At 65.9% G+C, this 110,200-nt stretch carries 117 protein-coding genes and 2 tRNA genes (1 of these 119 only partly in view); 76 read left to right on the top strand and 43 right to left on the bottom strand.

The window, feature by feature from the left end:
- Positions 1-114 precede the first annotated feature (114 nt).
- From A6F65_RS11285 to A6F65_RS11275, 3 genes are read left to right on the top strand one after another with little or no spacing between them, the layout of a single operon-like run.
- The gene (locus A6F65_RS11285) at positions 115-987 is read left to right on the top strand and encodes an arginyltransferase (protein WP_067788812.1); all 873 of its coding nucleotides are present in this window, start codon (positions 115-117) and stop codon (positions 985-987) included.
- Positions 950-3,163 carry an autotransporter assembly complex protein TamA gene (locus A6F65_RS11280; protein WP_083989485.1) on the top strand — a complete coding sequence of 738 codons (2,214 nt, stop codon included), beginning with the start codon at positions 950-952 and terminating at the stop codon, positions 3,161-3,163. The genes A6F65_RS11285 and A6F65_RS11280 overlap by 38 nt, the downstream gene beginning before the upstream one ends.
- Positions 3,163-7,404 carry a translocation/assembly module TamB domain-containing protein gene (locus A6F65_RS11275; RefSeq protein WP_067788809.1) on the top strand — a complete coding sequence of 1,414 codons (4,242 nt, stop codon included), beginning with the start codon at positions 3,163-3,165 and terminating at the stop codon, positions 7,402-7,404. Before A6F65_RS11280 ends, A6F65_RS11275 begins: the two co-directional genes overlap by 1 nt.
- Positions 7,405-7,458: 54 nt before the next feature.
- On the opposite strand, the gene A6F65_RS11270 is transcribed toward A6F65_RS11275, so the two are convergent.
- The 3 genes from A6F65_RS11270 to A6F65_RS11260 form a co-directional block, all read right to left on the bottom strand.
- Positions 7,459-8,007 carry a fasciclin domain-containing protein gene (locus tag A6F65_RS11270; RefSeq protein ID WP_067788806.1) on the bottom strand — a complete coding sequence of 183 codons (549 nt, stop codon included), beginning with the start codon at positions 8,005-8,007 and terminating at the stop codon, positions 7,459-7,461.
- A complete protein-coding gene (locus tag A6F65_RS11265; protein ID WP_067788804.1) occupies positions 8,004-8,978 on the bottom strand; it encodes a hypothetical protein in 975 nt (324 codons plus the stop codon). Before A6F65_RS11265 ends, A6F65_RS11270 begins: the two co-directional genes overlap by 4 nt.
- A gap of 62 nt (positions 8,979-9,040) precedes the next feature.
- Positions 9,041-9,640: a lysozyme gene (locus A6F65_RS11260; protein ID WP_067788802.1), complete on the bottom strand. Its 600-nt coding sequence runs from the start codon at positions 9,638-9,640 to the stop codon at positions 9,041-9,043.
- A 322-nt stretch (positions 9,641-9,962) separates the two neighbouring features.
- Between A6F65_RS11260 and A6F65_RS11255 the strand changes: the two genes are divergently transcribed.
- Together A6F65_RS11255 and A6F65_RS11250 are read left to right on the top strand one after the other, a co-directional pair.
- Positions 9,963-10,178: a helix-turn-helix transcriptional regulator gene (locus A6F65_RS11255; protein WP_067788799.1), complete on the top strand. Its 216-nt coding sequence runs from the start codon at positions 9,963-9,965 to the stop codon at positions 10,176-10,178.
- 13 nt (positions 10,179-10,191) lie between these two features.
- The gene (locus A6F65_RS11250) at positions 10,192-10,836 is read left to right on the top strand and encodes a hypothetical protein (protein ID WP_067788797.1); all 645 of its coding nucleotides are present in this window, start codon (positions 10,192-10,194) and stop codon (positions 10,834-10,836) included.
- A gap of 88 nt (positions 10,837-10,924) precedes the next feature.
- Here the strand turns inward: A6F65_RS11250 and glnA are convergent, their stop codons facing one another.
- From glnA to A6F65_RS11225, 5 genes are all read right to left on the bottom strand, one after another.
- Positions 10,925-12,334, bottom strand: coding sequence for a type I glutamate--ammonia ligase (glnA, locus tag A6F65_RS11245; RefSeq protein ID WP_067788794.1), 1,410 nt, complete (start codon positions 12,332-12,334; stop codon positions 10,925-10,927).
- A 61-nt stretch (positions 12,335-12,395) separates the two neighbouring features.
- Positions 12,396-12,734: a P-II family nitrogen regulator gene (locus A6F65_RS11240; RefSeq protein WP_067788791.1), complete on the bottom strand. Its 339-nt coding sequence runs from the start codon at positions 12,732-12,734 to the stop codon at positions 12,396-12,398.
- A gap of 173 nt (positions 12,735-12,907) precedes the next feature.
- Positions 12,908-13,849, bottom strand: a complete 942-nt coding sequence (argC, locus tag A6F65_RS11235; RefSeq protein ID WP_067788789.1) for an N-acetyl-gamma-glutamyl-phosphate reductase — start codon at positions 13,847-13,849, stop codon at positions 12,908-12,910.
- Positions 13,849-14,187 (bottom strand): SH3 domain-containing protein, encoded by a 339-nt coding sequence (locus tag A6F65_RS11230; RefSeq protein ID WP_237164820.1) that lies wholly within the window; start codon positions 14,185-14,187, stop codon positions 13,849-13,851. The genes argC and A6F65_RS11230 overlap by 1 nt, the downstream gene beginning before the upstream one ends.
- 124 nt (positions 14,188-14,311) lie before the next feature.
- The gene (locus A6F65_RS11225; RefSeq protein ID WP_067788784.1) at positions 14,312-15,706 is read right to left on the bottom strand and encodes a leucyl aminopeptidase family protein; all 1,395 of its coding nucleotides are present in this window, start codon (positions 15,704-15,706) and stop codon (positions 14,312-14,314) included.
- A 47-nt stretch (positions 15,707-15,753) separates the two neighbouring features.
- On the opposite strand from A6F65_RS11225, the gene A6F65_RS11220 reads away from it, so the two are divergent.
- From A6F65_RS11220 to A6F65_RS12740, 3 genes are read left to right on the top strand one after another with little or no spacing between them, the layout of a single operon-like run.
- On the top strand, positions 15,754-16,653 hold the full coding sequence (locus A6F65_RS11220; protein WP_067788782.1) for a DUF3298 and DUF4163 domain-containing protein: 900 nt from the start codon (positions 15,754-15,756) through the stop codon (positions 16,651-16,653).
- Positions 16,654-16,697: 44 nt separating this feature from the next.
- The gene (gene map, locus A6F65_RS11215) at positions 16,698-17,522 is read left to right on the top strand and encodes a type I methionyl aminopeptidase (protein WP_067788780.1); all 825 of its coding nucleotides are present in this window, start codon (positions 16,698-16,700) and stop codon (positions 17,520-17,522) included.
- 59 nt (positions 17,523-17,581) lie between these two features.
- On the top strand, positions 17,582-17,998 hold the full coding sequence (locus A6F65_RS12740) for a DUF4279 domain-containing protein (protein WP_205631876.1): 417 nt from the start codon (positions 17,582-17,584) through the stop codon (positions 17,996-17,998).
- Positions 17,999-18,029: 31 nt separating this feature from the next.
- Here A6F65_RS12740 and A6F65_RS11210 read toward each other — a convergent pair whose 3' ends face one another.
- Together A6F65_RS11210 and ccmA are read right to left on the bottom strand one after the other, a co-directional pair.
- Positions 18,030-18,689 carry a heme exporter protein CcmB gene (locus tag A6F65_RS11210; protein ID WP_067788778.1) on the bottom strand — a complete coding sequence of 220 codons (660 nt, stop codon included), beginning with the start codon at positions 18,687-18,689 and terminating at the stop codon, positions 18,030-18,032.
- Positions 18,686-19,261: a heme ABC exporter ATP-binding protein CcmA gene (ccmA, locus tag A6F65_RS11205; RefSeq protein ID WP_067788776.1), complete on the bottom strand. Its 576-nt coding sequence runs from the start codon at positions 19,259-19,261 to the stop codon at positions 18,686-18,688. The genes A6F65_RS11210 and ccmA overlap by 4 nt, the downstream gene beginning before the upstream one ends.
- A gap of 56 nt (positions 19,262-19,317) precedes the next feature.
- On the opposite strand from ccmA, the gene A6F65_RS11200 reads away from it, so the two are divergent.
- Positions 19,318-19,608, top strand: a complete 291-nt coding sequence (locus A6F65_RS11200) for a 4a-hydroxytetrahydrobiopterin dehydratase (protein ID WP_067788774.1) — start codon at positions 19,318-19,320, stop codon at positions 19,606-19,608.
- A gap of 154 nt (positions 19,609-19,762) precedes the next feature.
- On the opposite strand, the gene A6F65_RS11195 is transcribed toward A6F65_RS11200, so the two are convergent.
- From A6F65_RS11195 to A6F65_RS11180, 4 genes are all read right to left on the bottom strand, one after another.
- Entirely contained in the window at positions 19,763-20,593 is an 831-nt protein-coding gene (locus A6F65_RS11195; protein WP_067788772.1) for an SDR family oxidoreductase, read from the bottom strand.
- A gap of 13 nt (positions 20,594-20,606) precedes the next feature.
- Complete coding sequence (locus A6F65_RS11190; RefSeq protein WP_335645325.1) at positions 20,607-21,413, bottom strand: SDR family oxidoreductase; 807 nt, start codon at positions 21,411-21,413, stop codon at positions 20,607-20,609.
- A gap of 115 nt (positions 21,414-21,528) precedes the next feature.
- Complete coding sequence (locus tag A6F65_RS11185; protein ID WP_335645324.1) at positions 21,529-23,622, bottom strand: S9 family peptidase; 2,094 nt, start codon at positions 23,620-23,622, stop codon at positions 21,529-21,531.
- 101 nt (positions 23,623-23,723) lie between these two features.
- A complete protein-coding gene (locus tag A6F65_RS11180; protein WP_067788767.1) occupies positions 23,724-24,341 on the bottom strand; it encodes a DNA-3-methyladenine glycosylase family protein in 618 nt (205 codons plus the stop codon).
- 85 nt (positions 24,342-24,426) lie between these two features.
- Between A6F65_RS11180 and A6F65_RS11175 the strand changes: the two genes are divergently transcribed.
- The 29 genes from A6F65_RS11175 to A6F65_RS11035 all read left to right on the top strand — a co-directional run bounded on the left by A6F65_RS11175 (position 24,427) and on the right by A6F65_RS11035 (position 55,729).
- Entirely contained in the window at positions 24,427-24,744 is a 318-nt protein-coding gene (locus tag A6F65_RS11175) for a 2Fe-2S iron-sulfur cluster-binding protein (protein ID WP_067788764.1), read from the top strand.
- Positions 24,745-24,807: 63 nt separating this feature from the next.
- Positions 24,808-25,803 carry a cysteine synthase A gene (locus A6F65_RS11170; RefSeq protein ID WP_067788762.1) on the top strand — a complete coding sequence of 332 codons (996 nt, stop codon included), beginning with the start codon at positions 24,808-24,810 and terminating at the stop codon, positions 25,801-25,803.
- 23 nt (positions 25,804-25,826) lie between these two features.
- Positions 25,827-26,216, top strand: coding sequence for a hypothetical protein (locus A6F65_RS11165; RefSeq protein WP_067788760.1), 390 nt, complete (start codon positions 25,827-25,829; stop codon positions 26,214-26,216).
- A complete protein-coding gene (locus tag A6F65_RS11160; protein ID WP_157093128.1) occupies positions 26,206-27,015 on the top strand; it encodes a Gldg family protein in 810 nt (269 codons plus the stop codon). Before A6F65_RS11165 ends, A6F65_RS11160 begins: the two co-directional genes overlap by 11 nt.
- 319 nt (positions 27,016-27,334) lie before the next feature.
- Positions 27,335-27,829: a division/cell wall cluster transcriptional repressor MraZ gene (locus A6F65_RS11155; protein WP_067788756.1), complete on the top strand. Its 495-nt coding sequence runs from the start codon at positions 27,335-27,337 to the stop codon at positions 27,827-27,829.
- Positions 27,826-28,773 carry a 16S rRNA (cytosine(1402)-N(4))-methyltransferase RsmH gene (gene rsmH / locus A6F65_RS11150; protein ID WP_067788755.1) on the top strand — a complete coding sequence of 316 codons (948 nt, stop codon included), beginning with the start codon at positions 27,826-27,828 and terminating at the stop codon, positions 28,771-28,773. The genes A6F65_RS11155 and rsmH overlap by 4 nt, the downstream gene beginning before the upstream one ends.
- Positions 28,770-29,312 (top strand): hypothetical protein, encoded by a 543-nt coding sequence (locus A6F65_RS11145; RefSeq protein WP_067788752.1) that lies wholly within the window; start codon positions 28,770-28,772, stop codon positions 29,310-29,312. The genes rsmH and A6F65_RS11145 overlap by 4 nt, the downstream gene beginning before the upstream one ends.
- Positions 29,309-31,033, top strand: a complete 1,725-nt coding sequence (locus tag A6F65_RS11140) for a peptidoglycan D,D-transpeptidase FtsI family protein (RefSeq protein WP_067788750.1) — start codon at positions 29,309-29,311, stop codon at positions 31,031-31,033. Before A6F65_RS11145 ends, A6F65_RS11140 begins: the two co-directional genes overlap by 4 nt.
- Positions 31,030-32,493, top strand: a complete 1,464-nt coding sequence (locus tag A6F65_RS11135) for a UDP-N-acetylmuramoyl-L-alanyl-D-glutamate--2,6-diaminopimelate ligase (protein ID WP_067788746.1) — start codon at positions 31,030-31,032, stop codon at positions 32,491-32,493. Before A6F65_RS11140 ends, A6F65_RS11135 begins: the two co-directional genes overlap by 4 nt.
- 17 nt (positions 32,494-32,510) lie before the next feature.
- On the top strand, positions 32,511-33,947 hold the full coding sequence (locus tag A6F65_RS11130; RefSeq protein ID WP_237164917.1) for a UDP-N-acetylmuramoyl-tripeptide--D-alanyl-D-alanine ligase: 1,437 nt from the start codon (positions 32,511-32,513) through the stop codon (positions 33,945-33,947).
- On the top strand, positions 33,948-35,018 hold the full coding sequence (gene mraY, locus A6F65_RS11125) for a phospho-N-acetylmuramoyl-pentapeptide-transferase (protein ID WP_067788742.1): 1,071 nt from the start codon (positions 33,948-33,950) through the stop codon (positions 35,016-35,018).
- A complete protein-coding gene (gene murD, locus A6F65_RS11120; RefSeq protein ID WP_067788739.1) occupies positions 35,015-36,385 on the top strand; it encodes a UDP-N-acetylmuramoyl-L-alanine--D-glutamate ligase in 1,371 nt (456 codons plus the stop codon). The genes mraY and murD overlap by 4 nt, the downstream gene beginning before the upstream one ends.
- Entirely contained in the window at positions 36,382-37,656 is a 1,275-nt protein-coding gene (locus tag A6F65_RS11115) for an FtsW/RodA/SpoVE family cell cycle protein (protein ID WP_067788736.1), read from the top strand. The genes murD and A6F65_RS11115 overlap by 4 nt, the downstream gene beginning before the upstream one ends.
- A complete protein-coding gene (gene murG, locus A6F65_RS11110; protein ID WP_067788734.1) occupies positions 37,653-38,861 on the top strand; it encodes an undecaprenyldiphospho-muramoylpentapeptide beta-N-acetylglucosaminyltransferase in 1,209 nt (402 codons plus the stop codon). The genes A6F65_RS11115 and murG overlap by 4 nt, the downstream gene beginning before the upstream one ends.
- Positions 38,858-40,288: a UDP-N-acetylmuramate--L-alanine ligase gene (murC, locus tag A6F65_RS11105; protein ID WP_067788732.1), complete on the top strand. Its 1,431-nt coding sequence runs from the start codon at positions 38,858-38,860 to the stop codon at positions 40,286-40,288. Before murG ends, murC begins: the two co-directional genes overlap by 4 nt.
- Before the next feature lie 71 nt (positions 40,289-40,359).
- Entirely contained in the window at positions 40,360-41,244 is an 885-nt protein-coding gene (murB, locus tag A6F65_RS11100; RefSeq protein ID WP_067790584.1) for a UDP-N-acetylmuramate dehydrogenase, read from the top strand.
- Positions 41,241-42,209: a D-alanine--D-alanine ligase gene (locus tag A6F65_RS11095; RefSeq protein WP_067788730.1), complete on the top strand. Its 969-nt coding sequence runs from the start codon at positions 41,241-41,243 to the stop codon at positions 42,207-42,209. Before murB ends, A6F65_RS11095 begins: the two co-directional genes overlap by 4 nt.
- Positions 42,209-43,120 carry a cell division protein FtsQ/DivIB gene (locus A6F65_RS11090; protein ID WP_067788728.1) on the top strand — a complete coding sequence of 304 codons (912 nt, stop codon included), beginning with the start codon at positions 42,209-42,211 and terminating at the stop codon, positions 43,118-43,120. The genes A6F65_RS11095 and A6F65_RS11090 overlap by 1 nt, the downstream gene beginning before the upstream one ends.
- On the top strand, positions 43,120-44,403 hold the full coding sequence (gene ftsA, locus A6F65_RS11085) for a cell division protein FtsA (RefSeq protein WP_067788725.1): 1,284 nt from the start codon (positions 43,120-43,122) through the stop codon (positions 44,401-44,403). The genes A6F65_RS11090 and ftsA overlap by 1 nt, the downstream gene beginning before the upstream one ends.
- A 137-nt stretch (positions 44,404-44,540) precedes the next feature.
- Positions 44,541-46,400: a cell division protein FtsZ gene (gene ftsZ, locus A6F65_RS11080; protein ID WP_067788721.1), complete on the top strand. Its 1,860-nt coding sequence runs from the start codon at positions 44,541-44,543 to the stop codon at positions 46,398-46,400.
- Between the two features lie 57 nt (positions 46,401-46,457).
- The gene (locus A6F65_RS11075; protein ID WP_067788719.1) at positions 46,458-48,251 is read left to right on the top strand and encodes an SPOR domain-containing protein; all 1,794 of its coding nucleotides are present in this window, start codon (positions 46,458-46,460) and stop codon (positions 48,249-48,251) included.
- A 138-nt stretch (positions 48,252-48,389) separates the two neighbouring features.
- Complete coding sequence (locus A6F65_RS11070; RefSeq protein ID WP_067788716.1) at positions 48,390-48,896, top strand: type III secretion system chaperone family protein; 507 nt, start codon at positions 48,390-48,392, stop codon at positions 48,894-48,896.
- Positions 48,893-49,723 (top strand): pyrroline-5-carboxylate reductase, encoded by an 831-nt coding sequence (gene proC / locus A6F65_RS11065; protein WP_335645323.1) that lies wholly within the window; start codon positions 48,893-48,895, stop codon positions 49,721-49,723. Before A6F65_RS11070 ends, proC begins: the two co-directional genes overlap by 4 nt.
- A 118-nt stretch (positions 49,724-49,841) precedes the next feature.
- Positions 49,842-50,621: a Bax inhibitor-1/YccA family protein gene (locus A6F65_RS11060; RefSeq protein ID WP_067788712.1), complete on the top strand. Its 780-nt coding sequence runs from the start codon at positions 49,842-49,844 to the stop codon at positions 50,619-50,621.
- Between the two features lie 148 nt (positions 50,622-50,769).
- A complete protein-coding gene (locus A6F65_RS11055) occupies positions 50,770-51,732 on the top strand; it encodes a hypothetical protein (protein WP_157093127.1) in 963 nt (320 codons plus the stop codon).
- Positions 51,733-51,844: 112 nt separating this feature from the next.
- On the top strand, positions 51,845-52,918 hold the full coding sequence (gene cgtA, locus A6F65_RS11050) for an Obg family GTPase CgtA (protein ID WP_067788707.1): 1,074 nt from the start codon (positions 51,845-51,847) through the stop codon (positions 52,916-52,918).
- A gap of 77 nt (positions 52,919-52,995) precedes the next feature.
- Positions 52,996-54,129 (top strand): glutamate 5-kinase, encoded by a 1,134-nt coding sequence (gene proB / locus A6F65_RS11045; RefSeq protein ID WP_067788705.1) that lies wholly within the window; start codon positions 52,996-52,998, stop codon positions 54,127-54,129.
- Complete coding sequence (locus A6F65_RS11040; RefSeq protein WP_067788703.1) at positions 54,126-55,052, top strand: NAD-dependent epimerase/dehydratase family protein; 927 nt, start codon at positions 54,126-54,128, stop codon at positions 55,050-55,052. The genes proB and A6F65_RS11040 overlap by 4 nt, the downstream gene beginning before the upstream one ends.
- 26 nt (positions 55,053-55,078) lie before the next feature.
- Positions 55,079-55,729, top strand: coding sequence for a hypothetical protein (locus tag A6F65_RS11035; RefSeq protein ID WP_067788701.1), 651 nt, complete (start codon positions 55,079-55,081; stop codon positions 55,727-55,729).
- Here A6F65_RS11035 and A6F65_RS11030 read toward each other — a convergent pair.
- The 9 genes from A6F65_RS11030 to A6F65_RS10990 all read right to left on the bottom strand — a co-directional run bounded on the left by A6F65_RS11030 (position 55,726) and on the right by A6F65_RS10990 (position 63,848).
- A complete protein-coding gene (locus tag A6F65_RS11030) occupies positions 55,726-56,475 on the bottom strand; it encodes a phosphoadenylyl-sulfate reductase (RefSeq protein WP_067788699.1) in 750 nt (249 codons plus the stop codon). The two genes, A6F65_RS11035 and A6F65_RS11030, sit on opposite strands and share 4 nt — an antisense overlap.
- Entirely contained in the window at positions 56,468-56,944 is a 477-nt protein-coding gene (locus A6F65_RS11025) for a DUF934 domain-containing protein (RefSeq protein WP_067788697.1), read from the bottom strand. Before A6F65_RS11025 ends, A6F65_RS11030 begins: the two co-directional genes overlap by 8 nt.
- On the bottom strand, positions 56,937-58,577 hold the full coding sequence (locus tag A6F65_RS11020) for a nitrite/sulfite reductase (protein ID WP_067788694.1): 1,641 nt from the start codon (positions 58,575-58,577) through the stop codon (positions 56,937-56,939). Before A6F65_RS11020 ends, A6F65_RS11025 begins: the two co-directional genes overlap by 8 nt.
- Entirely contained in the window at positions 58,577-58,876 is a 300-nt protein-coding gene (locus tag A6F65_RS11015) for a DUF2849 domain-containing protein (protein WP_067788692.1), read from the bottom strand. The genes A6F65_RS11020 and A6F65_RS11015 overlap by 1 nt, the downstream gene beginning before the upstream one ends.
- Positions 58,873-59,631 carry a uroporphyrinogen-III C-methyltransferase gene (gene cobA / locus A6F65_RS11010; protein ID WP_067788689.1) on the bottom strand — a complete coding sequence of 253 codons (759 nt, stop codon included), beginning with the start codon at positions 59,629-59,631 and terminating at the stop codon, positions 58,873-58,875. Before cobA ends, A6F65_RS11015 begins: the two co-directional genes overlap by 4 nt.
- 103 nt (positions 59,632-59,734) lie before the next feature.
- Entirely contained in the window at positions 59,735-60,832 is a 1,098-nt protein-coding gene (locus A6F65_RS11005) for a mechanosensitive ion channel family protein (RefSeq protein WP_067790581.1), read from the bottom strand.
- 65 nt (positions 60,833-60,897) lie between these two features.
- Positions 60,898-62,148 (bottom strand): cystathionine beta-lyase, encoded by a 1,251-nt coding sequence (gene metC / locus A6F65_RS11000; RefSeq protein ID WP_083989482.1) that lies wholly within the window; start codon positions 62,146-62,148, stop codon positions 60,898-60,900.
- A complete protein-coding gene (locus A6F65_RS10995; RefSeq protein ID WP_067788684.1) occupies positions 62,100-62,945 on the bottom strand; it encodes a sulfurtransferase in 846 nt (281 codons plus the stop codon). Before A6F65_RS10995 ends, metC begins: the two co-directional genes overlap by 49 nt.
- A gap of 42 nt (positions 62,946-62,987) precedes the next feature.
- Positions 62,988-63,848 carry a hypothetical protein gene (locus A6F65_RS10990; protein WP_067788681.1) on the bottom strand — a complete coding sequence of 287 codons (861 nt, stop codon included), beginning with the start codon at positions 63,846-63,848 and terminating at the stop codon, positions 62,988-62,990.
- A 43-nt stretch (positions 63,849-63,891) separates the two neighbouring features.
- Here A6F65_RS10990 and A6F65_RS10985 point away from each other — a divergent pair, with 43 nt between their 5' ends.
- From A6F65_RS10985 to A6F65_RS10975, 3 genes are all read left to right on the top strand, one after another.
- A complete protein-coding gene (locus A6F65_RS10985; protein ID WP_067788678.1) occupies positions 63,892-64,212 on the top strand; it encodes a hypothetical protein in 321 nt (106 codons plus the stop codon).
- Between the two features lie 161 nt (positions 64,213-64,373).
- Positions 64,374-64,838, top strand: a complete 465-nt coding sequence (gene queF, locus A6F65_RS10980) for a preQ(1) synthase (protein ID WP_067790578.1) — start codon at positions 64,374-64,376, stop codon at positions 64,836-64,838.
- A 28-nt stretch (positions 64,839-64,866) separates the two neighbouring features.
- Entirely contained in the window at positions 64,867-66,168 is a 1,302-nt protein-coding gene (locus tag A6F65_RS10975) for a UDP-glucose dehydrogenase family protein (protein ID WP_067788677.1), read from the top strand.
- Positions 66,169-66,414: 246 nt separating this feature from the next.
- Here the strand turns inward: A6F65_RS10975 and A6F65_RS10970 are convergent.
- From A6F65_RS10970 to A6F65_RS10960, 3 genes are all read right to left on the bottom strand, one after another.
- Positions 66,415-66,490: transfer RNA gene (locus A6F65_RS10970), tRNA-Thr, on the bottom strand.
- A gap of 30 nt (positions 66,491-66,520) precedes the next feature.
- On the bottom strand, positions 66,521-67,408 hold the full coding sequence (locus A6F65_RS10965) for a hypothetical protein (protein ID WP_067788674.1): 888 nt from the start codon (positions 67,406-67,408) through the stop codon (positions 66,521-66,523).
- Positions 67,405-68,718, bottom strand: a complete 1,314-nt coding sequence (locus tag A6F65_RS10960) for a replication-associated recombination protein A (protein WP_067788672.1) — start codon at positions 68,716-68,718, stop codon at positions 67,405-67,407. Before A6F65_RS10960 ends, A6F65_RS10965 begins: the two co-directional genes overlap by 4 nt.
- A gap of 102 nt (positions 68,719-68,820) precedes the next feature.
- Between A6F65_RS10960 and A6F65_RS10955 the strand changes: the two genes are divergently transcribed.
- The gene (locus tag A6F65_RS10955) at positions 68,821-69,273 is read left to right on the top strand and encodes a hypothetical protein (RefSeq protein WP_067788670.1); all 453 of its coding nucleotides are present in this window, start codon (positions 68,821-68,823) and stop codon (positions 69,271-69,273) included.
- 10 nt (positions 69,274-69,283) lie between these two features.
- Here the strand turns inward: A6F65_RS10955 and A6F65_RS10950 are convergent, their stop codons facing one another.
- Positions 69,284-70,447, bottom strand: a complete 1,164-nt coding sequence (locus A6F65_RS10950; RefSeq protein ID WP_067788669.1) for a glycosyltransferase family 4 protein — start codon at positions 70,445-70,447, stop codon at positions 69,284-69,286.
- 72 nt (positions 70,448-70,519) lie between these two features.
- Here A6F65_RS10950 and A6F65_RS10945 point away from each other — a divergent pair, with 72 nt between their 5' ends.
- From A6F65_RS10945 to A6F65_RS10935, 3 genes are all read left to right on the top strand, one after another.
- A complete protein-coding gene (locus A6F65_RS10945) occupies positions 70,520-70,822 on the top strand; it encodes a metalloregulator ArsR/SmtB family transcription factor (protein WP_335645322.1) in 303 nt (100 codons plus the stop codon).
- Positions 70,819-71,475 (top strand): SdpI family protein, encoded by a 657-nt coding sequence (locus tag A6F65_RS10940; protein ID WP_067788665.1) that lies wholly within the window; start codon positions 70,819-70,821, stop codon positions 71,473-71,475. Before A6F65_RS10945 ends, A6F65_RS10940 begins: the two co-directional genes overlap by 4 nt.
- 186 nt (positions 71,476-71,661) lie before the next feature.
- Positions 71,662-74,397 carry a TonB-dependent receptor gene (locus A6F65_RS10935; RefSeq protein WP_067790570.1) on the top strand — a complete coding sequence of 912 codons (2,736 nt, stop codon included), beginning with the start codon at positions 71,662-71,664 and terminating at the stop codon, positions 74,395-74,397.
- Between the two features lie 227 nt (positions 74,398-74,624).
- Here the strand turns inward: A6F65_RS10935 and A6F65_RS10930 are convergent, their stop codons facing one another.
- Both A6F65_RS10930 and A6F65_RS10925 read right to left on the bottom strand, forming a co-directional pair.
- Entirely contained in the window at positions 74,625-77,150 is a 2,526-nt protein-coding gene (locus A6F65_RS10930; protein ID WP_067788661.1) for an ABC transporter permease, read from the bottom strand.
- The gene (locus A6F65_RS10925) at positions 77,147-77,887 is read right to left on the bottom strand and encodes an ABC transporter ATP-binding protein (protein WP_067788658.1); all 741 of its coding nucleotides are present in this window, start codon (positions 77,885-77,887) and stop codon (positions 77,147-77,149) included. The genes A6F65_RS10930 and A6F65_RS10925 overlap by 4 nt, the downstream gene beginning before the upstream one ends.
- Before the next feature lie 62 nt (positions 77,888-77,949).
- Here A6F65_RS10925 and A6F65_RS10920 point away from each other — a divergent pair, with 62 nt between their 5' ends.
- A complete protein-coding gene (locus tag A6F65_RS10920) occupies positions 77,950-78,651 on the top strand; it encodes an arylesterase (protein ID WP_237164818.1) in 702 nt (233 codons plus the stop codon).
- Between the two features lie 4 nt (positions 78,652-78,655).
- Here A6F65_RS10920 and recF read toward each other — a convergent pair whose 3' ends face one another.
- Complete coding sequence (gene recF, locus A6F65_RS10915; RefSeq protein WP_067788657.1) at positions 78,656-79,738, bottom strand: DNA replication/repair protein RecF; 1,083 nt, start codon at positions 79,736-79,738, stop codon at positions 78,656-78,658.
- 234 nt (positions 79,739-79,972) lie between these two features.
- Here recF and A6F65_RS13220 point away from each other — a divergent pair, with 234 nt between their 5' ends.
- From A6F65_RS13220 to grxD, 9 genes are all read left to right on the top strand, one after another.
- Entirely contained in the window at positions 79,973-80,104 is a 132-nt protein-coding gene (locus A6F65_RS13220) for a hypothetical protein (RefSeq protein ID WP_257784259.1), read from the top strand.
- The gene (locus tag A6F65_RS10910) at positions 80,101-80,313 is read left to right on the top strand and encodes a PspC domain-containing protein (RefSeq protein WP_067788654.1); all 213 of its coding nucleotides are present in this window, start codon (positions 80,101-80,103) and stop codon (positions 80,311-80,313) included. Before A6F65_RS13220 ends, A6F65_RS10910 begins: the two co-directional genes overlap by 4 nt.
- A 137-nt stretch (positions 80,314-80,450) precedes the next feature.
- Positions 80,451-80,527: transfer RNA gene (locus tag A6F65_RS10905), tRNA-Arg, on the top strand.
- A gap of 493 nt (positions 80,528-81,020) precedes the next feature.
- Positions 81,021-82,451: a 3-isopropylmalate dehydratase large subunit gene (gene leuC, locus A6F65_RS10900; RefSeq protein WP_067788652.1), complete on the top strand. Its 1,431-nt coding sequence runs from the start codon at positions 81,021-81,023 to the stop codon at positions 82,449-82,451.
- Between the two features lie 39 nt (positions 82,452-82,490).
- On the top strand, positions 82,491-82,652 hold the full coding sequence (locus tag A6F65_RS10895) for an isopropylmalate isomerase (protein WP_067788649.1): 162 nt from the start codon (positions 82,491-82,493) through the stop codon (positions 82,650-82,652).
- Positions 82,652-83,254, top strand: coding sequence for a 3-isopropylmalate dehydratase small subunit (gene leuD / locus A6F65_RS10890; RefSeq protein ID WP_083989478.1), 603 nt, complete (start codon positions 82,652-82,654; stop codon positions 83,252-83,254). The genes A6F65_RS10895 and leuD overlap by 1 nt, the downstream gene beginning before the upstream one ends.
- Positions 83,255-83,303: 49 nt before the next feature.
- Positions 83,304-83,627 carry a DUF1476 domain-containing protein gene (locus A6F65_RS10885; protein WP_067788645.1) on the top strand — a complete coding sequence of 108 codons (324 nt, stop codon included), beginning with the start codon at positions 83,304-83,306 and terminating at the stop codon, positions 83,625-83,627.
- Between the two features lie 3 nt (positions 83,628-83,630).
- Positions 83,631-83,873, top strand: coding sequence for a BolA family protein (locus A6F65_RS10880; protein WP_067788643.1), 243 nt, complete (start codon positions 83,631-83,633; stop codon positions 83,871-83,873).
- A gap of 27 nt (positions 83,874-83,900) precedes the next feature.
- On the top strand, positions 83,901-84,242 hold the full coding sequence (gene grxD / locus A6F65_RS10875; RefSeq protein ID WP_067788640.1) for a Grx4 family monothiol glutaredoxin: 342 nt from the start codon (positions 83,901-83,903) through the stop codon (positions 84,240-84,242).
- A 102-nt stretch (positions 84,243-84,344) separates the two neighbouring features.
- Here the strand turns inward: grxD and A6F65_RS10870 are convergent, their stop codons facing one another.
- Entirely contained in the window at positions 84,345-84,824 is a 480-nt protein-coding gene (locus A6F65_RS10870; RefSeq protein ID WP_067788638.1) for a hypothetical protein, read from the bottom strand.
- Between the two features lie 253 nt (positions 84,825-85,077).
- Between A6F65_RS10870 and A6F65_RS10865 the strand changes: the two genes are divergently transcribed.
- The 4 genes from A6F65_RS10865 (at position 85,078) to A6F65_RS10850 (ending at position 87,246) form a co-directional block, all read left to right on the top strand.
- Positions 85,078-85,482 carry an acyl-CoA thioesterase gene (locus A6F65_RS10865; protein ID WP_067788636.1) on the top strand — a complete coding sequence of 135 codons (405 nt, stop codon included), beginning with the start codon at positions 85,078-85,080 and terminating at the stop codon, positions 85,480-85,482.
- A 69-nt stretch (positions 85,483-85,551) separates the two neighbouring features.
- Positions 85,552-86,340 carry a fatty acid desaturase gene (locus A6F65_RS10860; RefSeq protein WP_067788634.1) on the top strand — a complete coding sequence of 263 codons (789 nt, stop codon included), beginning with the start codon at positions 85,552-85,554 and terminating at the stop codon, positions 86,338-86,340.
- Complete coding sequence (locus A6F65_RS10855) at positions 86,337-86,837, top strand: sterol desaturase family protein (RefSeq protein WP_067788632.1); 501 nt, start codon at positions 86,337-86,339, stop codon at positions 86,835-86,837. Before A6F65_RS10860 ends, A6F65_RS10855 begins: the two co-directional genes overlap by 4 nt.
- An 82-nt stretch (positions 86,838-86,919) precedes the next feature.
- Complete coding sequence (locus tag A6F65_RS10850) at positions 86,920-87,246, top strand: hypothetical protein (protein ID WP_157093125.1); 327 nt, start codon at positions 86,920-86,922, stop codon at positions 87,244-87,246.
- Positions 87,247-87,340: 94 nt separating this feature from the next.
- On the opposite strand, the gene A6F65_RS10845 is transcribed toward A6F65_RS10850, so the two are convergent.
- The 9 genes from A6F65_RS10845 to A6F65_RS12960 form a co-directional block, all read right to left on the bottom strand.
- Positions 87,341-87,499: a YqaE/Pmp3 family membrane protein gene (locus A6F65_RS10845; protein ID WP_067788628.1), complete on the bottom strand. Its 159-nt coding sequence runs from the start codon at positions 87,497-87,499 to the stop codon at positions 87,341-87,343.
- 70 nt (positions 87,500-87,569) lie between these two features.
- The gene (locus A6F65_RS10840) at positions 87,570-87,974 is read right to left on the bottom strand and encodes a SufE family protein (RefSeq protein WP_067788625.1); all 405 of its coding nucleotides are present in this window, start codon (positions 87,972-87,974) and stop codon (positions 87,570-87,572) included.
- Between the two features lie 24 nt (positions 87,975-87,998).
- Positions 87,999-88,262, bottom strand: a complete 264-nt coding sequence (locus tag A6F65_RS10835) for a hypothetical protein (protein WP_067788623.1) — start codon at positions 88,260-88,262, stop codon at positions 87,999-88,001.
- A complete protein-coding gene (locus A6F65_RS10830) occupies positions 88,249-88,533 on the bottom strand; it encodes a hypothetical protein (protein WP_067788621.1) in 285 nt (94 codons plus the stop codon). Before A6F65_RS10830 ends, A6F65_RS10835 begins: the two co-directional genes overlap by 14 nt.
- 1 nt (position 88,534) lies before the next feature.
- Positions 88,535-88,807: a hypothetical protein gene (locus tag A6F65_RS10825; RefSeq protein WP_067790564.1), complete on the bottom strand. Its 273-nt coding sequence runs from the start codon at positions 88,805-88,807 to the stop codon at positions 88,535-88,537.
- Positions 88,808-88,880: 73 nt separating this feature from the next.
- The gene (gene pspC / locus A6F65_RS10820) at positions 88,881-89,264 is read right to left on the bottom strand and encodes an envelope stress response membrane protein PspC (protein WP_067788619.1); all 384 of its coding nucleotides are present in this window, start codon (positions 89,262-89,264) and stop codon (positions 88,881-88,883) included.
- Positions 89,265-89,267: 3 nt separating this feature from the next.
- Entirely contained in the window at positions 89,268-89,558 is a 291-nt protein-coding gene (gene pspB, locus A6F65_RS10815; RefSeq protein WP_067788617.1) for an envelope stress response membrane protein PspB, read from the bottom strand.
- Positions 89,559-89,562: 4 nt separating this feature from the next.
- A complete protein-coding gene (pspA, locus tag A6F65_RS10810) occupies positions 89,563-90,423 on the bottom strand; it encodes a phage shock protein PspA (protein ID WP_083989476.1) in 861 nt (286 codons plus the stop codon).
- Positions 90,420-90,575, bottom strand: coding sequence for a hypothetical protein (locus A6F65_RS12960; protein WP_157093124.1), 156 nt, complete (start codon positions 90,573-90,575; stop codon positions 90,420-90,422). The genes pspA and A6F65_RS12960 overlap by 4 nt, the downstream gene beginning before the upstream one ends.
- Before the next feature lie 152 nt (positions 90,576-90,727).
- On the opposite strand from A6F65_RS12960, the gene pspF reads away from it, so the two are divergent.
- The 3 genes from pspF (at position 90,728) to A6F65_RS10795 (ending at position 93,530) form a co-directional block, all read left to right on the top strand.
- A complete protein-coding gene (pspF, locus tag A6F65_RS10805) occupies positions 90,728-91,747 on the top strand; it encodes a phage shock protein operon transcriptional activator (RefSeq protein WP_067788614.1) in 1,020 nt (339 codons plus the stop codon).
- Between the two features lie 133 nt (positions 91,748-91,880).
- A complete protein-coding gene (locus tag A6F65_RS10800; RefSeq protein ID WP_067788612.1) occupies positions 91,881-92,648 on the top strand; it encodes an META domain-containing protein in 768 nt (255 codons plus the stop codon).
- A 30-nt stretch (positions 92,649-92,678) separates the two neighbouring features.
- Positions 92,679-93,530, top strand: a complete 852-nt coding sequence (locus A6F65_RS10795; RefSeq protein ID WP_157093123.1) for a hypothetical protein — start codon at positions 92,679-92,681, stop codon at positions 93,528-93,530.
- Here the strand turns inward: A6F65_RS10795 and A6F65_RS10790 are convergent.
- Entirely contained in the window at positions 93,527-94,213 is a 687-nt protein-coding gene (locus A6F65_RS10790; RefSeq protein WP_067788608.1) for a hypothetical protein, read from the bottom strand. The two genes, A6F65_RS10795 and A6F65_RS10790, sit on opposite strands and share 4 nt — an antisense overlap.
- Positions 94,214-94,342: 129 nt before the next feature.
- Here A6F65_RS10790 and rimP point away from each other — a divergent pair, with 129 nt between their 5' ends.
- The 10 genes from rimP to A6F65_RS10740 all read left to right on the top strand — a co-directional run bounded on the left by rimP (position 94,343) and on the right by A6F65_RS10740 (position 103,149).
- Positions 94,343-94,906 (top strand): ribosome maturation protein RimP, encoded by a 564-nt coding sequence (gene rimP / locus A6F65_RS10785; RefSeq protein ID WP_067788607.1) that lies wholly within the window; start codon positions 94,343-94,345, stop codon positions 94,904-94,906.
- On the top strand, positions 94,906-96,573 hold the full coding sequence (gene nusA, locus A6F65_RS10780; RefSeq protein ID WP_067788605.1) for a transcription termination factor NusA: 1,668 nt from the start codon (positions 94,906-94,908) through the stop codon (positions 96,571-96,573). Before rimP ends, nusA begins: the two co-directional genes overlap by 1 nt.
- Positions 96,554-97,261 (top strand): DUF448 domain-containing protein, encoded by a 708-nt coding sequence (locus A6F65_RS10775; protein WP_067788603.1) that lies wholly within the window; start codon positions 96,554-96,556, stop codon positions 97,259-97,261. The genes nusA and A6F65_RS10775 overlap by 20 nt, the downstream gene beginning before the upstream one ends.
- Positions 97,262-97,342: 81 nt before the next feature.
- Positions 97,343-99,901, top strand: coding sequence for a translation initiation factor IF-2 (infB, locus tag A6F65_RS10770; RefSeq protein ID WP_067788600.1), 2,559 nt, complete (start codon positions 97,343-97,345; stop codon positions 99,899-99,901).
- Positions 99,902-99,913: 12 nt separating this feature from the next.
- Positions 99,914-100,339, top strand: coding sequence for a PaaI family thioesterase (locus A6F65_RS10765; RefSeq protein WP_067788598.1), 426 nt, complete (start codon positions 99,914-99,916; stop codon positions 100,337-100,339).
- Complete coding sequence (locus A6F65_RS10760) at positions 100,339-100,875, top strand: DUF1697 domain-containing protein (RefSeq protein ID WP_067788596.1); 537 nt, start codon at positions 100,339-100,341, stop codon at positions 100,873-100,875. The genes A6F65_RS10765 and A6F65_RS10760 overlap by 1 nt, the downstream gene beginning before the upstream one ends.
- A gap of 18 nt (positions 100,876-100,893) precedes the next feature.
- Positions 100,894-101,322: a 30S ribosome-binding factor RbfA gene (gene rbfA, locus A6F65_RS10755; RefSeq protein WP_067788594.1), complete on the top strand. Its 429-nt coding sequence runs from the start codon at positions 100,894-100,896 to the stop codon at positions 101,320-101,322.
- A gap of 60 nt (positions 101,323-101,382) precedes the next feature.
- Positions 101,383-101,790, top strand: coding sequence for a hypothetical protein (locus A6F65_RS10750; RefSeq protein WP_067788592.1), 408 nt, complete (start codon positions 101,383-101,385; stop codon positions 101,788-101,790).
- A 71-nt stretch (positions 101,791-101,861) separates the two neighbouring features.
- Positions 101,862-102,440: a thymidine kinase gene (locus A6F65_RS10745; protein WP_067788590.1), complete on the top strand. Its 579-nt coding sequence runs from the start codon at positions 101,862-101,864 to the stop codon at positions 102,438-102,440.
- Between the two features lie 25 nt (positions 102,441-102,465).
- A complete protein-coding gene (locus tag A6F65_RS10740; protein ID WP_067788588.1) occupies positions 102,466-103,149 on the top strand; it encodes a site-2 protease family protein in 684 nt (227 codons plus the stop codon).
- On the opposite strand, the gene glpD is transcribed toward A6F65_RS10740, so the two are convergent.
- Complete coding sequence (gene glpD, locus A6F65_RS10735; protein WP_067788585.1) at positions 103,146-104,630, bottom strand: glycerol-3-phosphate dehydrogenase; 1,485 nt, start codon at positions 104,628-104,630, stop codon at positions 103,146-103,148. The two genes, A6F65_RS10740 and glpD, sit on opposite strands and share 4 nt — an antisense overlap.
- Positions 104,631-104,677: 47 nt before the next feature.
- Between glpD and truB the strand changes: the two genes are divergently transcribed.
- The 4 genes from truB to A6F65_RS10715 all read left to right on the top strand — a co-directional run bounded on the left by truB (position 104,678) and on the right by A6F65_RS10715 (position 109,373).
- Entirely contained in the window at positions 104,678-105,682 is a 1,005-nt protein-coding gene (gene truB / locus A6F65_RS10730; protein ID WP_237164817.1) for a tRNA pseudouridine(55) synthase TruB, read from the top strand.
- A 5-nt stretch (positions 105,683-105,687) separates the two neighbouring features.
- The gene (gene rpsO, locus A6F65_RS10725) at positions 105,688-105,957 is read left to right on the top strand and encodes a 30S ribosomal protein S15 (protein WP_067788581.1); all 270 of its coding nucleotides are present in this window, start codon (positions 105,688-105,690) and stop codon (positions 105,955-105,957) included.
- A 252-nt stretch (positions 105,958-106,209) separates the two neighbouring features.
- A complete protein-coding gene (gene pnp / locus A6F65_RS10720) occupies positions 106,210-108,522 on the top strand; it encodes a polyribonucleotide nucleotidyltransferase (protein ID WP_067788580.1) in 2,313 nt (770 codons plus the stop codon).
- Between the two features lie 167 nt (positions 108,523-108,689).
- On the top strand, positions 108,690-109,373 hold the full coding sequence (locus A6F65_RS10715) for a spermidine synthase family protein (protein ID WP_067788578.1): 684 nt from the start codon (positions 108,690-108,692) through the stop codon (positions 109,371-109,373).
- Here A6F65_RS10715 and A6F65_RS10710 read toward each other — a convergent pair.
- Positions 109,370-110,200, bottom strand: partial view of an NAD(P)-dependent alcohol dehydrogenase gene (locus tag A6F65_RS10710; RefSeq protein WP_067788576.1) — the 3' portion only. Its footprint extends 270 nt past the window's final position; 831 of the gene's 1,101 nt are visible here — the last part of the coding sequence; the start codon falls outside the window, past its right edge; the stop codon is at positions 109,370-109,372. The genes A6F65_RS10715 and A6F65_RS10710 overlap by 4 nt on opposite strands.

Here is a 110,200-nt window from a genome sequence, read left to right as displayed (position 1 = left end):
ACCCTGCATCGGGCACGAAAAAGGGTTAACAAGGTTCTAACTCGCGAATCCGGTGTCATACAGGCCGGACCGCGCCTTCGGGCCACACGCCAGGATAAGAGGATCGCCAGCGCCGTGACGGCCCCAGTCAGATTTCCGCGTTTCTTCGTGACCAGCCCGGCGCCATGCCCGTACCTGCCCGGCAAGACGGAGCGGAAGGTCTTCACGGAGCTAAAGGGCCCGCATTCCGAAGAGCTGAATGATGCGCTGGGCCGCATCGGCTTCCGCCGCAGCCAGACCGTGGCTTACCGCCCGTCCTGCCTCGATTGCCGCGCCTGTGTATCGGTGCGCGTGGTGGCGCAGGAGTTTCGCCCGTCCGGCACGCAGAAGCGTATTTCGCGCCGTAACGAGGACCTCGTGGTCACCGAATGTCGGCCATGGGCGACGGCCGAGCAGTTCGAATTGCTGCAGAAATACCTCTCCGTCCGGCATCCGGGCGGCGGTATGGCCGCGATGGACGAGATCGACTATGCCGACATGGTGGAACACACCAGTGTTTCCAGCTATGTCGTTGAATATCGGGAACCGAATGCCGACGGGACACCGGGTCGCCTCGTCGGTGCCTGCCTGACTGATTGTCAGGCGGACGGTCTTTCGATGATCTACAGTTTCTATGACCCGGAACATGAGGATCGCGCCGGGCTTGGGAATTTCATCATCCTCGACCACATTCGCCGTGCGGCTGAAGGCGGGCTTCCTTATGTCTATCTCGGGTATTGGGTCGAAGGTGCTGCGCGCATGCAGTACAAGGTCCGCTATCGCCCGCTCGAAAAGCTCGGCCCCGATGGCTGGCAGCGCATGTCGGACGCGGCACAGTCCGCCCTCATCGCTGCCGCAACCGCTCCTGGCGGGCAGGGCAGCCAGCCGGAAGGCAGCGGCAAGGACGGCGTACCCGGCGGACAGGCCCAATATGATGCGGAGCGGCGGGATCGATACAGCGTCGGCTGACCGGGCCAGCGCTTCCGTTCAGGACGCCCGCCTCATCTCACGCCTCGCCATCTCGCTCGCCGCGGGCGCATCGCTGCTGTCCAGCCCCGCCTTCGCGCAGGATCCGGAAGCGCCGGAACGTCTGGAAGACCTGATCCCCGACAGCGCGCTGGAAAATCCGGAAGGCTGGGCCGAGCAGGGCGTCCCGCAGTCGGCAACCGACATGGAAGATGCACCGCCGGAGGTGGAGGCGGATAGCCCGCTCGATGCCATGCCGCTGGTCACTGTCCCTTGGCCGACCGAGATCGAACTGCCCGAAATCGACCCGCTGGACGCGGAAGAGGATATCCAGTTCGCGGAATTTCCCTTCGAAACGCCCGCGCTGGTCGATGGTTCGGAAGAACGGATTTCGGACGAGCTGGTGCTGGTCTTCCCGTCCGACCTCGCGCTCTTCCCGCTACGCGACGAATTCCTCGCCCGGTTCAAGACGCTCTCCACCATCGAAGAGTTGGACGACGATGCGAACAACGCCCGCCTCGCCGCGCAGGCACGCGAGGACGAGGAGCTGCTCCAGCGCATGCTGGCGGTTTACGGCTATTACGATGCGCAGGTGATCCGCAGCGTGCAGGGCCTGACCGAGCTGGACCCGATCGATGCGCCGCAGGCCGAACGCGGCGTGCGCTTCGACATCATCCCGGGCGCGCAGTACCTGTTTGGCAATATCGACCTTGGCAGCCTGGCGACCACCTCGCGCTTCGGCGATTACGAGGCGCTGCGCGGCGCGTTCGAAATCCTTCCCGGCGATCCTGCCCTGCAGGACAAGATCGTGGAAGAGCAGGCCGACCTCGACCGCGCGCTGGGTGAAAGCGGTTATCCCTTCGCTGCGATCCGCGCACCGGAACTGCTGGTCGACCACGCCCGGCAGGAAGCCGACCTGACGATGATCGTCACGCCGCAGGGCAAGTACCGTTTCGGCAGCGTCACCAGCAACCGGCCCGATTTCCTCAGCGGGCGGCATCTTGGCACCATCGCCCGCTTCAAGCCCGGCCAGACTTACCAGCGCAGCGAGGAACTGGACCTGCGCCGGGCGATCCTGGCCACGGGCCTGGTCGCCAGCGTAGTTATCACGCCAGTCGAGGTGCAGGCGCCCGTCGATGGCGAACCCGGCGTGGTGGACATGCAGGTGGAGCTGGTGCCTGGCGAGCTTCGCACCATCGAAGGCTCTATCGGTTACGGCACGGGCGAGGGCTTCCGCGCCGAGGCCAGCTGGCAGCATCGCAACCTCTTCCCGCCCGAAGGCGCGCTGAAGGTTCGCGGCATTGCCGGCACGCGCGAGCAGCTGCTGGGCGTCACCTTCCGCAAGAACAATTTTTACGGCCGCGACCGCATCCTGACGCTGGACGCCTATGCCAGCACGCTCGATTACGACGCCTATGACGCGCGCACGATCAGCCTGACAGGGACGTATGAGCAGGTCAGCACGCTGCTGTTCCAGAAGGAGCTGAGCTGGTCCGGCGGCTTCGAAATCCTCGCCACGCAGGAACGTGAAGCCGACGCCAATGGCAATTTCGGCCCGCGCGAGACCTATTTCATCGGCGCCCTGCCGGTCTATGCCCTGTGGGACACCAGCGACAGCCTGCTGGACCCCAGCGAAGGTTTCCGCCTCGGCGCGCGCGTCTCTCCCGAAATTTCGAAGCGCAATGGCGGCGACATGCAGACTTATGCGCGCCTGCAAGCCGACGGATCGTACTATTACGGCGTGAACGACAAGATCGTGATCGCGGGCCGGGCGCGGATCGCCAGCATTCCGGGCGCGCCGCGTGACGAGATCGCGCCCTCGCGCCGTCTCTATGCCGGCGGCGGCGGATCGGTGCGCGGATATGGCTATCGCTCCATCGGGCCGTCGAACAGCAATGGCGATCCTACGGGCGGACGCTCCCTGCTGGAATTCAGCCTGGAGGCTCGCATCCGTACGCCACTGCTCGACAATTCCATCGGGATCGTGCCCTTCGTCGATGCCGGGACCGTGGGCGTGAATTCCACTCCCAGTTTTGACGAGATCAAGATCGGGGCGGGCATTGGCGTGCGCTATTACACCAGCTTCGGGCCCATCCGCGTCGACCTCGGCGTGCCGCTGAACCCGGGCCCGAATGACGATGTTGTGGGCGTCTATATCTCGCTGGGCCAGGCGTTCTGATGGCTGGGGAGGGGACACAGGACAGCGCGGCCGAGCCGGTGGACGTGGCAGAAACGGGCACGGACGATACCGCTCCGCGCAAGCGCAAGCGGCGCTGGTTCAAGCGCGGCGCGCTGGGCATCTTCGGCTTGCTGATCGCGCTCGTGCTCGGCGCCGTCGTGTTCCTGAACACGCAGTCCGGGCGTGATTTCATCGTTGACCAGATTGCCGGCGTCGCCCCGGCATCGGGCCTGTCTGTCGAAGTCGGCCGGATCGAGGGCAGCGTCCTGTCCGAGGCCACATTCTACGACGTGCGCCTGCGCGATGCGAACGATACGCTGTTCCTGGTGCTGCCCGAAGTCCGCCTGGACTGGCGCCCGCTGAAATTTTTCTTCTCCGGCCTCGATATCCGGGACCTGGATGTGAATGGCGGCACGCTGCTGGCCATCCCCGAGCTCAATCCCGGCGATCCCGACGCGCCGGTCCTGCCCAATTTCGACATCCGGGTGGACCGGCTTTCGATCCAGAACCTGCGCGTGGCCGACGGGGTCATCGGGGAAGAGCGCATCATCGCGCTCACCGCGCAGGCCGATATCCGGCAGGGCCGGGTCCAGCTGGATGCCGATGGCGAATTCGGCGGCGAAGACCGCTTTGCCGTGCTGCTGGATGCAGAGCCCGATGCCAATATGTTTGACATCGACCTCGATTACCGCGCGCCAGCCGGCGGCTTCCTGGCCGCCATGGCCGGGGCGGAGCAGGACCTGCTGGTCCGCATCGTGGGTGATGGCACATGGCAGGACTGGGACGGTGCGCTGGTCGTACTGGGCGATAGCGAGCCCCTGCTTGCCACCAAGATCGGCGCCAAATCCGGTCGCTACCGCATCGTGGGCCAGGCCCGCCCGGGCGACTATGTCACCGGCCTGCCGCAGCGCGCGCTGGGCGAGGTTGTGGACATTGCAGCCGTGGGCACGCTGGACGACAGCATCCTTACCGGCGACCTCGCGCTGCGCGGCGCGGGTGTCTGGGCGAATGCCGAAGGCGGCATCGACCTCGGCAACAATGAGTTCGACAATCTTGATGTCGACCTGGACCTGCGTGATCCGGCGCTGTTTGGCCCGGACTTCCGGCTGGAGGGCACGGATCTGGAGCTGGTGCTGGACGGACCCTTCCGGGGCGTGGACCTGCCGCACCGCCTGACGGTGGACCGCGCCATGCTGTCCGGCACGGAAGTGATCGATATCGAGCAGTCCGGCATCGCGACCTGGGACGGCACGCGCTTCGTCCTGCCGCTGGATGCCAGCGTGCAGCGCGTCATCAGCGGCAATGAACTTGCCGACCCGCGTCTTGTGAACGGCACGCTTGGCGGAACCGTGGTTTATACGGGCGGGCAGCTGCTTTCGGACGACCTTGCGGTGCGCTTCCCCGGCCTGACGGCGGACCTCGCGCTGCGCGGCGATCTCGACCGCGGTGCCTATGCTCTGGCCGGCCCGGTGGCCATGCAGGGTCTGGCGCTGGAGAATATCGGGACAGTAGACGGCAATGCGCGCATCCGTTTCTCGCTGGGCGCAAACTCCCCTTGGAAGCTGGACGCGGATTTCGACGGGCGGATGGCGCGCGTCACCAATGACACGCTGGCAAACCTGGCCGGCAGCAACATCCGGTTCGACGGCGGCGTCACGCTGGGCGCGGACCGCCCCATCGTCTTCCGCCAGACCCAGCTGCGCGCCAGCAAGCTGTCCCTGACGCTGGATGGCCGGGTGTCCGATGGCCGCACCACGCTGGCCGGGCGCGGGCGGCATGTCGATTACGGTCCCTTCACGGTGGAAGCGGCGCTGTCGGATTCCGGCCCCACCGCGCAGCTCGTCTTTGCCGATCCGCTGCCTGCGGCTGGCCTGAAGGACGTGCGCGTTGCCCTTGCCCCCACGCGCGAAGGCTTCGCCATCGACACGAGCGGGCAGAGCTTGCTCGGGCCCTTCGATGGCGCGCTCAACCTCTACTCGCCGGCAAACGGCCCGACCCGGATCGAGATCAGCCGCATGGACATCAGCGGTACAGACGTGGCCGGATCGCTGGTGCTGGCCGATGGCGGCGTGGCGGGCGACCTGGCGCTGTCGGGCGGCGGGCTGGACGGCACGGTCACCCTGGCACCGCGCAGCGGCGGACAGGGCTTCGATGCCAATCTCCGCGCTCGCAACGCCCGCTTCCAGGGGCCGACACCGCTGGCCATCGCATCGGCTGACGTAGACCTGACCGGCGTGGTCGGCGGCGATGGCACGACGATGCGCGGCACGGTCTCTGCCCAAGGCATCAGCTATGGCCAGCTGTTCGTCGGCCGGTTGCAGGGCAATGCTCGCGTGACGGACGGCGTCGGCTCATTCGAGGCCGCCCTGACCGGTCGCCGCGGGGCGCGCTTCGCCCTGCAGGTGCAGGGGCAGGCCAACACCCAGCGCATCGCCGTGGTGGTGGATGGGACCTATGCCGGGCGCGACATCACCATGCCGCGCCGCGCCGTGCTGCTGAAGCAGGAAGACGGCGGCTGGGCGCTGCAGAAGACACAGCTCGGCTTTGCCGGCGGCTTCGTCATTGCCGAAGGACAGTTCGGTGGCACAGGCGGCACCAGCGGCACGGTGAAGCTAGCGGACATGCCGCTTTCGCTCGTGGACGTGCTGGGCATGGATCTCGGCCTTGGCGGCGATATTTCCGGTGTGATCGACTTCGATACCGGTCGCGGCGGCCTGCCCACGGGCGAGGCGCGCGTGCTGGTCGATGGCCTGACGCGTTCCGGGCTGGTGCTGACGTCCCGCCCCGTGGACCTCGCCTTTGTCGGCAAGCTGACGCCCAACAACCTGCAGATGCGCGCGACGTTCAAGGACGGCGCGGAGACGAGCGGCAGGCTGCAGGGGCGGATCGCGAACCTTCCGGCCAGCGGCGGGCTGATGGACCGGCTGAACGCGGGCGACATGTATGCGCAGCTGCGTTACAAGGGCCCGGCAGAGGCGCTGTGGCGTCTTGCCGCGCTCGACCTGATCGACATTACCGGCCAGCTGAATGTGGCGGCGAACATCACTGGATCGCTGGCCGATCCGGGTATCCGCGGCTCGCTGGCGGGCGACAATTTGCAAATGCAGAGCGCTCTGACCGGCACGAACCTATCCAATGTCCGTGCGCGCGGACGCTTCGCCGGATCGCGCCTGGAACTCAGCAGTTTCAAGGGAACCGCGCCCAATGGCGGCGCGGTCAGCGGCAGCGGCGTGGTGGACCTGTCCAACCTTGGTGCCGGGCGAGGGCCGATGATCGACCTGCGCATGGCCGCCCGCAATGCGGAGATCATGGACCTGCCGAACATGGGCGCGACCGTGACCGGGCCGATGCGCATCAAGTCCAATGGCGTGGGCGGCGTGATTGCGGGGCGGCTTGAAGTGGACGGTGCGCGGTGGAAGCTGGGGACGGCCAGCAGCGCCGCCAGCCTGCCCAACATCAAGGTCACGCAGGTCAATCGCCCCAATGATTACGGTCCCGCGCCCAGCGCGTCTGCGCCTTGGCGCTACCTGATCGATGCCCGCTCTCGCGGCGGCATCCTGGTCGATGGCATGGGCCTCGATTCCGAATGGAGCGCCGACATCCTGCTGCGCGGGACCACCAGCGATCCGCGGATCGGCGGCGAGGCGCGCGTCGTGCCGCGGCAGGGCTTCTACAACTTCGCCGGCAATCGCTTCGACATTACCCGCGGCGTCATCGACTTCGACGAGAACCAGCCGATCGATCCGCGCGTGTCTATCGTGGCCCAGACGGAGCTGCGCGACGGGCTGGACGTGACGGTGACGGTGCGCGGCAACGCTACCAATCCGGAAGTGGACTTCAGCTCCAACCCCGGCCTGCCGCAGGAGGAGATCCTGGCGCGCCTGCTGTTTGGCGGTTCGATCACCGACCTCTCGGCCACCGACGCGCTGCAGCTGGGTTCTGCGCTCGCATCCCTGCGCGGCGGCGGCGGGGGCGGGCTGGACCCCATCAACTCGCTGCGCACGGCCATCGGGCTGGACCGCCTGCGCATCGTCGCGGCCGATCCGGCGCTGGACCGGGGCACGGCCATCGCGCTAGGCAAGCGGTTCGGCAATCGCTTCTATGGCGAGATCATCACCGATGGCCGCGGATACAACGCCACGGAGCTGGAGTTCCGCATCACCAGCTGGCTCGCCATGCTGGCATCGGTCAGCTCGCTGGGCCGCGACGGCGTGGCGCTTGAATACAGCAAGGATTACTGACGGCGGCGGGGAGCGACCTCGCCGGTCCTCCGCTGCCGCCGTCGATCCTGTGGCTTATGCGCCGGGCGGGGCCTTGAGGACGCCGTCAATTGTGATGACGACGCCGTTCTCGCCCAGGCTCTCGCTGCCGAGCATCGCAGCCTGCCCGTCGGTGCTGCTCACTTCGATGCCATCGTCGAGGCGCGTGAAAGTCAGGTCATTGCCGTCCATCGCCGCGATGCTGACTTCGCCGCCGGAGCTGTCGAGCGCTGCGCCGATATCGGCCAGGGTCAGATATCCCGGCACGATGTGGCCGCGCACGATGGCGGCCTTCTGCGCGGCATCCAGCGGCACTTCGCCGCTGGCGAGAGCCTCGAATGCCTCGTCGCTGGGGGCCAGCACGGTGTAGGAGGCCGCCGCGTCGAAGGCGCTGGCGATGCCGCTTTCCTCCAATGCGGAGGCTAGCATCCCGACCTCACCCGAATGGGAGATGAGCTTTGCCAGCGTCTCGTTCGACACCGATCCTTCCGTATCAGCCGCGTCGGGACTGTCGGAGCACGCCCCCAGCGCCAGGGCCAGCGCGCCGAGCGAGGCGACACCTGCGATGCGAAGCCGCGCGATCATGATGCCACCAATTCGATGGCTGCGGCCACAAGGCGCGTTTCCGGATCTATCTGGTAGATGTAGCCATCGCTGTAGCGATACTGGCGGTCCGGTCCCTCGGCATACTCGTCGCGGTAGGCATAGGGGACGTTGTAGACATCGTATCCGGCAGGGACGGGCGACCCAACGCTGAAGTCATCGCCGGTCAGCAGCGCCGCGATTGACGTGATTGCGGCGGTTTCCGGGTCGACACGGTAGATCACATTGTCCGCATAGCGGTATGCGCCGGGTCCGCCGAGGTTGTAGAAGCTGTCGTAATAGGCAGGCACCTGCGCCGCGCGGTAGCCATCCGGCCACATCTGGCCCGGGGCCAGCGCGCCGCCAAGCAGCGGCAGGTAGGACAGCAGGCCGCCGCCATTGCCGAAGCGCAGCAGGTAGCCGTCGCGATAGGCGAAACGCTGACCGTCGTAACGGTCATATCCGAACCACGAAGGCGAGTAGTCCTGCTTCTTCGCCTGTCCGGGAGGCAGGCAGCCGTTACGCTTCTTCGCAAGGCCGGGAGGGCATCCGTCGATCAGCCCGTAATCGGCTTGGCGGTAATCCACGAGATCGCCATTGCGGGTCCGCGTATCCGGGCCGCGCCGGTCGTATCGATCCTGGCCTGCATAGCCACCGCGATTGCCGTTTGCATTGCCATTGCCATTGCCATTGCCACGGTTAGCGGCGCGGGGTTCGGGGCCGCGATTGTCGGGCTTACCGGCACCGTTGCCGCGCATGGCCTGAGGGGCCTTCTTGGCCGCGCCATTGCCGTTTGCGGCGGCGTTGCCGTTTACTTGGCCATTGCCGCGAGGCTTGTCCGGCTTCGCGCCGCGCTCCGCCTTCGCAGCGGCGCCATTGCCATTGCCGTTTCCATTACCCTTGCCATTGCCCTGCGCCGCGGCGGGCGCGGCCGTGATGGCGAGGGCTGCGATACCTGTAAGCAACCATTTCACGCAGAAGTCTCCTTTGCGCGATCAACCCATGGCGCTCGTGCAGAGTTCCAACACTGACCTCGTCACACGCCGCCCGGCGATCCGCGATACAGCTCGGCCTCCGCCTCGCGCCGCCTGACCAGGCCCTTCATCACGCGGCCGCCTGCTCGGTTCCAGCGGGCGAACTCGCGCGCGGCTGCCGCACTGTCGCCCGCCTTGTGGCGGCGCGTCAGCGTGGCCCGGGCGATGGCGCCGGTGTTGTAGTGGAAGCTGACGAGGGCATCGAACTGCGCCTGCGTGGTGGCGGCATCGCCCAGCGCGCGGTCGACATCGGCGGCATAGCGCGCAAGGTCCGCCTCCAGCCGCGCGTCGCACTGCGCCTGCGTCCACACCGTGCCCGGGCCGATCCCCGCGCCGGTTGCGCCCCAGCCGATGGTCCAGGGCGCGGCGCCCGTGCCCGGATCGGGATAAGCCGCCACCCGGCCATCTGCCAGCCGCCGGGCGCAGCCTTCGAAACGCTTGATGAGGGCAATGCCCTGCGGCCCGATCCGGCGCGGGCGGGGCAGCGGACCGCGCCCGCATCCGTCTTCGCGCAGGGCCAGCTCCAGCTCGCGCGTTTCGCCCGCGCTGAGACCACGGCCCAGGATCTGCCGCACCGTTTCCATCACCACATGCCTGTTCATTGTGCATCCTCCTGCAATCGCGAATCGCCGGTTAGGCAGCGCGCGGGGCTGTAGGACAGCGGCGATCCGTTCAGCTTTCGAGGCGCGAAGCTGAAAGGTGTTACAGGTGTTACACAGTCCTGGAGCGAAAACCCGCGAGCGCGCGAAGCGAGGGTTTTCTGCGGCATGGAGGGTGAGAGCGGGCGAGACATGGCGCGGCCATCGCGCGCTGCGGTCCGTGTAGGAAAGCTGTAAAGAGCTCTTGACTGACAAGAGGTCTTTACAGTAAAGAGCTCTTTACAGGCCCGGGAGGCGATCCCAGCGCACTGATGCGGAGAGAGACTTGGAAAACCGTTTGAAGGAACTGCGCGAGGGGCGCGGCTGGAGCCAGGGAGAACTGGCCCGCCGCATCGGCGTCTCGCGCCAGACGATCAACGCGGTCGAAACAGACAAATACGACCCCAGCCTGCCGCTGGCGCTGCGCCTGGCAAAGCTGTTCGCGGTCGGGGTGCCGGACATCTTCATCGACCGCTGGGAACCGGACATTGAACAGGATTGAGGGACAGACAATCATGAATACCGAAGCTAAGAAATCGAAGACCGGAAAGACCATCTTCGCGCTAGTGCTGGGCGGGCTCGCGGGCTTCTTTGCCGCCATGGGCATGATGCAGCTGGTGGAATCCGGCACGCTGGGCGACCTTTCCGCCAGCCGCGAAGTCGCGCTTCTGGTGGCGCTGATCTACGGCCTGACCGCCGCGGCCGTGCTTGTCGGGCTGCTCAATCCCGCCATCGGCGCGAAATTCCTGAATGTGGAGGACGCCGAGGAGCTGCGCGAACAGCGCGGCATGCTGGGCTGGAGCGGGGCGGCCATGTTGTGCTGGGCCGGCACGCTTGCGGTTCTCGCGCTTGGAGGAGAGGGGTTTCCCATTCCTTCCGTCACGGCGGCGGCAATCGTCGGCGGCCTGATGCTGGTATCGATACTGGCCACGGCGAAGCAGTGGCACCTGACCGATGAGCTGATGCGTGCCCTCTCGCGCGAAAGCACCGCGCTGGCATTCTACCTGCTGGCCGGCATCGGCGGCGGCTGGGCGGCGCTGGCCCACCTGGACCTCGTCAGCGGCCCGGCGATGCTGGACTGGCTGACCATGGCTGCGGCCTTCATCCTGATCGCCGTGTTCTGGAAGGCGGGACGCCGCGGCATGCTGGAGATGCGGTAAGCCGCCGTCGCCGGCTTTCGGCTGGCACGGAAAAGGGCCGCCCGGATCGCTCCGGACGGCCCTTTTCCTTTGCATGTGATCCGCGGGATCAGGCGCTGTAGTACAGGTCGAATTCCACCGCGCTCGGGGTGGTTTCGACGCGCATCACCTCTTCCCACTTCAGTTCGATATAAGCCTCGATCTGGTCCTTGGTGAACACGTCGCCTTGCAGCAGGAAGTCGTGATCGTCGGACAGGGCGCCCAGTGCTTCGCGCAGGGACCCGCAGACCGTGGGCACGTCGGCCAGTTCGGCCGGCGGCAGGTCGTACAGGTTCTTGTCCATCGCTTCGCCCGGGTGGATCTTGTTCTGGATGCCTTCCAGGCCCGCCATCATCAGCGCGGCGTAGGCGAGATAGGGGTTGGCCATCGCATCGGGGAAGCGGAATTCCACGCGCTTGGATTTCTCGCCCGTGCCATAGGGGATACGGCAGGACGCAGAGCGGTTGCGGGCGGAATAGGCCAGCAGCACCGGTGCCTCGAAGCCCGGGACCAACCGCTTGTAGCTGTTGGTGGTGGGGTTGGTGAAGGCATTCAGCGCCTTGGCATGCTTGATGACGCCGCCGATGAAATACAGGCAGGTTTCCGACAGGCCGGCATATTCATTACCTGCGAAGGTCGGCTTGCCGTCGCTCCAGATCGACATGTGGGTGTGCATGCCCGATCCGTTATCGTCCTTGATCGGCTTGGGCATGAAAGTCGCCGTCTTGCCATAGGCATGGGCCACCTGGTGCACGACATACTTGTAGATCTGCATGCGGTCGGCGGTTTGCGTCAGCGTGCCGAAGGTCAGGCCCAGCTCGTGCTGCGCGGCGGCAACCTCGTGGTGGTGCTTGTCGCAGGGCAGGCCCATTTCCAGCATGGTGGAAACCATCTCCCCGCGGATATCCACGGCGCTGTCGACCGGTGCGACGGGGAAGTACCCGCCCTTGGCACGCGGGCGGTGAGCCATGTTGCCGCCTTCGATGTCGGAACCGGAATTGGTCGGCAGTTCCACGTCGTCGATCTGGAAGCCGCTGCCGGCATAGCCGTCCTCGAAGCGCACATCGTCGAACATGAAGAACTCGGCTTCGGGGCCGACATAGATGGTGTCGCCGATGCCGCTGGACTTCAGGAAAGCCTCGGCACGCTTGGCGGTGGAGCGGGGATCGCGGGCATACAGCTCGCCCGTGCTCGGCTCCACGATGTCGCAGAACACGATCATCATCGGCGTGGCGCTGAAGGGATCCATATAGACCTCTTCCAGGTCCGGCTTCAGGATCATGTCGGATTCGTTGATGGTCTTCCAGCCGGCGATGGACGAACCATCGAACATCAGGCCTTCTTCCAGCATGTCTTCATCGAGGCCGGAACCGACCATGGACAGGTGCTGCCACTTGCCCTTGGGATCGGTGAAACGCAGGTCGACCCATTCGATCTCCTCGTCCTTGATCCGCTTCACGATTTCCTTTGCACTGGCCATGGGTATTCGTCCTCTTGATTGAAGGTGTCAGTTTGCGCCCCGGCACGCGCCGGGCCGGAATTCAGATTGCGGCTTCGTCCTTTTCGCCCGTGCGGATGCGCAGGGCGGTGTCGATGGTGGACACGAAGATCTTGCCGTCGCCGATGCGGCCGGTCTGGCTGGCCCCCGCGATCGCTTCCACGACGCGTTCGGCCTGCGCGTCGGGCACGACGATCTCCAGCTTCACCTTGGGCAGGAAGTCCACAACATATTCGGCGCCGCGATAGAGCTCGGTATGCCCCTTCTGGCGGCCGAAGCCCTTGGCCTCGGTCACGGTGATGCCGGATACGCCCACTTCGTGCAGCGCCTCCTTCACCTCGTCCAGCTTGAACGGCTTGATGATGGCTTCGACCTTTTTCACGTGTCCCCCGTCTCTCCAAGGGCGGGCGCGCGCCCGCATGCGTTATTACCTATCAAGAATCGTGCCAAGGCATGGTTCCAAGCCAAACCTGCGCGCATACGGGCTGGCGGCGATGAATAGTGTTACGCAGCGGTGTGCGACATGCCCATCCGGCGGGCACTGCTGCACGAAAATCAGGCAGCTGGCAGGGCCAGGCCGATAGTCGGGTCCAGCCCGGCCATCAGGTTCAAATTCTGCACCGCGGCGCCGCTCGCGCCCTTGCCGAGATTGTCCAGCCGGGCCACCAGCCGCGCCTGCCCGCCATCGGGGGAGGCGAAGACGAAGAGCTCCATCGCGTCCGTCGCTGGCGCATCACGCTCCAGCACCAGCTCGGGCACCACGTCCTCGCGCACGGTGATGATCGGGCTGTCGGCATAGGCTTCCATCAGCGTGTCCCGCATGCAGTCGGCCGTGCTGGCGGACGGCATGGCTTCCAGCGGCAGCGGCACTTCCACCACCATGCCGCGGAATGCGGGGACGACCGCGGGGGCAAAGACGGGCGGATACTTCAAGCCCGCCTTCTGCTGCATTTCGGCCAGGTGCTTGTGCCCGAAACCATAGCCATAGCCGCGCCAGGCGATGTCCTGCCCCTCTTCGCTGCCGAAGCGTTCGATCATGGCGCGCCCGCCGCCGGAAAAACCGGAGACCGCATTGATCGTCAGCGGCCAGCTTGCAGGCAGGTGCTTGGCCCGTACCAGCGGGGTGACCAGCGCCAGGAAGCCGGTGGGATAGCAGCCGGGATTGGTGACCTTCTTGGCGCCCGCAATAACCTGCGACCCGATGATTTCGGGAAAGCCATAGATCCAGCCGCTGGCCGTGCGGTGCGCGCTGGAGGCATCGATCAGGCGGGTGGCCGAGTCCGCATCCAGCATCTGCGCTGCTTCCACGGCGGCATCGTCCGGCAGGCACAATATGGCGAAATCGCTGTCGTTCAGCGCGCGCCGACGCGTGGCGCTTTCCTTGCGCTCGTTATCGTCCAGGATGACGAGTTCAAACTCGGGCCGGTCTTCCAGCCGCTCGACGATTTCCAGTCCGGTCGTCCCGGCAGCACCGTCGATGAAGACCGTATGCGGCATCAGCCCAGGGGCTCGAGCCGGTCGAGCTGGATATAGCCCACGGGCCCTTCCAGCGTCAGGCATCCCCATGCATGATTGCCGGCCACGTCCAGCACCTCGAAACTGTCGCCTTCCATCAGGCTGCACACTTCGGTGGCATCGTCCTGCGTGCCGGTCATCAGGCTGGCCCCGCCGGGCATCACGGTGCGCGGCTGGGGCACGGCGTAATGCGGCACCAGGAAACGGCCGGCCAGGCCGATATGCGCCAGGTCGCCCCGGATCGGCAGGCCGCGCGCGGTCTCGCGATCGACCGGGCCGCTGAGGGTATAAGGTCCCTGGATTTCGCTGTCGCTGCTCACGCTGCCCTGATCCCTGTCATCTCGCATGGTTTCATGCCGTGCGCGCCGCTTAGCGGGCACGCGCGGATGGGGCAAGGCAGGGGGCCGGTTGGCCGGGGAGGTGCGTCAATCCTGGCCATCCGCATCAGCTGAAACGGCCCTTCAGCATGTGATAGGTCGCGCGAAGCCCGTAAGCCGCGCCGCCCTTGGGCCGCCCGGGCTTGGGGAAGGGACGCCAGCCGAAGGTGTCGAAATGCGCCCATTCCACGCCGTCACCCACGAACTTGTCCAGGAACAGGCCTGCCACGCTGGCGCCCGCATAGGGGTTGCTCTGCGCATTGTTTGTGTCTGCGATGTCGCTGGCGAGGTATTCCACATAGGCTTCCGGCAGCGGCAGCCGCCATGGCTCATCGTCATTTGCGCGGCCCGCTGCGATCAGCGCGTCGGCGGTCTCGTCGCGCCGCGTCATCAGGGCGGGGAAGTCCGGCCCCAGTGCCACGCGCGCCGCGCCGGTCAGCGTGGCGAAATCGACGATCAGCTCCGGATCGTGCTCGCTCGCCAGCGTCAGGGCGTCTCCCAGGATCAGGCGGCCTTCGGCATCGGTATTGCCGATCTCCACCGTCAGCCCCTTGCGGGTCTGCAAGACATCGCCCGGGCGGAAGGCGTTGGAGGAAATGGCGTTCTCCACCGCGGGCACCACCAGGTGCAGGCGGACCGGCAGCTCGCTCGCCATGATCCATTCGGCCAGCGCCAGCGCATGGGCCGCGCCGCCCATGTCCTTCTTCATCAGCTTCATGCCGGCGGCGCTCTTCACGTCCAGACCGCCGGAATCGAAGCACACGCCCTTGCCGACGATGGCGACGCGCGGCGCGCTTTCCTTGCCCCATTCCACCTCGATCAGGCGGGGCGCGTGGTGGCGCGCGGCGGCCCGGCCCACGGCATGCACCATGGGGAAGCCCTGCTCCAGCGCATCGCCGCGCACGACATTCAGCTTGCCGCCGTGCGCCTTGGCAATGCGCTCCGCCTCGGCTTCCAGCCCGGCCGGGCCCATGTCCTCGGCCGGCGTGTTGATCAGGTCGCGCACGAGGCATTCGGCGCGCGCTTCGAACATCGCGGCATCGATCCGCCCGGCCTTTTCGGTCAGCAGGACGCGCGGCCCCTCCGCGTCGGGATCGGACTTGTAGCGGTCGAAGACATATTGCGCCGTCTGCCAGCCATGCAGGGCAGGGCCGGGATCGCGCCCGTCGAGCCGGTACGTGCCGGCAGGCAGGCTCTCTGCCAGTTTGGCCAGGCACCAGCTGGAAAGCTCTTCCGGATTGGCCACGCCGCCCACGGCGAACCAGCCATCATCCTTGGCATCCTTGGCCGGGACGATGCCCACCTGGTATCCCTTGCCGGTGAATTTCTGCGCCGCCAGCGCCGCGCGCTGCGGGCCGGACAGGCCCTTGGCAAAGGTATCGAAGCCATCGGCGTTGACGAGGTGTATCGATGTGGCATCCTGCCCGCGATCCGGCTGGATAAGTTCGGTGTTCATTCCCATGGATCCTCCATGCCCGATTTGCGGGCGGTTTGAAAAGGCAATCGGCGATGCGGCATTTTGTTTCGGTTTTTGCAGGCGTGGGCGCGGCTTTTTCCATGGCGGGATGCGGTGGTTCGACCGGGGCGGAAACTGACCAGGGTTCGGCCTCCGCCACGTCCACCGCCGCGAGTAGCGGCGAGGGCGGCACGGTTTCCAGCAGCACCAAGACCTCCACCAGCAGCAGCACCAGCGATGGCGATGGCCGCAGCGAGGCGAGCAGCACCAGCCGTTCGAGCGGCGCATTTGCCACCAGCCAGGAAACGGATCGCTACATCTTCGAATACAGCTGGCCCGCCGCCGCCGGATCGATCCCGGCGCTGGATGCCATGCTGACCGCGCGGATGGAGAAGGAGCGTGACCAGCTGCAGCGCTATGCCGCAGAGGCTGCGCGCGATGCGAAAGCCGACGACATCCCGTTCTTCCAGCATTCCAGCTATACCGAGTGGGAAGTGGCAGCGAATACGCCGCGCTTTCTCAGCCTGTTCACCGGCGTGTCCACCTATGCCGGCGGTGCCCATCCCAATCTGCATTACGACGCGATCCTGTGGGACAAGCAGGCCGGGAAGGCACTGGCGGCGGGCGAATTGTTCAAGAGCCGCAGCGCCTTCGAGAACCGCGTATCCGGGCCGATGTGCGATGCGCTGGATGCCCAGCGCGAGGAACGGCGCGGCATGAAGGTGGAGCGGGGATCGGGCGGCATGTTCGAGGATTGCCCGGCGCTGGAGGACGTGGTCATCACCTTTGCCTCCTCCGGCGGGACAGCCTTCGACCGGATCAACTTCCTCTTCGCCCCCTATGTCGCCGGGCCTTATGCAGAAGGGACGTTCGAAGTGACGCTGCCCATGACTGCGGCGCTGCTCGACATGGTGAAGCCGCAATATCGTGAGGCGTTTGCCGTGCGCCGGTAAGCGCGCCCTCGCAATTTCTGCGCGCTATCGCTACATGCCCCGGCATGACCGAATACCAGCACATCACCGGTGAAGAGACCGTCATCCGCGACGGCACGATCAAGCTCCACGGCCCCGCAGGCTTTGACGGCATGCGCGCCGCCGGGCGGCTGGCAGCCGAGATCCTGGACGAGATGGCAGACCGGGTGCAGCCCGGCGTCACCACTGGCGAGCTCGACCGGATCGTGCGCGAGATGACCTTCGACGGCGGCGCCGTGCCCGCGACGCTGGGCTATCGCGGCTATACCCATTCCTGCTGCATCAGCATCAACCACGTGGTCTGCCACGGCATCCCGTCGGACAAGAAGCTGAAGGATGGGGACATCGTGAACATCGATGTGACCCCGCTGCTGGACGGCTGGCACGGCGATACCAGCCGCATGTATCTGGTGGGCGACGTGCCGCTGAAGGCCCGCCGCCTGGTCGACATCACGCATGAATGCCTGATGCTGGGAATCGAACAGGTCCGCCCCGGCGCGCGGCTGGGCGATATTGGCGCGGCCATCCAGCGGCATGCGGAAAGCCAGCGCTACGGCGTGGTGCGCGAATTCTGCGGCCATGGCCTCGGCCGCCTGTTCCACGACGCGCCCGAAGTCGTCCATGCCGCCCGCGCGGGCACGGGCCCGGAGCTGAAGGCCGGCATGTTCATGACCATCGAACCCATGATCAACCTCGGCCGCCCGCATGTGAAATTGCTCAACGACGGCTGGACCGCGGTGACGCGCGACAAGAGCTTGAGCGCGCAGTTCGAGCATTCGATCGGCATCACCGAAGACGGCTGCGAGATCTTCACGCTGAGCCCGAAGGGGCTGGACAAGCCGCCTTATTGATTGGTTTCGGCCAATGCCAGTTTCTGAATGATTAGCCGATCACTGAGCTGTGGGTTGAGATGATGGGACGGTTACGGGAATCAGCAGCAACCGTCGGGTTCTATGGTGATGATTTAGACCCGCATGAGATCACGGGCTTACTCGGAATGGAGCCCACGATTGGCGTCGCAAAAGGTGGCAGATGGGCCACCTCCCCTGGTGCGGAGAAAATCGCCCATACAGGCTCATGGCGATTGAAAGCGAACCGTTGCGAACCCGAAAACCTTAGCCGGCAAATCGACGAATTGCTAGCGTCACTGACCAAAGATTTGGGTGTATGGCGCGACTTAAATGCTCGCTTCCGGGGCGTACTTTTTTGTGGTCTCTGGCTCAATTCGTACAATGATGGCTTGGAAATTGAGCCTAAGGTCCTCGGTGCAATAGCTGAGCGCGGCCTTGCCCTCGACTTGGACATCTATGAAAGTTCCATTGACTAGACATTGCTCAGGGGTTGAAAGTCGAACGAGGTTAACCCTCGCGCGCCGCCCGCACCGCAGCCCCCGCAGCAAACGGGCAGGCCGCGCACAGCAGCAAACTCATCGCCCCGGTCAGCGCAATCCCGCCCGCACCGCCGGTCGAGAGCGCGCCCGCGCCGAAGATCAGCAGCGGTACGGCCAGCGGCACCAGCAGCAGGCCCGCCAGTGCAGCGCCCCCGCGCAGGGAGACAGTCAGCGCGGCGATGGTCAGGCCGATGGCGGCGAGGCCGGGGGTTCCGGCCAGCAGGCCCAGCAGCACCGTCCGCAGTGTCTCCCCGCTCAGGCTTAGCAGGGCGGCGGCGGGCAGGGCGGCGAGCATCAGGGGCGGGCCGAAGCTGAGCCAGTGGGCGGCGAGGCGGCTGGCCATCACCATTTCCTCCGTCAGGCCGCGCAGGGCCCATTGGTCGAACATCCCCGCCTCAAGGTCCGGGGCGACGAGTCGGTCCAGCGGCAGGATCGCGGCGAGTAGGGCCGCCACCCAGATCACGCCGCCGCCGGTGCGCGCCAGCAGCGGAGCGTCGGGCCCCACGGCGAAGGGATAAAGCATCGCTACCGCCAGGAAGAACAGCACCGGCAGCAAGGTGCCGCCGCGCTTCCCACCCGGCAGCAGCAGGCCAAGATCGCGCCGGAAGATCGCGCCGAGGCCGCTCATGAGACGTAATCCTCGACCGCGAGGTAGCGCATGCCGCGCAGTGCAAAGGCCTGGTGGCTGGCTACCACTGCGATGCCGCCGCTCGCGCAATGCTCGGCCACCAGCTTTTCCGCCAGCGTCACCGCGTCGGCATCGAGGCCGTTGAGCGGCTCGTCCAGCAGCCACACCGGCGCGCCCTGTCCGATCATGCGGGCCAGCGCCGCGCGCTTGGTCTGCCCGGTGGAGAGGTAGCGCACGGGCACGTCCAGCAATCCGTCCAGCCCTAGCCTTTCCAGCGGCATCTCCCCGCCGTCCATCCGCTGCCAGAAGGCGAGCGCCTCGCCCAGCGGTCGGTCGGGGTCCAGCGCGGGCCGCTCGTCCAGCAGGGCGATATCGCAGCGGCGGATGACCTGACCGGATGTGGGCCGCATCAGGCCGGCCAGGATGCGGATCAGGCTGGACTTGCCCGTGCCATTGGCGCCCGTCACCTGCAGGGCCTCGCCCGGTTTCAGGCCGAGCGTGAGCCCGCGGAACAGCAGCCGCTCCCCGCGCAGGCAGGCAATCTCATGCGCTTGAAGTCGGCACCCTTCCATGCGGCGGAGCGTTAGGGCATTGCGCCCCCAACACACAAGAAAGAGGTTTCTGCGAGATGGCGATTGCCGAACTGACCGATGCCGAGCGCGACGAGGCGCTGGGCGAGCTGACCGACTGGACCCTGCGCGATGATGGCAAGGCCATCCACCGCAGCTTCAAGTTCAAGGATTTCAACGAGGCCTTCGGCTTCATGACCCGCGTCGCCATCACGGCGGACAAGCAGGACCACCACCCGGAATGGTCCAACGTCTACAACCGCGTCGAAATCACCCTGACCACGCATGATTGCGACGGGCTGAGCGAGCGGGACGTGAAGCTGGCACGGTTTATCGACGGGATTGTTTGAGACGTATCGCCGTGCGTCGCCCACCCCGCTGCGACTAGCTTCGCCTACGGCTCAGCAAGTCTCGCAAACCCCTCCCGCATGCGGGAGGGGAAGCAGAGCTTGGCGAATGAAGTGAGCCTAGCGTCGCGTGGTGGGCGAAGCGAAGGACTGAGCCTCAACCCGCCTCGCGCCCCTCGCTGCGGTTATGGGCATTGGCCAGCAGGCGCGCACGCTGGCGCAGCTTGCCGGGCAGCCATTTGGCGGTGAACTTCAGCCGCTCTGCCGTCTTGCCGACAATATAATGCAGGCCCTTTTCCGAATGCACCGCGTTCCAGGCATTGTCCGCCACCACTTCGACCGGCGTGAATTCCAGCCCGGCCTCGATCACCGCATCGCGGATGGGCGTGTTGCGGCTGCGGTTGGGCGGGTTCTTCAGCAGCGGCGTGTCGATGAAGCTAGGCATCATGCTGCGCACGCGCACGCCCTGCGGGCTCCATTCGGCATCGAGGCTTTCGGTCATGGATCGGACCGCCGCCTTGGTCGCGCCGTATACGCTCTGGTTGGCCATGCCGTATAGCGCCGCGGCGCTGGCGGTGTTGAGCAGGCAGGAGCCCGGTGCGCTTTCCAGCAGGTAAGGGAAAGCCGCCTTCGCGCCGTAGAACACGCCGCGGATATTTACGTCCAGCAGCGCGTCCAACTCCTCGATCGAAACCTCGTGCAGCGGGCCGCCGCTGGGGATGCCGGCATTGTTGGCCAGCGCATCGATCCGCCCGCCGGACTTCTCGGCAAAGGCCGCCAGCTCGCGCTCCCACGCCTCGAAATCGCGCACGTCGAACTTGTGGATGGAGCTCGCGCCGTCGGGTAGCAGGGCGGCGGTTTCCTCCATCCCCTGCTGGTTCAAATCGGCGAGGCCGCAAAACCAACCCTCACCGGCAAATTTTTGCGCGATGGCGCGGCCGATGCCGCTGCCGCCGCCGGTGATGAAGATTGCTTTGCGCTGAGTCATGTAGGCTGTTCCTCTATCCCATCGGGCGCGTGCCGGCTTTTTCCAGCCTGTGCGCGCGGAAGCGGATATAGCCGGGCGACCAGCGGCTGGCGAGGGCCAGAAGTTTCGCGGTCTTGCCCACGGGGCGGTGCATCGTGCTGCCGTTGACGGCGCGCCAGAATGTCTCGGCCACATCCTCCACCGGCGTGAATTCCAGGCCCGCCTCCTGCACGCGCTGGCGCATGGGGACATTGTCGCCGACATGCGAGCCACCATGCAGCAGGGGCGTGTCGATGAAGCTGGGCATGACATCGCGCACGGCAATCCCGTCCGGCGCCCATTCCGCGTCCAGGCTTTCCGTCACGGCACGCACGCCGAACTTGCTGGCGCAATAGACGCTCATGCCCGGCTGGCCGTAAAGCCCCGCGGCGCTGCAGGTGTTGACCAGGCAGGCATCGGGCGCGGCGGCCTTGAGGTAGGGATATGCGGCGCGCGCACCGTACAGCACGCCCGACAGGTTGATAGCCAGCGTGCGGTCGATCTCCGCATCGGTCAGCGCGGCCAGCTTGCCGCCCTGCGCCACGCCGGCATTGTTGGCGAGGACGTTGATCGTCCCGCCCGCCGCGCCCGCGAAATCGGCGAGCGCCTGCGTCCACTGTTCTGGCTGCGTCACATCGAGCGCGTGGCTGGAGCTGCGCCCATCGGGCAGCAGGGCGGCGGTTTCCGCCATGCCATCCGCGCTGATGTCGCCGAGCCCGATGAACCAGCCCTCGCGGGCGAAACGCTGGGCGATCGCGCGGCCGATGCCGCTGCCGCCGCCGGTGATGAAGATGCTTTTCATGGCAGCCATCGTTACTGACAGCGATGTAAATGGCAAGCTGCCGCGCACAAAAAAGGGCCGCGCGAGGATTCCCATCGCGCGGCCCGATTTTGTGCAGCGATGCTGCCTGCTGCGATCAGCCGCCGTTCGACAGGCCCATCACATATTCTTCGCCGGTCACGATTTCGGCGGTCGAGTTCTCCACCGTGTCGCCGACCGCTTCCGAACGCCCGCCAAGGCAGGTGGCGAGGAAATTCTCGGTCACCGCGTTGAAGGCGATGTTGTTGTTGGGCTTGGCGAAACCGTGCCCTTCATCGGGGAACAGGACGTAGGTGACGGGGATGCCCGCTTCCTGCATCGCGCCCACGATCTGGTCGCTTTCCGCCTGCTTCACGCGCGGGTCGTTGGCGCCCTGGCCGATCAGCAGCGGCTTCGTGATGTCGCCGGCGCGGTAAAGCGGGCTGGCATCGCGCAGCAGCTGCAGGCCTTCCGGCGTGTTGGGATCGCCCATGCGGGTGTGGAACTGCTTCACCAGCGGCTCCCAATAGGGCGGGATGGTTTCCAGCAGCGTTTCCAGGTTGGACGGGCCGACGATGTCCACGCCGCATGCGAAGGTGTCGGGCGTGTAGGCCAGGCCCACCAGCGTGGCATAGCCGCCATAGGACCCGCCCATGATGGCAACGCCGTCTTCGCGCGCAACGCCCTTGTCGACCGCCCACTGCGTGGCGTCGATCAGGTCGTCATGCATCTTCTTGGACCATTCCAGATTGCCGGCGTTGATGAAGTCCTTGCCGAAGCCGGTTGAGCCGCGGAAGTTGACGCTCATCACGGCATAGCCGCGGTTAGCCAGCCACTGATGGTAGCTGTTGTAGCCGTAGCCATCGCGTGCCCACGGACCGCCATGGACCAGCAGCACCATCGGCACGGCCTCTTCCGGGACACCGTCGCCATCCTTGTCCGAGCCGGGCGGCAGGGTCAGGTAGCTGACCAGCGTCAACCCGTCGCGGCTGGGAATTTCGAGCGCCTGCATCGGCTGCAGGGGCGCGCCTTCCAGTTCCGGACGTGCGGTGTAGAACTCGGTCAGAGTGCCTGCGTCGCGGTCATAAAGATAGGTGGTGGCAGGCGCGGTCAGCGGGTCGTTCCAGACCAGCCAGGTGCGATCGTCATCGGTCCGGCTCTGGATGCCGAATTCACCGTCCAGCCGCTGGTCCAGCCAGTCGAAGCTCGCCTTCAGGTCGGCATCGAAGAAGGTCCATTCGGACTTCTTGTAATTGATCGAATAGGCGATTGGCTCGCCGGTCTTCTTGTCGGCGATGACGCCGCCGATATCGGCCTTGTCGCTTTCGGCAATGACGCGCTTCTCGCCCGTTGCCACGTCCTGCGCGATCAGGGCGGCTGTGTTGCGACCGCGGCTGTCCAGCCAGTAGAAGGTGTCGCCGCTGATGTTGAAGCCCGCCGGGCGGGTCGTCAGCGAATCTTCCATCATCGTGCTTTCGGACGGGGTCGCCTCGACCTCGCCGTCCACGATCTTGAACAGGTCCATGCCGCCAGCTGCGTTCTGGCGCATGGCCCAGCGCAGGTTCAGCTGGTCATCCGCCACGAAGCCGACATAGCCGGTGTTTTCCATCACCAGCGTCAGTTCGCCCGTGTTGAGGTCCAGCAGGTAAGCATCATGCAGGCGCGGGTCGCGGTTGTTCAGGCCAACCAGCACCTTGTCCTTGATTGTATCGGAACCACCCAGCATCTGGACGCGGGTGTTCTCGAACGGCGTCATCGTGCGCTCTTCACCGCTGGCAAGGTCGATGCTGTAAAGCAGGAAGTTCTCGTCGCCGCCCTTGTCCTGGACATACAGGATGCTTTTGGCGTCGGGAGCCCAGAAGTAGCTGCGGATCGGGCGGTCGGTGGAATTGGTGATGCGGCGTGCAGCGGCCGGATCATTCGCTGGTGCCACCCAGACATTCATCACGCCTTCGTGCGGTGCGCGCCAGCTGACAAACTTGCCGTCCGGGCTCAGCTGCCCGCCGGCCCGCGTCGGGTTGCCGAACAGGTCGTCGCGGCTGATCAGCGGGTAATCGGCGACCATGTCCGCTGCGCTCATCGTCGTGGCTGTGGCGGCCGGTTCGTTCGCATCGGATGCGCTGGCGGTCATCGTGTCTCCAGTCATTGTGGTGCAAGCGCCCAGAGCGGCTGCAAGGCCGATGGATGCGAGAAACTTGCTACGTAATTTCATGATATAAGGCTCCCCTTCCTGATGTGTTGGGCGAACCCTACCGGAAAAGAGCGCCCGTAATATGGCAGCTCTGCGAACTGCGCCGTGCATTCTGCAAACGGCTATAGCGCCGGGTTGTTGTAGACGTGCCATGTCAGCAGGGCGACGGGCCCGCGGTGCGGACTCCATCCTTGTGCCATGAGGCGCGCATCTTTCTCCGAAGGACGCTCTGCAAGCTCCAGGATCTTTGCCAGGCCTGCCTGCACGGCAAGGTCGCCGGCCGGCCAGATATCGGCGCGGCCTTCCGCGAACAGCAGGTATATCTCCGCAGACCAGCGGCCGATGCCCTTGATGCGCACCAGCTCTGCAATCGCAGCCTCGTCATCCGCTGGCAGGTTATCCAGTTCCAGTTCGCCCGCATGGACCAGCTCGCAAAGCGACCGGGCATAGCCCTGCTTCTGGCGCGAGAGGCCGCAGGCGCGCAGCTCGTCGAAATTGCGCGCCAGCAGGTCTTCGGGCGGCATGTCCTCGCCCAGCAGCGCCTCCAGCTTGTTCCAGACGCTACTTGCCGCTGCCACGCTGACCTGCTGGCCCACGATGGTGCGCAGCAATGTGCGATAGCCTGTCTCGCGGATGCGCGGCTCCGGGTATCCGGCCACCTCCAGCGCGCGGGCGATGCCCGGTTCCTGCGCCGCGATCGCATCCAGCCCTTCGCGTATGCGCGTCGCCGTCATGCCCATGCCTATCGCTCCCGCCCTGCTTGCCAATCTTCGCGCGATTGCCTAGCAGCCCGCTTCCACTTGGCAACCGACAGGGTTCTCACGCATGCCGAAGCTGATCGTCACCACCCGCGAAGGCGAAACGACTGAAGTCGATGTTGAAAGCGGCCTTACCGTCATGGAAGCCATCCGCGACAACGGCTTTGACGAACTGCTGGCGCTGTGCGGCGGCTGCTGTTCCTGCGCCACCTGCCACGTGCATGTGGATGCGCAGTACAAGGACAAGCTGCCCGCCATGAGCGAGGACGAGGACGACCTGCTCGATTCCAGCGATCACCGCGACGACACCAGCCGCCTGTCCTGCCAGATCCCCTTCACGGACGAGCTGGACGGCCTCAAGGTCACCATCGCGCAGGAAGACTGACTTTAGCGCCGCCCAAGGCATCCTGCATTGCGGGCGCGGGCCGGTGCGCGTAACCCGCGCGGCATGACTGCACCGCCAATCCGCCGAAGCACCCTCGACCTTATCGGAAATACGCCGCTCGTGCGCCTGGAAGGGCCGAGCGAGGCGGCGGGCTGTGCCATCTTCGGTAAATGCGAATTCGCCAACCCCGGCGGCAGTGTGAAGGACCGCGCGGCGCTGGGCATCATCCGGGATGCGGAAGCCCGCGGCGAATTGCAGCTGGGCGGCACGGTGGTGGAAGGCACGGCGGGCAATACCGGCATCGGCATCGCGCTGGTGGCCAATGCGCGCGGCTACAAGACCGTGATCGTCATGCCCGACAACCAGAGCCGCGAGAAGATGGACACGCTGCGCGCGCTGGGCGCGGAGCTGGTGCTGGTTTCGCCTACCAAGTTCGCGGACCCCAACCATTTCGTCCACACCAGCCGCCGCATCGCGGAGGAAACAGAGGGCGCAATCTGGGCCAATCAGTTCGACAATACGGCCAATCGCAAGGCGCACCTTGAAACCACCGCGCCGGAAATCTTCGACCAGATGGATGGCAAGATCGACGGCTTCACCTGCGCGGCGGGCACGGGCGGCACGATTGCCGGCGTCGGCATGGGACTGAAGGGGCTGGACGAGAACGTCACCATCGCCCTGACGGACCCGCATGGCGCCGCGCTGTTTTCCTATTACGAGAACGGCGAATTGCAGGCGGAAGGCAATTCCGTGGCCGAGGGGATCGGGCAGGGGCGCATCACGGCAAACCTGGAAGGCGCGCCGATCGACACGCAGTTCCGCATCTCCGACCAGGAAGGGATGGAATGGGTTGCCCGCCTGCTGCGCGAGGAAGGGCTGTGCCTCGGCCTCTCCAGCGGGATCAACATTGCAGGCGCGGTGGCTCTGGGCCGGAAGCTTGGCCCGCAGGCGCGCGTCGCCACGATCCTGTGCGATACGGGCTTCCGCTACCTATCGACGCTCTACAACCCGGAATGGCTGCGCGAGAAGGACCTGCCGGTTTTCGACTGGCTGGGTTAATCTAGTCCGGTTAGGATGGCGGCATGAACCAGCAAGTCGATATTCCAGAACAGCAGGGGCCGCAGCTCCCGGACGATCACGAACCGACCTCCGCCCCGCTTGCCGGGACGCGCGCACAGAATATGCAGCGCCTGCAGGTGGGCCTGTCCGGCGTGGTCGGGCTGATCCTGCTGGTGGGCCTTGCCAATATCGTGATCGACCAGGCGCGCCTGTTGGACGAGGAAGCCGCCGCGATCGAGGGCGAGCCGCCCGTCGCCGAAGCGAGCCCGTCCCCCGAAGCGCCGAGCGATCCGCTGGTGGATATCGGCGTGGTGCCGGACCTCCCGCCGGTCGACGAGACACCCGATGCGGCTCCCGGACCGGTGGCGGGCGAGGGCGCCCCTGCGGCTGGTGGTGACGGCAATGCGCAATAGGATGCTGGCGGCGGCGCTGCTGCCTGCCGCAATGTTGCTGGCCCCTGCGGCATGGGCGCATGACCCGGTCGCGCAGGTGGAAGAGGCGGAAGCGCAGGAACCGCGCGTCACCGGGCTGTTCACCACCCTGCCGATCATGTGGGGTGAAACCGCCTCCATCGCAGAAACGCTGGCAGGCTCTGCCGAACAGCACTGGGCGCGCGGCGTGCTGGAGCAGGGCGGGAAGCTGCGCGCGGTGGATTTCATCGCGCCGGAATATCTTGCCGATGTGGACCTGCTGGTCATGGCACAGCCGCGCCCGCTCGCCCCGTCGGAGAATGTCGCGCTCGATGAATGGGTGCGCGGCGGGGGCCGCCTGCTGCTGGTGGCGGACCCGATGATGACCAGCCACTCGCGCTTCGGCCTTGGCGACCGGCGCCGCCCGCAGGACGTCGTGCTGCTATCGCCCATCCTCCAGCGTTGGGGGATCGAGATGCTGTATGACGAAGGCCAGCCGGAGGCCGCGCAGCTGCTGGGCGAAAATATCCCGGCAGAGGATGTGGGGACGGTGCGGGACGGGGATGCCGATCGCGGCCATCCGAAGCAGGTTGCCATCCCGGTCATGCTGCCCGGCCACTTCAGGCTGGCGGGCAATGGTGTGCGGGCTTGCCAGCAATCGCATGACAATTCCTTCCTTCGCTGCCGTCTCGGGACAGGCAGCATCACGCTGTTCGGCGATGCCGCCTTCCTGGACCTGCACGAGCCCATGCCCGGTTCCGACAGCGCACTGGCTTGGTTGCTGGGCGAATCCCGGAAATAGGGGACAGCGCGGGAAATCGCGGAATGCGAGGAATTTCGCGTATTTTCCCGTGGTCTAATCTTAGAACTGGGGAAAAAGTCGAGCTCGCTCGAACCGCGTATTTCTGCGGTTTCTGGCCGTTTGCATGGTTAAGTTCGGGTTATTTCCCGCGATTTCCCCTTCCATCCCGCACCATCCCGAGTTAGAGAGTCGTTCCATCGGAAAAGTTGCTTTCGTCGCGCCCTGTCGGGGCGGGCGGGCCGCATGACTGCGCGCCTGCACGGGGAAGCTGTGTCGCGCGCGGAACCGGGGCCGGGTGCGAATGTGAGGGAACGGGACGTTGGCGAAAAAGCCATCTTATGGGGAATTCGGCTTCGCGCTTCGCGGCGAGAAGAACCGATTCGCCCTGCCGCCCGACTTTCGCAAGGCAATCCATGACCTTAGCGGCGAACGTGTGCTGTGCCTGGCCAAGCATGAAAGTTGGCCCTGCCTGGTCGGCTTCGACCTGTCCTATACCGAAACCTTCGAGGATACGCTGGACCGCGAGGAAGAGCGGGCGATGAAATTCGGCCGCGATTTCGACCGCGGCGTGCGCGCCATGCAGCTGTATGGCTATTCCAAGGTCCCCTTCGATGCGAGCGGGCGCTTCATCCTGCCCGACTACCTTCTGGAGCTGGGGAACCTGCGGGACGCGGTCTATTTGCAGGGGCTGGGCGACTATTTCACCCTGTGGGATCCCGAAGCGCTGGAGGGCATGGGCCCGCAATTCCAGTCCGCGCAGGCCAAGTGCCGCGAGATGCACCAGCGCGCGCTGGCCAAGGCAGGCCGGAAGTGAGCGCGCCTGCACCCCACATCCCCGTCCTGCTGGACGAAGTGATCGAGGCGCTTGCCCCGCAGCCTGGCAACGTGATGATCGACGCCACGTTCGGCGCAGGCGGTTATACCCGCGCGCTGCTGGAAGCGGGCGCGGTTGTCCACGCATTCGACCGCGATCCCGACGCCATCGCAGCGGGCAGCAAGTGGGATGAAACGCGCGAAAATCCCCCGCGCCTCGTCCTGCATCACCGCGCCTTTTCCGACATGCTGGACGCCATGGCAGAGGCCGGCGTGGCGCAGGTGGACGGCATCACCATGGACATCGGCGTCTCCTCCATGCAGCTGGACCAGGCGGAGCGCGGCTTCGCCTTTTCCGCCGATGGCCCGCTGGACATGCGCATGGCGCAGGATGGCGAAAGCGCCGCCGATTTCCTGAACACCGCCGACGAGGCGAGCATTGCCGATGTGCTCTATCACTTTGGGGAGGAGCGCCAGAGCCGCCGCGTCGCCCGCGCCATCGTGGCTGCGCGCCCGCTGGAGACCACCGGCGAGCTTGCCCGCGTGGTGCGCCGCGCCCTGGGTCACAAGCCGCATGACAAGAAAGACCCTGCGACCCGCACCTTCCAGGCCGTCCGCATCCATGTGAATGGAGAGCTGGACGAGTTGGAAGCCGGCCTGAAGGCCTCCGAATCCCTGCTCAAGAGCGGCGGGCGGCTGGCCGTGGTCAGCTTCCATTCGCTGGAAGACCGGATCGTGAAGCGCTTCCTGAAAGACGCCGCCGGAAAGGCGCGCAGCACCTCGCGCCACCTGCCCGTGGCCGATAGCGGGCCGCAGCCGGTTTTCGCAGAGCTCAGTAAGGCGATCCGCCCCTCCGAGGCGGAGATTGCGCGCAACCCGCGCTCGCGCTCTTCCACCCTGCGCGCCGCGACGCGCACGGATGCACCGGCGAGGGCAGCGGCATGACCCGGCAGAGCCAGCTCCGCCGCCTTGGCTGGATCGCCGTGCTGGCGATCTGCACGGCATTGTACGGCGCGCTGCACCTGAAAGTGCACACGGTGAAGACCAATGTCGTCGCCGCGGAAAAGCGCATCATCGCGCTGGAGCGCAACAACCTGCTGCTGGAAACCGAATTCGCCGCCCGCGCCAATGTGCAGCAGCTGGTGCGCTGGAACCGGCTGGAGTTCGGCTACCGCCCGCCGGAAGCCGGGCATTACATCGAGAACGAGCGGTCGCTTGCCGCATTCGGCACGCCGCGGGCAGACGGCGCGCCCATGCCGATCCGCGTGGCCGGCGCCGCCACGGGAGAGAATGCGCCGGAATTCCCGCGCCTTGTCTCCCCGTTGACCGGCCGCGTACTGGACGACGACCTGGTCGATCCGGCAGCCGAGGCCGAGAGCCGCCGTGCTGCACGGGCGGATAATGGCATGTTCCGCATCCCGCTGGCCGATGTCGGCGGTGGCAGCACGACCGGCTCCGCTGCGTCTGTGGAAGCGCGGCCGTGACGGCTTTCGTGCATTCCGGCAGCTTCGCCTCTCCCCGCGTGCGGCTGGTCGACGATCGCCGCCGCTTCCTGCTGACCGCCCAGATGCGCGCGCTGCTGGTGGGCGGCGTGTTCGTGCTGCTGGCGCTGGCCGCGCTGCTGCGGCTGGCGTGGCTGGGCGTGGTGCAACCGGCCCCTGCCACCTATTCGCTGCAATCGCAGCTGCTGCCCCCGCGCGGCGAGATCACCGATCGCAACGGCGTGCCGCTGGCGCGCGCATTCCCCGCCTATGCGCTGTGGTTCAACCCCGACGCACTGGAGGGCGATGGCACGCCGCTGGTCAAAGATCCGGCGCAGGTCGCGGCTGAATTGCAGGCCATTTTCCCGGACATGAATTTGGAGGCGACGACCCGCCAGCTGGCATCGGGCAAGCGCGGATACCTGCGCCGCCGCGTTCTGCCGGAGGATGCCAACAAGGTGTACACCATTGGCGAGCTGGCGCTGGAACTGCCACAGGAAACCGACCGCCACTATCCGCAAGGTCCGCTGGCCGCCCACGTGCTGGGCTATGTCGGGTCGGACGGGCAGGGCCATGTCGGCATGGAATCCTATTTCCAGGACCAGCTGTCCAACCCGGCGGTCCACGGCGCAAGCATGCCGCTTTCCATCGACACCCGCGTGCAGGGCGCGCTGGAAGACGAACTTCACCGCGGCATGCTGGCCGTGGATGCCGTGGGCGCGGCGGGCATCGTGCTGGATGTCGACACCGGAGAGGTGCTGGCGCTGGCATCGCTGCCCAGCTTCGATCCCAACCGCATCGACGCCGCCGGCCAGGCCAACATGTTCAATCGCGTGACCAACCAGGTTTACGAGCTTGGCTCCACCTTCAAGCCGCTTTCGGTTGCCGCAGCCATCGATGCGGGCAAGGTCACCAATCTGGGCAAGCGTTACCAGGCCAACCGCCCGCTGAAGATCGGCGGCCACCAGATCAATGACAGCCACGTGATTGGCGCCAGCCTGAACGTGCCGGAATCGCTGATTCATTCCAGCAACATCGTCACCGCGCAGATCGCCGATGCGATGGGGCCGGACGTGCTGAAGCGTTACATGGAGGAGCTGGGCTTTGCCGAGCGGCCCTATATCGAGCTGCCCGCACGCGGTTTCCCGCTGTGGCGCGATGGCAAATGGCCGCGCATCACCGGCATGACGGTCAGCTATGGCCACGGTATCGCCGTGACCCCGCTGCACCTCGCCTCCGCTTACGCCGCGATGGTGAATGGCGGCATCTGGCGCCCTGCGACCATGGTGAAGGTGGAACCCGGCACGGCCCCGCGCGGTCGCCGCGTGTTCAAGGCCAGCACCAGCGCGCGCATGAACCAGCTGCTGCGCATGATCGTGGTCTACGGCACGGGCCGCAGCGCCGATGCCGATGGCTACCGCGTGGGCGGCAAGACCGGCTCTGCCGAGAAGCCGGGCCGCGGGGGTTATCGCAAGACCAGCCTCGTCTCCACATTCGCCGCCGCTTTTCCGATGGACCGCCCGCGCTACGTCGTCATCGCCATGCTGGACGAGCCCAAGGGCACGGCGGCCAGTTCCTACCAGCGCACCGCGTCCTGGAATGCCGCGCCAATCGTGGGCCGCGTGGTCCCGCGCATCGGCCCGCTGCTGGGCGTGATGCCCGATACCTCCCGCGATATAGACCTGTCGGATCTGAAGCCGCTGGTTCACGGGGGTGTCGAATGACGCTGCGAGAGCTTGCTGCGCGGGCCGGGCTGGACGCCGGCGAGGCGGGCGACACCAATGTCACCGGCTTCGCCATCGACAATCGCAAGGTCGCGCCCGGCAATGTGTTCGGTGCATTCCGCGGCAGCGCAGCCAATGGCGAGGACTTCATCCCCGCTGCCATCGCGGCCGGCGCGGTGGCGGTAATCGCGCGGCCCGAAGCGACGGTGGAGGGCGCACTCCATATCGCCGCCGATGAACCGCGGCAGGCCTTTGCCCGCATGGCCGCAGGCTTCTTCACACCTGTTCCGCCCGTGGTGGTCGCGGTGACGGGCACGAACGGCAAGACCTCCACCGTGGAGATGACCCGCCAGCTCTGGCGCATGTGCGGCGAGCGGGCGGCCAGCATCGGCACGCTGGGCGTCACCACGCCGGATGAGAGCGTCTCCACCGGCCTGACCACGCCCGATATCGTCACTTTCCTGTCCAACATGACGGGCCTGGCGCGCGAAGGCGTGACGCGGGTGGCTTACGAGGCGAGCAGCCATGGCCTGAGCCAGTATCGCAACGAGGGCCTGCCGGTGGCGGCGGGCGCATTCACCAATTTCAGCCGCGATCACCTGGATTATCACGCCGACATGGCGGAATATTTTGACGCCAAGATGCGCCTGTTCGACGAGGTCGTCGACGATGGCGGCACGGCTGTGATGTGGGCGGATGACGAATATTCGCCAGCGGCGATCAAACGTGCCGAGGCGCGCGGCCTGACCCTGTTTACCGTGGGCGAAAATGGCGCGGACATCCGCCTCACCGGCCGCGAAGCCGGGCAGCTGGGGCAGGATTTGACCATCGAGCATGGCGGGCAGGAACGCCGCGTGCGCCTCTCGCTGATAGGCGAATACCAGGTCGCCAATGCGCTGGTGGCGGCGGGGCTGGTGCTGGCCACGGGCGGCGACGCCGCGCAGGTGTTCGACGGGCTGGGCCGCCTGCAGCCGGTGCGCGGCAGGCTGGAACGTGCCGTCATCACGCAGGCCGGGGCGCCGGTCTATGTGGATTACGCCCACACGCCCGATGCGCTGGGCGCTGCCATCGCGGCGCTGCGCCCGCACGTGACGGGGCGCCTGATCACCGTGTTCGGTGCGGGCGGCGACCGTGACGAGGGCAAGCGCGGCCCGATGGGCAAGGTGGCGAGCGAGGCATCGGATCTGGTCATAATCACCGATGACAATCCGCGCGGGGAAGACCCGGCCGCCATCCGCTCCGCCATCATGGCCGAAGCGGCAGGCGCGCGCGAAATCGGCGGGCGGCGCGACGCTATCGCCGCTGCCATTGCCGAGGCGGGGCGCGACGACATCGTGCTGATCGCGGGCAAGGGGCACGAACAGGGACAGGTTATCGGACGGGGCGAGGATAAGCGCGTCCTGCCCTTTGACGATGTGGATGTGGCGCGGCAATGCGCCGCTGTTGGAGGACGCTCGTGAACGCAGTTCGCAAGGTAATGCCGTGGCCGGTGCAGGCGCGCGACGAGGCGCGCCTGGCGCTGTGGACCAGCGCCGAGATCGCCGCGGCGACCGGCGGTACGGCCAGCGCGGCCTTCCAGGTCTCCGGCGTGGAAATGGACAGCCGCGATGTGCGCCCGGGCGACCTTTTCGTGGCGCTGAAGGGCGAGGCGATGGATGGCCACCGCTTCATCGACAAGGCCTTTGCCGCAGGCGCCGCTGCCGCCATCGTGGACCGCCCGGTCGACTGGCCGCATGTGCTGGTAAAGGATACCGGCGCGGCGCTGGAAGCACTGGCCGCCGCCTCGCGTGAACGCATGGCGGGCACGGTAATCGGCGTCACGGGCTCGGTCGGCAAGACGGGCGTGAAGGAAGCCATTTTCGCCGCGCTCGATCGGACCAGCCGGGGCCGCACCCATCGCTCCATCCGCAGCTATAACAACCATGTCGGCGTGCCGCTCAGCCTGTCGCGCATGCCCGCGCGCAGCGATTACGGCGTGTTCGAGATGGGCATGAACCACGCGGCGGAAATCTCCGTCCTCACGGCGCAGGCGCGCCCGCATGTCGCCGTCATTACCACCATCGCCCCCGCGCATATCGAGAACCTCGGCAGCGAGGAGGCGATTGCGGACGCCAAGGCGGAGATCTTCGAAGGTCTGCAGGAAGGCGGCACGGCCATCATCCCGGCAGACAGTCCGCATTTCCAGCGCCTGGCCGATGCCGCGCGCGCCGCGAAGGCCGATATCATCAGCTTCGGGCGCAGCGAACAGGCCGACATGCGGCTGGTCGATGCCATCCCGTCTGCCAATGGCGGTTCTCTGGTGACGGCGAAGTTTGCCGGGCGGCATCTGTGCTTCACCGTGGCCGAACCCGGCGATCACTGGGTTTCCAATGCGCTGTGCGTGATGGCAGCCGTGCATGCGGCCGGCGGCGATCTTGGCGCGGCGGGTCTTGCGCTGGCAGAAATGGGCGGCCTGAAGGGTCGCGGTGCGCGCCACCGGATTGCCGCGCCAGGCGGCCAGGCCCTGCTGGTGGACGAAAGCTACAACGCCAATCCCGCCAGCATGCGTGCCACGCTGGCCGGGCTCGGCTCCACGCCCGCAGGCCGGCGCATCGCGGTGCTGGGCGCGATGAAGGAACTGGGCGATTTCGGCCCCGCCTTCCACCAGCAGCTGGCCGAGCCATTGAGCGCAGCGGACGTGGATTTCGCCGTATTGGTCGGCGAGGAGATGGCCCCGCTGGCACGCGAACTGGGGAAAGGGGCGACCCCGCCGCTTGGCAAGTCCATCGCCTTTGCGCATTGCCATGGGCCCGGTGACGCAATCGCCGCGCTGGAGGAATTCGGCCTGCTGGGCGGCGATGCGGTGCTGGTAAAGGGATCGAATTCGGTTGGATTGTCGCGGGTCGTGGCACATTTCACCGCCAAGGATGCATAGATGCTCTATACGCTGGCGCAGTGGCTTGAATTCGAGGGGCTCTTCAACCTCGTAAGGTACCAGACATTCCGCTCGGGCGCGGCGCTGATGACGGCGCTGTTCATCGGGCTGGTGATCGGGCCGCGCTTCATCTCCATGCTGCGCGTGCGGCAGGGCAAGGGGCAGCCGATCCGCGCCGATGGCCCGCAGTCGCACCAGGCCAAGGTGGGCACGCCCACCATGGGCGGCCTGATGATCCTGGTCTCGCTGGTCCTCAGCATGCTGATCTGGATGGACCTGTCCAACCCCTTCCTGTGGGCCTGCCTGGCGGTGACCGTGGGCTTCGGCATCATCGGTTTCGTGGACGATTTCGACAAGGTGACCAAGCGACACCATGCCGGCCTGTCCGGCAAGGTTCGCCTGCTGCTGGAATTCATCGTGGCAGGGATCGCCGCCTGGCTGATCGTCGGGGAGATCAACACGAACCTCTACGTTCCCTTCCTGTCCAACGCCTCCATCCCGCTCGGCCCCTTCTACTACGTCTTCGCGGCCTTCGTGATCGTGGGCGCTGGCAATGCGGTGAATTTGACGGACGGGCTGGACGGGCTTGCGACCATGCCTGTTATCATCGCGGCGGGCACCTTCCTGATCATCTGCTACCTCGTCGGGCGCGTCGATTATTCCGATTACCTCGGTATCCCGCACGTCCCGCTGGCGGGTGAGCTGGCGATCTTCTGCGCCGGGATCATGGGGGCGGGCCTCGCCTTCCTGTGGTTCAACGCACCGCCTGCCGCCGTCTTCATGGGCGATACCGGCAGCCTGGCCCTTGGCGGCGCGCTGGGCGCAATCGCCGTTGCCAGCCATCACGAGATCGTGCTGGGCATCGTTGGCGGCCTGTTCGTGCTGGAGGCGCTGTCCGTCATTATCCAGGTCTTCTGGTTCAAGCGGACGGGCAAGCGCGTGTTCCGCATGGCCCCCATCCATCATCACTTCGAGCAGCTCGGCTGGAAGGAATCGACGGTCGTGATCCGCTTCTGGATCATCTCCATCGTCCTTGCCCTGATCGGCCTTGCGACGCTGAAGCTGCGGTGATTACCGGCTCGCATTTCTCCGGCAAGACCTATGCCGTCCTGGGCCTCGCGCGGTCCGGTCTGGCAGCGGCGGAAAGCCTGCTGGCATCGGGCGCGAATGTGGTCGCGTGGGACCGGCAGGAAGAACCGCGCGAGAAGCTGGCCGGACGTGCGCAGATCGCGGACCCGCTGACCATCGACCTGACCGGCTTCGACGGCGTCGTCGTCTCCCCCGGCGTGCCGCTCAACACCCATCCCATCGCGGAGCGGGCGGCAGCCGCCGGTGTGCCGGTAATCGGGGACATAGAACTGTTCGCCCTGGCCCGGCGCGACCTGCCGCGCCACCGCGTGATCGGCATCACCGGCACCAATGGCAAATCCACCACCACCGCGCTGGTCCATCATTTGCTGCAGGAGGCCGGCGTGCCCGCCATGATGAGCGGCAATATCGGCCTGCCGGTGCTGGGGCAGGATCCGCTGCAGCCCGCGGGCGATGTCGCGGCCGTCTATGTGCTGGAGCTTTCCAGCTACCAGATCGACCTGACGCGCAGCCTTGCCTGCGAGGCAGCGGCGCTGACCAATATCACGCCGGACCACCTCGATCGGTATGATGGGTTCTCCGACTACGCCTTCTCCAAGTCTCGGCTGTTCGCGATGCAGGGCAGTGCGCAATTTGCCGTGTTCGGCTGCCAGGATGCGCCAACCCGCGCCGTGCAGCGGGCGGAGGCGGAGCGCAGGCCCGATGGCATGGCTTCCTGCGCCGATTACGAGGCGTGGCGCGCACGCCAGACGGACTGGCCCGGCTTGCAGGGGCCGCATAATCTGCAGAACGCGGTGATCGCGGCGGAACTGGTGCGCGAGATGGGCGTGCCCTTGCGGCAGGTGGAGGCCGGCCTCGCCAGCTTCCGCGGCCTGCCGCACCGCATGGAAATACTCGGCGAGGCGAACGGCGTGACCTTCGTCAATGACAGCAAGGCCACCAATCCCGCCTCCACCACGCCAGCCCTGCAGGCCTATCCCGCCATCGGCCGCCCGCGCGTGCACTGGATCGTGGGCGGCCTGCCCAAGGAAGACGATTTGTCCGATTGCGCGCCCGCCTTCGGCAATGTCGCGCGCGCTTATACGATCGGCGAGGCGGGACCTGCCTTCGCGGCCGAACTGGAAGCACGCATGCCGGTGGAGCGCTGCGAATTGCTGTGCGAGGCGGTGAAGCGCACTATCGAGCACGCGCAGCCCGGCGATGTCGTGCTGCTGAGCCCCGCCTGCGCCAGCTTCGACCAGTTCCGCGATTACGAGCAGCGCGGCGAGCATTTCCGCCAGATCGTACGCCAGCTGACCGGGCTGGACAGCACTGCGCCCGGCGATGGCGAGAGCCGGTCCGCGGCATGAACGCCAAGCGCCCATATGTCCCCTTGCCAGGTCAGTCCCCACCGCCCGCGCCGCGCCTGCGCCGCGACTGGAAGGACCATGTCCGTATCTGGTGGCGAGAAGTTGACCGGGTGCTGCTGGGCCTGATCCTGGGCCTGATGGTGCTCGGCTCGCTGGCCGTGGCCGTGGCATCGCCCGCCAGCGCCGCGCGGCTTTCCACGTCCGAGACAACGCTCCCCGGCAGCTATTTCTGGATGCGACACATCGTCTGGCAGGTGATGGGGCTGGCAACCATGATCGGCATCAGCCTGGTCCCGCGCGAGCATTTGCGGCGCGGCGGCATCGTGGCGGCGGCGGTGTTCTTCGGCTTCCTGATGCTGGTGCCGCTGATCGGCAGCGAAGTGAACGGCGCGCGGCGCTGGCTGGACCTTGGCATGCGTTTCCAACCCAGCGAATTCCTGAAACCCGGTTTTGCCATCGTGCTGGCGTGGGTGCTGTCCTGGCGCACGCGCGACCCGGACATGCCGGTAATCCAGACGAGCGGTGCGATGCTGGCCGCCGTCGTCTTCCTGATGATGCTGCAACCCAACCTTGGCGGAGCGATCCTGTTCGTCGGGGCATGGTTCGTGATGGTGCTGCTGGCGGGCCTGCCGGTGCAGCGCGTGGCGGTGATGGCGGGCCTCGGTTCCATGGCGCTGGTCGCGGCGTACCTCTTCTATGACAATGCGCGCCACCGCATCGATGCCTTCCTTGGCGGCGGAACGGCGTTCGACCAGGTGGACCTGGCAAGCCGTACGCTGATGGCCGGCGGCTGGACGGGCACCGGCCTGTGGCTGGGCGAACAGAAGATGCGCCTGCCCGAAGCGCATACGGATTACATCTTCTCGGTCATCGGGGAGGAGCTGGGCCTGCTGACCTGCGCCGTGGTGGTGATCCTGTACCTGTCCATCGTGCTGCGCGTTTTCGTCCGCATGGTGGGCGAAGAGGACATTTTCCGCCTGCTGGCCGCCAGCGGCCTGGCGGCATTCTTCGGCGGGCAGGCCTTCATCAACATGCTGGTGAACCTGCAGCTGTTCCCATCGAAAGGCATGACGCTGCCGCTGGTCAGCTATGGCGGGTCCAGCACGATTGCGACCTGCGCGGTGGTGGGTCTGCTGCTGGCATTCACCCGCCGTAACCCGTTCCTGAGCCGCGAGGGTCTGGCTTTCGCCAACCGCAGGGGGCAAAAGGTGCCTTTCGACAGGCGCGCAGGGCAATCCGCCCGCGATGCCGGGAAGGGTATTGCAGCATGACACAGGCGCCGGCAGGGCCTTCGCGCCACTTCGTCCTCGCCGCAGGCGGCACGGGCGGCCATCTGACGCCTGCCTTCGCGCTGGCGCAGGAACTGGACCGGCGCGGCCATCACGTTGCGCTGGTGACGGACGAGCGCGGCGCGGCCATCCCCGGCAAGCCCGATTTCCTGCCTGCCCATGTCCTGCCTGCTGGCCGCTTCGGCAAGAACCCGCTGAAGTGGTTCTCCGGTGCAAAGGCCGTGTGGGAAGGCCGCAGCATGGCGCTGCGCCTGTTCGAGACGTTCGAGCCGACCGCCGTAATCGGCTTTGGCGGATACCCTGCGCTTCCTGCGCTTTTGGCTGCGCGCAAGGCGGAAGTCCCTTCCGTCATCCATGAACAGAACGCCGTGCTGGGCCGCGTCAATCGCCTGCTGGCGGGTGGGGTGAAGGCGATTGCCACAGCCTATCCCGATGTCGCCCGCCTGAAGGATGCGCACCGCGAAAAGGTCCACCTTGTCGGCAATCCGGTGCGCGCGGGCGTGCTGGCACTGCGGGAGGAGGAATTCCCTCCCTTCACGCAGGACGGCCTGCTGCGCGTGCTCGTCACCGGCGGCAGCCAGGGTGCGCGCGTGCTGAGCGAAGTGGTCCCCGATGGTCTTGCCATGCTGCCGCCTGCGCTGCGCAGCCGCCTGCAGGTGACGCAGCAGTGCCGCCCGGAAGACCTCGACGCGGTGCGCGCGCGCTACGCCGGGCACGACATTCCCGCCGAACTGGGCACTTATTTCGAGAACATGGCCGAGCGCCTTGCCGATGCACACCTGTTCATCGGGCGCGCCGGGGCCAGCACCATCGCGGAACTGACCGCCGTGGGCCGCCCGGCGATCCTGGTGCCGCTACCCATCGCGACGGACGACCACCAGGCTGCCAACACGCGCGAGATCGTGAAGGCGGGCGGGGCGCGCTCCATCCGCCAGAACAATTTCTCGGCCAAGGAACTCGCCAAGCAGATCGGCGCGCTGGCCAAGCGGCCCGACACGCTCGCCACCGCCGCCCATGCCGCATGGAATTGCGGCCGCCCCGATGCGGCAAAGGACCTAGCGGACCTGATGGAAAGCTTCGGCGGGGATACGATCCAGGACGTCATCCGCGTGGGCGGCAACAACGCTCGCGGCGCGACGCAGGGGCAGTCTGTCGCGCAGGGCGCGGCGAAGGAGCCGGCACGATGAAGGGCGTTCCCACCGATATCGGCACGGTCCATTTCGTCGGCATTGGCGGCATCGGCATGTCCGGCATTGCGGAGGTGATGCATAACCTCGGCTACACCGTGCAGGGCAGCGATATTGCCGAAGGACCGGGGGTGCAGCGCCTGCGCGAACGCGGCGTTACCATCCATATCGGGCACGATGCGGCCAATGTCGCGGATGCGGCCGTGATCGTCACTTCCACGGCCGTGCGCCGGACCAATCCGGAAGTTGCCGCCGCGCTGGAAAACCGCATCCCAGTGGTGCGCCGCGCGGAAATGCTGGCCGAGCTGATGCGGCTGAAGAGCACGGTCGCGGTGGCCGGCACGCATGGCAAGACGACGACCACCAGCATGGTGGCCGCGCTGCTGGATGCCGGCAAGATCGATCCCACCGTCATCAATGGCGGCATCATCGAACAATACGGCTCCAACGCCCGCGTCGGGGAATCGGACTGGATGGTGGTGGAGGCAGACGAGAGCGACGGCAGCTTCCTGCGGCTGGACGGGACAATCGCGGTCGTCACCAATATCGATCCCGAGCACCTGGACCATTACGGCAGCTTCGACGCGGTGAAGGACGCCTTCGTCGAATTCATCGAGAACGTGCCATTTTACGGCGCGGCCATCCTTTGCGTCGACCATCCCGAAGTCCAGAACGTGATCGCCAAGGTGCGCGACCGGCGTGTGATGACCTATGGCTTCTCCGCCCAGGCGGACTTGCGCGGTGACAATGTCCGCCCGCATGAAGGCGGCAACCGCTTCGATGCCGTGCTGCGCCAGCGCGACGGCAGCGTCCGGCGGATCGACAATATCGACCTGCCCATGCCGGGCCGCCACAATGTGCAGAACGCACTCGCCGCCATCGCCGTGGCGATAGAAATGGGCTGCGACGACGAGACGATCTGCAACGGCTTTGCCAAGTTCGGCGGGGTGCGCCGCCGGTTCAGCCGTGTCGGCTCCATCGCGTTTGGCGAGGGCAATGCCGCGCAGGTAATCGACGATTACGCGCACCATCCGGTGGAAATCCGCGCCGTGCTTGGGGCAGCGCGCGAAGCTGCCGCCAATCGCGTGATCGCGGTCGCACAGCCGCACCGCTATTCCCGCCTCAACGATCTTATGGATGAGTTCCAGGGCGCCTTCAACGATGCCGATGTGGTCTATGTCGCGCCGGTCTATGCCGCGGGCGAGGATCCCATCGACGGGGCGGATGCCGCAGCGCTGGTCGCGGGCCTGAAGGATCGCGGCCACCGCGCGGCGAGCGAAGTCTCCGGACCCGCCGACCTGGCAGAAACGCTGGCCGCCGAAGTGCAGCCGGGCGACCTCATCGTGTGCCTCGGCGCAGGCGACATCACCAAATGGGCCGCGGGCCTCGCAGCAGACGTGGCCGAATGGCAGGCCAGGGCGAAATGATGCAGCCGGACGAATGGACAGTGTGGCAGGGCGGCGCGCCCGGCAGCGAGGAGGCACCGGGCACGGACGGCATGATGCCCTTCGAAGTGCGCGGCAAGCTGACGCGAAACGCACCGCTCGCCAAGCTGGTCTGGTTCAAGAGCGGCGGCGCGGCGGACTGGCTGTTCGAGCCGGAGGACACCGAAGACCTCATCGCCTTCCTTGGCCAGATGGAGCCGGGCACGCCGGTCATGGCGCTTGGGCTGGGCAGCAACCTCATCATCCGTGACGGCGGCGTCCCGGGCGTGGTCGTGCGGCTGGGCAAGCCGTTCGCGCAGGCCGAACATGTCGGCGACTGCGTCATGTCCTGCGGCGGCGGGGCGAGCGGGATCCTGGTCTCCTCCACCGCGCGCGATGCGGGCGTCGCGGGGCTGGAATTCCTGCGCGGCATCCCCGGCACCGTGGGCGGCTTCGTGCGCATGAATGGCGGCGCCTATGGCCGTGAGGTGGCGGACATTCTGGTCGATTGCGACTTGCTGATGCCCGACGGCAGCCATGTGACCGTCCCGGCGGCCGACCTGCAATATTCCTATCGCCACTCCGCCCTGCCGGAAGGCGCTATCGTGATCGCGGCCCGCTTCAAGGGCACGCCCGGCGACCCGGAGGAAATCGGCGCGGAAATGGACCGCATCGCCGATGCGCGCGAGCAATCGCAGCCGCTTCGCACCAAGACGGGCGGCTCCACCTTCAAGAACCCCGAGGGCGGGAAGGCCTGGCAGCTGGTGGACGAGGCCGGCTGCCGCGGCCTGCAGATGGGCGGCGCGCAGGTGAGCGAGAAGCACACGAACTTCCTGATCAACAAGGATGATGCGACCAGCGCCGACATCGAAGGCCTGGGCGAAGAAGTCCGCCGCCGCGTGGCGGAAAAGACCGGCGTGACACTGGAATGGGAAATCAAGCGGGTGGGACGGCCATGAGCCTCGACCGGAAACTCCACGTTGCAGTCCTGATGGGTGGCTGGGCGAACGAACGCCCCGTTTCGCTGATGAGCGGCGATGGCGTGGCCGATGCGCTGGAGGGCAAGGGCCACAAGGTCACGCGGATCGACATGGACCGGCAGGTCGCCGCGCGCATTGCAGAGGCTGCGCCGGATGTAGTGTTCAACGCGCTGCACGGCGTGCCCGGAGAAGATGGCACGGTGCAGGGCATGCTGGACCTGATGGGCGTGCCCTATACGCATTCCGGCCTCGCCACCTCCGTTATCGCGATCGACAAGGAGCTGACGAAGCAGGCCCTGGTCCCCGCAGGCATCCCGATGCCGGAAGGGACCATCGTGAAGAGCGCGGACCTTTTCGAAGGCGACCCGATCCCGCGGCCTTACGTGCTGAAACCGGTCAACGAAGGCTCCAGCGTGGGCGTCGCCATCGTCACGGATGACAGCAATTACGGCAATCCCATCGCCCGCGATGCGGAGGGGCCGTGGCAGCAATTCGAAACGCTGCTCGCCGAGCCGTACATTCGCGGCCGCGAGATGACGACGGCGGTAATGGCCGGCCCGGACGGTCCGCGCGCACTGGCGGTGACGGAGCTCGTTCCCAAGAGCGGCTTTTATGATTTCGATGCCAAGTACACGGATGGTATGACCGACCATGTCTGCCCAGCCGAGATCCCGGACGACATCGCTGCCCTGTGCCGCGAATATGCGCTGAAAGCGCATGAAGTGCTCGGCTGCCGGGGCACGAGCCGCACGGACTTCCGCTGGGATGACGAGCGCGGGGCAGATGGCCTCTTCGTGCTGGAAACCAATACGCAGCCGGGCATGACGCCGCTCAGCCTCGTGCCCGAACAGGCGAAATATTGCGGCATCGATTATCCGGACCTCGTCGAGGCGATCATCGCCGATGCGCTGGCGCATTTCGCGCCTGAAGGGCAGGGCGGCTGATGGCGCAGACGATCCGCCGCAAGTCCACGGGCGTGCGCCGGCAGGCCCGCGCGCAGGGCACCAAGCGGCAGGTTAGGAAGGCAACGAAGCAGACCAGCAGCCTGTTTGGCGCGCTGCTGCGGCTGCTACCCTTCACCGAAGAACAGCTTCATCGCATCTTCCTGGTGCTGATCATCGGCGGCTTGCTGGCAGCGGCTTACGGCGTCGCGGCCTATGCCGGGCTGACCGCCATCGCGCACAAGCAATACAGCACATGGGTGGCGGGCCTGGGTTACAAGGTTAGCCAGGTCGGGACGACGGGGACGGAGCGGCTGAACCCGCGCCGGGTCGATGATATCGTGCTGGGCCGCAAGGGCCGCTCCATGGCGGAGATAGACCTCGACGCCGTGCGGGCGGACGTGATGGAACTCAGCTGGGTGAAGGATGCCAGCGTCAGCCGCCACCTGCCGGGCACGATCCGCGTCCATGTGCAGGAGCGCGAGCCCTATGCCGCGCTGCGCAAGCCGGACCGGCTGGTGCTGATCGATGTGACCGGCCACGCGCTGGAACCGATTTCCGCCGCAGCGGCGAAGGATATGCTGGTGGTCGAAGGCCCCGGCGCGCAGGCGCAGGTGGAGGCGCTCGACCGCTTGCTTGATGCCGCGCCCGCGCTGCGCCCGCAGGTGAAGGGCGCGGAATGGATCGGCAATCGCCGCTGGGACCTGACCTTCGGCAGCGGGCAGGTGCTCAGCCTGCCGCGAGGTGAGGAAAAGGCCGCCGCTGCGCTGATCGACTTCGCGCGGCTGGACGGCACCAACCGCCTGATCGGCGGCAAGGTCACGGCCTTCGACATGCGCACGCCGGATCGCATTTACCTGCGGTGCCCCGATTGCGCGGACAAGGAACAGCTCGACGTGACGGAAGGATCGTAATGGCGCATCAGCCGAACATCGAACGCCTGTTCGGGGCCGTGAACATCGGCTCCTTCCGCGTCTCCGCCATGATCGCCGGGATCGCCGAGAATGGCGAGATGCAGGTGCTGGGCAGCGGCCACCGCATGGCGCAAGGCATCCGCCGGGGTTACGTCACGGACATGGCGGCGGCGACCTATGCCGTGCGCGATGCGCTGGAAAAGGCGGAGAAACTGTCCGGCCACAATGTCTCCAGCGTCTGGATCGGATCGTCCGGCGCGGGCCTCGCCAGCCGGGTGGACCCGGTGGAGATCGAGATCGGTGGCCGCCGGATCGAGGAAGAGGACGTGGAGCACCTGCTGCTCGCCGCGCAGGACGTGGTCCAGCCCGATGGCCGCATGGTGCTGCACGCGCACCCGGCCTGCTATTTCCTGGACGGCGCCGATGGCGTGGCCAATCCCGTGGGCCTGCATGCAGAGCGGCTGGGCGTCGATATCCATTCCCTGCTGGCCGATGGCGCCCCCATGCGCAACGTGCGCGAGGCGGTGGAAAGCGCGCACCTGGACGTCGAAGGCATTGTCGCCAGCCCGCTGGCCGCCGGCTATGCCGTATTGTCCGAAGAGGAACGCGACCTTGGCGCGGCGCTGGTGGAAATGGGCGCGGAAGTCACCAATGTGGCGGTCTATGCCGCCGGCATGCTGGTGGGGCTCGCCGCCATCCCGCATGGCAGCGCGGATATCACCGATGCCATTGCCAGCGCGTTCGGCATCAAGCGGTTCCAGGCGGAGCGGCTGAAATGCGTCAACGGGTCTGCCGTCGCCAGCCCGGCGGATCGCAAGGAAATGATCCCGGTCGCCGGGCCGAATGACGATGCCGCCGTGGCCCGCGGGACGGACGATCGCGGACGCATCCCGCGCTCCGAACTGATCGCCATCGTGACCGGGGAACTGGACGCGCTGATGACCGAAGTGGGCAGGGCGCTGGAAACGCTCGGCTATTCCGGCAGCGGCACGGCAGCGCGTCAGGTCGTGCTGACCGGCGGCGGTGCGGAAATGGCCGGGCTGGCCGATTACGCGCAGTCCGCGCTGGGCATGCCGGTGCGCATCGGGCGCGCCCCCTCGCTACGCGGATTGCCGGAGGCGCATGCCACGCCGGGCTTCGCTACGCTGGCCGGACTGGTGCTTTATGCAGCGGACGAGCCGGCCGATATCCGCTCTGTCGGGGCGGGGCGGCACAAGGTCACCGACTTCGGCTGGGTCGGCCAGGTGCGCCGCGTCGTGGCGGCGATGAAGGAGCATTTCTAGGCCACGCCGCCCGATCCCCCGCGATGAACCGGGCGAGGGCGGCTGTGGATAGTTGGAAATAGGTTTTGCACCCGTGATTCCCTTTGTGGCACAAGCGGATGCGAAAATTTGCACGGGGTCCACCCGGGAGACATGACATGAGCATCAATATCGGCCCGCCTTCCGCTGACGAACTGCGTCCGCGCATCACCGTGATCGGCGTGGGCGGCGCGGGCGGCAACGCCATCGCCAACATGATCGAAAGCGAGATCGAAGGCGTCGATTTCATCGTTGCCAACACCGATGCGCAGGCGCTGAACAACGCAGTGGCCGAACATCGCATCCAGCTTGGCCCCGAAATCACCCAGGGCCTTGGCGCTGGCAGCCGCCCCGAAGTGGGCCGCGCCGCGGCAGAGGAAACGGTCGAGGAGCTGGAACGCGCGCTGGACGGCGTGAACATGGTCTTCATCGCGGCCGGCATGGGCGGCGGCACCGGCACGGGCGCAGCGCCCGTGATCGCGGAGACCGCGCGCAAGAAGGGCGTGCTGACCGTGGGCGTGGTGACCAAGCCGTTCCTGTTCGAAGGCACGCGCCGCATGCGCAGCGCCGAAGCCGGTATCGAGGAGCTGCAGAAGCACGTCGATACGCTGATCGTCATTCCCAACCAGAACCTGTTCCTGGTGGCCAAGGCGGAAACCACCTTCAAGGAAGCGTTCCAGCTGGCAGACGAAGTGCTGCAGCAGGGCGTGCGCTCCATCACGGACCTGATGGTGATGCCGGGCCTCATCAACCTCGACTTTGCCGATGTCCGCTCCGTCATGGGCGAGATGGGCAAGGCCATGATGGGCACGGGCGAAGGCGAGGGCGACAACCGCGCGCTCGAGGCCGCCGAACGCGCCATCGCCAATCCGCTGCTGGACGGTGTGAGCATGCAGGGTGCCAAGGGCGTCATCATCTCCATCATCGGCGGCGAAGACATGAAGCTGCTGGAGATCGACGAAGCCGCGAACCACATTCGCGAGCTGGTCGACCAGGAAGCCAACATCATCTGGGGCAGCGCCTTCAATCCGGACCTGGAAGGCAAGATCCGCGTCAGCGTGGTCGCGACCGGCATCGAAGGCAGCGGCGCGGCGCAGACCATGCAGGACAACCGCCCCTCGGCTCTGTCCAGCGCGCGCGGGCCGAAGAAGCCGGTCCTTCCCCTGCCCACGGACGACGAGCTGGCCGAGGAAGAAGCGGCCTATGATGACAGCATGGGCGGCTCCGAGCCCGGTTTCGCCAGCCTCGGTTCCGGCATCCCCGACGATGATGGAATGTCCGGTGAAGGCGGCATGTCCGAAGGCGGCGGCATCAAGATGCCCGAAGCCTATGATCCCGGAGAGCCTGAAGGCGACGAGGGTTACGAAGACGAAAGCGCCGGTGACGGCCTGGCCGATCCGGCCGTGGACGACAGCATCTCCGCAGGTGACGAAGGCGGCTACGGCTCGCTGGAAACCACCCGCATCGAACGCGGCGCTGCGGAAGACGGTGACGGATCCGGTGACGCCGCAGACGACGGTGACGACTGGGGCGACATGCCATCCAGCGACGGCGACGATGCAGGCGAACTGGAACTGACGGACGAAGCCGCCAATGACGGCGCCTCTTCCGACGCAGGCGCCGATAATGCTGGCGAAACGGCGGACGAGCAGGACGAACTGCTGCTCGACGCAGACCGCCTTGCCGAAGAAGATGCACCCGTGCGCCCGATCGGCGCGAGTGGCCGGCGGAGCCGGATGTTGGGCGGCGCTTCGGACGAGGCGGCCGATGGTGACGCTGGCGGTGATGCGCCCGAGCAAGCTGCACCTGCCGCACCGGCAGCCGCCGCAGGCGGTGGCAGCACGCTGTTCGAACGCATGGCCAATCTCTCGCGCGGTGGCGGTTCGTCCTCCTCCGACGAGGAAGACGGCGATGACGAGGATGATGATGGCGGCTCGCTGAAGATCCCGCGCTTCCTCGGCCGGCAGAACAACCAATAAGACAAGTGCTCCGCGGCATTCGCCGCAGGTTCAGGACCGGGCGAGCAAGGTAAGATCATGCGTATCCTCGCCTCTTCAGGGCCACTGATCGCGCTTGGCGTGGTGGCGGCTGCAGCCTGTGTCCCGGTCTTGGCGCTGGCTCAGGTCAGCCGACCGGTCGTGCAGGCGCTGCCTTCCGAAGCGTCCCAGACACTCACCCGCGCGCTGAGAAACCTCGCGCGCAATCCGCGCAGCCTGCCCGACCTGGTCGATGCGGGCGAAGCGGCGCTGGAGCTGGAGGATGGCGAGGCGGCGCTGGGCTTCTTCCTGCGCGCCGAGGAAGTGCAGCCGGCCTATGGCAGGGCAACGGCAGGCCGCGCGGCTGCTCTGGTGCTGCTGGAACGCCCGGTGGAGGCGCTGTCCGCCTTCGCGCTGGCGCAGCAGAATGGCGCGGTGATGTCACGCTTCGACAAATGGCATGGCCTTGCGTGGGACCTGGTGGGCGATAACCAGCGGGCGCAGGGCTATTACCGCAGCGTGCTGGCGCGCGGGCCCGATGCGGTCGTCTCGCGCAGGTTGGCGCTCAGCCTCGCCATCTCGGGCCAGGCGGAGGAGATGGACGCTGTCCTGCTTCCGCTGCTGCAGGCGGGCGACATTGCGGCCTATCGCACGCGGGCCTTTGCGCTGGCCATCCTGGGCAAGACGGACGAGGCGGTCTCCATCTCTTCCACCATCCTGCCCGCGCGGATCGCCGCGCAGATCGAGCCTTACCTTCGCTACATGCCGCGCCTCACGCGCGCGCAGCAGGCCGCCGCCGCCAACCTTGGCAGTTTCCCTGCTGCGACCAGCATCGGCATCGATAGCCCTGAAATTGCAGCCTATTCCCGCGCCGCAGGCCCGGTGCAGGTGGCGCGCGCGGACAATTCCGGCGACCGGCTGACTCCGTCGGGACGGGCGCTGGGCCGTACGGACCGCGCAGAAGCTGAGCCGCCCCGGCGCGAGAGCCGCCGCGAACGCCGCGAGCGCGAGCGCCGCGAAAGGGAAAGCCGCGAAGCGGGCGGAGCGACCATCGGCGTGGTGCAGGCCCTGCCGCCCACGCCGCTCGCCACCGAACCAGAGCCGGAGCCTGTGCAGGTCGCAGAAGCCCCCGCTGCCGTTCCTCCGGCGTCCGCGTCCGCAGACGTGACCGCCGCGCCGCCGCGCACCGAGCTTCCGGCTGTCGCTGCAGCGCAGCCCGCCGTAACAACCGCCGTCGCCGGACCTCCGGTTGCCGAAGCGGAACCGGAGGCGGGCCCCGCTACCGCGCCGCAGTTCGACCCCGAACCGCAGCCCGTCGTCGTCGCGCGGATGGATCAACCCTCCACCGCCGCGAGCGCTACCACGACGGCGGGACCGTCTATCACGCTGGACCAGGTTCCGCCGCCTGCGCCCGTCGAACAGGCCAATCCGCCTGCGCCGCAGGGGCTGGCCGATGCGTTCTCCGACTTCTCGCTGCCAGCCGGCGAAAGCACCCGGCCTGCCACGGGCGCCGTGGACATCACGGCGATCGAACCGGCCCGCGAAACCCCGCCCCCTGCGCAAGCTGCGCCTGGTCCCCCGCCGAATCCCTCGCGCCACTGGGTGCAGGTCGCCACGGGGCGTGACGTGTCTGCCTTGCGGTTCGACTGGCGCCGCATTTCGCGCGGCTCCGGCGGCGCACTGGACGGCAAATCCGCCTTTACCGCGCCTTGGGGCCAGACCAACCGCCTGGTCACCGGCCCCTATGACAGCGCGGCGGACGCCAATGCTGCTGTGCGGGCACTGAAGGAAGAAGGCGTCGATGCCTTCCGCTTCACCAGCGCTGCGGGCGAGGCCGTAACCCCGCTCGACTGAGGCGGATCCACTGCTTTTCAACAGCCTGTGAACAGGGTTCGGAAGCTATCCACCGTTGACGTCATGGTGCCAATTGCGCCGCGAGTGTGTGCAGGGGCATGTCCGGCGCATGGGATCTACGAACACGGAAACGGGCGCATGGAACTGAAGCTGGACCGGAGGACGGCCGCCGAAGACACAGCGCCGCTGGACATGCTGGCACGCCTGTTCGACGCCCATGGCTGGCCCTGCGGTTTCGAGAACGACCAGGAGCTGGCCGGCGAGATCGAGGGAAGCTGGACGAAGTACCAGCTGCGATTCGTCTGGCGAGCGGAAGACCGCGTACTGCAATTGCTCTGCCTGCCGGAAATCCGCGTCCCCGATGCGAAACGCCGCGCGGCGTGCGAATTGCTGGCGATGGTCAACGAGCAGATGTGGCTGGGCCATTTCGACGTCTGGTCGCAGGGCGATATGGTCTTGTACCGCCACGGCCTGCTGCTGGGCGAGGACGGCACGCTGGACCTTGGCACGGCACAATTCGCGCTCGACCATGCGGTGTCCGAATGCGACCGCTTCTATCCCGCGTTTCAGTTCGTGCTGTGGGGCGACAAATCCCCCCGCGCGGCGCTGGATGCCGCCCTGGTGGACGCTGCCGGGGAAGCTTGAAGCTGGGAACCGAGGAATTGCCCATGCCGTACCAGAACATCCTCCTCGTCGGTTGCGGCAATATGGCCGGGGCCATGCTGGACGGCTGGATTGCCGCCGGTGTCCCCGCGCAGGCTTTCACAGTGGTCAATCGCAGCAGGCGGGACCTGCCGGACCGGGTGACGTACCTGCCTGCCATCCCCGAAAGCGGGGGTTTCGATGCCATCCAGATCGGCGTGAAGCCGCATATGCTGGACGATGTGGCGGCGCAGGTCGCGCGGCTGCAGGGCGGGGCGGTAATCCTGTCAATCCTGGCCGGAACGCAGCTGGACGTGCTTGAGGCGCGCTTTGCGGAGGCGCGCGCAGTGGTGCGGGTCATGCCCAACCTCGCGGTTTCCATCGGCAAATCCCCCATCGCGCTTGCGGCGGGGGACATTCCCGAAGCGGAGCGCGAGCGCGTGAAGGCTTTCATGGACCATCTCGGCACGCCGGAATGGGTCGATGAGAGCGAATACGATCTCGTGACCGCGCTGGCCGGATCCGGTCCGGCCTTCGTTTACCGTTTCATCGCCGCGCTGGCGGATGCCGGCGAGGAGCTGGGCCTGCCGCGCGAACAGGCGCAGCGCCTGTCCATCGCCATGGTGGAGGGCGCAGGGGCGCTCGCCGCCTCATCGCCGCACGATCCGGCGGAACTGGCCCGGCGCGTGGCGAGCCCGGGCGGGGTGACGCAGGCGGGTCTGGACGTGCTGGACAAGGATGGGCGGATACGCCGCATGCTGGTCGATACCCTGCGCGCTGCGCGCGACCGCAGCCTTGAAATGGCCGAGGAAGCCCGCGCAAGCGATTGATTTGCCGGGTTAACCATCCGCACCGGTTTTCCTTGAAAAATGGGCCCGCAAGCCCGATATTGTTTCGCAAGAACCGGCCCATTCCGTGGCTGGGCAATACGGAGTTTTGGGATCAGACATGGCTGACTGGAACGACAACCGGACCGATCGCGGCCTTGGCTCTACGCAGGGCTTCAACGGCGCATCCGTCCCCCGCACCGGCGAAGTGTTCGACGCAGGCCTGCGCTCGCACATGCTGAGCATTTACAACTACATGGCATCGGGCGTGCTGCTGACCGGCATCGTCGCGATGCTGACGGCCAACAGCGGCCTTGCGATGACGTTCGCATCCGGCCCGCTGATGTGGCTGGTCGCCCTGTCGCCGCTGGCGATCGTTTTCGCGATGAGCTTCGGTCGCAACCGCTTCTCCACCGGCACGCTGCAGCTGATGTATTGGGGCTTCGCGGTCCTGATGGGCCTGTCCCTGTCGACGATCTTCCTGGTTTACACCGGCGCAAGCATCGCGGTGACATTCTTCGCCACGGCCGGCGCCTTTGCGGGTCTCAGCCTGTGGGGTTACACCACGAAGAAGGACATCTCCGCCTGGGGCAGCTTCCTGATCATGGGCGTCATCGGCCTAATTATCGCCAGCGTCATTAACATGTTCGTGGGCTCCAGCTCGTTGATGTATGCCATCAGCTTCATCGGTGTGCTGATCTTCGCTGGCCTCACCGCCTACGACACACAGCGCCTGAAGAACGAGTATCTGGAAATGCAGGTGGCCAAGCGTCACAGCCCGGACATCGCCGCAGCCTATCCGGCTGGCAAGATGGTGATCATGGGCGCGCTGACGCTGTACCTCGATTTCATCAACATGTTCCTGTTCCTGCTGCGTTTCATGGGCGCTGCCCGCGAATAGTCGCACGCCGGAATCGGCTTATCGTGCCCGGGATGCCAAAGCGGCGTCCCGGGCATTTTCTTTGCGCGCTCGGTTCGCTAGGCTGTTCAGCGAGGATCAGGGTGCGGGCGGCTATGCCGGCATCGGACAAGAGGCGGACAGCATCGACATGACAGGTTTCAGCAGGACTTTTACGCGCCCGGCCATCGCGGCCATCGGACTGGTGGCTCTGGCAGCCTGCGCCACGCCTCCGCCGCCCCCGCCGCCGCCGCCGCCTGCTCCGACCCCCACGCCGACGCCGATCCCGCCGCGTCCCACGCCGCCCAACAGCGCGATGACGAACATGGATATCCCGCTGCGCAATGCCTACGGGCAGCGCCAGACGGTGAATGCGAACCTGACCACGGCGGAAACAGTCTGGAACCTGCGCAGCGGCATGAACGTGGCCGCACTCAACTGTCTCGATCCGGAATACGAGCCGATCCTGACCGCCTACACCAAATTCCTGGGCGATTTCAGCAAGGACCTGTCGCGCATCAACCGCGAGCTGGACGCGATGTACAAGGATCGCCACGGCAGCACGACGTACAAGCGCGAGCGCGATACGCAGCTGACGGGCGTGTACAACTATTTCGCCCTGCCGCCGGCCACGCGCTATTTCTGCGAAGCGGCACTGCAGGTTGCCAACAATTACCTCGCCCTGCCGCCGACCGAGCTGGAGCCCTATGCGCTTGAGACGCTGCCGGTGCTCGAGGGCGCGTTCGAGCGGTTTTACAGCGAATACGAGGCGTACCAAGCTGCCGTGCTCGACTGGGATGCGCGCTATGGCGAGCCGGTGTCCACCAGCGTCTATGCGCAGGATCCCGTGACCGGCGTTTCGGCCGATACCATGGGCGGCACGCCCCAGCCCGCCATCGACGCGCCGATCGTGGACAGCACGCCGCTGCCTGCGGGCACGACCTATGCTGCCCCGCCGGCGGACGAGCCGGTTGTGGTGCTGGGCGGGCAGGCAGGCGATGGCGCATCGGATATGGCGCCCGCAACGCCGCCTGCCGATCCCGCGCCGCAGGACCAGCCTGCCACCGTCTCGCGTCCCGTGGTGCAGGAATTGCCTTCCGACACCGAAGACTAGGTCAGGGGCGGCCCGGCATACGGGCCTGGGCCAGCCCGCGCGTAGCGGCGCTTCATCCACCCAAGCAAATGAGGGGATGAATTGCGCGGCGCATTCGGGCAAAGGGCCGGACATGCATTTTCTCGACCAGGCCAAGATTTTCGTCAGATCCGGCGCGGGCGGCCCAGGGGCCGTCAGCTTCCGCCGTGAGAAGTATATTGAATATGGCGGACCCGATGGCGGCAATGGCGGCAAGGGCGGCGATGTCGTGCTGGTGGCCGCGCACGGCCTCAACACGCTTATCGACTTCCGCTACGCCCAGCATTTCAAGGCAAAGCGCGGCGGCCACGGCATGGGCAAGGACCGTACCGGTGCAGGCGCAGACGACCTGGTGATCGAAGTCCCTGTGGGCACGCAGGTGCTGGACGAGGACAAGGAAACCGTCATCGCCGACTTCACGGAGGAGGGCCAGCGCGTCGTCCTGCTGGAAGGCGGCATGGGCGGACGCGGCAACGCCAGCTACAAAAGCTCCACCAACCGCGCTCCGCGCCAGCACCAGCCCGGTGAACCGCCGCAGGAGATGTGGATCTGGCTGCGGCTGAAGCTACTGGCGGACGTGGGGCTGGTTGGCCTGCCCAATGCGGGCAAGTCCACCTTCATCAACCAGGTTTCCAACGCCGGGGCCAAGGTGGGGGCCTACGCCTTCACCACGCTGATCCCGAAGCTGGGCGTGGTGCGCCACAAGGGCCGCGAATTCGTGATTGCGGATATTCCCGGCCTGATCGAAGGCGCGGCGGACGGAGCCGGCATCGGGGACCGCTTCCTGGGCCATATCGAGCGTTGCCGCGTGCTGGTGCACCTGATCGACATTGCCGGCAGCGACCCGGTGGAGGCGCTGCGCGTGGTCGAAGGCGAGCTGGCCGCTTATGGCGAGAAGGAAGCCGCCGGACTCGAGGTCAAGCCTCGCCTGGTGGCGCTGAACAAAATCGACCTTGCGGATGACGAGCTGGCCGAGGCCTTCGCCGACGAACTGAAGGCCGAAGGCGTGGAAGCCGTCTATCCCATATCCGGCGCGACCGGAGCCGGGGTGGAAGCCCTGATGGACGCCGTGCTGTCATACCTGCCAAACAGGACGCAGACGGAAAACCCCGGGCAGAATATTGCGCTGGGTGATGACGCGGAAGAGAAGCCGTGGTCCCCCATCTGATCGCGCCCGCAATCCCGCCCTGCATGATAGCACGCTGCACGGCAGCCCTGGCCAGCTGACCCGGCACGCTCGCGCGCATGGCTATCGAAACGCTCCCCGATTTCCTTTCCGCCGAGAAATGCGGGCGGCTGGTCATCAAGATCGGCAGCGCGCTGCTGATCGATGATGGCGGCGATGTGCGGTGCGAATGGCTGCGCAGCGTGATCACTGAAGTGAAGGCGGCGCGCGATCGCGGGCAGGATGTGGTCATCGTCAGCTCCGGCTCCATTGCGCTGGGCGCGGCACGGCTGGGCGTGAGCGGCGGCGGGCGGCGCACGCTGTCCGAAGCGCAGGCCTGCGCGGCCGTGGGGCAGATCGCGCTGGCGGGTGCCTGGGCGGAGCTGCTCTGGGAACAGGGCCTGGTCGCCGCGCAGATGCTCCTGACGCTGGACGATCTGGAGGAGCGCAGCCGCTATCTCAACATTTCCGCCACATTCTCGCGTCTGCTGGGCGAGGGCGTGGTCCCGGTGGTGAACGAGAACGACACCATCGCCACCGACGAAATCCGCTTCGGCGACAATGACCGGCTGGCTGCGCGCACGGCGCAAGCCTGTACCGCAGACGGCGTGATACTGCTGACCGATGTGGACGGCCTTTACGACCGCCATCCCGCGCAGCCCGGAGCCCAGCGCCTGCCGGAAGTGCGCGGCGTGACCGAGGAAATCCATCGCATGGCGGGCGGGGAAAGCGGCTCCGGCGTCGGCACGGGTGGCATGACGGCAAAGCTGCTGGCGGCAGAGCTGGCTGAGCGGGCCGGGATTGCGCTCTCCATCATGGACGGCACGCCGATGAACCCCATCGGTCGCACCATGGAGACAGGCGGGGGGACGCTGTTCCTGCCCAAGCGCGATGATTCCGGTCGCCGGGCATGGATTGGCGGGCGTTTGCGTTTCGCCGGCGCGCTGACGGTGGACGAGGGCTGTGTGCGCGCGCTGGAGGCGGGCAAGAGCCTGCTGGCGGCGGGCATTACCGGCGTCACGGGCCGGTTCGAGCGCGGCGATGTGCTGCCGATCCACGCGCCCGATGGCCGCATGGTCGCCAAGGGCATCGTCGAATACGGGCATGAGGAGGCCGCCGCGATCCTGGGCAAAAGCATCGAAGACCAGCAGGCAATCCTGGGCCATGCTCCGCGATCCTGCGTGGTTCACCGCGACCATCTGGTGCTGCTGTGAGCGCGCCTGTCCCGCTCGCCATCACCGGTGCGACCGGCTTCGTCGGGCAGGCGGTGCTGGACGAGGCGGCGGCGCGGGGGCTGCCAGTTCGCGCGCTGACCCGCCGCCCGCAGCAGCCGATGGCGAATGTCGAATGGGTGCAGGGCGGACTGGACGATGCCGCCGGCCTGCGCGCGTGCTGCGACGGCGTATCGGCCGTGCTGCATATCGCCGGCCTGACGAACACGCCCGATCCCGCTCAGTTCGAGCAGGCAAATGTCGCCGGTACGCAGGCCGTGATCGACGCGGCAAAAGGCGCGCGCGTGAAGCGTTTCGTGTTCGTCTCATCTCTCTCCGCACGCGAGCCGAAGCTGTCGGCCTATGGCGCGTCCAAGGCGCGGGCGGAGGCGCTGGTGCAGGCGAGCGGGCTGGACTGGACCACGGTGCGCCCACCCGGCGTATACGGCCCGCGCGATGTCGATTATTTCGAGATGTTTCGCAGCGCGAAGCTGGGCGTGGTCCCGCTGCCGCCGCGCGGGGCCAGCTCCATCATCCACGTCACGGACCTGGCGCGCCTGCTGCTGGACTTGGTCGATGCGCAGCCCGCCCTGGTGCGCAAGAAGCTGTTTGAGCCCGATGACGGCCGTACCGGTGGTTACGGGCATGACGAGCTCGCGCAGATGATTGGCCGCGCCGTGGGGCGGCGGCGGGTGTTCGCACCGCATCTGCCAGCGCGATTGCTAAAGGCGGGCGCACGGATCGACAGCTTGCTGCGCGGTGCAAAGGCGCGCCTGACAGCAGACCGCGCCAGCTACATGGCGCATCCCAACTGGGTATCCCGCAGCGACCGGGCGGTTCCGAAGCCCGTATGGCAGCCCGAAATCGGCGGCGAAGAGGGCATGCGCCGCACCGCCGCATGGTACCGGGAAGAGGGCTGGCTTTAGCGCGCCATCCGCCATAGGCTGCATCGATGGATTTCATGAAGATCATCAAGTCGCTGGAGCAGTTGCTCTACGAACTGATGGTCTGGCTGGTGTTCTATCCGCTCACCATGGCGCGTGCCATTTTCCATCCGCTCCGGTTGATGGATTATGCGGATGACGAGCTGGATGACGAGGATGAGGACAGGTATTCCGACACGCTGAGCCCGCCGATCTTCCTCGCCATCACGCTGGCGCTGATCCACGTTGTGGAGGTGGCCGAGGGCTGGAACCTGACCACCGAAGGCCTGCTGGCGGACGATCGCAACCTGATCGCCTTCCGGCTGGTGGCCTTCTCGCTATTCCCACTGATGCTCTCGCTGCGCATGCTGCGCGCGAAAGGCGTCGCGCTGGACCGCAAGACGCTGCGCATGCCCTTCTACGGCCAGTGCTTTATAGCCGGTCCTTTTGCGTTGGGGATCGACAGTGCGACACTGACCATCGCAGGCGGTCTGCATCTCGGCATCGCATGGCTGATCGTGATCGCGGTTACGGCCTGGTATCTCGCGGTTCAGACCCTCTGGTTACGCAGTGCACTGAGGGCCGGCTGGCTGCGATCTTTCGGCAATGCGGTGCGGGGCTTTGTTGAGGCGCTGGCGATCATCCTGATACTCAACGTACTGGTCGAGCTGCTCGGCTAGAGGAACGGTTCCTCGCCGGGCTTGTGGATGCCGCATTCGGTCTTGTCCCAGCCGCGCCAGCGCCCTGCGCGCGGGTCTTCGCCCGGCTTCACCGTACTGGTGCAGGGCGCGCAGCCGACAGACAGATATCCCTGCGCCTCCAGCGGGTGGCGCGGCAAATCGTGCTCCGCGAAATATGCGTCGAGGTCTTCCTTCACCCAGTCGCCCAGCGGATTGATCTTCAGCCTCCCGTCCTCGATTTCGAAGCGGGGCAGGTTTGCGCGCGTGCTGGACTGGAAGGCCTTGCGGCCCGAAATCCACGTGTCGAGCCCGGCCTTGGCGCGGGCGAGCGGTTCCACCTTGCGAATGTCACAGCAGCCATCGGGGTCGAAACTCCAGCGCAGGCCATTGGCATCCTTGGCCGCGATCACATCCGGATCGGGCTTGACGACGCTGGCGTTCAGCAGGCCAAAGCGGTCGAGCAGCGTGGCGCGGTATTCCAGCGTTTCGGGAAACATCTTCAGCGTGTCGACGAACACCACCGGCACCAGCGGATCAGCCTGCGCGGCGAGGTGCAGCAGCACGGCGCTTTCCGTGCCGAAGCTGGAGACGACGGCAACACGGCCCAGCTCCCCGCCCGGCAGCAGCTGGCCCAGCATGGTGGCCGCGTCCACACCCGCGAAGCGCGCATTCAGCGCGTCGGCATCGGCCTGCGTCCAGGCAGGCGCGGTGTCAATCCGGTCGATGGCGCGGGCCGGTTCAGCCATGTCGCAGCTTCCAGATCGGCACGGCGTTATCCGCTGCCGCCTGATAGGCGTGGGGAAAGCGGTCGAAGGCGGCCTTCACGTCGGCCTCGTCCAGCGGGCGTTCGGGCGCGAAGCTGTCGAAGCCGCAGCGGCGCATATAGGCGATCTGGTCCACCAGCACGTCCCCCACGGCGCGCAATTCGCCGGTGTAGCCTTCTTCGCGCAGCAGGCGGGCGGCGGAATAGCCGCGCCCGTCGCCGAAAACCGGGAAGTTTACCTCCACCAGCCGGATCCGGCCCAGATGGGGCAACAGGTCGCGCGCATCGTCGCCGGGCTCCACGCGCACGGCAGTGGCGTCGTCCTGCTCCAGGAAGGCGTCCACGGTCACCTGCGCATTGGGCGGCAGATCGTCTTCGCGGAAGCGCAGCTGCACCTCGTCGCGGCCTGTGCCGAGGCCGCCGCCAGCGGGGGAATTGGTCGGCTCAGCCATAAAGCGCCTCCTTGAACGGGGCCATGCCGAGGCGGCGATAGGTGTCGAGGAAGCGCTCCCCATCCTCCCGCTCGCGCATGTAGAGGTCGGTGACGGTTTCGATGGCATCGACCACGCCGTCCTCGTCGAAGCCGGGGCCGGTGATCTTGGCGAGGGAGACATCTTCCGCCTCGCTGCCGCCGAGCAGGAGCTGGTAATTCTCCACGCCTTTCCGGTCGACGCCAAGGATGCCGATATGGCCCGCATGGTGGTGCCCGCAGGCGTTGATGCAGCCGGAAATCTTCAGCTTCAGCTTGCCCAGTTCCTTCGCCTTGCCGCTTTCAGCAAAGCGCCGCGAGATCTTCTGCGCGACCGGGATGGAGCGGGCATTGGCCAGGCTGCAATAATCGAGGCCGGGGCAGGCGATGATGTCGTCGATCGCATCGAGGTTTGCCGTGGCAAGGCTCGCATCCTGCAGCTTTGCGAACAGCGCGGGCAGGTCCGCCTTGCGCACATGCGGCAGGACGATGTTCTGCGTGTGCATGACGCGCAATTCGTCGAAACCGTATTCCTTCGCGAGGTCAGCCATGACGTGCATCTGCTCCGCCGTCGCATCGCCGGGGATGCCGCCGACGGGTTTCAGCGAGATGACCGCGCTGACGAAGGCCGGGTTCTTGTGCTTGTGCGTGTTGGCGAGGATCCATTCGGCCAGCTCGCTGCCGGGCGATTCGGCCTGCGGGGCGTCGGCGGCGTTCGCAACCTCTTCCGGCAAGTCGAAGAACGGCTTGATACGTTCCAGTTCGGCCAGCGGCGGTTCCACGCCCTGCTCCAGCAGATGGGCGAATTCCGCCTCCACTTGCCGGGCATATTCCTCCGCTCCCATCTCATGGACGAGGATCTTGATGCGCGCCTTGTACTTGTTGTCGCGGCGGCCATGGCGGTTGTAGACGCGCAGGCACGCCTCGGAATAAGTCACCAGCTGGTCCAGCGGCACGAATTCGCGGATGCACGGCGCAATCATTGGCGTGCGGCCCATGCCCCCGCCGACATAGAATGCCGCGCCCAGATCGCCGCCGGGCCCGCGCACGATGTTGATGCCGATATCGTGCAGGCGCATGGCCGCGCGGTCCTGCTCGCTGGCGATGACCGCGATCTTGAATTTGCGCGGTAGATAGCTGAATTCCGGGTGGAAACTGGACCACTGGCGCAGCAGCTCCGCATACGGGCGCGGGTCCACCACCTCGTCCGCCGCAGCGCCCGCGAAATGGTCCGAACTGATGTTACGAATGCAGTTCCCGCTGGTCTGGATGGCGTGCATTTCCACCTTGGCGAGGTCGGCCAGGATGTCCGCTGCGTCCTCCAGCTTGATCCAGTTGTACTGGATGTTCTGCCGCGTGGTGAAGTGGCCGTAACCCCGGTCATACTTGTCCGCGATATCGGCCAGCGCGTGCATCTGGCGGCTGTCCAGCGTGCCATAGGGAATGGCCACGCGCAGCATGTAGGCATGCAGCTGCAAATAGAGCCCGTTCATCAGCCGCAGCGGCTTGAACTGGTCCTCGGACAGCTTGCCGGACAGGCGGCGCTCGCACTGGTCGCGGAATTCTGCGACGCGCGCGTCGACCATCGCCTGGTCGTAGGAATCGTATTTGTACATCAGATCACCCAGTCGAGCGCTTCGGGCTCGGACGGTTTGAGGGTCAGGTCGGGGCGGACGGTGGGGCCAAGCGCGCGCACGCGGTCCTTGATATGCGCCGGACGGATGCCGCCGCCCGCTTCGCGCTCCGCCTCAATGGCATAGGGCGCGTTGACGCGGCGGGCCGCTTCCTCGCGCGCCATGATGGCCGGGGCTTCCTCGCCTGCATCGGCGGCGTGTTCGACATGGAGAGACCAGCCCTGGCCGTCCCACCACACCACCGCTCCGCTCAGCAGGTCATTGCCGGTCAGGATCTTCATGCCGCCGCCTCCAGTGCGGTGCGGGCGAGCACCAAATCCTCGCGCGCCGTGACCTCGCCGATCACGATGAGCGCGGGGCTCTTCACGTTTTGGCGCGTCACGATGTCCTCCAGCGCAGCCAGCGGCCCGCGCAGCACGCGCATCTCCGGCCGCGTGGCATTCTCGATCACGGCAATCGGCATGTCGGGCGCCAGCCCGTCCGCCATCAGCTTCTCCGCAATTTTGGCGGAGGTCTTGACGCCCATGTAAATCACCAGCGTGCGGCCCACACCGGCAAGTCCGGACCAGTCCTGATCCGACAGCCCCTTGCACTGGCCGGCGACGAAGCTGACGATGCTGGCGGCATCGCGGTGGGTCAGGGCGATCTGCGCGGCGGCAGCGGCACCATTGGCGGCGCTGATGCCGGGTACCACTTCAACGCGCAAACCGGCGGCGCGGGCATCTTCCGCCTCCTCGCCGCCACGCCCGAATACGAAGGGATCGCCGCCTTTCAGCCGCACCACGTCCCGGCCCGCCAGCGCCTCGCGCACCAGCAGGGCGTTGATCTGGTCCTGCGGCAGGGTGTGGCGGGCGCGGCTCTTGGCCACGCTGACCAGCCGCGCAGAGGGCGGAGCGAGGTCCAGGATTTCCTGCGAAACCAGCCCGTCATGCACCAGCACGTCCGCACGTGAGACCAGCCGCGCGGCGCGCAGCGTCAGCAGGTCCGGATCGCCCGGCCCGGCGCCGACAAGGTATAATGTTCCCGTCTTTGTCATGCAGCGCAGATGCGCCGATGCCCGCTAGGCTGCCAGCGAGAATGCCTTGGCGATGCCCCTATATTCGCTTTTGAAAGCGCAACTACGCAGCGACCAAGATCGGCTAGCTTCCGGCTTTTTCGCCGCTTTCGCCGCCATCGCGCTCTTCCATGCGCTGGGAAATGGCGGCGATCAGCTGCTGCATCTGCTCGTTATCGCGCAGGTTCAGGTCGCGCTGCGGGAAGGGAATTTCGATGCCGTGCTCCTGGAACAGCCACCACAGCTTCTTCAGCACGTCTGAACGGACGTTGCCCACGCCCTCTTCCGGATCGACGATCCAGCAGTGGATCACGAAGTCGACCGAGCTGTCACCATAGCCGCTGAGCCATACCGTCGGTGCGGGCTTTTCCAGCACGCGCTTGCAGGCCTTGGCGGCCTCCAGCATCAGCTCTTCCGCCTTGGCGATATCGCAGTTGTAGCTGATGCCCACATTCACCTGCATGCGGACCTGCTTGCTGGAATAGGACCAGTTTTCGACCTGGTTGATCATCAGGTTTTCGTTGGGGATCAGGTATTCGCGCTGGTCCCGTGTGGTGACCGATACGGCGCGGATGCCAATCTTGCGGATCTGGCCAAAGGTCTCGTTACCCGCCAGGTCTGCCACCGCGATCACGTCGCCCGGCTTGATGGACCGGTCCATCAGCAGGATGATGCCGGAGATCAGGTTACCGAAGGTCTTCTGCAGGCCGAAACCGATGGCGAGGCCGAAGGCGCCGGAGAACACGGCAAGGGCTGTCAAGTCGATGCCCAGCACGTCGATGCCGATGAAGATCGCCAGCGCCCAGACGCCGATGGTGACCAGTTTTTCCGCCAGCAGGCGCTGCGTGGCGCTCAGCCGCGTGCTGCGGCGAAGAACGGTCTTGGCAACGGCTGTCAGGATGCGCGCGGCAACCAGCACCGCCATGACCACCAGAACCACCAGCAGGACGGTCCAGACGGAGAAGCGCGTGTCCGCGACGGTGAAGCCCCATGCGTCCAGCTGCTCGATGATGCCGCCGATCGTGGTGCTTTGCTCGGCCACCGCTTCCTTGATGGTGTTGGCGCCTTCCAGCCCGTCATCGATCGGCGTGGGTTCCGCGGATGGGTTGGTTCCGCCCACCAGAGCTTCTCCGGTCCCTTCCAACGCGTCCGAAGCAGCCGCAGGGTCGAGCTCTGCGGGCAGGGCGTCTGTCAGGGCGCTATTGTCCTGCGGGCTGGCGGCGGCGTCCGGCGATGGGCTTGCAGTGGTCATTCGTTATCCATGGCCGCGAAGGCCTGTTCGAGGTCCGCGATCAGGTCCGCCGCGTCTTCCAGCCCGATGGATAGGCGAATGCCCAGCCGGTTGTCACCATCCATGCCCGCGGGCGGCCAGCGCATCACCGTGCGCGCACGTGCCGCATCGAAGGGGATGGCAAGGCTTTCGAACCCGCCCCAGGAATATCCGATGCCGAACAGGCGCAGCGCATCGATCAGCCGCGCGCGGTGGGCTGGGGAGCGCCCCTCCAGCATGAAGCTGAACAGGCCGCAGCCGGACTTGAAATCACGCTGCCACAGCTCGTGTCCCGGCGCGCCCGGCAGCATGGGGCACAGCACCTCGGCCACCTCGGCGCGCCCCGCCAGCCACTGCGCGATTTCCAGCGCGGCACCTTCGCTCTGCTGCAGGCGGATTGGCAGTGTGCGCAGCCCGCGCGAGGCAAGCGCGGCATCGTCCGGCGAGACCACCTGTCCCAGCGCCAGATACGTCTCGCGCAGCTTGCCGAACCATTCCTCGCCCGCCGCGACGGAGCCCATCAGCAGGTCGGAATGGCCGCCGACATGCTTGGTCAGGCTCATGATCGAAATGTCGCACCCGCGCTCCAGCGCCGGGAAGCCCAGCGGGCTGGCCCAAGTGTTGTCGATCATGCTGGCCGCGCCCTTTTCGCGCGCGATCCGCGCCAGTTCGGGCACATCGCACACTTCCATGGTCAGGCTGCCGGGGCTTTCCAGCAAAACCGCCTTCGTGCGGTCGCAAAAGGCGGCTTCGTATGCCGGGATGTCGAGCGGGTCGAAGAAGCGTGTCTCAATGCCCAGCGGTGCCAGCAGGGTGCGGGCCATGGCGCGACTGGGTTGATAGACATTGTCGGTCATCAGCAGGACATCGCCCTGCCGCAGCACGCCCAGCAGCGCGCCCGCAATCGCCGCCACGCCGCTTGGGTACAGCAGCGTGCCATGCGCGCCGGGTTCCAGCTGCGTCAGCGCGTCGGCCAGCGCCCATTGCGTAGGTGAGCCGCGCCTTCCGTAATAGAAATGGCCGTCGCCATCGGGCCTGCCGCGCGCCAGATCCGCGCAATCGGCGTAGAGATGCGTGCTGCCGCGCCAGACCGGGGGACTGACGACCGCGCCGGTCCATTCCGCCCGCCGCCCGGAGGTGACGGCATCGGTCTTGGGCCGGTCTTCCTTTCGCCGCTCGCTCAACTGGCTGCTCCCGTGGCCTTGGGCGTATCGGGGTCCGCGCCCCATTCGCTCCAGCTGCCGTCATACAGCGCGGTATCGTCCTTGCCGAGCATGTGTGCGGCGAAGAGGACGACCGAAGCCGTAACCCCGCTGCCGCAGGTGGCGACCAGCGGGCGTTCAAGGTCGATCCCGGCATCGGCAAAGGCGGCGCGCAGTCCCGTCTCGTCCTTGAACGTATTGTCCGGATTGAACAGCAGCCCGTGCGGCAGGTTGCGCGAACCGGGGATATGGCCCTCCGCGACGCCGCCGCGAAAATCACCGCTTTCGCCGGTGAAGCGGGCCGCACCGCGAGCGTCCACCACCTGCTCCGCTCCGCTGGAGAGGTTGGCCAGCATGTCCTGCTTGCTGCGCACCGTTCCCGGACCGGGCGAGGGTGCGATGTCGCCAGTGGCGCTAGCTGCGGGGCCGGTCTCCACCGCGCGCCCCTCGGCCCGCCACTTCGCCAGTCCGCCGTCGAGCACGGCGACCTGCGTCATCCCGTGCATGCGCGCGATGAACCACGCGCGGGCGGAGGGGTGGATGTCGCTGTCGTCATAAAAGACCACGCGGCTCTGGTGCGTCACGCCCATGATCTGCATCCGCGCCGCGAAGGATGCGGCATCGGGCAGGGCGGAGGGCACATCGCTCGCTGGATCGGTGAAGCTCGCCATGTCCAGGAACCGCGCGCCGGGGATGTGCCCGGCCTCGAATTCCGGCCGCGCCTCGCGTCCTGCTGTGGGCAGGTGCATGCTGGCATCGATGACGGACAGGTCGGCTGCGCCAAGGTTGTCGGCCAGCCATTGCGTCGTGACGAGTGGTCCCATGACCCCAGCGATAACCGCTGCGGGCTGGCCCGTCGAGCCGCGTCAGAAACCGCGTGCCTGCAGGCCCCGGATGATGCGCGGACCCTGGTCGATCCGGACGGGGGCAACGCCGCCTTGCGGGCCCATGGCGCCAACTACGGCATTCAGCACCGCCACGTCCGCCCCGCAGCGCGCGGCGAAGCGTGCGAGCGGTATGAACAGCACGCTGCTGCCCTGCCGGATGGCGGCGATCTGGTTCAGCGGCAGGCGAATTTCGCCATTCACCTCCTTCGTTTCGCCCGGCGCGATGCCATCCAGCCGGTGGCGGATTTCCATCACGGTGAAGCCATCGGCCAGCTGGTCTGCCTGCGGGCGCGCGGCGTGGGCGGAGGTAAGATCTGCCTCGACCACCACATCGGTCATAGCCGTATCGCCGGTATTGGTCAGCTGCAGGCGGTAAGCCAGCGTTGCGGCCATCAGCGTCAGGCTGAGCGTGTGCGGGGCCAGGGTGACGCCGAGCGGGCCGGAAGCGCTGGTGGCAGCCGCGGCAGGCGCAGCAGGCGCAGCGGCAGCGGCTGGGGTGGTGGCAGTGGCCGCAGCAGGAAGCGGCGCGGCTTCCGGCGCGGGCGTCTCTGGCACGTCAGTCTTTGGCGTGACATTTGGCCGCACGATCTGCGGAACTGCCAGCGGGATCGCACCGACGCGTCTGCGCCGGACCAGCAGGATTGCGACCAAGGCAAGCACGCCCAGCGTCAGGGCTGCCAGCAGCCACAGCGACGCTATGCCGCCCGGGGCATCCGCGTCCAGCGATGTGTCAGGCGGGCTTGCCGGGGCGAGATCGAACGATGGCGTCGCTGCAATGCCAGCATCCGGTGACGGCTGGCCTTCCGGCCTGTCGGCTGGCGCCTCGCCGGTCGGTGGCAACGGGACTGGCCGTGCCTGCGGTGCCTGCTGTGCCGGCCGGCGGATGGTCGGCTCAGGCCGGGTCGCCGGCCGCGTGGCTGCCGGTGAAGGTGAAGGCGAACGCGTCTGGCGCGGTTCAGCGGTGGGCGAAGGTGCCGGGCTCGCTGCGCGTGTGGGCGAAGGCGAGGGCGTGGGCGATGGGCTGTTGCCTCCGGGCAGCGGAACCGTGGCGCGCGGCGCTTCGGGATCCACCGGTCCTTGCGCGGTGGGCGTTGGCGTGGGGGCGGGCGGCAGGCGGAAATCGGTGACCTGCGCAGCCGCTGGCGTGCTCGCCAGCATCAAGGCTGGCAGGGCCGCAGCAAGGGCAGTGAGGGAAATCGTGTAACGCATGATGTGTCCGGCTGGTGCGCTTGGCGCGCCGCGCTGAATAGCGACTGAATTGCTGCCTGCAAGCGGGGCGAGGCGCGCCGTGCACACTTCGCTGCGCATCGGTGCAAACCGGCAACGGGGTTGCCCATCGCCGTGGCCTGCGGCAACAGGCCTGCCATGTCAGGCAAAAGCGATAATGCCCCGCGCCAGCTGGGCCAGCAGACCCCGCTCCCAGGCTCCCCGGCGGAGGCGGAGCTGGATTACGTCCCCAATCCGCGCCCGGGCACGCAATATCTCATCCGCTTCGCCGCGCCGGAATTCACCAGCCTTTGCCCGGTGACCAGCCAGCCCGATTTCGCACATATCGTGATCGATTATGTGCCGGGCGAGACGATCGTGGAGTCCAAGAGCCTGAAGCTGTTCCTGGGCAGTTTCCGCAACCACAACGGCTTTCACGAGGACGTGACCGTGGGCATCGGGCAGCGGCTGTTCACCGAAATGCAACCCGAATGGCTCAGGATCGGTGGCTACTGGTATCCGCGCGGCGGCATCCCGATCGACATTTTCTGGCAAAGCGCTGCGCCGCCCGAAGGGCTGTGGCTGCCCGACCAGGGCGTGGCATCCTATCGCGGGCGCGGCTGACATTTAGGCATTACAGGGGAATTTTCGCATGCGTATCGTGATGATCGGCACCGGCTATGTCGGCCTGGTTTCGGGCACCTGCTTTGCCGATTTCGGCCATCACGTGACCTGCGTGGACAAGGACCAGTCCAAGATCGACGCGCTGCTGGACGGCCGCATCCCCATTTTCGAGCCGGGTTTGGACGAGCTGGTGGCCGCAAACGTCGCCTCGGGCCGGCTGGACTTCACGCTGGACCTCGCCAGCGTACTGCCGGAAGCGGACGCGGTCTTCATCGCGGTCGGCACGCCCAGCCGCCGCGGGGATGGCCATGCGGACCTGACTTATGTCCACGCCGCATCGCGCGAAATGGCGCCGCATCTGCGCGATGGCGCAGTGGTGGTCACCAAGTCCACCGTCCCCGTGGGTACGGGAGACGAAGTGGAGCGCACCATCCGCGAGACCTGCCCGGACCTGGAATTCTCCGTTGCATCCAACCCCGAATTCCTGCGCGAAGGCGCGGCGATCGACGACTTCAAGCGCCCCGACCGCGTGGTCATCGGCGTGAATGACGAACATGCCGAAGAAGTGCTGCAGGGCATCTATCGCCCGCTGACCCGCAATGAGAGCCCGATGCTGGTGATGAGCCGGCGCGGGGCGGAGCTGACGAAATACGCCGCCAACGCCTTCCTTGCGACCAAGATCGGCTTCATCAACGAGATTGCCGACCTGTGCGAGAAAGTGGGCGCAGACGTTCAGGACGTGGCCAAGGGCATCGGCCTCGACACGCGCATCGGCAGCCGCTTCCTGATGCCGGGGCCGGGCTATGGCGGCTCGTGCTTCCCCAAGGACACGCTGGCCCTTCTGAAGACCGGCGAGGATTTCGAGGCGCCGCTGCGCATCGTGGAAAGCGTCGTCGCCAGCAATGACAGCCGCAAGCGCAGCATGGGCCGCAAGGTCGTGCAGGCGCTGGGCGGGGACGGCTATGGCAAGACGGTTGCCGTGCTGGGCCTGACCTTCAAGGCCAATACCGATGACATGCGCGACAGTCCCGCCATCGCCGTGGTGCAGGCGCTGCAGGATGCCGGCGCAAAGGTGAAGGCCTACGATCCTGAAGGGATGGAACAGGCCAAGGCAGTCATCAACGACGTCACCTATTGCGAGAACGCCTATGAGGCGATGGACGGGGCCGATGCCGCCGTGATCGTGACCGAATGGGACGTATTCCGCGCACTCGACCTGAAGCGCGCGAAGGACCTGCTGAAGCAGCCGCTGCTGGTGGACCTGCGCAACCTCTACAGCCGCACCGAAGTGGAGCGCGAAGGCTTCACCTACGTGGCGGTGGGTAGGTAATTTCTGTTTCATGAGCCCGCCTCCGCGGGCTCGTCCTCCCGGCTGTTCCCTCCGCTTCGCTGCGGGGCCGGTCCGGGCGCGCGGTCGCGCTTGCGGTCGGCTGGTCGCCGACCGAGTCATTGTGAGTTGTGTGGCGATCTCGGCCCCAAGGGGCCGCAAGGGCGACTGCCCGTCCGCAGGTGCCCCGCAGCGAAGCGGAGGGATTAGCACCGGGGAGTTCGCGCGGAGGCGCGAACACAAATAGAATGGTGCCGGCTAGAGGATTCGAACCCCTGGCCCCCTGATTACAAATCAGGTGCTCTACCAACTGAGCTAAGCCGGCGATGGCCGTTCAGGCCCGCGCGCCTTTGGTTCAGATTGCGCCGAAAGTCCAGCCCTCGGTGCGGGCCACTTCGGGTGTGAGGGCGGGCGGTTGCCAGATGGCCGTGTCGTGCGCCACCGCGCGCAGCCATGCGGCTGTAAGCAGCGCGTCGGAGGAGTGATCGTCCACTGGACCTGTGCCGCCCAAGCCCTCGGAGCCGAGCTGCGCCAGCGCCGCGTCCAGCTGCTCGCGGTCCCTGATCTTGGAGGCGGACACGCCGCGCCCTGCGGCCATGGCGGCGATGGTGGTGTAGATTTCCACGATGGCGCTGCCGGTTTCGGGCAGCGGATCGATCGGCCACACGGGAAGCGTGCCAGCCAGCCGGTGCAGCACGCGCATGCCCGTGAGGCTGGACTTGCCTACCTGCGCCGCCCCGACCAGGTTGAAATTGCTGTAAGGCCGGCAGCCCATGGCGGCCTGAACCTGCTCGGCCACGCGGAACCGGCCGCGCCCGTGGAACGCGCCGTCGCAGCGGAAGCGGGCCCCCTCGCGCCCATTGTGGCGGCGATAGAAGGGCGCGATGTCGGGGTGGTCCACAAACGGTCCGCTGCCGAGGTGCGGTTCGCCTGCACATATCGCGTCGATTAGCGCCCAAAGCGATTTTGCGTCCGGCGGGCTGTCTTCCCAACCGGGAAAGAAAGCCCCGCAATCGGCAAACGGCAGCGCGATCCCAAGGTCCATGCCCACCAGCGTGTTGGCAGGCAGGTCGTCGCGCAGGATTGCCAGCACATCTTCACGAGACCAGCCGCGCTTCGGCGCATCGACCAGCACCGGTGGCCCGCCATCCGCATCGGCAATTGCGAGCGCAATCCCCTTATGCCGCGCGCCCTTCGCGCCGGACCAGTCTATCGCCAAAAAATGGTCGAAGCGGCGGCTCACTGGCGGTCGCTGCGAAGCTTGTCCCAATAGGCCAGCCGCTCGCGAACCTTGCGCTCGAAGCCGCGCTCGACCGGCTGGTAATAGGTCTGCGGCTCCATCTCGTCCGGCCAGTAATTGTCGCCGGAGAAGCCCTCGTCTGCGTCGTGGTCGTACGTGTAACCCTTGCCGTAGCCTACGTCCTTCATCAGCTTGGTCGGCGCGTTGACGATGTTCATCGGCGGCATCAGGCTGCCGGTTTCCTTCGCGCTGCGCCACGCGGCCTTCTGCGCCTTGTAGACGGCATTCGATTTGGGCGCGGTGGCGAGGTAAAGGCAGGCCTGCGCCAGGGCCAGCTCGCCTTCCGGGCTGCCGAGGAATTCATAGGCTTCGCGCGCCGCATTGCATTGCACCAGCGCGTTCGGGTCGGCGAGGCCGATATCCTCGACCGCCATGCGCACCAGCCGCCGGGCGAGGTAAAGTGGTTCTTCCCCAGCCGTAAGCATGCGCGCGAGGTAGTACAGCGCCGCCTGCGGGTCGGACCCGCGCACCGCCTTGTGGAGCGCGGAAATCAGGTTGTAATGCCCCTCGCGGTCCTTGTCGTAGACGGCGACACGGCGCTGCAGGAAGCTGCCGAGCTCTGCCGGGCCGAGCGGTTCGGGGATCCTGGCGTTATACAGCGTCTCTGCCTGGTTCAGCAGGAAGCGTCCGTCGCCATCGGCGCTGGCGACCAGCGCCTCGCGTGCTTCGGCGGTCAGGGGCAGGGGGCCCTCCAGCGCCTCCGCCCGGTTCAGCAGGCTGCCCAGCGCCTCGGCATCCAGCCGGTGCAGGATCATCACCTGCGCGCGGCTGAGCAGGGCGGCGTTGAGCTCGAAGCTGGGGTTTTCCGTCGTCGCGCCGACCAGCGTGACCGTGCCGCGTTCCACGAAGGGCAGGAAGCCGTCCTGCTGCGCGCGATTGAAGCGGTGGATTTCGTCCACGAACAGCAGCGTTCTCTGCCCGGCCTCGCGCGCTTTCTCGGCGGCGGCGAAGGCTTTCTTCAGGTCCGCCACGCCGGAAAAGACCGCGCTGATCGCGACATAGCGCATGCCCACGGCATCGGCGAGAAGGCGGGCGATGCTGGTCTTGCCGGTGCCCGGCGGGCCCCACAGCACCATGCTGGACAGCTTGCCCGCTGCAACCATGCGCCCGATCCCGCCATCCGGGCCCGTCAGGTGGTCCTGCCCGATGATGTCGCCGAGCGATTGCGGGCGCAGCCTGTCGGCCAGCGGCGCGTCTTCGCGTATCGGCTCCGGCTGGGCGGCGTGCGGATCATCCTGGAAAAGGTCGGCCATAGAGTGTCATCAGATAGGGCGCGGAGCCGGGGATTGCCAACCGGACCATATCGGGCTTAGCTTCCGGCCATCAGAGGGTCGCGGCTTCGAGGGGAGAGAAACATGGAAAACCGGACGAAAGCGCCCTGGCACCTGTGGGTGATTGGCATACTTGCGACGCTGTGGAATTCCGGCGGCGCCTACGACTACACGATGACGCAAACGCGCAATATGGACTACCTGCAGGCGGGTGCGGAGATGGCGGGCATCCCTGTCGAGACGATGGTCGATTATTACACCAATTTCCCGGTCTGGGCGGACGCGATGTGGGCTTTCGGCGTCTGGGGCGCATTGGCGGGATCGCTCTTGCTGCTCATTCGCAGCCGCTTTGCTTTCCACGCATTCGCGGTGGCGCTGATCGGCCTGATCGGTACGTCGATCCACACCTTCGGCGGCGGAATGCCTGCGGAGCTGAGCAGCGGCGCCAATTATGTGTTCACGGCGATCATCTTCATCGTGACGATTTTCCTGATCTGGTATGCCCGCCGCATGACGGCCAGGGGCGTGCTGCGATAGCGGGAGGAGGTCAGGCCGCGCGGGCCGACACCAGCTGCAGATAGGTGTCGGCCACGGCCTGATTGACCGGGTCCCAGTCCCACAAATGGCTGCGCTCCTCGCCCGCCTCGCCATGCGCGGCGCGTAGGGCCGGGTCGCGGATGTAGGCTTCCAGCGCATCGGCAAATCCGGCGGTGTCGTCCGGCTTCACCATGCGCCCCGTCACGCCGTCGATTACCAGGTGATTGCTGCCGGTTGTATCGACAGCCAGCACGGGCCGCGCGCAGGCCATGGCTTCCAGTGTGACATTGCTGAAGGCTTCCGTGATGGAGGCATTGAACAGCAGGTCCATGCTGGCGACCGCGCGTCCCAGGTCGGCGCCGGTCTGGAAACCGGCAAAGCGCGCTTCGGGCACGCGGGCGGCAAATTCGTCATGCGCGGGGCCTTCGCCCACCGCCAGCACCTTGTGCGGAACGCCGCGCTTGGCCAGCAGCTCGATCACCTCGGCAAAGCGGCCGAGGCCCTTTTCCAGCACCAGGCGGCCAAGGAAGCCGATGGCGATTTCGTCATCGGCGATGCCCAGCTCTCGCCGCCAGGCCATGTCGCGGCGTCCTGGGTTGAAGATGGTGCGGTCAACGCCGCGCTCCCAGATGCGGATATCGTCGTTGAAGCCCTGCTGCAGGTAATCCTGCCGGATGACCTCGGTAGGCGAAAGCACCGCATCGCATCTGCCGTAGAACCGGCGCAGCATGGCCCGGATCGCGGGCTCTATGAAGCCGAGCTTGTAGTAACGCGGATAGGTATCGAAGCGCGTATGGACGCTGGCGACCACTGGGATGGAGCGCTTGCGCGCCCACTTCAGCGCCGCGTGCCCTGACGGGTCCGGGCTGGACAGGTGCAGCAGATTGGGCGCGAAGGCTTCCAGGTCGCGGCGCGCTTCGTCATTCAGGCCCAGCGGCATGCGGTATTCCCCGCGGCCCATTGGCATCTTGGTGTTGGGCACATCCACCAGGTCGCCGGTGGGCGGGAAGGCCGGGTCATCCACTACAGGCGAATAGACGCGCACCGCGCAGCCTTGCCGCAGCAGGTAATCCACCAGCCGGTTCAGCGCCTGGTTCGCGCCGTCTCTCACGTAATTGTAATTGCCACTGAACAGGGCGACGCGGAGATCTTCGATGCGCTCGGGCTTGTCCATTACCGGCCCCTTAAGCGATGCGCTTTCGAAATGCGAGGGTTGATCAATGTTGCTATTTAGCCTAATGCCTAAATGGCTATGACGAGTGTTTTCGATGCCCTGTCCCACCCGATCCGGCGCGAGGTGCTGGAACTGCTGAAAGGCGGCGGCAAGACGGCTGGCGAATTGGCCGATCATTTCCCGGTCAGCAAGCCGACCATGTCCGGCCACTTTGCCAAGCTTAAGGCGGCGAACCTGATCCTTGGCGAAAGCCGCGGCGGGAATGTCATTTACACGCTGAACCTCACCACGCTGGAGGAGGCCGTCATGGGTTTCATGGGCCGGATGGGCGTTGGTGCGACCGATCCACAAGACGATGAAGGAGCCGGGCAATGAAGACCCGCAAGTTCGTGTTCGTGTCCCTGCTTCTGGCCGCGGCCATGGCGGTGTTTGCCTTCGTGACAGATGTGCGCCTACCGGATGGCACGCTGTTGCCGACGCATTGGAATGCCAGCGGGGAGGCCGATGCCTTCTCTCCGGCGCTTCACGCCCTGCTGTTCCCGGTCGGGATGGTGCTGTTCGTCACGGCGGTTTTCTGGGCGATCCCGCGGATCGAGCCCTTGCAGGAAAAGCTGGAGCAGTCCGCGCCGATCCTGCGCGCGACATGGACCGGGATGCTCGCAATCGCGTTGCTGATCCAGTTCGTGATCGGTGCACCGGCCTATGGTTTCGAGCCGCCGATCAACCTTATCGGGATCGGCGTCGGCCTGCTGCTGATCCTGCTGGGCAATGCCCTGCCGAAGAGCCGCCCGGGCTTCTTTGTCGGGATACGCACGCCCTGGGCCATACTGGACACCGATAACTGGATTGCCACGCACCGGCTGGGCGGGAAGCTGATGATACTGGCGGGGGTGGTCATCATCGCTGCGGCGCTGCTGCCGATATCGCCCGGCCTTCGCGCAGTGCTGTTCGTGGGCTCAGTCCTCACTGCGGCATTGTTGCCATTTATCTACTCTTGGTGGCTGTGGCAGCGGAAAAAATCCGCCTGACGCGGGAGTTATGCCGCACGCCGAGCGTGTGACATCCTTGCAACATAAGCGGCAGTAGCTGCGATTAACCTCACATAACGCGATTGAGTCGGCGCAAACTCGGCCCTATCAGCTTGCGTTCGTGGTTGCTGGTGTAACCGGATATCCCGAAAACAGGGGCCGGCACCGGGAGAGATGGAGAGATTCATGAAAAAGTCTAATGCCGGCTATGCCGGTTTTGCGCGTGGTATCCTGCTTAGCGGTTCTGCCGCCATGGCAATGGTCGCGCCGTCCGTAGCCTTTGCGCAGGACGCAGCCGAGCCGGCCGAGCAGGTCAATGACGACGACGTTTATCCGCAGGACGAAGATTTCGCCACGGGTAACGAAATCATCGTGACCGCTACCAAGCGTGCACAGACGCTGCAGGATACGCCTGTTGCCGTGTCCGTGACCTCTGCCGAAACGCTTGAGCGTGGCCAGATCCGCGACCTTCGCGACCTGCAGACCGTCGTTCCCTCGCTCACCGTGGGCCAGCGCCAGTCGCTGGGTGCAACCAACTTCTTCATCCGCGGCTTCGGCAACGGCGCCAACAACGCCGGTATCGAACCTTCGGTCGGCGTCTTCGTGGACGGTGTGTACCGTTCGCGTTCCGTCAGCCAGGTCACCGACCTTCCCAATGTCCAGCGCATCGAAGTGCTGCGCGGCCCGCAGTCGACCCTGTTCGGCAAGAACGCTTCGGCCGGCGTGATTTCCATCTCCACGCAGGCCCCCGCTTTCGACCTCGGCGGTTCACTGGAAGCGACCTATGGCAATTTCGACCAGATCATCGTCAAGGGTTACCTGACCGGCCCGCTCAGCGAAAACACCGCTGCCAGCATCGCCGGTGGCTATAACAAGCGTGACGGTTTCTTCCGCGACCTCGGCACTGGCGGCCGCACCAACGATCGCGATCGCTGGTTCCTGCGCGGACAGATGCTGTTCGACGCCGGGGGCGACCTCAGCCTGCGCCTGATCGGCGATGTCGACGGGCTGGACGAAGTCTGCTGCGGCGTTGTCAACGTGCAGGACGGCATTGCCAGCCCGGTCATCCGTGCCCTGGGCGGCGAGCTGGGTGACCCGAGCAATCCGTTCTCCGGCGTCGTCTACAATAACTTCGATTCCAGCAACCAGATCAACAACGTTGGCGTGTCCGGCGAGTTCAAGTGGGACATCGGCGGCAGCGGTACCGAATTCACCAGCATCACGGCCTATCGCCGCAGCACGGCGATTTCTAACCAGGATGCCGATTTCACCAGCGTCGACCTGATCAGCCCGCTGTTCCAGGACCTGACCATCGGTACCTTCACGCAGGAATTCCGCATCACGACGACACTGTTCGACCGTGTGGACCTGCTTGGCGGCCTGTTCTTCATCTCCGAGAACATCAACCAGGATGCCGGCATCACGTTCGGCACCCAGTTCCGCCCCTATGCCGATATCCTGATCTCGCAGCTTTCGGGCGGGGCGCTGGACATCCAGACGCTGGAACTGGCGCTGGGTGCTGGCGACGGTAATCCGTTCCAGTACCTGGGTGAGTTCTTTGCGCAGGGCCAGGGGCTCGACGAGGAATATGCTCTCGACAGCCGTGCCTTCAGCGCCTTTGGCCAGATCGATATCGAACTGGCTGACGGCCTGACCCTGACGCTGGGCGGCAACTACACCAACGACAAGAAGGACTTCCGCACGAACACCGTCTCCACCGACGTGTTCTCCGGGATCGACCTGAATGCACCGCAGTATGCCGGCTTCCGCGGGCAGCTGCTTGCAGGTGGCTTCCTGGCAACGGCAATCGGTCAGAACGTCCTGATGCTTGGTCGCGACGCCACGCAGGCCGAGATCATGGCCTTCGCCATGTCCAGCCCGCAGAACGCCGCGATTTTCGCAAGCCTGCAGGCACAGGCGGGCGCGTTTGCCGCAGCCAATGCCAACAACCCGGCGGCGAACCCGCTGAATCCGCTGGCCGCGCTGCAGTTCCTGCCGCCCTTCCTGAACATCCCCAACGCGGTGGAAGATGGCCGGACGCGCGATAGCGAGTTCACCTATACGATCCGTCTCAACTACGACATGGGCGACTTCAACTTCTACGCGACCTATGCGACCGGCTTCAAAGCCAGCTCGGTCAACCTGTCGCGTGACAGCCGCCCGTTCCCGTCGGATCGTAACGCGATCATCGCAAACGGCCTGAACCTGAATAACCTGACCTTCATCAGCCGCTTCGCCGAGCCGGAGAAATCCCGCGTGATCGAAGCCGGTGTGAAGGCCAATCTGGGCGATATCTCGGCCAACCTGACCGTGTTCGACCAGGAAATCGAAGGCTTCCAGTCCAACCTGTTCACCGGCACGGGCTTCGCGCTCCTCAACGCAGGTAAGCAGAGCACCTTCGGCGTCGAGTTCGACGGTGTGGCAAACTTCGGCGATTTGACGCTGACGGGTGCGGTCACGTACCTCGATCCGGTCTATGACGATTTCCGCGCTTCCGCGCTGGGTGACCTTTCCGGTCAGCGCCCGGCCGGTATTCCGGAATTCACCGTGGTTGTCTCCGCGCAGTACGAAGCGCGCCTGGGCAACGGTTCGCTGATCCCGCGTGTGTCCTACTTCTGGCAGTCGGAAGTGCAGCTGGTCGAAGGCCTGCCGAACTTCCTGGTTCGCGACAACGCTGGCAACATCATCAATGCGCAGCCTGCGCTGGATGCGGCCAAGCCCTTCACGCGCGAAGTCAACGACGTGACGGCATCGCTGTCCTACGAATTCGACAGCGGCCTCTCGCTGTCGGTCTGGGGCCGCAACCTGCTCGACACCGAAGAGCTGGGCACCATCTTCGACTCCGTGGCACAGCCGCGCGGCATCTCGGGCTATCCGAACGATCCGCGCACCTACGGCGTTACGGCGCGCTACCGCTTCTAAGCGGTATCGACAGACCGAATTGGAAAGGGGGCTTTCGGGCCCCCTTTCTTTTGCCAGCCGTGCAGCTGCCAAGGCCGGGAAAGGTTGCGGACTTCATGCGGTCTGGGACGGGAGATGCGCCTCCGCCTGCGCCCTGTCGCTGGCAGAGGGCGCGGCCCATGACCAGACGCCGCCACCGGCATCGCTCATGTAGGACCTGTCAGCAGGTCGGGCTGGAGCGCGATGCCCTATAGGGTACGAAGCGCCTGCGCCGGTTTCGCCCGCAGCAGCGGCAGCGAGGCGCCGATGGCAAAGGCAAACACCAGCACGATCCCGCCGCCAAGGATGGCGAGGACGAAGGGCCAGTCCGGCAGCCAGTCGAATTCGAACAGCTGCGTCATCACGAGCCAGGCGAGCACTCCGCCAAGGGCCAGCGCGACAACCGCCAGGATGGCAGTCAGGAAGGCAAATTCTGCCACCTGCAGCGTCAGCAGCTGTCGGCGGCTCGCGCCCAGCACGCGCAGGATCACGCTGTCATACAGGCGCGCCGCCCGCGCAGCGGCGATCGCCCCCAGCAGCACGGCGATGCCCGCCAGCACGGCGACGGAGGCTGCAGCGAGGATGGCGACGGAGACCTGCCCCAGTATGGTGCGCGCCTGCTCCAGCACGGGGCCGATCTCGATGACCGAGCTTGCGGGCAGGGCGGTTACCAGCGCACGCAGCAGCGGGCCGGTGGCGGCATCGCCATCAGCCAGCTCAATCGTTGCGGCAAGGTTATGCGGCGTGTCGCTCAGCGCATTCGGACTGAAGACGAGCACGTAATTGAAGCCCAGGCTATCCCAGTCGATACGGCGGATATTGGCGATGCGGGCCTGCCGCTCCACGCCCAGCACGCCGTAAGTGATGACATCGCCGATCTCCATCCCTGCCGCGCGGGCAAGATCTTCGTCGACGGAGACCAGTGGCTCCCCGCCATGGTCTGCATCCCACCACTCACCGGTGACCAGCGAATTGCCTTCCGGCAGCGTGTCGGAATAGGTCAGCCCGCGCTCCCCGCGCAGCGCCCAAGCGCCTTCCGGCAATTCCTCAAGCTCCGCCACGACGGTCTGCTCGCCCTCGGGCCCGTAGGCCAGGATGGCTCCGCGCAGGGTGGGGACGATCTCGGTCTGTGAACCGGCAGCCTGCGCCTCCACGATGTCGGTAAACTCGGCCTGCTTGTCGCGCGGGATGTCCAGCACGAAGAAGTCCGGCGCGCGTTCCGGCACGCTGCGCGCGATATTGTTCGAAAGGCTGGACTGGATTGCGGCTAGCAGCACGAAGGTCGCCAGGCCAAAGCCCAGCGCCGTCACCAGCGCCGGCGTGGCCGAGCCGGGGCGGTGGATATTGGCAAGAGCGGAGCGCAACACCGGATCCTTGGGCCGCGGCAGCCGCCTTGCCAGTGCGGTGATGCCGCGTCCGATCAGGGCGAGCAGGCCCAGCACCACGGCCGCACCGAGCAGGAAGCCTGCTGTCAGTATCGGCGTGGGCGAACCAAGCAGCGCCAGCGCCACGATACCGGACAGGCCGATGATGACGGGCAGGCGTGCCCCGCGCCAGCTGCGCGCGAGCCGGTCCACGCGCGCGCGCATCAAGGCCATGGCGGGGAAATTGCGCGCCCGCGCCAGCGGCGGAGCGGCAAACACCATCGCCACCAGCAGGCCGAACAGGGCGGCTCGAACGAGTGCCCACGGGTCGAAGACCAGCCCGCCCGAAACCGGCAGCAGCTCGCCCAGCGCGCTTGCGAGCAGCGGCGTGATCAGGAAACCTGCAACAAGGCCGGCCACGGAGCCGACGAGTGCCGCCAGGCCGACCTGCATGGCATAGATGCGGGCAATATCGCGGCTTGTCGCGCCAAGGATCTTCAGCGTGGCAATGCCCGTGCGGCGCTGGTCGAGATAGCTCGACACGCCCCCGCCGATGCCGATGCCCGCGATGACCAGCGCGGCCAGTCCCACCAGCGTCAGGAATTCGCCAAGCCGGCTGACGAAGCGTTCCGCCCCCGGCGACGCGCGGTCGCGCGTGCGCACGTCCAGCCCATTGTTGGGGAAGGTCTGCTCCAGCAGCTCCTCCACCGCATCAGGGTCTTGCGCGCCGGAGAACCGCACGCGCGTCTTGCTCTCGTACAATGCGCCGGGCTGCGTCAGCCCCGCGCTTTCGGGAAAGCCGAGCGGCACGATTACCGTCGCGCCCAGCTGGAACCCTTCGGACAGCTTGTCCGGCTCATCCGCGATGATGCCGCCCACGCGAAGGCTTTCGCTGCCCACGCTGAAGCTGTCGCCCACAGTGATGTCCAGCCGGTCTGCAGCGCCCTGAGATAGCCACGCCTGTCCACTTGGCGGCGCGCCTTCGCTGCGCCCGTCGGCCAGGGTGAAGGTGCCGTAAAGCGGCCAATTCTCGTCCACTGCCTTCAGCCCGATGGGCGATGCAGCATCCTCTGTGCGCGCCATGGCCTGCACCCGAAGCCCGCGCGAAATCTCGCCGTAATCCTGCAGGAAGGCGATTTCCTGTTCGTCCAGCGGACGCTGCCAGACTTCGATCTCCACATCGCCGCCCAGCAACACGCGGCCTTGCGTGTCCAGCTCGCCGCGAATGGCGGACGATAGTGATCCGATGGCCGCCAGCGCGCCCACGCCAAGGAACAGGCAGACGAGCAGCAGTTTCAGCCCGCGGAAGCGGCGGTGCAAGTCGCGCCGGGCGATGCGCCAGGCGGTTGCCCAAGGTATCGTGCCGCTCATGCCCTCGCCGGAGTCTTTCCCGCGCGATCCTCGGCGATTTTCCCGTCGGCAAGGGTCACCACGCGGTCGCAGCGTTCGGCCAGGGCCGGGTCGTGTGTGATGATGATCAGTGTCGCGCCCGTTTCCGCGCGGCGGCCGAACAGCAGGTCCACGATCTCCGTGCCCGTGCCTGCGTCCAGATTACCGGTCGGCTCGTCGGCAAAGATCAGCGGCGGGCGCGAGGCGATGGCGCGGGCGATGGCCACGCGCTGCTGCTCGCCGCCTGAAAGCTGCGCCGGGTAATGGCCAAGCCGGTGTCCAAGACCGACCGCCGTCAGCTCGTCGCCGGCCCGTTCCCACGCGTCGTCCATCCCCGCCAGTTCCATGGGCGTGGCGACATTTTCCTGCGCGCTCATGGTGGGCAGGAGGTGGAAGGCCTGCAGCACGATGCCGATGCGGCCGCGGCGGGCATGGGCCAGCGCGTCTTCGTCCAGAGCTGCGAAATCCTCGCCTGCCACCTGCAGCTCGCCGCCCGTCGCACGCTCCAGCCCGGTCATTACCGCCATCAGGCTGCTCTTGCCGCTGCCGGACGGGCCGAGCAGGGCAAGCACCTGGCCTTCGGGCACATCGAGGTCGATACCGCGCAGGATCTCGACCGGCGCATCGGCCTGCCCCAGCGTCAGGCGCAGGTTGCGGGCACGGATTGCCGGATTATGGGTTGGGCTGGAAAGGGCGGAAGCAGGCTGGGGATCGGTCACGCCTGCGCGATGGCATAGCGCTGCACGGGCAGCAAGGAGCTTGGTGAATGATACGGCGTGTGATGACGATTGCCCTGGCGGGCCTGCTGGCCGCCTGCGGAGCGAATGGCGGCGAAGGCGATGGAGCCGATACGCCTGCGGCCCGTGAGGTAAGCGCGCAGGCTGGCGCGGATGCCGGCGAGCAGGCGGTTTCCGGAGAGGAAGTGGTCATCCTGGCCTTTGGCGACAGCCTGTTTGCCGGATACGGCCTGCAGGACAGCGAAGGCTATCCCGAACAATTGCAGGCAACATTGCGCGGGCAGGGCATCAATGCACGGGTGATCGATGCCGGCGTCTCCGGCGACACCACCGGTGCCGGGGCGCAGCGCATCGCATTCGTGCTCGATAACCAGCCAGCCAAGCCAAACCTCGCACTGGTTGGGCTGGGCGGGAACGACCTGCTGCGCGGCCTGCCGGTCGACGGCGCGCGTACCAATCTGGAAAAGATCCTGCTGGAGCTGCAGGATCGCGGCATCCCAGTGCTGCTTTTCGGCATGCGCGCACCGCCCAATGCCGGGCCGGATTATGTCGAAGCCTTCGATGGCCTCTACCCGCAGCTGGCCGAGAAATATGGCGCGGCGCTGATCCCGTTCTGGTTGGAGCCGGTCTACGACCAGCCGCAGCTGATGCAGGCAGACCGCATCCATCCCACCGCGCGCGGTATCGAGGCGCTGGTCGCCTATACCGAGGATGACGTGCGCGAGGCGCTGCCCGCCGCGGATTGACGCGTCAGAGGCGTTCCACCTGGCCGCCCTCAACGCGCCAGATTGCGGCGGATCCGCGGATCTCATCGAAAGGCGCCAGTTCCGTCCCCGTCAGCCAGACCTGCGTGCCGCCTTCCAGCAGGCGCGCAAACAGCGCGGCGCGGCGGACCGGGTCGAGATGCGCTGCGACCTCGTCCAGCAGCAATATGCCGGGGCGCGTGTCCGCTGCCAGCCTCGCATGGGCCAGTGTCATGGCGATCAGCATGGCCTTCTGCTCGCCTGTCGAGCAATTGGCAGCAGCCATGCTCATGCCTGCCATGCTGACGGCCAGCTCGTCGCGGTGAGGGCCGGACAGTGTCCGCTGGGCCGCCCGGTCCCGTGCGCGGCCCTCGGCCAGTTCCGCCGCCAAGGCATCGGCGGTCAGCGGGCCATTGGGGAGGTATTCCAACACTGGCCGCGCGAAGGGCCCTTCCGGCAAGCGCTCCAGCTCCGCGCCCAGCCGCTCCACCAGCACGGCGCGGCCCGCCGCGACCGCCGCGCCAGCCTCGGCCATCTGCGCTTCCAGCCCGCCGAGCCATGAAGAATTGGGCGAGGGTCCGTCCGACATGATGCGATTGCGCTCTCGAAGGCCAGCTTCGTAGCGAGCGGACTGGCGCGCGTGATCGGGATCGATCGCCACCACCAGCCTGTCGAGATAGCGGCGCCGCGCCGCCGCGCCATCGGCAAACAGCCGGTCCATCGCTGGGGTCAGCCAGCCTACGGCCAGCCATTCGCCCAGTTCTACCGCAGTCGTCTGCGCGCCGTTCACCTGCACCACGCGCCGCCCGGGGCGCTCCGCGCGCATGCCGGTGCCCAGTTGCACCGGTTCCGCTCCGCCGGCATCGAGCCGCGCGCTGACGGCAAATCCCCCATCGCCTGCGCTGCCCGCCATTTCCGACAAGGCGGCCCGCCGCATCCCGCGCCCGGGGGCCAGCAGGGACAGGGCCTCGAGGATGTTGGTCTTCCCCGCGCCATTCTCGCCCACCAGCAGGTTGAGCTTCCCGGTCCCGTCGAGACAGGTCCCGGCATGGTTGCGGAAGGTGGAAAGGGTGATCCGGTCGAGCGCCATGGCGGAGCAAAACGACCTATGCGATCAGGCGGTCGCTGCCCAGCCAAAAGCGCGCGGACACATCGGTCCTGAATATTGGTGAAAAATACCAACCTTGCGCATAGGGCGCATTTCGTCGGCGGCTCGATTGCTCAGGAATGGCGGAAATCTGCGGTTTTCCAGAACTGGCACGCCTGTTGCAATGTTTGGGGCATGGAGCGGAAAGAACCGCCCAGTAACAAAAGGGAACCAAAAATGAGCATCGACAACATCTTCGCCCGCCGCGTCTTCGCCTCCGTTTCGGCCATGGCAATGACCGGCTTCCTCCTCCTGTCCAGCTTTGCCTATTCGCCGGAAGCTACCATCCTCGCAGGGAGCATCGCATGAACCATGTAAGTCACGACGACCGGGGCGGGACGCCGACGAAGTTCCGCCTCGATAAGCAGGACGCCAAGCTGATGGGTGTCTGCTCGGGCCTGGCCAAGTATTTCGGCATGGACCCGCTGGTGATGCGCCTGATCTTCGGCGTCGGTACGCTGGTCGGCTTCGGCAGCTTCATTATCATCTACCTCGCGATCGGCCTGCTGGCCGACTGATACGGGGCACAGCAACAGGCCGGTCGCCGGCTTCCCGGATTGGCGGGGAGCCGGCGCCGGTATTTCTGCCTATCCGCAATTTACGGCTCGCACGCGGTTTCCCCGCGCAGCCAACCGCGCTAGTCAGGCTGCGGCGCGCGCCCGTAGCTCATCTGGATAGAGCGCGAGACTTCTAATCTTGAGGCAGCAGGTTCGAGTCCTGCCGGGCGCGCCAGTCGGCCCCGCAGGGGCTGTGTGGCGGGCCCCAAAGGATCAGACCTCGTTCGGATTCGAAGCAGCCGCAGGCTGCGCAGAAGAACGCGGCGCGCAGCGACGCGGACAGTCCTGCCGGGCGCGCCAGTCGGCCCCGCAGGGGCTGTGTGACGGCAACTCCACTCATCAAATGTCGGGATTTCTTACAGATCGCGCGATCTTAGGATCGTGGTAACCATCACCTGCCGCAGGAAAGCCCCATTCTTCAAAACTGGCACGCGGCATGCTTCTGTCTGGGTGTACCCAAGTTCTTCGAACGAGGCGGGGTCCCCGGATCCTGGTCCCAAAAGTCTCCGGACCCCGCCTCCCCGAAGAAACCCTCCCCTAAATCCAGACGTCGGAAACGGCCCCGATCTCCGCAAGCGCGGGGCGTAAACTTTTGCCATTGCGGATCGGACAAATCCTTGGCGCTCGCTTGCTTGAGCGGGCCACCGGCCACGCCTAATCTGCATGGCATGAACCAGCCGCGCACCCTTTATGGCAAGATCTGGGACGCCCACGTCGTGGAGCGGCGTGAGGATGGCACGTGCCTGCTATTCATCGACCGGCACCTTGTGCACGAGGTGACGAGCCCGCAGGCCTTCGAGGGACTTCGCCTCGCTGGCCGCAAGGTGCGCCGTCCGGAGCTGACTTTGGCCGTGCCGGACCACAATGTTCCCACCACGCCGCGCCTGTCGCCTGACGGTGTGCGCCTGCCCATCGCGGACCCGCAAAGCGCGCAGCAGCTCGCCGCGCTGGAGGCGAATGTGCAGGAATTCGGCATCCGATATTTCGGTGCGACCGCGCCGGAGCAGGGCATCGTGCATGTCGTGGGGCCGGAACAGGGCTTCAGCTTGCCCGGCACCACCATCGTATGCGGGGACAGCCACACCGCGGCCCACGGCGGGATCGGCGCGCTGGCGTTCGGCATCGGTACGAGCGAGGTCGAGCACGTCCTTGCCACGCAGACGCTGCTTCTCACCCCGTCGCGCACCATGGAAATCCGTGTCGAGGGCGAACTGGGCCTGGGCGTGACAGCCAAGGACCTGATCCTGCACATTATCGGCATGATCGGCACGGCGGGCGGCACGGGGCACGTGATCGAATATCGCGGCGAGGTGTTCCGGCAGATGAGCGTCGAGGCGCGGCTGACGGTCTGCAACATGAGCATCGAGGCGGGCGCGCGTGCCGGCCTGATCGCTCCGGACGATATTGTGTTCGAGTATCTGAAGGGCCGTCCGATGGCCCCGCAGGGCGCAGAGTGGGACGAAGCTGTCGAATACTGGCGCACGCTGCACAGCGACGATGGCGCGGTTTTCGACAAGAGTGTCACCGTGGACGCCTCCGAAATCCAGCCGACGGTCACATGGGGCACGAGCCCCGAAGACACCGCGCCCATCAGTGGCAGCGTGCCTGCGCCCGAAAGCTTCGCCGACCCCGCCAAGCAGGATGCCGCACGCAAGAGCCTGGACTACATGGGGCTGGAAGCGGGCACGCAGCTGGCAGGCGTGCCGGTGCAGAATGTCTTCATAGGCAGCTGTACCAACAGCCGGATCGAGGATTTGCGCGAAGCGGCCAAGGTGCTGGCGGGGCGCAAGAAAGCGCCCGGCGTCAAATGGGCCATCGTCGTGCCCGGATCGGGGCTGGTGAAGCGCCAGGCGGAGGCCGAGGGGCTGGACCGGATCTTCACCGAAGCGGGCCTGGAATGGCGGGAGCCGGGTTGTTCTGCCTGCCTCGGCATGAATCCGGATAAGGTGCCTGCGGGCGAACGCTGCGCATCCACTTCCAACCGCAACTTCGTGGGCCGGCAGGGCCCCGGCGCGCGGACCCATCTGATGAGCCCGGCCATGGCTGCCGCTGCCGCGGTGACGGGCCACCTCACCGATGTGCGCGAACTGGTCGATTGACCGCTTGCCCAATCGCACCGCCGGGAGCATGAGACGCCTATGACCAACGAGATCAAGAAGAAGGCCGCCATCGCTGCGGCCGGTGCAATCGGCTCCGCTGCCGTGGCGGCTGCGCTGCTGTATGTGAACCGTCGCCGCAAGGGCAACGAACCGCAGCAGCCCGGCCCGATCCCCAGCGGGGAACCGCCGGAGACCGATTGATGCAGCCTTTCCGCCAGCTGGAAGGCCGGGCTTATCCATTCGGCCGCAAGAATGTCGACACGGATGTCATCATCCCGGCGCGCTGGCTCAAGACCATCAGCCGTGAAGGGCTGGGCGAAGGCGCGTTCGAGACAATCCGCGCAGAAGCCGGCAATGTGTTCGACGATCCCGCCTATGCCGGTGCGCCGATCCTTGTGGCGGGCGACAATTTCGGCTGTGGTTCCAGCCGCGAGCATGCCGCATGGGCGCTGCTGGACATGGGCGTTCGCGCCGTCATCGCCCCCAGCTTCTCCGATATATTTGCCGGCAACGCGTTCAAGAACGGCATACTGGCCGTGGAATTGCCGAAGGAACAGGTCGACCGCCTGCTGAGCGTGGCCGAGACCGATCCGATCTCCATCGACCTTGAGCGGCAGGTCGTGACAACCCCGTTCCAGGACCGTTTCGAGTTCGCGATCGATCCCTTCCGCAAGGCCTGCCTGCTGGATGGGCTGGACGAGATCGGCCTGACGCTGGCGCGCGACGCCCAGATTTCCGACTATGAGACCCGGCTGGCGGGCGAAATGCCGTGGCTGGCGCGTGGCAGCGGTGTTGCCGCCTGACGGCCGCCGCTCTATCGCTGGATGCAATTGATATCCGAGAGGACCTGACATGACCGACTTTAATGATCGCCAGCGCGGCGAAGAAGCCAAGTTCGCCTTCGACGAGGAGAACGCCTTCAAGATCGCTGCCCGCCGCAACCGCCTGCTGGGTGCCTGGGCCGCGGGCCTGATGAACCTGACGGAAGAGGAAACCGACGCTTACAAAAAGGCTGTCGTGCAGGCCGATTTCGAGGAAGCTGGCGACGAGGACGTGATCCGCAAGCTGCTGGGCGACCTGACGGCCGCGGATTGCGACGTGTCCGAGGCGGACATCCGCACGAAGCTGGAAGAATGCACCGTCGAGGCCCGCCGCCAGCTGATGAGCGAGTCCTGACGCGTGGCAATGCCCGCTGCCGAGATCGAGGCCCTTATCAAGGCCGCCCTGCCGGATGCCGAGGTCGAGATTCGCGACCTGGCCGGTGACGGCGACCATTACGCGGCCACGGTCTCCAGCCCCGCCTTTGCCGGCAAGAGCCGGGTGCAGCAGCACAAGATGGTCTATGAAGCGTTGGGCGGGCGCATGGGCGGCGAACTGCACGCCTTGCAACTGACCACGCAAGTTCCCAACTCTGCGGCCTGACCAGTTCATCAATTCCAAGGCGAAGACATGTCCGACCTGACCGCAGAAACCAAGACCCGCATCGATGGCATCGTTGGCGAAAACGACGTCGTCCTTTTCATGAAGGGCACGCCGCTTTTCCCGCAGTGCGGATTTTCCAACCGCGCGACCTCCATCCTGGATCACTGCGGCGTCGCCTATGAAAGCGTCGATGTGCTGCAGGACATGGAAATCCGCCAGGGCATCAAGGCCTATTCCGACTGGCCGACCATCCCGCAGCTCTATGTGAAGGGCGAATTCGTCGGCGGCAGCGACATCATGATGGAAATGTTCGAAGCTGGCGAACTGCAGCAGCTGATGGACGAGAAGCAGGTCACCAAGGCGGGCTGACCGAAACGGCGCCCACGCTTCGCGCCTTCTTAATTACACCTCAAATGCAAACCGGGGGCGCGGTCAGGTTAGACCACGCCCCCGGCTTCAATTGTCTGACGATCAATCGTCGTCGTCATCGTCGCGGTCGCGGCCGCGATAATAGCCGCGATTGCCGCCATAGCCGCGGCGGTCTTCATAGCGGCCGTGGCGGTTATGCTGCTCGTAGCGATAGCCGCGCGAATTGTGGCCATAACGCAGCTTGTGATCGATATCGCGGCGCAGCTCGTACACCTGGTTTTCCATGGTGCGCAGCTCCCAGTCGTTGAAGCCACCGCGAGCGGCGCGGCGGAACTGCTTGCGGACACCTGCAACGCGGTACTGCATCCAAGTCAGCGTGCGGTCCGAAACGCGGCGGTCGTAGGCCGCGCGGTCCACCTGGCGTTCGATCTGGCGCAGCTCGCGCTCGATTGCGCGCGGGCTGGCATAACCGGCCTCGTAATAATTGCCGCCGCCGTAATACTGCGCCTGAGCCGGCGTGGCGATTCCGGCAGCCATGGCCAGGGCCAGTGCCGGTGCGAAAACTGCCTTCAATGTCTTCATGATCCTAATCCTCCAAGGCTGTTCGTTCACCCTGTATGCGTTCAGCTTTATGCGTCCAAACATGAACGGATCGCGAATGTGCGGTTAGGAAAGCGGTCAGGTGGCAGGCGGCTCCCTGCGGCGCGGCGAGCTGCGGTCATAATCGTGCGGCTTGTTGCAAAATTGACGCGGAATCGGGCCCTTTCTGCAAAACTTTCGCAAACTGAACGCGCCGTTCTTCAAATAGAAATGTTTGGGCACTATATTGACACCCATGTCAGCACGCATGCTCTCTTTCCCGATCTCCATCGTCCCGGACGACATCGATTTCATGGGGCACGTCAACAACGCCCGCTATCTCGGATGGGTGCAGGACGCCGTGCTTGCCCACTGGCGCAAGCTGGCCCCGGCGGACGAGGTCGCGGCCAAGGCATGGGTCGCGCTCAAGCACGAGATTACCTATCGCAAGCCCGCTTTCCTGGATGACGATGTCATTGCCGAAACGGTGCTGGAAAAGATCGCCGGCGCGCGCAGCTTCTACAACACGGTCATCAAGCGCGGTGAAGACGTGCTGGCCGAGGTGAAGAGTATGTGGTGCTGCATCGACAGCACGACCCTGCGGCCATCGCGGATCAACAAGGACGTGGCTGAAAAGCACTTCGGCCTGTCGAAGGATTGAGGCGCCCTGCGGCGCACAATCCACGCAGCTTTTGCGATTAGGCGCGGCAGGCACTAGATAGGCCGGGTAATGGTCGACACCGCAATTCCCGATATCCATCCAGCAAAGGGAGCGCGCCCGCGGCAGGCAGCCATCGGGCTGGCGCTGGCGGCTGCGATCTTTGCCGGTTGGCTGGGCTTGCACATCTACGCGATGTTTGTGTTCGAGCTGTCCTGGACCACCCTGCCATTGGCGCTGGTGATGGCGGCCGTGCAGTGCTGGCTGTCGGTCGGCCTGTTCATCGTCAGTCACGATGCCATGCATGGCTCGCTCGCGCCCGGCTCCGCGCGGCTGAACTCGGTTATCGGGGGCGCGCTGCTGTTCCTGTACGCCGGCTTCGGCTGGAAGAAAATGCGCGACGCCCATTTCGACCATCACCGCCACACTGGCAGCGATGGCGATCCGGATTTCGACACCACCAATCCGCGCAATGCCGTGCGCTGGTACGGCACCTTCCTGTCGCGCTACTTCGGCTGGCGATCGATCCTCTACGTTTCAACCGTGGTGACAATTTACTGGCTGGTGGTGGGCATACCGATGGCGCAGATCGTGCTGCTTTATGGCCTGCCGGCCATCGCATCGAGCATCCAACTGTTCTACTTCGGGACTTACCGCCCGCATTACCATGACGATGCCGGTTTCGCGGATCGGCACAATGCCCGCACGAACGATTTTCCGGGCTGGCTCAGCCTCGCAACATGCTTCCATTTCGGCTATCACCTGGAACATCACCGTCACCCGCAAGTGCCCTGGTGGGGCCTTCCCGCGCGGCGACGGCTGGAGAAGCAGGCGGAAACCAGGCAGGCAATCGGCGCATGAGCTTACCGGCAATCATCCTCACGCTGCTGGGCGCGGTCGTGTTCATGGAGCTGTTCGCCTGGTGGGCGCACAAATACATCATGCACGGCTGGGGCTGGGCATGGCACCGCGACCATCACGAACCGCATGACAACATGCTGGAAAAGAACGACCTGTTCGCAGTGGTCTTCGGGAGCATCGTGATCGCGATGTTCACCATCGGATATTTTGTGTCGGACCTGCTTTGGTGGAGCGCGATGGGCATCACGCTGTACGGCGTGATCTACACCTTCATCCATGACGGGCTGGTCCACCAACGGTACTTCCGCTGGGTCCCCAAGCGCGGATACGCGAAGCGGCTGGTGCAGGCGCACAAGCTGCACCATGCCACCGTTGGCAAGGAAGGCGGGGTCAGCTTCGGCTTCCTGTTTGCGCGCGACCCGGCCAGCCTGAAGGCGGACCTGCGCCGCCAGCGCGAAGCGGGTACGGCCGTGGTGCGCGACAGCGCGGGCGCCTGACGCTGGTCCGGCTGGAGCGCGCGGCATCGACCTTACCGGAGACTGGGACGGGCAATTCGCCTATCCGAAAGGCTTCTTGCCGGTGACGCCGTTCCTCGCGCGCCTGCGGCAGAAAGGCTCCAGCCTGACCGGCACGATCAGCGAGCCGGACCTTTATGCCAGCGGAACTGCCGAGGCGACGATCTCGGGTATCGTGAGCGGCATGTCGGTGGACTTCACAAAGATCTATCGCCGCGCGGCCGCGGGATATGAAAACCCCGTCGATTATGTCGGGCAGGTGCTGGAGGACGGCGCGCGCATCACGGGCGTGTGGAGCCTGCTGCACATGAACGGCACGTTCGAAATGGTCCGCAGGCTGGCGAAGGAAGAGGCCGCGAAGGCCGTGGTGGCAGAGGAAGTGGACGTTTGAGCCCCCTTCGGCCAGCCCAAGCAAAAGGGCCGGCCACGCAATTGCTGCGCCGCCTGCCCCTTGTCTGTCGTTTCCAGCCTTCCGGCCAGGCGCCTTAGCGGGCGTAATTCACATAAAGCCCGTGGATCAGGCCGGGAATGAAGCCCAGCAGCGTGAGCACCAGGTTGATCAGCGTGGTGGTGCCGAGGCCGTGCTTCGCGGCAACGCCCAGCGGCGGCAGCAGGATCGTTGCGATAAGTATCAGGATAGCCATTGTATTTCCTTTAGCGGTGGTCCTCCCATCGCTTGCAAGACCAATGGCCGGCACTGCGTGTTGTTCCTGATCAGGCCGCGATGCGCGCGGCGTGTTCCTGCACCAGCGCGATCATGTTGGGCACGCCCTGCGTCCGGTTGCTGCTCAGCTGGTTCTTCAGGTCGAAGGGGGCAAGCGCAGCGGCGATGTCCATCTGGGCGACCTCGTCGGCGGGCTTGTCCTGCACGGCGGCGATGACCAGCGCAACGATGCCCTTGGTGATGGCCGCGTTGCTGTCTGCCAGGAAGTGCAGCTTCGCCGCATCTCCGGTGGGATAGACCCAGACCTGCGCCGAACAGCCGCGCACCAGCGTGGCATCGGTCTGCAGGGCGGCGGGCATGTCCTCCAGCTCGCGGCCCAGCTCGATCAACAGTCGGTAGCGTTCGTCGCCCTCGAGGAAGTCATACTCCTCGGCAATGTCATCCAGTGTGCGCATGGGCGCGGATGTAGGGATTGGGGCCTAAAGGTCCACCCCGCTGGCGATGGCTTCCAGCTTGCGGATCCGTTCTTTCAGGTCGGCAATCTCGATCCGGGCGGCGCCTTCGGGCGGCATGCGGTCGAGGTTGGCGGAGGGGCGGGCGGTCTCGGCGTGCCCGGCGATCCGTTCCAGTTCGGCGGTTTTCAGCTGCAGCCAGCCCTGCCAGCCCTTCAGCATGGCAATTGCGATCATGGCGATGCCGACCAGCAGAGTGGCGGCAGAAAGCATTTCGTTACCGGGCATCATCCTTCTCCTCCCTGCGGTCACGCAATTGCTCGATCTCGGCCGAGAGCGCCTTTGCGCCGCGATCGTCTGTGGCGATGCGTTCCAGCACCTTCACCCGCTCGCGCAATTCCATCACCTCTTCCTGCAGCGCGGCCTTCTCGCTGTCGTCCAGCTTCACGATATTGCCGTGATCGTCGCGGATCACGCCCTGCTTCAGCTCGGTGTGGCGGTGCCAGAAGGCGTAAGCCATGCCGAGAAGCACGATCACGAAGATCATCGTGTAGAGGCTCATGTCAGGCGCGCTCCTGCTTGCGTGAGTCGAGCGGAACGCCGCTGCCGCTGTTGTCCAGCAGCTCCTCGACCCGCTGTGTATCGCGCAGCGCCTCGATCTGCGTAGCGACGTCGTAGCCGCGATCAGTCACGATGCGTTCGAGCACGCGGACACGGTCCTCCAGCTCCTGGACGTGGCTGGAATATTGCGCGGCCTTCTCCGCCGTCGCCTGCGCAGTGGTGTCGATCTGCATCTCGGCGATCTTTTGTTTGTGCTTGGCCCATATGGCCACCATCGGAATGGTGCAGCCAAAGATGATCGCCACGATCGGTATCAGTTCGCCCACGTTCGATCTCCCCGTAACTGGTTCAGCGCAGCCGCTCGATTTCGGCGGTCAGGCGCGGATTGTTGCTGACGTAATGGGCCTCGACACTTGCCAGGCGGCGATCGACGTCCTTCATCCGCGAGCGGATTTCACGCGCGGTGCGCTTCGGATTCTGCCGCACGCCCTGCCAATACTTGCTCTCCTGCGCGTCCACATAGAGGTGGGCAGGCTTGCGGTTCAGCAGCAGGCCCATGATGAAGTAGAGCGGGATGATGACCGGGCTCAGGATGCCCGAAAGCAGGGCCACGATGAATGCCAGGCGGATCCAGATGGCATTGACGCCGGTGTAATCGGCGATGCCGGCGCACACGCCCATCAGCTTCGCGTTCTGCTTGTCCTTGTAGAGTTTGGTGCGTTCGCTGGTCATGGCTCAGGCTTCCTTCTTCTCTGACAGCAGGCGATCGAGTTCGCGCAGCTTCTGGTTATCGCGTTCCTGGTCGTGGATCAGGCGGGCGGGCTTGAATTCCGGATCATCCGTGGCGACCAGGCGCTCGACGGTGTCCATCCGGTCGTCCAGCCGCTTTGCCAGCGAATAGAGCTCTTCCAGCAGGACTTCGTCATCCTGCGTGATCGAAGCGGAGGTCTTCCACTTTGTCATGTAGTGCAGCACGATCCACGGGAGGCCGATAAACAGCATCATTACGATGAGAATCTCTTCCATCGGTTCAGTCCTTCTTGTCTTGGCTTGCGCTGTCACCGGCAGGCGACGGCTTGCCCAGCGCGCGTTTCATTTCTTCCAGTTCCGCGTCGACCTTGTCGCTGCCTTCCAGGGCGGCGATCTCGTCGGCGAGGTCTGGGGTGCTCTTGCCCTCGATGGCCAGCGCATCGGCGCGGCCCTCGGCATAATCGACCCGGCGTTCCAGCTGGTCGAAGCGGGTCAGGGCGTCGTCCACCCGCTCGTTGGTCATCAGGCTGCGCAGCTTCACGCGGTTTTCCGCGCTTTCTAGCCGGGCCGCGATCTGGCTCTGGCGGCTGCGGGCTTCGCGCAGGCGGCTCTGCAGCTTGGCGATGTCCTTCTCGTAAGCGCGCAGCGCGTCGTCCAGCACGGCGATTTCCTGCTTCAGCTGGTCCGACATGTCGCCGGCCTTGCGCTTTTCCACCAGGGCGGCGCGGGCCAGGTCGTCGCGGTCCTTGGACAGCGCCAGCTGGGCCTTCTCGCCCCAGTCGGCCTGCAGCTTGTCCAGCCGCACCGTGTGGCGATGCATTTCCTTCTGGTCGGCGATGGTGCGGGCGGCGCTGGCGCGAACTTCCACCAGCGTTTCCTCCATCTCCATGATGATCATGCGGATCATCTTGGCCGGGTCGTCTGCCTGGTCCAACAGCTCGTTGAAATTGGCGGCGATGATGTCTCGGGTGCGGCTGAAAATGCCCATCCAGTTTACTCCGGAATTGAAGCTGCGGGTGGCCGGGCCCGAAGCGGGGGAGGGTGTGGTGCGCAGACGCTCAATCTCGCGGTCAAGCCGCGAACGGCGCGCGCCGTCATCCTCGTCCCGCTCGGGAACCAGCCTGTTGTCCTCAATGCTCATGCCACGGAAACCAACGGCGTGGTAGCGGTCAGCATTTCCGGCGTGATGCCGGTTTCGCTGGCCAGGACCACGATATTGAACACCACCATCGCAAGGACGCTGACGCAGGCTGCGATGCCGACCTTGTCTGCCTTGGTGACTTTCTGGAACATGATTGAACTCCCTGACGATCTTGTTGTTCAGGTAATAGCAAGGGGCGTGCCAAACTGCCCAAAGCCCTGATTTCAGGCGGTTCGTCGGGTTGCATCGGCTGTTGATACGGTGTGGATTGCCAAAGGGTGGTGAAATTTCCTATAGTTTGGCCATGCAGCGGGAAACCCAGTTCGTCGGTCAGTCGGAAGCCTTCCTGGAAGCGGTGGAGCGGACCAGCCGCGCCGCGCCCATGCGCCGCCCCGTCCTGGTTATCGGCGAGCGCGGGACGGGCAAGGAACTGATTGCCGAACGCCTGCACCGCCTGTCCCCCCGCTGGGGCGAGCCGCTGGTGACCATGAATTGCGCCGCGCTGCCGGAAACGCTGATCGAGGCGGAGCTGTTCGGGCATGAGGCCGGGGCATTCACCGGCGCTACCAAGGCGCGGGCCGGACGGTTCGAGGAAGCCGACCAGGGCACGCTGTTCCTCGACGAACTGGCCACGCTGAGCATGGGCGCGCAAGAACGCCTGCTGCGCGCGGTGGAATATGGCGAGGTGACGCGTATCGGTTCCAGCCGCCCGATCCGGGTGGACGTGCGCATCGTGGCGGCCACGAATGACGATCTGCCGCGCCGGGCGGAGGAAGGTTCGTTCCGCGCCGATTTGCTGGATCGGCTGAGCTTCGAGGTCATTACCCTTCCGCCGCTGCGCGTGCGCGATGGCGATATCGGCGTGCTGGCGGATTATTTCGGACGCCGCATGGGCGCGGAGATTGGCTGGGAGAAATGGCCGGGCTTTGCAGAACATGTCGAGCGCCAGCTGGAAGACCATCCCTGGCCCGGCAATGTGCGCGAGCTGCGCAATGTGATCGAGCGCGCGGTCTATCGCTGGGATGACCAGGAAAACCCCATCGGCCATGTCCAGTTCGACCCGTTCGACAGCCCGTGGAAACCCGCCGCCACGCCGCGCCCGGCAGAGGACACGAGCGGACCGGCAAAGGACACTGCGCCGCAGCCAGCGGAAAATTACGACTCAATCGACGACCTTCGCGGCGCGGTCGACGCACATGAGCGCGCAATCGTGGAACATGCGCTGGGCGCGAACCGCTGGAACCAGCGGCAGACGGCCAAAGCGCTCGGCCTGACCTATGACCAGCTGCGCCACTGCATAAAGAAGCATGGCCTTTCGGAGTAGGATTGCCCCGCGATCCGCACTGATGTAACGAGGTTACATGGGTCGATATCTCACAAGCGCCGCCGCGCTCCTCCCTGCCGCCCTGCTGGCCTCGTGCTCGCAGGAACCTTCCCCGTCATCCACGCAGTCGTCGATGGCCAGTCCCGAGGCGGACGAGGCCGCGCCTGCCGCCGATCCGATCCGGACGCTGTTGGGCCAGTGGGAGGTCGAGCAGGTTGCTGGCGATGCTCCGCAATATACCCGCATGCTGCTCGTATTCGGGGAAGACTGGTGGCACATGCAATCGCAATGCGTGTACGATACCGGCGATTACCGGATTGCAGGCGACACGCTGGATTTCGCGCCCATCGCGCGCGCGTTTCCGGCCATCGAGGGCAAGGATGGCCCGATCATGGCCATGTGCGCCCGCGGGCTGAGCCCGGCGGAGGAGGCGCTGCCGCAAGTCCTGTCCGCCAGCCGCGAATTCACGATCCGCGAGGACGGCCGGCTGGCCATCTCCACCCCGTCAGGACCGCTGGTCGCGCGCCGGGTTGAGGAGACTGTGGCCAATCCGCAAGGATACACCCAGTGGGACCCGGCAACGACGTTCGGCGAATGGCGGATCGTCTCGCTCGATGGCGAGCCGGTTGCCGATGTGGAGCTGGTGGTGGCAGGCCTGCGCACGACTATCCGCACGGGCTGCGCCTATTACCAGTGGATCTGGTATTCGGACATGATGAGCCCGTCCAAGGCCGTGCGCCGCGAACCCTTCCGCACCGGCTGCGACGAGCCGGAATCCGCGCAGGCCGCGCAGCTCGCGAAGGCTTACGAGACGCTGGAGCGTTACAGCGCCGACGGTCCGGACAGGCGCGTGCTGAGCGGCCCGGGCGGGATAATCGTACTGGCGCGCCCTGCACAGTGACGCTAGCCTCCCTCCGCAGGGGGTAGGGACATGACATTGCGGCAATTCACCATGGCGCTCGCACTGGCGGCGATGCCCGTTTCGGCTGGTACGGTTCACGCGCAGGTGACTGCGACCGAAGTGATCACCGGGGAGGAGAGCGTGCAGATCGCTTTCTCCGAGCAGCGCGGGCGGCAGATGTACCTCTACGACCAGGCGGCATGGCATGCGACCGACGCGCTGCTGGACGAGGTGGATGCAAGCGCCATCGCCAATCCGCGCGGCTACGTCGTGCTGGAACGCGATGGCGACAACATGCTGGATGCGGTGTTCCTGCAGGACGTTGACGGCCAGATGATGGAATTTGCCCGCTACACCGTGGACGGCAGCACGGTCACGGGCGGGGGCGCGCGGCTGGGCGATCCCCAGCGGCTGTCCCCGCTGGCCGTGCGCATGGCGCAGGCCCGTGTCCCGGCCCTCGCCGCGATGGTGGAGGAAGAGTTCGGGCTGTGCAGCGACAGCTCGCCAAACACGCTGACCCTGCCTCCGGACGAGGAGGGTAACATTCCCTTCTATCTCCTGACCTCTACGCTGGAGGAAGCCAGCTATCCCATCGGCGGGCATTACCTCGCGACGATAGATGCCGGGGGTCAGGTGGTCTCCACGACCCGGTACATGAACACCTGCTTCGACCTGCCGTTCGGCGCGCCGGATGCGCCCGAAGCCAGCAGTGCGCGGCCCGGCATTTCATACGTGCGCGGCCCGGTCCCGAGCGAGATCCACGTCTTCACCAGCTTCTATTTCCCGGACGGATACTACGTGATCACGACGGCTAACAATTCGCTGTGGCTGGTGGAGCAGGGCCGGATCACGCTGGAGAAGCGCGGCTTCGGCCTGGATTAGTCCCGCCCGTCCCAGCGCACGCAGCGAAACTCGTCCGCACCGATGCGCAGCACGACATAGCGGATCGGCGTTTTCGGCTCGATCCACAGATCCGGCATGCCCTTGCGAACGGCGATCACCGGCTTGTTCGCCATGAAACCGGCTTCCACGAAGCCGATGGCGTGGTCATGTCCCAGGACGAAACCGTCGGCCAGCAGGTCCATGTTGCCGCTGCTCGCCTGCACTACCAGGTTCTTCGGCCGCGCCTTTCGCGGGCGTTCGGTGAAGACGCAGGCGTTTTCGCTTTCCGGCGCGCGGTCGGGGACGAGCTGCTGCATCCAGCTGCCGCGATCCGGGTTCGGGTCCGTTCGCTGGTCGAAGGGCGGCAGGTCGCCGTCACGTTCTGCCTCCGCGAGCATTTTCTCGTCCGCGCGGCGGCGTTCCAGCGCCATCTGGTTCTCGATCTCGGTGCACTCTTCCGGCGTGGGCGCATCAGGCGGCGGGGTCGCGCCCTTCGGATAGGGCGGGCACCAGCGATTGGGCGGGGGCGGGGCTGCCGGCGGCGCGTTTTCAGCGACCGAGTCCGGCGGAGGGGGCGGAACTTCGATTGTCGGGATCGGATCGGGCGGCGGCGGTGGTGGCGGCGCGTCGCAGCCAGCCGCCAGCGCAGCGCATGCGGCTATCGTCGATAGTCGAAACAGCATATTGCTTTCCTTAGTAAGCCCGCCTACATGCCCACTCATCCCGACATTGTTACCAAGGTTTGGATGCTGGCGCCGCAAGGGGCCGGCCCGAAACGCCTTTGTGACAAGGGACTGCTGAACGGAGACCGAATGGCCGATATTGCGCGCCTTACAGAAGTGATCGAACCCGAAGCTGAAAAGCTCGGCTTCGACCTCGTGCGCGTGAAGATGACTGGCAGCGGCGAGGAACGCGCGCTGCAGATCATGGCCGAAGACCCGGCAACCGGACAATTGGTGGTGGATCAGTGCATGGCATTGTCGCGCGCCGTGTCCGACCGGATCGACGCGGTCGAGGACGGCGGCGAGGTGCTGGTCGAAGGCGCGTACAACCTCGAAGTCTCCAGCCCCGGCATTGACCGCCCGCTGACTCGGCGTGCGGATTTCGCCAACTGGGCCGGGCACGATGTGAACATCTCGCTGTCCGAAAAGGTCGGCGATCTTCGCAAGCTGCGCGGGGAGCTGAAGGGCATCGACGGCGAAACCGTGACAGTTGAAGACCGCAAGCATGGCACGAAGTCCGTGCCGCTTGCCCAAATTCACTCGGCAAAGCTGGTCCTGACGGACAAGCTGATTGCCGCGTCCAAACCGCAGGATATGAGCGGCGCGGACGAAATCATCGAACAACCCGAAGAAACAGAAGAGGCAGACGACTGATGGCCAGTCCGATTTCCGCCAACAAGGCAGAATTGCTCGCGATCGCAAACGCGGTTTCCAGCGAGAAGATGATCGACAAGGCGATCGTCATCGAAGCGATCGAGGAAGCGATCCAGAAGGCGGCGCGTGCCCGCTATGGTGCGGAGAACGATATCCGTGCCAAGCTGGACCCGCTGACGGGCGACCTGCGCCTGTGGCGCGTCGTGGAAGTGGTCGAGGAAGTCGAAGACTACTTCAAGCAGGTGGACCTGAAAGCCGCCCAGAAGCTGGAAGACGGCGCGAGCGTTGGCGATTTCATCGTCGACCCGCTGCCCCCGGTGGACCTGGGCCGCATCGACGCGCAGAGTGCCAAGCAGGTGATCTTCCAGAAGGTCCGCGATGCGGAGCGCGAGCGCCAGTTCGAGGAATTCCAGGACCGCGCCGGCGAGGTCATCACCGGTGTCATCAAGTCGGTCGAATTCGGCCATGTCATCGTGAACCTGGGCCGGGCCGAAGGCGTCATCCGCCGCGACCAGCAGATCCCGCGCGAAGCTGCCCGTGTGGGCGAGCGCGTCCGCGCGCTGATCACCAAGGTGGAACGCAACAACCGCGGCCCGCAGATTTTCCTCAGCCGCGCGCACCCCGATTTCATGCGCAAGCTGTTCGCGCAGGAAGTGCCCGAAATCTACGACGGCATCATCGAGATCAAGGCCGCCGCCCGCGACCCGGGCAGCCGCGCCAAGATCGGCGTGATCAGCCACGACAGCAGCATCGATCCGGTCGGCGCCTGCGTCGGTATGAAGGGCAGCCGCGTGCAGGCCGTGGTGCAGGAACTGCAGGGCGAAAAGATCGACATCATCCCCTGGAGCGATGACACCGCAACCTTCGTCGTCAACGCATTGCAGCCCGCCACCGTGGCGCGCGTGGTGCTGGACGAGGAAGAAAGCCGCATCGAAGTCGTCGTGCCGGACGATCAGCTTTCGCTGGCCATCGGTCGCCGCGGCCAGAACGTGCGCCTTGCCAGCCAGCTTACCGGTCACCAGATCGACATCATGACGGAGGAAGAAGCCTCCGAGAAGCGCAGCAAGGAATTCGCCGAGCGCTCCAAGATGTTCGAGGAAGAGCTGGACGTCGACGAAACGCTTTCTCAGCTGCTGGTCGCCGAAGGCTTCGTGGAACTGGAAGAAGTCGCTTACGTGGAGCTGGAAGAGCTCGCCGGCATCGAAGGCTTCGACGAGGAGCTGGCCGAGGAACTTCAGTCCCGCGCGCAGGAAGCCATACAGCGGCAGGAAGAGACCTTCCGCGCCGAACGCCGCGAACTGGGCGTGGAAGATGCGCTGGCCGAAATCCCGCACCTGACCGAGCAGATGCTCGTCGTGCTGGGCAAGGCCGGCATCAAGGAGCTGGACGACCTGGCAGACCTCGCCACGGACGAACTGATCGCCAAGAAGCGCGAAGCCCCGCGTCGCCGCCAGAGCCCGGCCGAAAAGCTGGCCGATGGCCCGCCTGTGCGTCGTCCGCAGCGCGAGCAGGACAGGGGCGGCGTGCTGGGCGCGTTCGGCCTGTCCGAAGAGCAGGGCAACGAGATCATCATGGCCGCCCGTGCACACTGGTTCGAAGACGAAGAACCGGCTGCCGCACCCGCGCCCGCAACAGAGGAGGCCGCCGATGCGGAATCCTCGCAATGAGACCCTAGGTTCCCCGACATCCGTGGATAGCGGCGGGCGCGATGCGAAAGGCACCGCGCCCGAACGCCGCTGCATACTGACCGGGCGGATTGCTCCGCGCGAAGAGCTCGTCCGGCTGGCTGTCAGCCCGGACGGCGCCGTGCTGCCCGATGCGCTGGCCCGTGCGCCGGGCCGCGGCGCGTGGATCGGAGTCGCGCGGCCCGAGCTGGAAGCAGCGATTGCCGATGGCCGGCTTAAGAGCGCGCTGGCGCGTGCGTTCAAGAGCGGCAAGCTGGACGTGCCAGGCGACCTTCCGGAGCTGGTCGAAAATGCGCTCGTGCGCAGCTTTCTTGACCGACTGGGCCTCGAAAAACGCAGCGGACGCCTTATCTTGGGGTCTGACAGGATCGACCGTGCCGCGCGCACCGGGCAGGTCTCGGCCCTGTATCACGCATCCGACGCGCGCGATGATGGCAGCCGCAAGCTCGACCAGGCGTGGCGTGTCGGCAGCGATGCGGAAGGCACCGAGCTGAAAGGCGCAGTCCTGCCACTGGACCGGGCAACCCTGTCTGTGGCATTGGGCCGCGAGAACGTCGTCCACCTCGCGCTGGGCGACAGGCCATCGGCGGCCCGTGTGGAAGGGCCGCTGCGGCGTCTGCAGACCTATCTGGGGGCCGGTCCCCCAAGCGAAGCGGTTCCGCCCGGATAGCGGGCCGGAATTGCTGCGCCAGCCTGCCCCGGCGCAATTGGGGCGGTGACGAATGAGATTTGAAGGATTATTGGTAGTTTTATGAGCGATAGCGACAACAAGCCGACCCGCACCCGCAAGCCGTTGAGCCTGAAGGGTAGCCAGCCGGGCGAGGTCAAGCAGACCTTCAGCCATGGCCGCACCAACAAGGTCGCGGTCGAGGTGAAGCGTCGCCGCAAGCTCGTGAAGCCGGGCGAGGAACCGGCGGCAACGCCCGCACCCGAGGCGGAAGTCGCACCTGCGCCCGCTCCGGCGCCTGAGCCTGCGCCAACGCCCGCGCCTGCCGCGAAGAAGAAGCCGGCCGCCTCCGACGAGACGCCGCAGGAACGCGTCGCCCGCCTTCAGCGCGAAGCCGAGGAAGAGCGCCTGCGCCTGGCGGAAGAAGCCCGCAAGCGCGACGACCAGAAGGCCGTGAAGGCCGCCAAGGACGAGAAGCAGCGCGCCGAGGATAACAAGAAGGCCGCCGAGGAAGCCGAGAAGCAGGCTGCCGAAGACGCCAAGAAGCAGGCCAAGGCCGAAACGCAGGCGCAGGACGCCGCCGCCGATGCCTCTGCCGATGCCTCCGCCGCTGGCGAGGCCGATGGCGATGCCAGTGCAGCCGGCCGTCCCGCAGCCCGCAAGTTCTCTCCCGTGGCGCGCCCCGAAATCAAGCGCCCGGCGAAGAAGAAGGAAGAAAAGCCCGCCCGTGGCGGCGCGACGACCGGCGCGGACAAGCGCCGCAGCGGCAAGCTGACCGTCAACAAGGCGCTGAACGAGGACGAGGGCCGCCGTGCCCGCAGCCTCGCCGCGCTGAAGCGTGCGCGCGAGAAGGAACGTCGCCTGCAGGGTGGTGGCAGCAATAAGCCGCGCGAGAAGCAGGTCCGCGACGTGGTCGTGCCCGAAGCCATCACGGTTGGCGAACTGGCCAAGCGCATGGGCGAGAAGGGCGCAGACCTGGTGAAGGAGCTGTTCAACCTCGACATGATGGTGACGGTCAACCAGACCATCGACCAGGACACTGCAGAGCTGCTGGTGGAGCAGTTCGGCCACAACATTACCCGCGTTTCCGAGGCCGATGTCGACATCGCCGTGGAAGAGGATGTGGATCCGGCAGAAACGCTGAAGCCGCGTCCGCCGGTGGTGACGATCATGGGCCATGTCGATCACGGCAAGACCAGCCTGCTGGACGCCCTTCGCGGCACCAAGGTGACCAAGGGCGAAGCCGGCGGCATCACGCAGCACATCGGCAGTTATCAGGTGAAGACCAAGGGCGGCGATACCGTCACCTTCCTCGACACGCCGGGCCACGCCGCCTTCACCGAAATGCGCCAGCGCGGCGCCAATGTGACGGATATCGTGGTGCTGGTGGTGGCAGCGGATGACGGCATCATGCCGCAGACGATCGAGGCCATCAATCACACCAAGGCAGCCGGCGTCCCGATGATCGTGGCGATAAACAAGATCGACAAGCCGGAAGCCAATCCCGACAATGTCCGCAACCGCCTGCTGGAACACGAAGTGATCGTGGAAAAGATGAGCGGCGACGTGCAGGACGTGGAAGTCTCTGCGACTGAAGGCACCGGGCTGGACGAGCTGCTGGAGAAGATCGCGCTGCAGGCCGAATTGCTCGAGCTGAAGGCTCGCCCGGACCGCGACGCCGAAGCCACCGTGATCGAAGCGCAGCTGGACAAGGGCCGCGGCCCCGTTGCCACCGTGCTGGTGACGCGCGGCACGCTGAAGCGCGGCGATACCTTCGTCGTCGGTACGGAAAGCGGCCGCGTGCGCGCCGTGGTCAACGATGCCGGCAAGCAGATCAAGGAAGCCGGCCCCTCCATGCCGGTGGAAGTGCTGGGCCTGGGCGGCGTGCCGTCCGCTGGCGACGTGCTGACCGTGGTGGAGAACGAAGCGCGTGCCCGCGAAGTGGCGCAGTACCGCCAGGAAAAGGCCACGGAAAAGCGCACTGCGCTGGCCCCGACCAGCTTCGACACCATGTTCAACCAGGCGAACGTCATCGAATGGCCGTGCGTTGTGAAGGCGGACGTGCAGGGCAGCGTGGAAGCGATCGTGAACGCGCTGCACAACCTTTCGAACGACGATATCAAGGTGCGCGTGCTGCATGCAGGCGTTGGCGCCATCACCGAAAGCGACGTGACGCTGGCAGCAGCATCCGGCGCGCCGATCATCGGCTTCGGCGTGCGTCCCAACCCCAAGGCGCGTGACCTGGTGAAGCGCGATGGCGTGCGGATGATGTATTACGATGTCATCTATCACCTGACCGACGACGTCACGAAGGAAATGATCGGCGAACTCGGCCCGCTCAAGGTCGAGAACGTGGTCGGCCGTGCACAGGTCAAGGAAGTCTTCAAGTCAGGCAAGAAGGACAAGGCGGCCGGTCTGCTGGTGGAAGAAGGCGTCATCCGCAAGGGCCTCCACGCCCGTCTCACGCGCGACGATGTCATTGTCTCCGCCACCACCATCGCCAGCCTCCGCCGCTTCAAGGACGATGTGGACGAAGTCCGCGCGGGCCTGGAATGCGGCGTGGTCCTGGCCGACACCAACGACATCAAGGCTGGCGACCAGCTGGAAGTGTTCGAGGTGAACGAGGAAGAGCGCACGCTCTAAGGAAATCAGCTGATGGAAAAGGCGCTGGACGCTTTCAACTGGCCCTCTGCCAAGACATTGGGCGCGCAGCCGGTCGGCTTCGATGCCGAGACGAAGACCATCGAGATGGCATTCGTGCCGCCCGAAGGCTTCGCCAACATGCGTGGCTGCGTGCAGGGCGGGCTGCTGGCCGGCTTCATGGACGAGGCGATGGGCGCGGCCGTCTACATGGGCACGGGCGGCAAGCTGCAATTGTCGCTCGACATCAATCTCTCGCTGCTTCGCCCCGTGGCGATGGAGCGGCTGACGGTGAAGGCGCACACGGTGAAGCCGGGACGGCGCATCACCTTCGTGGAGGCCGAGCTGTTCGACCATGAGGGCAAACTGTGCGCCCGCGCGACTGCCACTACCATGGCGACCGAGTGGCCTGACGGCACGAAGCCGGACCAGCAGGCCTGATGGTCCAGTTCGCGGCCTTGCTGGGCGCGATCAATGTCGGCGGCAATCGTCTGTCCATGGCGGATTTGCGGCATGCGCTGGAACGCGAAGGCTTCGATGCCGTCGAAACGGTCATCGCCAGCGGCAATGTCCTGTTCCAGCACGAGGACCGCCCCGCAGCAGGCATCGCCGAGAAGATCGCCCATGTGGTGGCCGAACGCTTCGATATCGACAGCTTTGCCGTGGTCCTGACGCGCGAGGAACTAGCTGCCGCCATCGCGGCTAACCCTTTCCGCGAGGATGGCGATGCAAGCCAAGTCCACGCCATCTTCCTGGAAGGCGAGCTGGACAGCGCGGCCTTCGATGCGCTGGTCGAGCACTACGCCGATCGCGGGCCAGAACGCATCGCGGCAGGAGAGCGCGCCCTGCATGTCGATTACCGCGCAGGCGTGGGCCGCAGCAAGCTGACCGCGCCCTATATTGAGCGGCAATTGGGCCAGCGCGGCACGGCGCGCAACATGCGCAGCCTGCGGCGCATACTGGACAAGATGGGCTGAACTTCCCATCTGCCCGCCATGGCCCGCACCGCTTCCACTCCCGAACAGCAATCCGTCCGCGTCCTGAAGGTGGGGGAGCGCGTGCGCCACATCCTGTCGGAGCTGCTCGCCCGGCAGGAAGTGCATGACCCGGTTGTCAGCGCGGCGAATATCTCGGTGACGGAGGTGCGCATGACGCCGGACCTGCGCAACGCCGCAGCTTACGTGAAACCGCTGTTGGGCTCGGAAGAGGATGCCGTGATCAAGGCGCTGCGCCAGAACACCGCCTTCCTGCAGCGCGAGGTCGCCAAGCGGCTGGGCCTGAAATTCGCGCCGAAGCTGCAGTTCAAACCGGACGAAAGCTTCGACGAGGCCGATCGGATCGAGCGGCTGCTGGACGATCCGCGCGTCGCCCGCGACCTGGACGAGGACGAGCCGGCCTCCGAGGATCCGGACGCAACCCCCTAAATTCAGGCACTGTTCAAGCGCCGGGGCGTTTCCTGTTCACATCCGTGAAAGGAACGCGCCATGACCAACCGCCCCGCAGCAATCGCCGCCGCCATTCTCCCCGCCATTACGCTGGCCGCATGTGCCACCGCGCATGAGCCGGTCCAGTTGGCCGCGATCCCGGGTGTCGACGACCGCGAGACGGTGATCACTTCGGGTATCGTGGAGGAATATCATCGCGGCGCGGGAGACAGCCTGTATGTCCGCGACCGGGAGAACAAGTGGTACCGCGTGGGCCTGAACGAAGGCTGCCTGAAGGGCGGTTTCGTGGGCAATCGCATCGTGTTCGAGCGTGATCCCGGTGTCGGCCGGATCGACACGTTCAGCCGCGTCATCCTCACCGAAAGCGGGCGCAGCTGCAATGTCACCTCCATCCGCCGCTCGGTCGCACCGCCGCAGGTGGACAGCTCCAGCCCGCTTCCCGTCTGACGGCAAGACTGCCGGATAAGTCGCCGCGCAAACTTGGCGCGGCGCGCTGCGGGCATTAGCGTCCATGCCCGATGGCCAAGCTCTATTTCTATTATGCCGCGATGAATGCGGGCAAGAGCTCCACGCTGCTGCAGGCGGCGTTCAATTATAACGAGCGCGACATGCGCACCAGCCTGTGGACCGCCGCGCTGGACGACCGGCCCGGTTTTGGCGCGATCAGCAGCCGCATTGGCCTTGCCAGCGATGCCCACCGTTTCGAGGAAGCGACCGACATCGCTGCACGCGTGCTGGAAGAGCATGACGAGAAGCCGGTCCATTGCGTGCTGGTGGACGAGGCGCAGTTCCTGACGCGCGATCAGGTGTGGCAGCTGGCGCGGCTGGCGGACGAGGAGGGGATACCCGTCGTCTGTTACGGCCTGCGCACGGATTTCCAGGGCAACCTGTTTCCGGGCGCGGCGGCGCTGCTGGGCATTGCGGATAACCTCGTGGAGCTGAAGGCCATGTGCCATTGCGGGCGCAAGGCGACGATGAACCTTCGCGTGGATGCGCACGGCAAGGCTGTTGGCGAGGGCGAGCAGACCGAGATCGGCGGCAACGACCGCTATGTCGCGCTGTGCCGCAAGCATTTCGTCCGCGCGCTGGAAGGGTAAGGGCAGGCACCCTATCTAGGGCCCAATGACCGAGACCCTCCTCCTCGCCGCGATCATAGTGCCCTGCCTGATCGTGGCCATCGTGTTTCACGAGGTGAGCCACGGCTGGGCCGCGCTGGCACTGGGCGATCCCACGGCCAAGGAGCAGCGGCGGCTGAGCTTCAACCCCATCCGCCATGTCGACCCCTTCGGCACCGTCATCCTGCCCGGCATGCTATATATCATCGGCGCGCCACCCTTCGGCTGGGCCAAGCCCGTGCCGGTCAACCAGCGCCGCCTAACCAACCCGCGTTACGGCATGATGGCCGTGGCGGCGGCGGGTCCGGCGATGAACGTGCTACTGGCGACGGTCGGAGCGGTGGCGCTGGGCCTGTTGGCCGCGACGGGCGATACGGGCATGGTGACGGAGACTGCGGCGACAGGCCTGCAGGTGTTCATCCTGATCAATATCGTGCTGGCGCTGTTCAACATGCTGCCAATCCCGCCGCTCGACGGCAGCCATGTGGTCGAAGGGCTGCTGCCGCGAAAATGGGCGCGGCATTACGGTGCGGTGCGTAAATACGGCTTCGTGTTTCTGATCATCCTGCTTTTGGCGGACTGGTATTTCCTCGACCGTTGGCTGCTGAACGGCGTGGTCGGCCCGCCGGTCGGCTGGCTGATGGATCAGTTCATTGCGATTGCGGCGTGGACCGCAAATCTGACGCGCTAGGACTGCGCCTCGAACCAATCCGCCACGCGCGCCCGCTGCGCATCGCTCATGTGCAGGCCCAGCTTGCTGCGGCGCCACAGGACGTCATCGGCGCTGCGAGCGAATTCGTTCTGCACGAGATGGCGTATCTCCGCCTCGTAGAGCCCCTGTCCGAAATGTTCGCCCAGCTGCGATGCATCGGTCGCGGTGCCGATGACGTCGCGGACGCGCGAGCCGTAGGCTCGGCATAGCCGCCAGACCACCTGCTGCGGCAGGAAGGGCGTGGTGCGGATCATCTGGCCGGCAAATGCCTCGAAACTGACCGGAAGATCGCCGCCCGGCAAAGCCTCGTCAGCGGTCCACGCCTTCCCCGGCGCGCCGAGCCGCTCCAGCGCGTGCTCGGCGAGCTTGCGATACGTCGTGATCTTTCCGCCGAAAATGGAGAGGATGGGAGGCCCGGCGTCTTGCGCACCCCGGTCCAGCTCGAACACATAATCCCGCGTGACGGTGGAATCGCTGCCCGACTTGTCGTCGTACAGCGGCCGCACGCCGGAATAGGACCAGATCGCGTCCTCTGGCGTCACGTCTGTGGCGAGATATTCGTTGATCGCGGCGCAAATATAGTCCGCCTCGCCATCGGTGATGGCGACCTCGCCCGGATCGCCCTCGTACCTTCGGTCCGTCGTGCCGACGAGGGTGAACTCCCGCTCGTAGGGTATGGCAAAGACGATGCGCCCGTCGCCGTTCTGGAAGATGTAGCAGTGGTCGCCCGCGAACAGGCGCGGGAAGATCAGGTGGCTGCCTTGCACGAGGCGGAGGTTACGATGGTCCTCTCCGGGAATGGCCTTGCCCAGTACCGCATCGACCCATGGCCCGGCGGCATTGACCACCTGCCTGGCCGATACCTGCTCTTCCGCGCCGTCCGGACCGCGCAGCGTTGCGAGCCAGTCCTCGTCACGCCGCTCCAGTCCCGTCACCTCGGTCCGCACGCGGATATCCGCGCCGTGCTCCGCTGCGTCCACGGTGTTCAGCACCACCAGCCGCGCATCTTCCACCCAGCAGTCCGAATAGGCGAAGCCGCTCGTCAGGCGCGGCTCCAGCACCTGCGAATGGGGTGGGCGGGTAAGGTCCACCGTCTCTGTCCCCGGCAAGGCCTTGCGCCCGCCGATATGGTCGTAAAGGAACAGGCCCGCGCGCAGCATCCATTTCGGGCGCAGGCCCTTGTCGTAAGGCAGCACGAAGCGCAGCGGCCAGATGATGTGCGGCGCCATGGCCAGCAGCCGTTCGCGCTCCTGCAGGCTCTCGCGCACCAGGCGGAATTCGTAATTCTCCAGGTATCGCAGCCCGCCATGTACCAGCTTGGTGCTGGCGCTGGAGGTATGGGCGGCCAGGTCGTCCTTTTCCGCCAGCAGCACGCGCATGCCGCGCCCGGCCGCATCGCGCGCAATCCCGGCGCCGTTCACGCCGCCGCCGATCACCAGCAAATCGTAGCCTTCGCTCATGCAGCATAGCTTGGCGTTTGCGTGCGCCAATGGCTAGGGGGTTTCCGGTGAACACCGACAAACCCCAACTTCACGGCTGGCTGCTTCTCGACAAGCCGCGCGGCCTCGGCTCCACGCAGGCCGTGGGTGCCGTCAAGCGCATCATGCGGCAGGCAGGGCACCCGAAGACCAAGGTCGGCCACGGCGGCACGCTGGACCCGCTGGCCCAAGGCGTGCTGCCTATCGCGCTGGGGGAGGCGACGAAGCTGGCCGGGCGCATGCTAGACGCCAGCAAGATCTACGATTTCACCCTGCAATTCGGCGAGGAGACGGACACGCTGGACGTGGAGGGCGAAGTCGTCCGCCGCTCCGACCGGCGCCCGCCCATGGCCGCCATCGCCGCAGTGCTGGAGCATTTCACCGGCGCCATCGAGCAGGTCCCGCCGGTCTTCTCCGCTATCAAGGTGGACGGCAATCGCGCCTATGACCGGGCGAGGGCGGGGGAGGACGTGGCGATGGAGGCGAAAACGCGCGCCGTTACGATCCATTCCCTGTCGCTGGCCGGTGGGCGGAGTGACGAGGATGTGGCGTCCGTTTTCCAGACCACCAGCGGCCGCCCCGATCCCTACGACCCGCAGATGCCCCTGGAGATGGCGGACAGCGTCACGCTGACCGCGCATGTCAGCAAGGGGACGTACATCCGCAGCCTTGCACGGGATATCGCACACGCCCTTGGAACGGTGGGACACGTCACTTACCTCAGGCGAACGAAGGCCGGGCCCTTTGCCGAGCGGGACGCGATTTCGCTGGACAAGTTGGACGATTTGTCTATGGGCGCGGGACTTCAAGACCTCCTCCTGCCGCTGGAGGCGGGGCTGGACGACATCCCGGCCCTGCATCTCGATCCGGAAAGCGCGCAGGCGGCCCGTCAGGGCCGGGTCGTTTCCGGATTGCCCCATCCCGACGGGCTTCATTTTGCGAAACTGGGCAATGTCCCGGTGGCGCTGGTGGAACTGGATGGCGGGACGATGAAAGTCGTCAGGGGTTTCAACCTTTCCGATGTCGCGGAGTAACATGAATGTCGGTAGCACCCGAGCAGAAGCAGAAGATCATCAAGGACAACGCCACCTCCAAGGGCGATACCGGTTCTCCGGAAGTCCAGGTCGCCATCCTGACCGAGCGTATCCGCAACCTGACCGAACACTTCAAGAGCAACCACAAGGATAACCATTCCCGCCGTGGTCTGCTGATGATGGTCAACAAGCGTCGCAACCTGCTTGCTTACCTGAAGCGCAAGGATCTGGGCCGTTACAACGACCTGATCAAGAAGCTGGGTCTTCGCAAATAACGAGTTTCTCGAAGGGCGGCCGATGGTCGCCTTTTGTCCATGTGAGCCCCAGCGCAGGCTGGGGCCTCCTGCCTCCGGCGCGACGCCAGTGGCCTGAGACCCCGGCCTGCGCCGGGGATCACAAATTGAAGAATGGGCCGCAATCCGGTGGCCCGCAATGTCGAGGCAAGAGCCCTCGGACCGGACCGGGACGGTATCCCCGGCAGTAGGCCCCGCATCGCAATGTGGCGTGCGGGTTCAAAAGGATAATACATGTTCGACAAGAAAACCGTATCGATCGAGTGGGGCGGAAAGACCCTCACCCTCGAAACAGGCCAGATCGCCCGTCAGGCTGACGGCGCCGTGCTGGCCACTTATGGCGAAACCGTGGTGCTTTGCGCCGTGACCGCCGCCAAGAGTGTTCGTGAAGGGCAGGACTTCTTCCCGCTGACCGTCCACTACCAGGAAAAATTCTCGTCCGCGGGCCGTATCCCGGGCGGCTTCTTCAAGCGCGAAGGCCGCGCCACGGAGAAGGAAACGCTGACCTCCCGCCTGATCGACCGCCCGGTGCGGCCGCTGTTCCCGGAAGGTTTCTACAACGAAATCAACGTGATCTGCCAGGTCCTGTCCTATGATGGCGAGACCGAGCCCGATATCGTCGCCATGGTCGCCGCCTCTGCGGCCCTGACCATTTCCGGCCTGCCCTTCATGGGCCCGATCGGTGCAGCACGCGTCGGTTACGACGGCAGCGATTACATCCTCAACCCCAGCCTGGGCGATGCGCTTGGCGAAGACGGTCACCTCGACCTCGTCGTTGCCGCCACGCAGGACGCGGTGATGATGGTGGAATCCGAAGCCAAGGAACTGGACGAGGAAACCATGCTGGGCGCCGTCATGTTCGCGCATGAGGAAAGCCGCAAGGTCATCGGTGCGATCATCGAGCTGGCCGAGCAGGCCGCCAAGGATCCGTGGGAAGTCGACACCTCCGATGACACCAGCGCCATCAAGGAAAAGCTGCGCGGCATCGTGGGCGACGACATTGCCGCCGCTTACAAGCTGACCGACAAGTCGGCCCGCAGCGACGCGCTGAATTCCGCACGTGCCAAGGCGAAGGAAGCCTTCGCCGACGAAGAAGGCCAGACGCAGATGGTCGCCAACAAGGCGGTCAAGAAGCTGGAAGCCGAAATCGTTCGCGGTGCCATCCTTAAGGACGGCCAGCGTATCGACGGCCGCAAGCTGGACCAGGTTCGCCCGATCGAGGCGATGGTCGGCCTGCTGCCCCGTACGCACGGTTCCGCCCTGTTCACGCGCGGTGAGACGCAGGCCATCTGCACCACCACGCTGGGCACCAAGGATGCCGAGCAGATGATCGACGGGCTGGAAGGCCTCTCGTACAACCACTTCATGCTGCACTATAACTTCCCGCCCTATTCGGTCGGCGAAGTTGGTCGCTTCGGCTTCACCAGCCGCCGCGAAACGGGCCACGGCAAGCTGGCATGGCGCGCGCTGCACCCGGTGCTGCCCGCCCATGAAGACTTCCCGTACACCATCCGCATCCTGTCCGACATCACCGAGTCCAACGGCTCGTCCTCGATGGCGACGGTCTGCGGTGGCTGCCTGTCCATGATGGACGCCGGCGTTCCGATCGAGCGCCCGGTTTCCGGCATCGCCATGGGCCTGATCCTGGAAGGCGAAGATTTCGCCGTCCTGTCCGACATCCTGGGTGACGAAGATCACCTGGGCGACATGGACTTCAAGGTCGCAGGTTCCGAAAAGGGCATCACGTCCCTGCAGATGGACATCAAGGTCGCCGGCATCACGCAGGAGATCATGAAGACCGCACTGGCACAGGCCAGCGAAGGTCGCGCGCACATCCTGGGCGAAATGCAGAAGGCCCTGGGTTCGGCTCGCGGTGAAGTGTCCAAGCACGCTCCGCGCATCGAGACCATGCAGATCGATAAGTCGAAGATCCGCGACGTCATCGGTACGGGCGGCAAGGTGATCCGCGAGATCGTTGCCGAAACCGGTGCCAAGGTGGACATCGACGACGAGGGCGTGATCAAGATCAGCTCCTCCAATGGTGACGAGATCGCAGCCGCGAAGGCGTGGATCGAAGGCATCGTGGAAGAAGCCGAAGTCGGCAAGATCTACACCGGCAAGGTCGTCAACATCGTGGACTTCGGTGCATTCGTGAACTTCATGGGCGGCAAGGACGGTCTCGTCCACGTGTCCGAAATGAAGAACGAGCGTGTCGAGAAGCCGACCGACGTCGTGTCCGAAGGCCAGGAAGTTAAGGTCAAGGTCCTCGAGATCGACCAGCGCGGCAAGGTTCGCCTGTCGATGCGCGTCGTCGACCAGGAAACCGGTGAAGAGCTGGAAGACACCCGTCCGCCGCGCGAAAGCAAGCCGCGCGGCGATCGCGGTGGTGACCGTGGCGGCCGTGGCGGTGATCGCCGTGGCGGCGGCGGGCGCGGCCCGCGTGGCGGCGGTGGCCGTGACCGTGGCGGCGACCGTGACGGTAGCAACAAGGGTGGTGACGACAACGGGGGCGGTGAAGCCCACGTGCCGGACTTCCTGAAGGACTAATCCGCACAGCGTGAGTCCCGGCGAAAGCCGGGACCTCGTTCCGCCAGCACTCCAATGGCGGCACGAGACCCCTGCCTTCGCAGGGGTTCGCGACAAGTTTCACAGTTGGAGAGGGAAGGTCGCAAGGGTGGATGCCCTTGCGGCCTTTTTCCGTATAAGGGGCCCCTATGCTGCCACGCGAAACCATTGCCACTGCCGATGTGCCGGGGGGTGAAACGCTCACCCTGGTCAGCCATGGGCGCGACTTCATCATCATGCTGGGGCGTGACGAGCTGATGGGCACGCGCATGCAGTTCTCCGAAGAACAGCTCGCCGTGCTGACGCTGGCTGAGCTTTCTGCGCCAAAGCCGCGCGTGCTGATCGGCGGTTACGGCATGGGCTTTACCTATCGCGCCGCGCTGGAGGCGCTGCCCGACGGCGGCGAGGTTGTGGTGGCGGAGATCGTGCCGGAAATCCTGGAGTGGGCGCGCGGCCCGCTGGCCGGCCTGACGGGCGACACACTGTCCGACGCGCGCGGCACGGTGGAAATCGCCGATGTGGCTGCGCTGGTGGACGATGCGGTGGACGGGACCACGCCCCGATATGACGCGATTCTGCTGGATGTCGACAATGGCCCCGAAGGCATTGTACGCGATGCCAATTTCCGGCTTTACAGCCGCACCGGGCTCGCGCGTTGCCGCGATGCCCTGAATACGGGCGGCATCCTGTCCGTGTGGTCCGCCGCGCCGGACCACAAGTTCACGCGCCGCCTGATGGATGCAGGCTTCGAGGTGGAGGTCCGCACCGTCCGCGCGCGGCCCAACAACAAGGGCCCGCACCACACGATCTGGTTCGCGAAAAAGCCCGCCTAGTCGAGCATCAGCACCGGTTTCAGGACCTTGCCGTCGTGCAAGTCCTTCGCCGCGTCGTTGATCTTGTCGAAAGGGTATTTCTCGATCAGCCGGTCGAAGGGGAAGCGGCCTTGCTGGTACAGGTCGATCAACATGGGGATGAACTGCTTCACCTTGGCATCGCCCTCAACGCAGCCCACGATCTTGCGCCCGGTCATGATCTGGTCGTTCGCGTCATAGCTGTATTCGGTGCCGCTGGGCGGTGCGCCCACAATCACCTGCGTGCCGCGCTTTGCCAGGCTGTTCCACGCCGCGCGGGCCGCATCCGGATTGCCGGAGCATTCGATGGCATAGTCGACGCCCGCTGCCACCATCTCGCGCACCTGCTCCGCCGTGTCGCCATCCTTGGTCGCCTTCACGCTGTGCGTCGCGCCCAGTTCCTTTGCCAGCTCCAGCCGGTCTTCATTCATGTCGACGGCGATGATGGTGCTGCAGCCTGCGACCTTCGCAGCCATGACGGCAGACATGCCCACGCTGCCGACGCCTGACACAAGGATCGTCGAACCCGCAGGCGGCTGCGCGGTGCGCAAGACCGCGCCCGCGCCCGTCTGGATGCCGCAGCCAAGCGGGCCGAGCAAAGTGATGTCCGCATCGCTGTCCACCTTCACCACATTGCGTTCATGCGCGATGGAATGGCTGGCGAAGCTGGATTGCTGGAAGAAGGCGGCGTTCGGTCCGTCTTCGAACACCGCATCATCGCTGCCAAGGCGCTTGTTCATGAAGTTCAGTGCTTCGAAATCGGCGCAATAGGCCGGGTCGCCTTCCTGGCAGGGGCGGCAGCGTCCGCA

The organism is Paraurantiacibacter namhicola (genome assembly GCF_001687545.1).
GTDB lineage: Bacteria > Pseudomonadota > Alphaproteobacteria > Sphingomonadales > Sphingomonadaceae > Paraurantiacibacter > Paraurantiacibacter namhicola.
The sequence above is the reverse complement of the archived record's forward strand: the minus strand, read 5'-3'. Positions and strand labels throughout refer to the sequence as shown.

What these genes read in the sequence shown, in the direction of transcription:
- A6F65_RS11160 (WP_157093128.1), top strand. Translation starts at nt 26,206, where the DNA reads ATGCGCAATAGGATGCTGGCGGCGGCGCTGCTGCCTGCCGCAATGTTG.
- cobA (WP_067788689.1), bottom strand. Translation starts at nt 59,631, where the DNA reads ATGACAAAGACGGGAACATTATACCTTGTCGGCGCCGGGCCGGGCGAT.
- A6F65_RS10765 (WP_067788598.1), top strand. Translation starts at nt 99,914, where the DNA reads ATGGAAAAGGCGCTGGACGCTTTCAACTGGCCCTCTGCCAAGACATTG.
- A6F65_RS11095 (WP_067788730.1), top strand. Translation starts at nt 41,241, where the DNA reads ATGAGCCTCGACCGGAAACTCCACGTTGCAGTCCTGATGGGTGGCTGG.
- A6F65_RS10950 (WP_067788669.1), bottom strand. Translation starts at nt 70,447, where the DNA reads ATGGACAAGCCCGAGCGCATCGAAGATCTCCGCGTCGCCCTGTTCAGT.
- cgtA (WP_067788707.1), top strand. Translation starts at nt 51,845, where the DNA reads ATGCATTTTCTCGACCAGGCCAAGATTTTCGTCAGATCCGGCGCGGGC.
- murG (WP_067788734.1), top strand. Translation starts at nt 37,653, where the DNA reads ATGACACAGGCGCCGGCAGGGCCTTCGCGCCACTTCGTCCTCGCCGCA.
- A6F65_RS11250 (WP_067788797.1), top strand. Translation starts at nt 10,192, where the DNA reads ATGAATACCGAAGCTAAGAAATCGAAGACCGGAAAGACCATCTTCGCG.
- nusA (WP_067788605.1), top strand. Translation starts at nt 94,906, where the DNA reads ATGGCCAGTCCGATTTCCGCCAACAAGGCAGAATTGCTCGCGATCGCA.
- A6F65_RS10855 (WP_067788632.1), top strand. Translation starts at nt 86,337, where the DNA reads ATGAGCTTACCGGCAATCATCCTCACGCTGCTGGGCGCGGTCGTGTTC.
- A6F65_RS10940 (WP_067788665.1), top strand. Translation starts at nt 70,819, where the DNA reads ATGAAGACCCGCAAGTTCGTGTTCGTGTCCCTGCTTCTGGCCGCGGCC.
- infB (WP_067788600.1), top strand. Translation starts at nt 97,343, where the DNA reads ATGAGCGATAGCGACAACAAGCCGACCCGCACCCGCAAGCCGTTGAGC.
- A6F65_RS11175 (WP_067788764.1), top strand. Translation starts at nt 24,427, where the DNA reads ATGCCGAAGCTGATCGTCACCACCCGCGAAGGCGAAACGACTGAAGTC.
- A6F65_RS10830 (WP_067788621.1), bottom strand. Translation starts at nt 88,533, where the DNA reads ATGAGCCTCTACACGATGATCTTCGTGATCGTGCTTCTCGGCATGGCT.
- rpsO (WP_067788581.1), top strand. Translation starts at nt 105,688, where the DNA reads ATGTCGGTAGCACCCGAGCAGAAGCAGAAGATCATCAAGGACAACGCC.
- A6F65_RS12960 (WP_157093124.1), bottom strand. Translation starts at nt 90,575, where the DNA reads ATGTTCCAGAAAGTCACCAAGGCAGACAAGGTCGGCATCGCAGCCTGC.
- A6F65_RS11275 (WP_067788809.1), top strand. Translation starts at nt 3,163, where the DNA reads ATGGCTGGGGAGGGGACACAGGACAGCGCGGCCGAGCCGGTGGACGTG.
- A6F65_RS10775 (WP_067788603.1), top strand. Translation starts at nt 96,554, where the DNA reads ATGCGGAATCCTCGCAATGAGACCCTAGGTTCCCCGACATCCGTGGAT.
- rbfA (WP_067788594.1), top strand. Translation starts at nt 100,894, where the DNA reads ATGGCCCGCACCGCTTCCACTCCCGAACAGCAATCCGTCCGCGTCCTG.
- A6F65_RS11015 (WP_067788692.1), bottom strand. Translation starts at nt 58,876, where the DNA reads ATGAAGATCCTGACCGGCAATGACCTGCTGAGCGGAGCGGTGGTGTGG.
- recF (WP_067788657.1), bottom strand. Translation starts at nt 79,738, where the DNA reads ATGGCGCTCGACCGGATCACCCTTTCCACCTTCCGCAACCATGCCGGG.
- A6F65_RS11260 (WP_067788802.1), bottom strand. Translation starts at nt 9,640, where the DNA reads ATGAACAGGCATGTGGTGATGGAAACGGTGCGGCAGATCCTGGGCCGT.
- A6F65_RS11070 (WP_067788716.1), top strand. Translation starts at nt 48,390, where the DNA reads ATGGAACTGAAGCTGGACCGGAGGACGGCCGCCGAAGACACAGCGCCG.
- A6F65_RS10945 (WP_335645322.1), top strand. Translation starts at nt 70,520, where the DNA reads ATGGCTATGACGAGTGTTTTCGATGCCCTGTCCCACCCGATCCGGCGC.
- map (WP_067788780.1), top strand. Translation starts at nt 16,698, where the DNA reads ATGACCGAATACCAGCACATCACCGGTGAAGAGACCGTCATCCGCGAC.
- A6F65_RS11280 (WP_083989485.1), top strand. Translation starts at nt 950, where the DNA reads ATGATGCGGAGCGGCGGGATCGATACAGCGTCGGCTGACCGGGCCAGC.
- A6F65_RS10985 (WP_067788678.1), top strand. Translation starts at nt 63,892, where the DNA reads ATGGTCGGCTCAGGCCGGGTCGCCGGCCGCGTGGCTGCCGGTGAAGGT.
- ccmA (WP_067788776.1), bottom strand. Translation starts at nt 19,261, where the DNA reads ATGGAAGGGTGCCGACTTCAAGCGCATGAGATTGCCTGCCTGCGCGGG.
- mraY (WP_067788742.1), top strand. Translation starts at nt 33,948, where the DNA reads ATGCTCTATACGCTGGCGCAGTGGCTTGAATTCGAGGGGCTCTTCAAC.
- A6F65_RS10860 (WP_067788634.1), top strand. Translation starts at nt 85,552, where the DNA reads ATGGTCGACACCGCAATTCCCGATATCCATCCAGCAAAGGGAGCGCGC.
- A6F65_RS10920 (WP_237164818.1), top strand. Translation starts at nt 77,950, where the DNA reads ATGACGATTGCCCTGGCGGGCCTGCTGGCCGCCTGCGGAGCGAATGGC.
- A6F65_RS10975 (WP_067788677.1), top strand. Translation starts at nt 64,867, where the DNA reads ATGCGTATCGTGATGATCGGCACCGGCTATGTCGGCCTGGTTTCGGGC.
- A6F65_RS10885 (WP_067788645.1), top strand. Translation starts at nt 83,304, where the DNA reads ATGACCGACTTTAATGATCGCCAGCGCGGCGAAGAAGCCAAGTTCGCC.
- A6F65_RS11130 (WP_237164917.1), top strand. Translation starts at nt 32,511, where the DNA reads ATGCCGTGGCCGGTGCAGGCGCGCGACGAGGCGCGCCTGGCGCTGTGG.
- A6F65_RS11210 (WP_067788778.1), bottom strand. Translation starts at nt 18,689, where the DNA reads ATGAGCGGCCTCGGCGCGATCTTCCGGCGCGATCTTGGCCTGCTGCTG.
- A6F65_RS10740 (WP_067788588.1), top strand. Translation starts at nt 102,466, where the DNA reads ATGACCGAGACCCTCCTCCTCGCCGCGATCATAGTGCCCTGCCTGATC.
- rimP (WP_067788607.1), top strand. Translation starts at nt 94,343, where the DNA reads ATGGCCGATATTGCGCGCCTTACAGAAGTGATCGAACCCGAAGCTGAA.
- murB (WP_067790584.1), top strand. Translation starts at nt 40,360, where the DNA reads ATGATGCCCTTCGAAGTGCGCGGCAAGCTGACGCGAAACGCACCGCTC.
- leuD (WP_083989478.1), top strand. Translation starts at nt 82,652, where the DNA reads ATGCAGCCTTTCCGCCAGCTGGAAGGCCGGGCTTATCCATTCGGCCGC.
- murC (WP_067788732.1), top strand. Translation starts at nt 38,858, where the DNA reads ATGAAGGGCGTTCCCACCGATATCGGCACGGTCCATTTCGTCGGCATT.
- A6F65_RS10935 (WP_067790570.1), top strand. Translation starts at nt 71,662, where the DNA reads ATGAAAAAGTCTAATGCCGGCTATGCCGGTTTTGCGCGTGGTATCCTG.
- A6F65_RS10955 (WP_067788670.1), top strand. Translation starts at nt 68,821, where the DNA reads ATGGAAAACCGGACGAAAGCGCCCTGGCACCTGTGGGTGATTGGCATA.
- A6F65_RS10930 (WP_067788661.1), bottom strand. Translation starts at nt 77,150, where the DNA reads ATGAGCGGCACGATACCTTGGGCAACCGCCTGGCGCATCGCCCGGCGC.
- ftsA (WP_067788725.1), top strand. Translation starts at nt 43,120, where the DNA reads ATGGCGCATCAGCCGAACATCGAACGCCTGTTCGGGGCCGTGAACATC.
- ftsZ (WP_067788721.1), top strand. Translation starts at nt 44,541, where the DNA reads ATGAGCATCAATATCGGCCCGCCTTCCGCTGACGAACTGCGTCCGCGC.
- A6F65_RS12740 (WP_205631876.1), top strand. Translation starts at nt 17,582, where the DNA reads ATGATGGGACGGTTACGGGAATCAGCAGCAACCGTCGGGTTCTATGGT.
- pnp (WP_067788580.1), top strand. Translation starts at nt 106,210, where the DNA reads ATGTTCGACAAGAAAACCGTATCGATCGAGTGGGGCGGAAAGACCCTC.
- A6F65_RS10870 (WP_067788638.1), bottom strand. Translation starts at nt 84,824, where the DNA reads ATGAAGACATTGAAGGCAGTTTTCGCACCGGCACTGGCCCTGGCCATG.
- A6F65_RS11170 (WP_067788762.1), top strand. Translation starts at nt 24,808, where the DNA reads ATGACTGCACCGCCAATCCGCCGAAGCACCCTCGACCTTATCGGAAAT.
- A6F65_RS10750 (WP_067788592.1), top strand. Translation starts at nt 101,383, where the DNA reads ATGACCAACCGCCCCGCAGCAATCGCCGCCGCCATTCTCCCCGCCATT.
- A6F65_RS11020 (WP_067788694.1), bottom strand. Translation starts at nt 58,577, where the DNA reads ATGTACAAATACGATTCCTACGACCAGGCGATGGTCGACGCGCGCGTC.
- A6F65_RS13220 (WP_257784259.1), top strand. Translation starts at nt 79,973, where the DNA reads ATGAGCATCGACAACATCTTCGCCCGCCGCGTCTTCGCCTCCGTTTCG.
- A6F65_RS10960 (WP_067788672.1), bottom strand. Translation starts at nt 68,718, where the DNA reads ATGGCCGACCTTTTCCAGGATGATCCGCACGCCGCCCAGCCGGAGCCG.
- argC (WP_067788789.1), bottom strand. Translation starts at nt 13,849, where the DNA reads ATGCCGCATACGGTCTTCATCGACGGTGCTGCCGGGACGACCGGACTG.
- A6F65_RS11165 (WP_067788760.1), top strand. Translation starts at nt 25,827, where the DNA reads ATGAACCAGCAAGTCGATATTCCAGAACAGCAGGGGCCGCAGCTCCCG.
- A6F65_RS10760 (WP_067788596.1), top strand. Translation starts at nt 100,339, where the DNA reads ATGGTCCAGTTCGCGGCCTTGCTGGGCGCGATCAATGTCGGCGGCAAT.
- A6F65_RS11200 (WP_067788774.1), top strand. Translation starts at nt 19,318, where the DNA reads ATGGCGATTGCCGAACTGACCGATGCCGAGCGCGACGAGGCGCTGGGC.
- A6F65_RS11195 (WP_067788772.1), bottom strand. Translation starts at nt 20,593, where the DNA reads ATGACTCAGCGCAAAGCAATCTTCATCACCGGCGGCGGCAGCGGCATC.
- A6F65_RS11145 (WP_067788752.1), top strand. Translation starts at nt 28,770, where the DNA reads ATGACCCGGCAGAGCCAGCTCCGCCGCCTTGGCTGGATCGCCGTGCTG.
- A6F65_RS11055 (WP_157093127.1), top strand. Translation starts at nt 50,770, where the DNA reads ATGACAGGTTTCAGCAGGACTTTTACGCGCCCGGCCATCGCGGCCATC.
- pspA (WP_083989476.1), bottom strand. Translation starts at nt 90,423, where the DNA reads ATGAGCATTGAGGACAACAGGCTGGTTCCCGAGCGGGACGAGGATGAC.
- A6F65_RS11030 (WP_067788699.1), bottom strand. Translation starts at nt 56,475, where the DNA reads ATGGCTGAACCGGCCCGCGCCATCGACCGGATTGACACCGCGCCTGCC.
- pspC (WP_067788619.1), bottom strand. Translation starts at nt 89,264, where the DNA reads ATGACCAGCGAACGCACCAAACTCTACAAGGACAAGCAGAACGCGAAG.
- A6F65_RS11135 (WP_067788746.1), top strand. Translation starts at nt 31,030, where the DNA reads ATGACGCTGCGAGAGCTTGCTGCGCGGGCCGGGCTGGACGCCGGCGAG.
- queF (WP_067790578.1), top strand. Translation starts at nt 64,374, where the DNA reads ATGTCAGGCAAAAGCGATAATGCCCCGCGCCAGCTGGGCCAGCAGACC.
- A6F65_RS11090 (WP_067788728.1), top strand. Translation starts at nt 42,209, where the DNA reads ATGGCGCAGACGATCCGCCGCAAGTCCACGGGCGTGCGCCGGCAGGCC.
- pspF (WP_067788614.1), top strand. Translation starts at nt 90,728, where the DNA reads ATGCAGCGGGAAACCCAGTTCGTCGGTCAGTCGGAAGCCTTCCTGGAA.
- A6F65_RS11220 (WP_067788782.1), top strand. Translation starts at nt 15,754, where the DNA reads ATGCGGCATTTTGTTTCGGTTTTTGCAGGCGTGGGCGCGGCTTTTTCC.
- A6F65_RS10825 (WP_067790564.1), bottom strand. Translation starts at nt 88,807, where the DNA reads ATGGTGGCCATATGGGCCAAGCACAAACAAAAGATCGCCGAGATGCAG.
- A6F65_RS10800 (WP_067788612.1), top strand. Translation starts at nt 91,881, where the DNA reads ATGGCCAGTCCCGAGGCGGACGAGGCCGCGCCTGCCGCCGATCCGATC.
- A6F65_RS11025 (WP_067788697.1), bottom strand. Translation starts at nt 56,944, where the DNA reads ATGGCTGAGCCGACCAATTCCCCCGCTGGCGGCGGCCTCGGCACAGGC.
- A6F65_RS10995 (WP_067788684.1), bottom strand. Translation starts at nt 62,945, where the DNA reads ATGGGACCACTCGTCACGACGCAATGGCTGGCCGACAACCTTGGCGCA.
- metC (WP_083989482.1), bottom strand. Translation starts at nt 62,148, where the DNA reads ATGGGGCGCGGACCCCGATACGCCCAAGGCCACGGGAGCAGCCAGTTG.
- glpD (WP_067788585.1), bottom strand. Translation starts at nt 104,630, where the DNA reads ATGAGCGAAGGCTACGATTTGCTGGTGATCGGCGGCGGCGTGAACGGC.
- A6F65_RS10790 (WP_067788608.1), bottom strand. Translation starts at nt 94,213, where the DNA reads ATGCTGTTTCGACTATCGACGATAGCCGCATGCGCTGCGCTGGCGGCT.
- A6F65_RS10715 (WP_067788578.1), top strand. Translation starts at nt 108,690, where the DNA reads ATGCTGCCACGCGAAACCATTGCCACTGCCGATGTGCCGGGGGGTGAA.
- A6F65_RS11270 (WP_067788806.1), bottom strand. Translation starts at nt 8,007, where the DNA reads ATGATCGCGCGGCTTCGCATCGCAGGTGTCGCCTCGCTCGGCGCGCTG.
- A6F65_RS11180 (WP_067788767.1), bottom strand. Translation starts at nt 24,341, where the DNA reads ATGGGCATGACGGCGACGCGCATACGCGAAGGGCTGGATGCGATCGCG.
- A6F65_RS10845 (WP_067788628.1), bottom strand. Translation starts at nt 87,499, where the DNA reads ATGGCTATCCTGATACTTATCGCAACGATCCTGCTGCCGCCGCTGGGC.
- A6F65_RS10840 (WP_067788625.1), bottom strand. Translation starts at nt 87,974, where the DNA reads ATGCGCACACTGGATGACATTGCCGAGGAGTATGACTTCCTCGAGGGC.
- A6F65_RS11060 (WP_067788712.1), top strand. Translation starts at nt 49,842, where the DNA reads ATGGCTGACTGGAACGACAACCGGACCGATCGCGGCCTTGGCTCTACG.
- A6F65_RS11035 (WP_067788701.1), top strand. Translation starts at nt 55,079, where the DNA reads ATGGATTTCATGAAGATCATCAAGTCGCTGGAGCAGTTGCTCTACGAA.
- A6F65_RS11225 (WP_067788784.1), bottom strand. Translation starts at nt 15,706, where the DNA reads ATGGGAATGAACACCGAACTTATCCAGCCGGATCGCGGGCAGGATGCC.
- A6F65_RS11115 (WP_067788736.1), top strand. Translation starts at nt 36,382, where the DNA reads ATGAACGCCAAGCGCCCATATGTCCCCTTGCCAGGTCAGTCCCCACCG.
- proB (WP_067788705.1), top strand. Translation starts at nt 52,996, where the DNA reads ATGGCTATCGAAACGCTCCCCGATTTCCTTTCCGCCGAGAAATGCGGG.
- grxD (WP_067788640.1), top strand. Translation starts at nt 83,901, where the DNA reads ATGTCCGACCTGACCGCAGAAACCAAGACCCGCATCGATGGCATCGTT.
- A6F65_RS10745 (WP_067788590.1), top strand. Translation starts at nt 101,862, where the DNA reads ATGGCCAAGCTCTATTTCTATTATGCCGCGATGAATGCGGGCAAGAGC.
- A6F65_RS11185 (WP_335645324.1), bottom strand. Translation starts at nt 23,622, where the DNA reads ATGAAATTACGTAGCAAGTTTCTCGCATCCATCGGCCTTGCAGCCGCT.
- A6F65_RS10795 (WP_157093123.1), top strand. Translation starts at nt 92,679, where the DNA reads ATGACATTGCGGCAATTCACCATGGCGCTCGCACTGGCGGCGATGCCC.
- pspB (WP_067788617.1), bottom strand. Translation starts at nt 89,558, where the DNA reads ATGGAAGAGATTCTCATCGTAATGATGCTGTTTATCGGCCTCCCGTGG.
- A6F65_RS11075 (WP_067788719.1), top strand. Translation starts at nt 46,458, where the DNA reads ATGCGTATCCTCGCCTCTTCAGGGCCACTGATCGCGCTTGGCGTGGTG.
- A6F65_RS10835 (WP_067788623.1), bottom strand. Translation starts at nt 88,262, where the DNA reads ATGATGCCCGGTAACGAAATGCTTTCTGCCGCCACTCTGCTGGTCGGC.
- A6F65_RS10910 (WP_067788654.1), top strand. Translation starts at nt 80,101, where the DNA reads ATGAACCATGTAAGTCACGACGACCGGGGCGGGACGCCGACGAAGTTC.
- glnA (WP_067788794.1), bottom strand. Translation starts at nt 12,334, where the DNA reads ATGGCCAGTGCAAAGGAAATCGTGAAGCGGATCAAGGACGAGGAGATC.
- leuC (WP_067788652.1), top strand. Translation starts at nt 81,021, where the DNA reads ATGAACCAGCCGCGCACCCTTTATGGCAAGATCTGGGACGCCCACGTC.
- A6F65_RS10895 (WP_067788649.1), top strand. Translation starts at nt 82,491, where the DNA reads ATGACCAACGAGATCAAGAAGAAGGCCGCCATCGCTGCGGCCGGTGCA.
- A6F65_RS11190 (WP_335645325.1), bottom strand. Translation starts at nt 21,413, where the DNA reads ATGAAAAGCATCTTCATCACCGGCGGCGGCAGCGGCATCGGCCGCGCG.
- A6F65_RS10865 (WP_067788636.1), top strand. Translation starts at nt 85,078, where the DNA reads ATGTCAGCACGCATGCTCTCTTTCCCGATCTCCATCGTCCCGGACGAC.